General features: G+C 69.7%; 85 protein-coding genes and 2 tRNA genes (1 of these 87 only partly in view). 51 read left to right on the top strand and 36 right to left on the bottom strand.

The window, feature by feature from the left end; translation table 11 throughout:
* Together WYO_RS09270 and WYO_RS09275 are read right to left on the bottom strand one after the other, a co-directional pair.
* Positions 1–184: the start of a GDSL-type esterase/lipase family protein gene (locus WYO_RS09270; RefSeq protein ID WP_128754974.1), read on the bottom strand. The gene continues 551 nt to the left of window position 1, outside the view; only the first 184 of its 735 coding nucleotides appear in the window; its start codon is at positions 182–184; its stop codon lies off the left edge, out of view.
* A gap of 253 nt (positions 185–437) precedes the next feature.
* The gene (locus tag WYO_RS09275) at positions 438–887 is read right to left on the bottom strand and encodes a hypothetical protein (RefSeq protein ID WP_007561557.1); all 450 of its coding nucleotides are present in this window, start codon (positions 885–887) and stop codon (positions 438–440) included.
* Between the two features lie 339 nt (positions 888–1226).
* On the opposite strand from WYO_RS09275, the gene WYO_RS09280 reads away from it, so the two are divergent.
* From WYO_RS09280 to WYO_RS09290, 3 genes are all read left to right on the top strand, one after another.
* A complete protein-coding gene (locus WYO_RS09280) occupies positions 1227–2453 on the top strand; it encodes an MSMEG_0565 family glycosyltransferase (RefSeq protein WP_007561558.1) in 1227 nt (408 codons plus the stop codon).
* Positions 2446–2724: an MSMEG_0570 family nitrogen starvation response protein gene (locus tag WYO_RS09285; protein ID WP_007561559.1), complete on the top strand. Its 279-nt coding sequence runs from the start codon at positions 2446–2448 to the stop codon at positions 2722–2724. The genes WYO_RS09280 and WYO_RS09285 overlap by 8 nt, the downstream gene beginning before the upstream one ends.
* Positions 2725–2834: 110 nt before the next feature.
* The gene (locus tag WYO_RS09290) at positions 2835–3134 is read left to right on the top strand and encodes a hypothetical protein (RefSeq protein WP_007561560.1); all 300 of its coding nucleotides are present in this window, start codon (positions 2835–2837) and stop codon (positions 3132–3134) included.
* Positions 3135–3150: 16 nt separating this feature from the next.
* Here the strand turns inward: WYO_RS09290 and selB are convergent, their stop codons facing one another.
* A complete protein-coding gene (gene selB, locus WYO_RS09295; protein WP_244424121.1) occupies positions 3151–5064 on the bottom strand; it encodes a selenocysteine-specific translation elongation factor in 1914 nt (637 codons plus the stop codon).
* Between the two features lie 371 nt (positions 5065–5435).
* Between selB and WYO_RS09300 the strand changes: the two genes are divergently transcribed.
* The 14 genes from WYO_RS09300 to WYO_RS09365 all read left to right on the top strand — a co-directional run bounded on the left by WYO_RS09300 (position 5436) and on the right by WYO_RS09365 (position 17379).
* Positions 5436–6950, top strand: a complete 1515-nt coding sequence (locus WYO_RS09300) for a CYTH and CHAD domain-containing protein (protein ID WP_007561570.1) — start codon at positions 5436–5438, stop codon at positions 6948–6950.
* Between the two features lie 428 nt (positions 6951–7378).
* Positions 7379–7840: a tellurite resistance TerB family protein gene (locus tag WYO_RS09305; protein ID WP_007561571.1), complete on the top strand. Its 462-nt coding sequence runs from the start codon at positions 7379–7381 to the stop codon at positions 7838–7840.
* A gap of 100 nt (positions 7841–7940) precedes the next feature.
* The gene (locus WYO_RS09310) at positions 7941–9221 is read left to right on the top strand and encodes a Zn-dependent hydrolase (protein ID WP_007561576.1); all 1281 of its coding nucleotides are present in this window, start codon (positions 7941–7943) and stop codon (positions 9219–9221) included.
* Positions 9218–10453: an allantoate amidohydrolase gene (locus WYO_RS09315; protein ID WP_007561578.1), complete on the top strand. Its 1236-nt coding sequence runs from the start codon at positions 9218–9220 to the stop codon at positions 10451–10453. Before WYO_RS09310 ends, WYO_RS09315 begins: the two co-directional genes overlap by 4 nt.
* 85 nt (positions 10454–10538) lie before the next feature.
* Positions 10539–10832 carry a BrnT family toxin gene (locus tag WYO_RS09320; RefSeq protein ID WP_007561580.1) on the top strand — a complete coding sequence of 98 codons (294 nt, stop codon included), beginning with the start codon at positions 10539–10541 and terminating at the stop codon, positions 10830–10832.
* Positions 10833–10836: 4 nt separating this feature from the next.
* Positions 10837–11142, top strand: a complete 306-nt coding sequence (locus WYO_RS09325; RefSeq protein WP_244424123.1) for a BrnA antitoxin family protein — start codon at positions 10837–10839, stop codon at positions 11140–11142.
* Positions 11143–11236: 94 nt separating this feature from the next.
* Positions 11237–12520, top strand: a complete 1284-nt coding sequence (locus WYO_RS09330) for a beta-ketoacyl-ACP synthase (protein ID WP_007561583.1) — start codon at positions 11237–11239, stop codon at positions 12518–12520.
* The gene (locus WYO_RS09335) at positions 12517–13275 is read left to right on the top strand and encodes an SDR family oxidoreductase (RefSeq protein ID WP_007561585.1); all 759 of its coding nucleotides are present in this window, start codon (positions 12517–12519) and stop codon (positions 13273–13275) included. Before WYO_RS09330 ends, WYO_RS09335 begins: the two co-directional genes overlap by 4 nt.
* 113 nt (positions 13276–13388) lie before the next feature.
* Positions 13389–13676: a hypothetical protein gene (locus WYO_RS09340; RefSeq protein WP_007561587.1), complete on the top strand. Its 288-nt coding sequence runs from the start codon at positions 13389–13391 to the stop codon at positions 13674–13676.
* Between the two features lie 53 nt (positions 13677–13729).
* Complete coding sequence (locus WYO_RS09345; RefSeq protein WP_007561589.1) at positions 13730–14083, top strand: hypothetical protein; 354 nt, start codon at positions 13730–13732, stop codon at positions 14081–14083.
* Positions 14073–14426: a type II toxin-antitoxin system PemK/MazF family toxin gene (locus WYO_RS09350; RefSeq protein ID WP_007561592.1), complete on the top strand. Its 354-nt coding sequence runs from the start codon at positions 14073–14075 to the stop codon at positions 14424–14426. Before WYO_RS09345 ends, WYO_RS09350 begins: the two co-directional genes overlap by 11 nt.
* Before the next feature lie 45 nt (positions 14427–14471).
* Positions 14472–15494, top strand: coding sequence for a zinc-binding dehydrogenase (locus WYO_RS09355; RefSeq protein ID WP_039902629.1), 1023 nt, complete (start codon positions 14472–14474; stop codon positions 15492–15494).
* Between the two features lie 87 nt (positions 15495–15581).
* Entirely contained in the window at positions 15582–16598 is a 1017-nt protein-coding gene (locus WYO_RS09360) for a lipid A biosynthesis lauroyl acyltransferase (RefSeq protein ID WP_007561596.1), read from the top strand.
* Between the two features lie 7 nt (positions 16599–16605).
* Positions 16606–17379, top strand: coding sequence for a DUF1223 domain-containing protein (locus WYO_RS09365; RefSeq protein ID WP_007561599.1), 774 nt, complete (start codon positions 16606–16608; stop codon positions 17377–17379).
* Positions 17380–17390: 11 nt separating this feature from the next.
* On the opposite strand, the gene WYO_RS09370 is transcribed toward WYO_RS09365, so the two are convergent.
* The gene (locus WYO_RS09370) at positions 17391–17612 is read right to left on the bottom strand and encodes a hypothetical protein (RefSeq protein WP_007561602.1); all 222 of its coding nucleotides are present in this window, start codon (positions 17610–17612) and stop codon (positions 17391–17393) included.
* A 183-nt stretch (positions 17613–17795) separates the two neighbouring features.
* Between WYO_RS09370 and WYO_RS09375 the strand changes: the two genes are divergently transcribed.
* From WYO_RS09375 to WYO_RS09385, 3 genes are all read left to right on the top strand, one after another.
* Positions 17796–18512 carry a DUF1194 domain-containing protein gene (locus WYO_RS09375; protein ID WP_007561605.1) on the top strand — a complete coding sequence of 239 codons (717 nt, stop codon included), beginning with the start codon at positions 17796–17798 and terminating at the stop codon, positions 18510–18512.
* A 134-nt stretch (positions 18513–18646) separates the two neighbouring features.
* A complete protein-coding gene (locus tag WYO_RS09380; protein WP_039902633.1) occupies positions 18647–20170 on the top strand; it encodes an altronate dehydratase family protein in 1524 nt (507 codons plus the stop codon).
* A gap of 362 nt (positions 20171–20532) precedes the next feature.
* Positions 20533–22512, top strand: a complete 1980-nt coding sequence (locus tag WYO_RS09385; RefSeq protein ID WP_007561609.1) for a hypothetical protein — start codon at positions 20533–20535, stop codon at positions 22510–22512.
* Between the two features lie 15 nt (positions 22513–22527).
* Here the strand turns inward: WYO_RS09385 and WYO_RS09390 are convergent, their stop codons facing one another.
* Entirely contained in the window at positions 22528–23574 is a 1047-nt protein-coding gene (locus WYO_RS09390) for a saccharopine dehydrogenase NADP-binding domain-containing protein (RefSeq protein ID WP_007561611.1), read from the bottom strand.
* A 370-nt stretch (positions 23575–23944) separates the two neighbouring features.
* Here WYO_RS09390 and WYO_RS09395 point away from each other — a divergent pair, with 370 nt between their 5' ends.
* The gene (locus WYO_RS09395; protein ID WP_007561613.1) at positions 23945–24721 is read left to right on the top strand and encodes a hypothetical protein; all 777 of its coding nucleotides are present in this window, start codon (positions 23945–23947) and stop codon (positions 24719–24721) included.
* Positions 24722–24855: 134 nt separating this feature from the next.
* Complete coding sequence (putA, locus tag WYO_RS09400) at positions 24856–28542, top strand: trifunctional transcriptional regulator/proline dehydrogenase/L-glutamate gamma-semialdehyde dehydrogenase (protein WP_007561616.1); 3687 nt, start codon at positions 24856–24858, stop codon at positions 28540–28542.
* 54 nt (positions 28543–28596) lie between these two features.
* Here the strand turns inward: putA and WYO_RS09405 are convergent, their stop codons facing one another.
* From WYO_RS09405 to WYO_RS09425, 5 genes are all read right to left on the bottom strand, one after another.
* The gene (locus WYO_RS09405) at positions 28597–30189 is read right to left on the bottom strand and encodes an ABC transporter substrate-binding protein (protein WP_007561617.1); all 1593 of its coding nucleotides are present in this window, start codon (positions 30187–30189) and stop codon (positions 28597–28599) included.
* A gap of 181 nt (positions 30190–30370) precedes the next feature.
* A complete protein-coding gene (locus WYO_RS09410) occupies positions 30371–30664 on the bottom strand; it encodes a DUF2218 domain-containing protein (protein ID WP_039902563.1) in 294 nt (97 codons plus the stop codon).
* A 387-nt stretch (positions 30665–31051) separates the two neighbouring features.
* Positions 31052–31906 (bottom strand): Brp/Blh family beta-carotene 15,15'-dioxygenase, encoded by an 855-nt coding sequence (locus WYO_RS09415; protein ID WP_007561622.1) that lies wholly within the window; start codon positions 31904–31906, stop codon positions 31052–31054.
* Between the two features lie 104 nt (positions 31907–32010).
* Positions 32011–32760, bottom strand: coding sequence for a bacteriorhodopsin (locus tag WYO_RS09420; protein ID WP_007561624.1), 750 nt, complete (start codon positions 32758–32760; stop codon positions 32011–32013).
* 681 nt (positions 32761–33441) lie between these two features.
* Positions 33442–34866 carry an FAD-binding oxidoreductase gene (locus WYO_RS09425; protein WP_007561625.1) on the bottom strand — a complete coding sequence of 475 codons (1425 nt, stop codon included), beginning with the start codon at positions 34864–34866 and terminating at the stop codon, positions 33442–33444.
* A 137-nt stretch (positions 34867–35003) separates the two neighbouring features.
* Here WYO_RS09425 and WYO_RS09430 point away from each other — a divergent pair, with 137 nt between their 5' ends.
* The 6 genes from WYO_RS09430 (at position 35004) to WYO_RS09460 (ending at position 38860) form a co-directional block, all read left to right on the top strand.
* Positions 35004–35699, top strand: a complete 696-nt coding sequence (locus tag WYO_RS09430; RefSeq protein WP_007561626.1) for a fumarylacetoacetate hydrolase family protein — start codon at positions 35004–35006, stop codon at positions 35697–35699.
* A 10-nt stretch (positions 35700–35709) separates the two neighbouring features.
* Positions 35710–36174, top strand: coding sequence for an NUDIX domain-containing protein (locus tag WYO_RS09435; protein ID WP_007561627.1), 465 nt, complete (start codon positions 35710–35712; stop codon positions 36172–36174).
* Between the two features lie 108 nt (positions 36175–36282).
* Positions 36283–36357 (top strand) — tRNA-Gly (locus WYO_RS09440).
* 650 nt (positions 36358–37007) lie between these two features.
* Positions 37008–37250 (top strand): hypothetical protein, encoded by a 243-nt coding sequence (locus WYO_RS09450; RefSeq protein ID WP_007561629.1) that lies wholly within the window; start codon positions 37008–37010, stop codon positions 37248–37250.
* Between the two features lie 29 nt (positions 37251–37279).
* Positions 37280–37495, top strand: coding sequence for a hypothetical protein (locus tag WYO_RS09455; protein ID WP_007561630.1), 216 nt, complete (start codon positions 37280–37282; stop codon positions 37493–37495).
* Between the two features lie 84 nt (positions 37496–37579).
* Positions 37580–38860 carry an O-acetylhomoserine aminocarboxypropyltransferase gene (locus tag WYO_RS09460; protein ID WP_007561631.1) on the top strand — a complete coding sequence of 427 codons (1281 nt, stop codon included), beginning with the start codon at positions 37580–37582 and terminating at the stop codon, positions 38858–38860.
* A gap of 92 nt (positions 38861–38952) precedes the next feature.
* Here WYO_RS09460 and WYO_RS09465 read toward each other — a convergent pair whose 3' ends face one another.
* Complete coding sequence (locus WYO_RS09465) at positions 38953–40740, bottom strand: acyl-CoA dehydrogenase C-terminal domain-containing protein (protein ID WP_007561632.1); 1788 nt, start codon at positions 40738–40740, stop codon at positions 38953–38955.
* Between the two features lie 292 nt (positions 40741–41032).
* Between WYO_RS09465 and WYO_RS09470 the strand changes: the two genes are divergently transcribed.
* The gene (locus tag WYO_RS09470) at positions 41033–44230 is read left to right on the top strand and encodes a tetratricopeptide repeat protein (protein ID WP_007561634.1); all 3198 of its coding nucleotides are present in this window, start codon (positions 41033–41035) and stop codon (positions 44228–44230) included.
* A gap of 190 nt (positions 44231–44420) precedes the next feature.
* A complete protein-coding gene (locus tag WYO_RS09475; RefSeq protein WP_007561642.1) occupies positions 44421–44858 on the top strand; it encodes a DUF3429 domain-containing protein in 438 nt (145 codons plus the stop codon).
* Between the two features lie 72 nt (positions 44859–44930).
* On the opposite strand, the gene WYO_RS09480 is transcribed toward WYO_RS09475, so the two are convergent.
* On the bottom strand, positions 44931–45161 hold the full coding sequence (locus tag WYO_RS09480; RefSeq protein ID WP_007561650.1) for a hypothetical protein: 231 nt from the start codon (positions 45159–45161) through the stop codon (positions 44931–44933).
* Between the two features lie 203 nt (positions 45162–45364).
* Here WYO_RS09480 and WYO_RS09485 point away from each other — a divergent pair, with 203 nt between their 5' ends.
* The 3 genes from WYO_RS09485 to WYO_RS31505 all read left to right on the top strand — a co-directional run bounded on the left by WYO_RS09485 (position 45365) and on the right by WYO_RS31505 (position 47013).
* Complete coding sequence (locus WYO_RS09485; protein WP_230366886.1) at positions 45365–46054, top strand: autoinducer binding domain-containing protein; 690 nt, start codon at positions 45365–45367, stop codon at positions 46052–46054.
* A 153-nt stretch (positions 46055–46207) separates the two neighbouring features.
* Positions 46208–46831 carry an acyl-homoserine-lactone synthase gene (locus tag WYO_RS09490; protein WP_007561654.1) on the top strand — a complete coding sequence of 208 codons (624 nt, stop codon included), beginning with the start codon at positions 46208–46210 and terminating at the stop codon, positions 46829–46831.
* A gap of 14 nt (positions 46832–46845) precedes the next feature.
* Positions 46846–47013 (top strand): hypothetical protein, encoded by a 168-nt coding sequence (locus WYO_RS31505; protein WP_163006204.1) that lies wholly within the window; start codon positions 46846–46848, stop codon positions 47011–47013.
* A gap of 300 nt (positions 47014–47313) precedes the next feature.
* Here WYO_RS31505 and WYO_RS09495 read toward each other — a convergent pair whose 3' ends face one another.
* Positions 47314–48528 (bottom strand): NADP-dependent isocitrate dehydrogenase, encoded by a 1215-nt coding sequence (locus WYO_RS09495; protein ID WP_007561658.1) that lies wholly within the window; start codon positions 48526–48528, stop codon positions 47314–47316.
* A 197-nt stretch (positions 48529–48725) separates the two neighbouring features.
* Here WYO_RS09495 and WYO_RS09500 point away from each other — a divergent pair, with 197 nt between their 5' ends.
* Positions 48726–49499: an RNA methyltransferase gene (locus tag WYO_RS09500; RefSeq protein WP_007561666.1), complete on the top strand. Its 774-nt coding sequence runs from the start codon at positions 48726–48728 to the stop codon at positions 49497–49499.
* On the opposite strand, the gene WYO_RS09505 is transcribed toward WYO_RS09500, so the two are convergent.
* Complete coding sequence (locus tag WYO_RS09505; protein WP_007561667.1) at positions 49500–49682, bottom strand: hypothetical protein; 183 nt, start codon at positions 49680–49682, stop codon at positions 49500–49502.
* A gap of 108 nt (positions 49683–49790) precedes the next feature.
* Between WYO_RS09505 and ccmA the strand changes: the two genes are divergently transcribed.
* Positions 49791–50426, top strand: a complete 636-nt coding sequence (gene ccmA / locus WYO_RS09510; RefSeq protein WP_039902564.1) for a heme ABC exporter ATP-binding protein CcmA — start codon at positions 49791–49793, stop codon at positions 50424–50426.
* The gene (ccmB, locus tag WYO_RS09515; RefSeq protein ID WP_007561671.1) at positions 50423–51091 is read left to right on the top strand and encodes a heme exporter protein CcmB; all 669 of its coding nucleotides are present in this window, start codon (positions 50423–50425) and stop codon (positions 51089–51091) included. Before ccmA ends, ccmB begins: the two co-directional genes overlap by 4 nt.
* Positions 51092–51144: 53 nt before the next feature.
* On the opposite strand, the gene WYO_RS09520 is transcribed toward ccmB, so the two are convergent.
* Positions 51145–51849, bottom strand: a complete 705-nt coding sequence (locus WYO_RS09520; RefSeq protein WP_007561673.1) for a hypothetical protein — start codon at positions 51847–51849, stop codon at positions 51145–51147.
* A 224-nt stretch (positions 51850–52073) separates the two neighbouring features.
* Entirely contained in the window at positions 52074–53216 is a 1143-nt protein-coding gene (locus WYO_RS30825; protein ID WP_128754971.1) for a hypothetical protein, read from the bottom strand.
* On the opposite strand from WYO_RS30825, the gene rpsT reads away from it, so the two are divergent.
* The 5 genes from rpsT (at position 53215) to WYO_RS09550 (ending at position 58429) form a co-directional block, all read left to right on the top strand.
* Positions 53215–53481: a 30S ribosomal protein S20 gene (gene rpsT, locus WYO_RS09525; RefSeq protein ID WP_007561677.1), complete on the top strand. Its 267-nt coding sequence runs from the start codon at positions 53215–53217 to the stop codon at positions 53479–53481. The two genes, WYO_RS30825 and rpsT, sit on opposite strands and share 2 nt — an antisense overlap.
* 487 nt (positions 53482–53968) lie before the next feature.
* Positions 53969–55462, top strand: coding sequence for a chromosomal replication initiator protein DnaA (gene dnaA, locus WYO_RS09530; protein ID WP_007561679.1), 1494 nt, complete (start codon positions 53969–53971; stop codon positions 55460–55462).
* A 53-nt stretch (positions 55463–55515) separates the two neighbouring features.
* Positions 55516–56353 (top strand): IS5 family transposase gene (locus WYO_RS29830; protein ID WP_085985783.1). Its coding sequence is split into 2 segments (ribosomal slippage): positions 55516–55872 and positions 55874–56353, totalling 837 coding nucleotides; the frame shifts between segments, so codons are not numbered across the junction.
* A 236-nt stretch (positions 56354–56589) separates the two neighbouring features.
* Positions 56590–57798, top strand: coding sequence for an acetyl-CoA C-acetyltransferase (locus tag WYO_RS09545; protein ID WP_007561696.1), 1209 nt, complete (start codon positions 56590–56592; stop codon positions 57796–57798).
* Between the two features lie 121 nt (positions 57799–57919).
* The gene (locus tag WYO_RS09550) at positions 57920–58429 is read left to right on the top strand and encodes a hypothetical protein (RefSeq protein ID WP_007561698.1); all 510 of its coding nucleotides are present in this window, start codon (positions 57920–57922) and stop codon (positions 58427–58429) included.
* 33 nt (positions 58430–58462) lie between these two features.
* Here the strand turns inward: WYO_RS09550 and WYO_RS09555 are convergent, their stop codons facing one another.
* A complete protein-coding gene (locus WYO_RS09555) occupies positions 58463–59242 on the bottom strand; it encodes an EAL domain-containing protein (protein ID WP_007561700.1) in 780 nt (259 codons plus the stop codon).
* Positions 59243–59355: 113 nt separating this feature from the next.
* Here WYO_RS09555 and WYO_RS09560 point away from each other — a divergent pair, with 113 nt between their 5' ends.
* On the top strand, positions 59356–61554 hold the full coding sequence (locus WYO_RS09560; RefSeq protein WP_007561702.1) for a 3-hydroxyacyl-CoA dehydrogenase NAD-binding domain-containing protein: 2199 nt from the start codon (positions 59356–59358) through the stop codon (positions 61552–61554).
* Positions 61555–61713: 159 nt separating this feature from the next.
* Here the strand turns inward: WYO_RS09560 and WYO_RS09565 are convergent, their stop codons facing one another.
* The 4 genes from WYO_RS09565 to WYO_RS09580 form a co-directional block, all read right to left on the bottom strand.
* Positions 61714–62409: an aspartate/glutamate racemase family protein gene (locus WYO_RS09565; RefSeq protein WP_007561704.1), complete on the bottom strand. Its 696-nt coding sequence runs from the start codon at positions 62407–62409 to the stop codon at positions 61714–61716.
* Between the two features lie 90 nt (positions 62410–62499).
* Positions 62500–63360 (bottom strand): 3'-5' exonuclease, encoded by an 861-nt coding sequence (locus WYO_RS09570; RefSeq protein ID WP_007561705.1) that lies wholly within the window; start codon positions 63358–63360, stop codon positions 62500–62502.
* A gap of 70 nt (positions 63361–63430) precedes the next feature.
* Positions 63431–65860, bottom strand: a complete 2430-nt coding sequence (gene ligA / locus WYO_RS09575) for an NAD-dependent DNA ligase LigA (RefSeq protein ID WP_007561706.1) — start codon at positions 65858–65860, stop codon at positions 63431–63433.
* Between the two features lie 64 nt (positions 65861–65924).
* Positions 65925–67208, bottom strand: coding sequence for an MFS transporter (locus WYO_RS09580; RefSeq protein ID WP_128754972.1), 1284 nt, complete (start codon positions 67206–67208; stop codon positions 65925–65927).
* Positions 67209–67335: 127 nt separating this feature from the next.
* On the opposite strand from WYO_RS09580, the gene WYO_RS09585 reads away from it, so the two are divergent.
* The 3 genes from WYO_RS09585 to WYO_RS09595 all read left to right on the top strand — a co-directional run bounded on the left by WYO_RS09585 (position 67336) and on the right by WYO_RS09595 (position 69444).
* Positions 67336–68028: a 4'-phosphopantetheinyl transferase superfamily protein gene (locus tag WYO_RS09585; protein WP_007561710.1), complete on the top strand. Its 693-nt coding sequence runs from the start codon at positions 67336–67338 to the stop codon at positions 68026–68028.
* Between the two features lie 79 nt (positions 68029–68107).
* Positions 68108–68184, top strand: a tRNA-Pro gene (locus tag WYO_RS09590).
* A 204-nt stretch (positions 68185–68388) separates the two neighbouring features.
* Positions 68389–69444, top strand: a complete 1056-nt coding sequence (locus WYO_RS09595; RefSeq protein WP_007561712.1) for a hypothetical protein — start codon at positions 68389–68391, stop codon at positions 69442–69444.
* A 5-nt stretch (positions 69445–69449) separates the two neighbouring features.
* On the opposite strand, the gene tgt is transcribed toward WYO_RS09595, so the two are convergent.
* Positions 69450–70589, bottom strand: a complete 1140-nt coding sequence (gene tgt / locus WYO_RS09600; protein ID WP_007561714.1) for a tRNA guanosine(34) transglycosylase Tgt — start codon at positions 70587–70589, stop codon at positions 69450–69452.
* Entirely contained in the window at positions 70586–71650 is a 1065-nt protein-coding gene (queA, locus tag WYO_RS09605; RefSeq protein WP_007561715.1) for a tRNA preQ1(34) S-adenosylmethionine ribosyltransferase-isomerase QueA, read from the bottom strand. Before queA ends, tgt begins: the two co-directional genes overlap by 4 nt.
* A 98-nt stretch (positions 71651–71748) precedes the next feature.
* On the opposite strand from queA, the gene WYO_RS09610 reads away from it, so the two are divergent.
* From WYO_RS09610 to WYO_RS09620, 3 genes are all read left to right on the top strand, one after another.
* Positions 71749–71997, top strand: coding sequence for a hypothetical protein (locus WYO_RS09610; protein WP_007561717.1), 249 nt, complete (start codon positions 71749–71751; stop codon positions 71995–71997).
* Between the two features lie 5 nt (positions 71998–72002).
* A complete protein-coding gene (locus WYO_RS09615) occupies positions 72003–72224 on the top strand; it encodes a hypothetical protein (protein ID WP_007561719.1) in 222 nt (73 codons plus the stop codon).
* 97 nt (positions 72225–72321) lie between these two features.
* Positions 72322–73209: a cation diffusion facilitator family transporter gene (locus tag WYO_RS09620; RefSeq protein ID WP_007561721.1), complete on the top strand. Its 888-nt coding sequence runs from the start codon at positions 72322–72324 to the stop codon at positions 73207–73209.
* A 90-nt stretch (positions 73210–73299) separates the two neighbouring features.
* Here WYO_RS09620 and WYO_RS09625 read toward each other — a convergent pair whose 3' ends face one another.
* The 10 genes from WYO_RS09625 to coxB all read right to left on the bottom strand — a co-directional run bounded on the left by WYO_RS09625 (position 73300) and on the right by coxB (position 82677).
* Positions 73300–74556 carry an SfnB family sulfur acquisition oxidoreductase gene (locus tag WYO_RS09625; RefSeq protein ID WP_007561723.1) on the bottom strand — a complete coding sequence of 419 codons (1257 nt, stop codon included), beginning with the start codon at positions 74554–74556 and terminating at the stop codon, positions 73300–73302.
* A gap of 49 nt (positions 74557–74605) precedes the next feature.
* Positions 74606–75721, bottom strand: coding sequence for a dimethylsulfone monooxygenase SfnG (sfnG, locus tag WYO_RS09630; protein ID WP_007561724.1), 1116 nt, complete (start codon positions 75719–75721; stop codon positions 74606–74608).
* Between the two features lie 205 nt (positions 75722–75926).
* Positions 75927–76685: an SURF1 family protein gene (locus WYO_RS09635; protein WP_007561725.1), complete on the bottom strand. Its 759-nt coding sequence runs from the start codon at positions 76683–76685 to the stop codon at positions 75927–75929.
* 8 nt (positions 76686–76693) lie between these two features.
* Positions 76694–77068: a DUF983 domain-containing protein gene (locus WYO_RS09640; RefSeq protein WP_007561726.1), complete on the bottom strand. Its 375-nt coding sequence runs from the start codon at positions 77066–77068 to the stop codon at positions 76694–76696.
* 149 nt (positions 77069–77217) lie between these two features.
* Positions 77218–78078 carry a cytochrome c oxidase subunit 3 gene (locus WYO_RS09645; RefSeq protein ID WP_007561728.1) on the bottom strand — a complete coding sequence of 287 codons (861 nt, stop codon included), beginning with the start codon at positions 78076–78078 and terminating at the stop codon, positions 77218–77220.
* 140 nt (positions 78079–78218) lie between these two features.
* Complete coding sequence (locus tag WYO_RS09650) at positions 78219–78830, bottom strand: cytochrome c oxidase assembly protein (RefSeq protein ID WP_007561730.1); 612 nt, start codon at positions 78828–78830, stop codon at positions 78219–78221.
* An 8-nt stretch (positions 78831–78838) separates the two neighbouring features.
* Positions 78839–79003 carry a hypothetical protein gene (locus WYO_RS31510; protein ID WP_007561732.1) on the bottom strand — a complete coding sequence of 55 codons (165 nt, stop codon included), beginning with the start codon at positions 79001–79003 and terminating at the stop codon, positions 78839–78841.
* Between the two features lie 5 nt (positions 79004–79008).
* Positions 79009–79956: a heme o synthase gene (locus WYO_RS09660; protein WP_007561733.1), complete on the bottom strand. Its 948-nt coding sequence runs from the start codon at positions 79954–79956 to the stop codon at positions 79009–79011.
* Positions 79957–80158: 202 nt separating this feature from the next.
* Positions 80159–81787: a cytochrome c oxidase subunit I gene (ctaD, locus tag WYO_RS09665; protein WP_007561735.1), complete on the bottom strand. Its 1629-nt coding sequence runs from the start codon at positions 81785–81787 to the stop codon at positions 80159–80161.
* Positions 81788–81837: 50 nt separating this feature from the next.
* The gene (coxB, locus tag WYO_RS09670; RefSeq protein WP_007561737.1) at positions 81838–82677 is read right to left on the bottom strand and encodes a cytochrome c oxidase subunit II; all 840 of its coding nucleotides are present in this window, start codon (positions 82675–82677) and stop codon (positions 81838–81840) included.
* 359 nt (positions 82678–83036) lie between these two features.
* Between coxB and fdhD the strand changes: the two genes are divergently transcribed.
* The gene (gene fdhD / locus WYO_RS09675) at positions 83037–83819 is read left to right on the top strand and encodes a formate dehydrogenase accessory sulfurtransferase FdhD (RefSeq protein ID WP_244424127.1); all 783 of its coding nucleotides are present in this window, start codon (positions 83037–83039) and stop codon (positions 83817–83819) included.
* Between the two features lie 2 nt (positions 83820–83821).
* Here the strand turns inward: fdhD and WYO_RS09680 are convergent, their stop codons facing one another.
* Complete coding sequence (locus WYO_RS09680) at positions 83822–84703, bottom strand: hypothetical protein (protein ID WP_007561739.1); 882 nt, start codon at positions 84701–84703, stop codon at positions 83822–83824.
* A gap of 612 nt (positions 84704–85315) precedes the next feature.
* Here WYO_RS09680 and gltB point away from each other — a divergent pair.
* Both gltB and WYO_RS09690 read left to right on the top strand, forming a co-directional pair.
* Positions 85316–89959, top strand: a complete 4644-nt coding sequence (gene gltB / locus WYO_RS09685; protein ID WP_165486550.1) for a glutamate synthase large subunit — start codon at positions 85316–85318, stop codon at positions 89957–89959.
* 101 nt (positions 89960–90060) lie between these two features.
* The gene (locus WYO_RS09690; protein ID WP_007561741.1) at positions 90061–91494 is read left to right on the top strand and encodes a glutamate synthase subunit beta; all 1434 of its coding nucleotides are present in this window, start codon (positions 90061–90063) and stop codon (positions 91492–91494) included.
* Positions 91495–91548: 54 nt separating this feature from the next.
* On the opposite strand, the gene WYO_RS09695 is transcribed toward WYO_RS09690, so the two are convergent.
* Both WYO_RS09695 and WYO_RS09700 read right to left on the bottom strand, forming a co-directional pair.
* Positions 91549–92979 (bottom strand): SGNH family hydrolase, encoded by a 1431-nt coding sequence (locus WYO_RS09695; protein ID WP_039902641.1) that lies wholly within the window; start codon positions 92977–92979, stop codon positions 91549–91551.
* An 85-nt stretch (positions 92980–93064) separates the two neighbouring features.
* A complete protein-coding gene (locus tag WYO_RS09700; protein WP_007561744.1) occupies positions 93065–94270 on the bottom strand; it encodes a lytic murein transglycosylase in 1206 nt (401 codons plus the stop codon).
* Between the last annotated feature and the right edge of the window lie 50 nt (positions 94271–94320).

The raw sequence follows: 94320 nt of genomic DNA on the forward strand, positions 1-94320 counted from the left end.
CCGGGCTCGAGGCGCCGATGCCCTCCGTGGAGGACGAGCCGAAGGCCACGATCTTGAGCGGCGCGCCGATGGCGATCTGCCGGGCGACATGTGGCAGGTCGGGGCTCTCGCTCAGATCGATGCCGAGCAGGTCGAGTGAATCGGGCAGCAGATCCGCGTAGGCGAGCACCGCAGTGGGCACCATCAGCAGGCCGCACAGAATCAACACATCCCGAAGCCGCTTACGGCGCGGCTTGGCGGGACTGAAAGATGTCGGATTCTGGGACACGGGACCGATTGCTCCGCCGCTCGTTAACGACAGATACAATCTGACACAGGGACTTGAAAAGAGCGGTTCCGCCGGTCCCTTGAAGGCAAAGTGAATTCGTAACGCAAAATTAACAGCGGACGACCGCGCGGCCGGAACCGCGCGGCGTCATCGGTGGGCGGGTTCGGTTTTAGCCGGCCGGCGGGGACAGAACCATTTTGCCGACGAACGGCGCGTCCCGCTTGTTGTTCGCGGTGCAGCCGTAGCTGTGCTCGCCGGCATCGAGGGTGCGCAGCTTGAGCGTGCCGCGGCCATTGGCCTTCACGGTATAGCCCTTCTCGCTCATGACGTGGACGAGATCGCCGTCGGCGTGCAGCAGGTGGCCCTGCTCGAACTGGCCTTCCGCGGTGATCGTCACCGGCACGTTGGCCTGGCTGACGACCTGCAGCATCACGTTGGTGTTGGCCGGCAGGCGGATCTCGGCGGGCGCGCAGACCGGCTTGCCGTCCTGCAGGGTGATGGTCAGCTCGACCGGCGGCAGGGCGTCGCTCGACGGCTTGCCGAGTTGCGGGTTGTCGGCGGCGCCCGCCGAACCGGCGAGCAGCGTGGCCATGGCGGCGGCGATGAGGGTGTTGCGCAAGGCTGGGATTCTCCACCGTCTCCCGCGACTCGAGCATCGTCCCGAAAGGGGGTGTGCCCTCTTTCGGAGCAAGACGATGCCCTCGGTGCCCGGGTGTCTCCCCGGCAATGACGCCGCCGGACCACAGTTCCGGAGCGCGACGCCGTGGCTCAGACCGGGGGGGCGTCGTCGCGGGGACAGCGAAACCTGACGTTTTATTGCCGATGCCGCCGACCGGGACCGCGTTCGGCACGATCGATGCGTTGGGTCGGCACGGATCCCCGAGAGGGCGGCGGGGATCCTGGTCCGGGACGTCGAGCGCGATGTCCGAACCGGCTGCAGGCCTCGGTGAGCCGTCCCATGGTCGCCCGCTTGCGCATCGCAATCCTCACGCACTCGACCAATCCCCGCGGCGGCGTGGTCCATGCCCTGGCGCTCGGCGAGGCCCTGTGCGGCCTCGGCCACGAGGCGGTGGTCCACGCCCCCGATCCGACCGGCCGCGGTTTCTTCCGGGACGCACGCTGCCCGGTCGTGTCGGTGGCGGCCAAGCCGGTCGCCGAGCCGACCGTCGCGCTGGTCCGGTCCAGGATCGCCGACTACCTGTCGCATTTCTCGACCCCGGCAGCCTGCGATTTCGACGTCTTCCACGCCCATTGCGGGATCAGCGGCAACGCCCTCGCGACGCTGACCCGACGGCGGCTGATCCCCGGCTTCGTCCGCACGGTCCACCACATCGACACGCTTCCGGACCCGCAGCTCAGCCAGTGGCAGGACCGGGCCATCCTCGATGCCGGGCGGCTGCTCTGCGTCAGCCGGGCCTGGGCCGCCGCCATCGCGGCGGAATACGGCGCCCAGGCCGAGGTGGTCGGGAACGGCGTGGACGGAGCCGTCTATACGCCCGAGCCGGCCCCCGGCGATCCCGAGCTGCACGACCGTCTCGGCCTCGGGGCCGGACCGGTCTTCCTGAGCGTCGGCGGGTTCGAGGCCCGCAAGAACACGCTGGCGATCATCGAGGCCTTCGCGCGCCTGCGCGGCCGGATCCCCGACGCCCAGCTCGTCGTGGCCGGCGGCGTCTCGCTTCTCGACCATGCCGGCTACGAGGCCCGGTGCTGCGCCGCGCTGGAGCGCGAGGGTCTGGAAGTCGGCCCGGGCAAGCCGGTGATCCGGACCGGGCCGATCGCCCAGCGCGACATGCCCGGTCTCTACCGGATCGCCGACACCCTGGTCTTCCCCTCGCTGAGCGAGGGCAACGGGCTGTGCGTGCTGGAGGCGATGGCCTGCGGCACGCCGGTCATCGTGTCGGCGCGCCCGCCTTTCACCGAGTACCTCGCCCCCGAAGAGGTGCTCGCGGTCGAGCCCGACGAACCGGACGCCATCGCGGATGCGATGCAGGCGAGCCTGGACCCGTCCCGGCGCGTCCGCCTGCGGGTCGCCGGCTTCGAGGTCGCCCGCGCCCATGCCTGGGAGGCCTGCGCGGCCCGACATCTGCCGACCTACGCATCCCTGGTTCCGGGACCTGCGCCGGTGGCGGCGATCGCCACGGGATCCGGCGCCTGGAACACCACACGGATCCCCGGCGATGCCTGAGATGCGCTTCCACATCCGCTGGCCGGATGGCAGCCGCGAGGCCTGCTACTCGCCGTCCCTGGTGATCAAGGACCACCTCGCCGTCGGTCAGGATTACGCCCTCGACGAGTTTCTGGCGCTGACCCGCCTCGCCCTCGGCAGTGCCAGCGCGCGGGTGCAGGAGCGCTACGGCTTTCCCTGCGGACGGGCCGAGGCGCAGCTCGCCCGGATCGAGGAGAGCGCCCGACGCCAGGAGCCGGGCACCGTGCATGTCGAGGCGTTCGAGGAGTAAGGAGGCCGCCGCGCCCGGGCCTTGCCGGTCCGTGGCGAACCGACACAGCGCAAGTCCCGAATCCGGTGGCGTTGTCCTGACATGCACGCCGATCGAGCCAGGCAGACCCGATGATGATCCGGATCGCCGCGGCCGCCCTGATGGTCGCGGCTCCCGCCGCGGCGCAGACGCGCCCGTCGAGCACCACCATGACCTGTCGGCAGGCGGCCGGGCTGGTCCAGGCCCGTGGCGCGATCGTGCTCGGGACCGGCGGCCAGACCTATGACCGTTTCGTGCGGGACCGGTCGTTCTGCGAAATCACCGAGATCGCCCGCCGCGCCTTCCGGCCAACCCGGGACAGCCCAGCCTGCCTGATCGGATATACCTGCTACGAGCCCGGCATCGGCGACTGGCCGGGCGAGGGCTACTAGCCCCAGTATCGGCGCCTCAACGCCCGCCCGGCTCCAGATCGACGATCACCCGCCGGTCGCCGGTCCGGCGGCTGAAGCCGACGGCGTCGAGATGTTCGAGGAGCGGGATCGAGAATTTCCGTGAGATTCCCAGGGCGGCGCCGGCCTCCCGGGCCAGGAAGCCGGTCTCGGGGGTCGTGGCGTTCGGGAACGCCTCCGCGAGCCGCGTCCGGGCGACCGCCACCGCCTCCCGGTGGAACAGCACCGCCCGGCGCTGAACCCGGTCAATCGCGCGGATGACCGTTCCGGCCCCGACCAGATAGGTCAGCGCCTCGCGCCGGCGGACATCGCGGCCCACCGCCTCGCTCTCGTCGGGCGGGTTGAGGCCGGCCCGGCGGAACAGCTGCTCGAGCTTGCGCGCCGTGTCGCTCTCGTTGCGGGCCGGGTCGAAATCGGACCGGCGCCACAACGCGCCGGCCTGGACCGTGCCGCCGGTCGCGGCCAGGTCGCGCAGCACCAGTCCGGTCAGGGGCTCGGGAAGCGACAGGAGCTTGGCGAGGCGCTCGAGCGCGATGCCGTGCTCCATCGGGTTGTCCCGATGATGCCCGGACAGGGCCGCCAGCGCCGCGGTGCGCAGCGACGCGAAGGCCGGGGCCCCGATGAACCGGTCGCCGGCCTCCCGGGCGCCCGATGCGGCGAGCATCTGCCGAGCCCGCTCGAGGCCGGTGCCGGCCGCGCGGGCAAGGTCGGGCAGCGTCGCGCCGGCCGCACCGGCCTGGGCCAGGCGAACCGCCACGGCATCGGACGGCTTGCCCGTCGCCAGCGCGTTGAGGTCCGCGAGCACCCGGGCATCGTGCCGCCGCCGACGGCGGCTCGCCGGATAGAGCACCCGGCCGCCCGCCACCGTGGCGGGCGGCGAATCGAGACGCAGCACGAAGGGCTCGCGGGCCGGCACGGTGACCGGTTCGGCAAGGTGCAGCTGCGCCAGCGCGGTCGCGCCCGGTTCCAGCGCATCGCGGTCGAGGAGGCGCAGCCGGGCCTCGACCTCGGTGGTGCCGAACAGGAGCCGGCAGGCGCTCCCGCCCGCGAGCGGGGCATCCGCGCTCGACGCGGCGGTGAGCGCGACGTCGAGCCATTGCGACGGGGCGAGGAGGCCCGGCACCGTAAGCGCGTCGCCGCGCGCGATCTCGTCGAGGCCGACGCCGCGCAGTGCCACCGCGGTCCGCCGGCCGGGCTCGGCGCGCTCGACCGGGCGGCCGTGGATCTGGAGGCTGCGCACCACGGCGCTGCGGCCGCCGGGCACGATCTCCAGCGTGTCGCCGACCGCCAGCGTCCCCCGCCGCAGCGTGCCGGTCACCACCGTGCCGAAGCCCGGCCGGGTAAAGACCCGGTCGACCGGCAGGTAGGGGAACCCGTCATCGACCCGCGGCTCCGCCTCCGCCAGCAGGGCGGCGAGGGCCTGGGCGAGGTCCGGGATCCCGGCGCCGGTGAGGGTCGAGGTGGCGATCACCGGCGGCGCCTCGAGCCCGGCGCGGGCGGCGGCGGCGGCGATCTCGGCAGCGCGCGCCGTGATCGTGGCGGGGGTGGCGAGATCGGATTTCGTCAGCGCCAGCACGCCGCGGCGGACACCGATCAGCCGGGCGATCTCCAGATGCTCGACCGTCTGCGGCTTGATGCCTTCGTTGGCGTCGACCGCCAGCAGCACGGCGCTCATGCCGGTGGCGCCGGAGACCATGGCGCGGACGAATCGCTCGTGGCCGGGCAGGTCGACCAGGTCGATCTCGCCCTGCTCGGAGGCCAGCAGCGCGAAGCCGGGGACGATCGAGACGCCGCGGTCCCGCTCCTCCTTCAGCCGATCCGTCTCGACTCCCGTGAGCGCCCGGACCAGGGCCGTCTTGCCGTGATCCACATGCCCGATCACACCGACCAGAAGTGTCTTCAAGGGAGCCACCGACCCGACGATCTCCGCGGCGCAACCGTCCACGCGGGGCGCACCGCTCTCACAGTGAGGGATTCCGTCTACCTGGCACCGCGTCGCGCCGTTCGCCGCCGAACGGGCGGGGCCGAAGCACAGGAGGCAGATCAATTGTGGACAATCGGTTTTGCCACGGCCTCCCGATTTGGGAAAGCGCAAATTTGGAGCGCTTCAAGATCCGCACCCGGGCCCGGGCCGGGCGCCCCGGCGCGGCCTGAGGCCCGATTTCCGCCCGCCCGCGATTGCAACGCCGCGAGGGCCCGGCCTAGACCGATTATCGTGACGCTCGGATGCAACCCGGTGGGCGCCCCGCCGAGTTAAGAACCGGACGTTTCGAAGAGGAGAGCATGAGCGAGACCGATAGCCACGCCGTGGCAGACCCCCGCGAGATCGAGCTGAAGCTCGATTGCGTAGGTTCCAACCTGACCGCGCTGGCGGCCCATCCGCGGCTCCAGGGGGCCGAAGGCGCCGAGCCCGAGCTCCTCGTCAGCACCTATTACGACACGCCGAATCAGGACCTTCGCGCCGCCGGGCTCACCCTGCGGGTGCGCAATCAGGGCGGCCGGCACATCCAGACCGTGAAGGCCGGGCAGGGCGGCGTTGGCCTGTTCGACCGGTCTGAGTGGGAGACCGAGATCGCGGGCGAGACGCCCGATCCGGCGGCCTGGGCCGACACCGCGGCCGAGAAGGTGCTGCGCAAGGCGGATGCGCCGCTGGAGCGCCTGTTCTCCACGATGATCACCCGCCGGGTGATTCCGGTCCGGCAGGGTGAGTCGCGGATTCTCGTGACCCTGGACGAGGGGCGGGTCGAGAGCCCGTCCGGCGCTTCGCCCATCTGCGAGGTCGAGCTCGAGATCGCCGAGGGCGAGCCGGCCGACCTGTTCGCCCTGGCCCAGACGCTCGCCGAGACCGTGCCGCTGCGCCTGAGCGCCACCGCCAAGAGCAGCCGCGGCTTCGCCCTGATCGATGGCACCAGCCCGTCCGTGGTCAAGGCCGAGCCGGTCGAATTGCCCGACGATGCGAGCGCCGGCGAGGTGTTCCGCCGGGTGGCGCGCGCGTGCCTGCGCCATATGCGGCTCAACGAGACCGCCTTCCTGGCGAGCCATGCCCCGGAGGCCCTGCACCAGATGCGCGTGTCGCTGCGGCGGCTGCGTTCGGCGCTGTCGCTGTTTGCCCCGATCCTGGAGAGCGACCCGCGCGCGATCAGCTTCGGCGACGAGATCAAGCGCGTCACCGAGCCCTTCGGCCACGCCCGCAACCTCGATGTGTTCCTCAGCCAGACGCTGCCGCGCCTGGCCAAGGAACGCCCGGGCGACGCGGATCTGGACGCGTTGCGGGATCTGGCCGAGACCGAGCGCGCCAAAGCCTACGATTCCGTGCTGGCAACCCTGGAAAGCCCGCAATGGCGCGGGCTGATCATCGACTTCGCCGGCTGGATCGAGGCCGGCGCCTGGGCCAGGCAGGAGGCCGCCGCCGAGGACGGCCGAGCCTTCGCGGCCCAAGTCCTCGACCGCGCCCGCGAGCGCCTGAAGAAGCGTGGCCGCGGCCTGAAGAAGCTCGATCCGCATACCCGTCACCGGGCGCGGATCGCTGCGAAGAAACTCCGCTACGGGGCGGAATTCTTCGCCGAGCTGTTCCCGAAGAAGAAGGCTCGCCGCCGTCAGGACAAGTTCGGCGCCGCGCTGTCGGACCTGCAGGACCATCTCGGCGCGCTCAACGATATCGAGACCGCGCGGTCGATGACGGAAAGCCTCGGCGGGCGGCCGATGCCGGCTCTGGACGATGCGAGCACCCAGGACCTGCTCAATGCCGCCGCGGAGGCGCGCTCCGAACTGCTCGACGTCAAGCCGTTCTGGCGCTGACGCTTTCCCGCAGGCGCACCGCTGCGGCGTGAGACAGCCGATCCGTGCTGGGTTCTGAGCGGCTCGGCACGAAGCGCGCGGTGCCCTGCACAGCGGGGCGCGCGCTCGGCCATTGAAGCTGCGAGACCGCCGTCGGAACGGCAGGCGCGGTTGGGGCCACCCGCGCTCCGTCCCGACGGCGTTGAGATGGAACCGGGCCCGCCTGAGGGGGGGATAGCGGACCCGGGCTCCCGCCCACCGCGCTGGGGACGCGGTTGGATGCATGATTCACATACGCATGTTGCCGGAGGATTTCTGAAACGCGTCCGTGTCGAAATCCTGCCGGGAAGCCGGACCCGCGTCGCGTCGTCCGGGTGCTTCCAGGCGGCTTCCTTCCGCACCGCACTCTGCTATCCCTCTTGCTCCGGCGGACACCTCGAATATTCGGCATGAGCCTTCTGAGCGACATTTTCAGCCGTGTCGGCCGTACCATGACGGCCTATGCGGGCGACAAAGCCCTGATGCTCGCCGCCGTTTCGGCCGCGGCCAACGTCATCGTGGCCGATGGCGAGGTGGCCGGCGAGGAATTCGACGCCGCCTTGCACGGCCTGCGCGCCGATCCGGTTCTGGTGAAGGGCTACGACGCGTTGATGCTGGAGACGGAGCTGTACGAGGGCATCGCCCGGGCCCGCACCCGGCTCGGCCGCGCCGAGAATCTGCGCCACGTCTCGGCGATCGTCGAGCGGCCGGCGAGCCAGCGCGAGAACGTCTTCCTGATCGCCGCCGACGTGGCCGACCAGGATGGGATCAGCGGCATCGAGGCGAATGCCCTGGGCGAGATCGCCGTCGCCCTCCAGGTCGATGGCGAGGGTCTGCTGCGCGCCAATCCGGTGCGGCGTCCGCCGGTGTGACCGGGGCGCCTGGCATCACCGTTGCTCCCGGCCGGCGCGACACCCGATAAGGGCGTTCGATGATCTTGCCGCACAGCGTCGCGCCGTGAGAGGACCCGCCATGGCCGAAACCAATCCGAGCAAGACCCACAACCTGCGCGCGGACAGCGCACGGCTCTGGGCCACGATCCTGGAGACCGCCGCCTTCGGCGGCACCCCGGCCGGCGGCATCAACCGGCTGACCCTGTCAGCCGAGGACGGCCGGGTCCGCGACTGGTTCCGGGATGCCTGCGAGGCGGCCGGGCTCACGGTCACAGTCGACGCGCTCGGAACCCAATACGCCGTGCGGGCGGGCCGCGACATGAGCCGCCCGCCGATCGCCTTCGGCTCGCATCTCGACACCCAGCCCACCGGCGGCAAGTTCGACGGTGTGCTCGGCGTCCTGGCCGGGCTCGAAGTGATGCGCAGCCTGAACGATGCCGGCCTCGAGACCGAGGCGCCGCTGATGGTGGTCAACTGGACCAACGAGGAGGGCTCGCGCTTCGCCCCCGCCATGATGGCCTCGGCCGCCTATGCCGGCGACTTCACCACCGACGAGATCCTGGCCAAGCGTGACGCCGCCGGCATCACCGTGGCCGAGGCGCTCGACGCGATCGGCTATCGGGGTGCCGAAGACGTGGGCGCCCGCGCCATCGGCGCCTTCGTGGAACTGCATATCGAGCAGGGCCCGATCCTGGAGGCCGAGGGCAAGACCATCGGCGTCGTGGAAGGCGGCCAGGGGATCATGTGGTTCGACGGCCTGATCACCGGCTTCGAGAGCCATGCCGGCACGACCCCGATGCCGCGGCGCCGGGACGCCCTGCTGGCGCTCTCCGAATTCGCCCTGGCGGCGGAGCGGATCGCCCTGGCGCACGCGCCCTCCGCGGTGGCGACGATCGGCGAGGCCCAGATCCTGGCGCCGTCCCGCAACGTCGTGCCGGGCCGCGTCGCCTTCACGGTGGATGTGCGCGACCCGCGCTCGCCCGCCCTCGACGCCATAGAGGCGAGCCTGCGCGAGGCCGCCACCGAGATCGCCGAGCGCCGCCGGCTGGAGATCGCGCTCACCCGGATCTGGCGCAAGGAGCCCGTGCCCTTCGATCCGGCCATCGTGGCCGCGGTGGACGCGGCGGCCGAGAGCCTCGGCCATGCAAGGCGGCGGATCATCTCCGGGGCCGGGCACGATGCCTGCAACCTCGCCGCCAAGGTCCCGACCGCGATGATCTTCGTGCCGTGCAAGGACGGCGTGAGCCACAACGAATCGGAATCCGCCACCCCGGGCGATTGTGCGGCCGGCGCCGACGTCCTGCTGCAGACGGTGCTGCGGCTCGCCAACGCGCCGCGGATGGAACCGCCGGCGCGATGAACTTCGCCCCGCGCATTCAGGAGCGCCTCGACGCGCTGGCGGCGATCACGGCCGAGCCCGGCACGATCACCCGCCTCTACCTGACGCCCGAGCAGGCCAGGGCCGAGGCCCTGGTCGCGGGCTGGATGCGCGAGGCCGGGATGGCGGTGCGCCACGACGCTGTCGGCAACCTGATCGGCCGGATCGAGGGGCCCGAGCCCGGCGGTCCGGCCCTCGTCGTCGGATCGCATCTCGATACGGTCCGCAATGCCGGCCGCTACGACGGGCCGCTCGGCGTGATCACCGGGATCGCCTGCGTGGAGGCGCTGGCCCGCGACGGGATCCGCCTGCCGCACGCTTTGGAGGTGGTGGCCTTCGCCGACGAGGAGGGCGTGCGCTTCTCCGCGACCCTGATCGGCAGCCGCGCCTTCGCGGGCCGTCTCGACCCGGCTGTGCTCGATGTCGCCGACGCGGACGGGGTCACCCTCGCTGCGGCGATGCGGGATTACGGGCTCGATCCCGCGGCGATCGCGTCCGCGGCACGATCGCCCGATGCGGTTCTCGGCTATCTCGAGTTGCATATCGAGCAGGGGCCGATGCTCGAGAAGGCCGGCCTGCCGGTGGGCGTCGTGACCGCGATTTCCGGCGCCAGCCGCCTGGACTTCACCCTAACCGGCGAGGCCGGCCATGCCGGCACGGTCGCCATGAGCGAGCGGCGCGACGCTCTGGCCGGCGCCGCCGAATGCGTGCTCGCCGTCGAGGCACGCTGCCGGGGCGAGGCGCATCTGGTCGGGACCGTCGGCCGGATCCAGGCGCATCCCGGCGCGGTGAACACGATTCCCGGGGCGGTGCGCTTCTCCCTCGATCTGCGTGCCCCCGACGATGGCCAGCGTCTCGCCGCGCTCGCCGACATCACAGCGGCCGTCGCTGCAATCGCGGAACGTCGCCACCTCGATCTCGAGACGCGCCCGCTGCACGAGGCTGCGGCAATCCCGTGCGATCCCGGCCTGACGGATCTGGTCCGGGAGGCGATGGCCGCGGAGGACCTCCCCGTCCTCGCCCTGCCGAGCGGCGCCGGCCATGACGGCATGGCGGTGGCGGCGATCGCGCCGATCGCCATGATATTCGTGCGCTGCCGGGGCGGGATCAGCCACAACCCGGCGGAATTCGCGAGCCTGCCGGATATCGAGACCGGGGCGCGGGTGCTGTTCGGGGCGATCAAGGGGTTCGCCGCCGCGCGGCGCGGGGTCTGAACGCGATCATTGCGGCGCGATCTGTTCTTCGTCTTGAAGCCCTCTGCATGATGGTTGCTGCGCGAGGGGGCAGTAATGTTGCGCCATGGGCGAAGACGATCAAACAGCCTGGGACGACCGCAAGAACGAGCTCAATATTCGCCGGCATGGAATCGATTTTGCCGGCTTGCGGGAAATTTTCGACGGTCGGTTCGCGCTGACGCGGGAGGACACCCGGCGCGACTACGGCGAGAGACGTTTCAATACGCTTGTGGCCTTGAACGGCGTCGTTTTGAACGTCACGTTTACGCCGCGGAACGGCAAGCGACGGATCGTCTCCGCGCGAATCGCCAACCGCAGGGAGAGGCAGCTTTATCATGCCCACCGGGAAGAGAGCTGACGCCGTGTCGGATCGGACCGATTGGGATCGCCTCCGGTCGCTGCCGGAGGCGGAGATCGAACGGCTCGCATCCGAGGATCCGGACAATCCCGCGACTCGGGCGGACGCGGAATGGGCCCATGCGGTCGTCGGCCTGCCGCCGCTCGATGCGGATGCACCGGCGCGCCCGGCCAAGCGTGGGATCCACGCGCGTTTCGACAGCGATGTCGTGGCCTTCTTTCAAAGCGGAGGCCGCGGCTATCAGGACCGGATGAACGCGGTGTTGCGCCGTCACATGGAGGCGCAGCTCGGCAAGAAGGCTGGCCGCTGAGGCAGCATACGCCGCGCCAACGAGACTGCGCTGCGTACACGGGACGCCGGGTGCGACGGGTGTACGCCGCCCCAAAATCCCGTACAGACGCACCATGAGCGCGCGATCCTATCGCGACGCCAGGGGCCGGCCGCTGATCGCGGTGACGGGCATCGGCGTCGTCTCCTCCCTTGGGCAGGGCCAAGTCGACACCTGGGCGGCTATGAGTGCGGGCCGCTCCGGCATCCACGCCATCGGCCGGTTCTCCACGGAGGGCCTGCGGACGCGGATCGCCGGCACGGTGGATTTCCTCGATACCGAGCCGCTGGTCGCGCCGCTCCTGTCCGAGCGCTTCGCCGCGGAGGCCGCCGAGGAGGCGGTCGCGCAGGCCGGGATCGGCATGGCAGGCGATTTCCCGGGGGCGCTGTTCATCGCGGTGCCGCCGGTGGAGATGGAATGGCCGCAGCGCCAGGCGCTGGCCGAGGCGGCCGGCGGCGATGGCGACGTCGATTATGCCGGCCTGCTCCGGGGCGCCGCGACCCGGCGCTTCGACGCCTGGCACGACCTGTTCATTTTCGGCACCGTGGCCGACCGCATCGCCGACCGGTTCGGCACCAAGGGCTCGCCGATCTCGCTCTCCACCGCCTGCTCCTCGGGCGCCACTGCGATCCAGCTCGGCGTCGAGGCGATCCGCCGGGGCGAGACCGCGGCGGCACTCTGCATCGGCACCGACGGCTCGGTGAATCCGGAATCGCTGATCCGCTTCTCGCTGCTCTCGGCGCTCTCCACGCGCAACGATGCCCCCGAAGAGGCCTCCAAGCCGTTCTCGAAGGATCGGGACGGCTTCGTGATGGGCGAGGGCGCGGCCGCCCTGGTCTTGGAGGAGGCCGAGGCTGCCGTGGCGCGGGGCGCCAAGATCCTCGGCTACGTGCTCGGCTGCGGCGAGAAGGGCGACGGCTTCCACCGCACCCGCTCCAGTCCCGACGGGGCGCCGGTGATCGCGGCGATCCGGGCGAGCCTGGACGATGCCGGGCTCGGACCCGAAGGGATCGACACGGTCAACGCCCACGGCACCTCGACCCCCGAGAACGACAAGATGGAGGCGTTGGGGCTCGCCGCCGTATTCGGCGCGCGTGCACCATCCCTGCCGGTGACCTCCAACAAGTCCATGATCGGCCACACGCTGACGGCGGCCGGCGCCATCGAGGCGGCGGTGTCGCTGCTGACGATCCGGAACGGCCGCATCCCGCCGACCATCAACCACCGGGTGCCGGACCCGGCGATCGGCCTCGACGTGGTCGAGACCGCCCGGGACCTTCCGGTCCGCACCGTCCTGTCGAACTCCTTCGGGTTCGGCGGCCAGAACACCTGCCTGGTGTTCGGGGCGGAGCCGGCGTGAGCGCCGCCCGCCGCGTCCTCGTCACCGGCGGCGCCTCGGGCGTCGGCGCCGCGATCGTGCGCGCGCTGGCCGGTACGGGCCATGCGGTCGACTTCACCTACCGCGCCTCGGGGGAGGCCGCCGAGGCGCTGCTCGCCGAGCTGCGCGCCGCATATCCCGATCGCGCCTTCACCGGGCACGCTTTGGACCTCGCCGACAAGGTCGCCCTCGACGCGTTCTGCGCGGTGGCCGAGGATTCCGCCTATCACGGCCTCGTCCACAATGCCGGCCAGCCGAGCGACGCGCTCGCGGCGATGTTCGACCAGGACAGGGCCGAGACGGCCATGCAGGTCAACTTCTTCGCGTTGACCCGCCTGGCCAAGGCCCTGGTCCGCCCGATGACCCAGGCACGCACCGGCCGCATCATCGCGATCGGTTCCGTGGCGGCGCTCCGCGGCAATGCCGGCAACGCGGCCTACGCGGCGACCAAGGGCGCGCTGATCGCCTATTGCCGCACGCTCGCGGTCGAGACCGCCAAGCGCGGGGTCACGGTCAACGTCATCGCCCCGGGCTTCGTCGACACCGCCATGATGGCGCGCTACGCCGCCCACCGGGCCGGGATGGAGCGCCAGATTCCCGCAGGCCGGTTCGCCCAGCCCGAGGATGTCGCCGCCTTGGCCGCCTTCCTGATGGGCGACGCGGCCGCCTACATCACCGGCGCGGTCCTGCCCGTCGATGGCGGCCTCACCGCGATGATGGGCGTCCACCGCACCTGATTTTTTTGGGCGTATCGCGCCTCTTCGGAGCAGTCTCCAAACGTCCCGTACGGCAATGATAGATTCGGAACCTAGAATTCCCCTCGCACGCGCCATGCTCTAGCGACTTGCCGATGCGCGCCCGCCTCATCGTTCTTGCCGGATTCTGCTTCTCGGCTCCCCTCGTCCCGGGCGGCGCCCACGCCGAACCGGAAGCCTACCGGATCTCCGGCCTGCCCCCCGGCGAGCCCCTCTCGATCCGCGCCGAGCCGGACGCCGCGTCCGAGCAGGTCGGCGAGATCCGCACCCGCGCCCTGGTCTTCGGCTGCACCAACGACACGCCGAGCCGGACCACCTGGTGCCGGGTCAAGGCCGGCCGCGCCGTCGGCTGGGCGCGGCGGCGCTACCTGGCGCCGGATTAGTGCGTGTTGATCCCCCGGGCGGTGCTGGCTACCTCTCATCCGGAGGTGCTGCGATGGCGACCATGATCCTGCGCGACGAGGTGCTTCGGGCGCGCCATATCGAGGGCGATCCTGATCTGGCCCGGGCGATCCGCACCCTGTCGCCCGATCAGCCGATCGTCCTGCGGATCGAGGGGCAGCCCATGCGGTTCCGGAAAGTGCCGGACCGGGCAACCGGACAGCCGACCGACGCCATCGGCCCGGACGAAGCGGACGCCGCCGCCTGGCGGGAGTTGCAGACGCGCCGGGGCGCGACGATCACCGTCGAGCCCGAAGCGCCCCGAACCGATTTCTACCTGCTGTCTCTGAGTGCCACGCTGACCGAATGGAACAGTCCCGAAGACGCGGCCGCCTACGATGGACTTTGAGCGCTACGATGTCCTGACGGCGCTCTTCCCCTTCGTCGACGTGCCGGTTCGCAAGCCCCGACCGGTTGTGGTGCTGTCGACCAACCCTTTCAACGGCACGCACGGACACGTCGTCACCGCCATGATAACCACGGGCGCCGACAGTCACTGGCCGAGCGATGTCCCGATCGTCGATCTCGCCGCCGCAGGCCTCCGGCACGGCTCGGTCATTCGGTGTAAGCTGTTCACCCTGCCGAACGGCCAGATCAGTCGCCGGATCGGGCATCTCGGCGAACCGGATCGCACCCGCCTGGCGCTCCAAATGGACGCGATCCTGGGTGCGTCCTACCGCGCCGAACCCTAATCACTGGTGCGGCTTCCCGAGGCCGCCGAGGACGACACGATCACGATGCAAGCCCTGCAACTATTCGGCGACCGCGACCTGCGCCTCACCGAGGTCGAGGCCCCCGCCGCACCGGGGCCGGGCGAGGTGCGGATCCGCATCCGCGCGGTCGGCCTGAACTTCATCGACGTCTGGGGCTTTCGCGGCATGGCCTTCGCCAAGCGCAAGATGCCGCTCATCGTCGGCGCCGAGGCGGCGGGCGTGGTCGAGTCGGTCGGCCCCGACGTCACCGTGCTGGCCCCCGGCGACCGGGTCGTGCCCTACGGCGCCATGACCTGCGGGCAGTGCCGCGCCTGCCGCGAGGGCCGCGACAACCTCTGCGAGGACGTGTCCGGCGTGATGGGCTTCCACATCGACGGCTTCGCCCGCGAGCTGGTGACCATGCCGGCCCGCCTCGCCGTGAAGGTGCCGGACGGGGTCAGCGACACCGACGCGGCCTGCGCGGGCATCGCCTTCGGCACTGTCCAGCACATGCTGTTCGACAATGCCCGGCTGGAGCCCGGCGAGAGCGTGCTGGTCCATGCCGGCGGGTCCGGCATCGGCACCGCGGCGATCCGCATGGCCAAGGCGATCGGCTGCACGGTCTACACGACGGTCGGCGACGACGAGAAGGGCCGCAAGGCGGCGGAGCTCGGCGCCGACCACGTCATCAACTACCGGACCGAACGGTTCGAGGGCGAGGTCCGGCGGCTGACCAAGCGCAAGGGCGTCGACGTGGTGTTCGAGCATGTCGGCGCCGATACCTGGAACGGCTCGCTGCTCTGCCTGAAGCGCGGCGGCCGGCTGGTGACCTGCGGCTCCACCTCCGGCGTCTCGGCCACCATGAACCTGATGCAGCTGTTCCAGCAGCAATACCGCATCACCGGCTCGTTCGGCTGTTCGCTGGCGAATATTGCCCAGGCGCTCGACAAGATGGCCCTGGGTATCCGTCCGGTCGTTGACACGGTCTACCCGCTCGGCGACTTCGCGCAGGGGCTCGAACGCCTCGAATCCCGCAAGGTCTTCGGGAAGATCCTCGTCAGCCTCTGAAACGTATCGCACGGCGCGGAAGATGGGTTAAGCTTCGCTTTATACGCGAACTGCCGGGCCTGCCCGCATCGTGCCCGGGAATCCAACGTGCTGCGCCTCGCCCTCATCCTTCGACGGTCTTTCCCGCGGCTCGCGGGTTTCGCCATGATCCCGCTGATCCGCGGCCTGGTCTGGCTGGCGCGCGCGCTCGGGCCGGATCGCGCCACCGCGTTCGGCGCCGCGCTGCTGCGCACGGTCGGGCCGCTGCTGCCGGCGCATCGCACCGCGATGGCGAACCTGCGCGGCGCCTTCCCCGACATGCCGGAGGCGGAACGGAAGCGGATCGCCCTAGAGGCCTGGGACAATCTCGGGCGGACGGGGGCCGAATACGCCCATCTCGACGCGCTGTTCGATTTCGACCCCGACTCGACGGAGCCGATGCGCACCGAGGTCGCCGGGATCGAGCACTTCGCCACCCTGCGCGATGACGGCCAGCCGGGGCTGATCTTCTCGGCGCATCTCGCGAACTGGGAGCTTCCGGCGATCTGCGCGGCCAAGTTCGGCCTGGACGCGACCGCGGTGTTCCGGCCGCCGAACAATCCGGCCGCCGCCCGGCTCGTCCAGGAGGTCCGCCGTCGCTCCATGGGCGGCCTCGCCGCCTCCACGCCCGGGGCCGTCTTCGCCATGCGCGACGTGGTCGAGAATGGCGGCCATCTCGGCCAGCTGATCGACCAGCATTTCACCCGCGGCGTGGTGGTCGACTTCATGGGCCGGCCGTGCCTCGCCAACCCGCTGCTCGCCAAGCTCGCCCGGCACTACGATTGCCCGGTCCACGGCGTCCGCGTCGTCCGCCTGCCGAAGGGGCGCTTCCGGCTGGAGCTGACGCCGCCCCTGGATCTGCCGCGGAACGCCGACGGGGTGATCGATGTCGCCGGCGCCATGCAGGCGATGACCGCGGTGGTGGAAGGCTGGGTGCACGAGAATCCGGGCCAATGGCTCTGGATGCACCGCCGCTGGCGCCCGGACATGTTGCCTAAGACGAGAAAACAGCCCAATCAACCGCAACCGATAGTAGAACCTTCTCAAGCCAACGTGATTTCCCAGACAGCTTCCCAGACGCTCTGATGGCCTGATGACGCATCGGCACCGCGCCCGTATCTGGATCGGCGAAAGCCGCGCGCTGTGCGTGGCCGCGCTGCTCTGCGCCGTCTCGGCCGCAGCCGAGGCGCGGGCGGAGCCGGTCCGCGCCGTGGTGGAGCTGTTCACCAGCCAGGGCTGCGGTGCCTGCCGGGGTGCCGACCCGATCATCCGCGACCTCGCCCGCCAGCCGGGCGTGGTCGCCCTGACGCTGCCGGTGACCTACTGGGACTATCTCGGCTGGAAGGATACCCTGGCCTTGCGGCCGCTGACCGAGCGCCAGCGCGCCTATGCGCGGGCTCGCGGAGCCCGGCAGGTCTTTACCCCGCAGGTCGTGGTCGATGGCGGCGGCTTCGCTGTGGGGTCGGACCGTCCGGCTCTCGAGCGGCTGATGCGGGAGGCCACGCAGCGCGGCGGATTGCCGATCCCGGTCCGCGGCGAGATCAAGGGCGACCGGATCGCCGTTGAGGTCGGGGCCGCGCCGGAGGCCAGGCCCGACACGCGCGGCGATGTCTGGCTGGTGCCGGTGCTGCGCAGCCGGGCCATCGCGATCCAGGCCGGCGAGAATGGCGGCCGGACCGCGACCTACGTCAATGTCGTGCGCGGCATCCAGCGCCTCGGCAGCTGGACCGGCCAGCCGACGCGCTTCGACGTGCCCTGCACCCTCGCCGAGATCGCCGAGGCCGACAGCTGGGTGATCCTGGTCCAGGGCGCCGCGGAGGGCAGGCCCGGCCGCATCCTCGGCGCCGCCAAGGGGCCGGGCCTGTAGGGTCCCGTGCCCTAATCCAGCGTGATCGGGTTCAGGGGCCGACGGCCCTCCCGGCGGCGGCGTTCGTCCGACGCCCGCGCCAAGTCGCCGAGTTTCGCGTCGAGGCGCTCGGACGAGCGGCCGACCAGCCCGATCAGCGCGTCGAGCCCGCGGCTCAGCAGCGCGACGCTCCCGGTGACGCCCGCAACGAGCACGCGGTCCGCGACGCGACCGATCCAGTGAAAAATCCGCATGGTCCGTGTGTAGCCTTCGAGATATGTGCGATGCCGGATGCATCCTGTTCCGTCCGCAGATAGCGCGGACCGGTCGGTGCGCTCTGCGACCGAACGCGGCATCGAACCGCCCGGGCGGCCGGGTCGTTGCCTGCGTGAGGCCGTCCGCCGAACCGCGTGGGCGCCCATCACTGAGTGTCGGCCATGCGGCGACGCCATCTGCTCTCCGGGATGCTCGCCGCCCTGTCCCTGGCCGGACGGCGCGCCGCCGCCGCGGAGACCGGTGTCGACGTCCTTCTCGTGCTGGCGGTCGACGTCTCGCTCAGCATCAGCGCGGAGCGCTTCGCCCTAGAGCGGCGGGGCTATGCGGAAGCCTTCAGCGATCCGCGCGTCCTGCGGGCGATCGCCGAGGGCAAGCGCGGACGCATCGCGGTGGCGCTGTTCGACTGGGCGGGCCCCGGGGAGCAGCAGGTCGCGGTCGATTGGATGGTCATCGCCACGGCTGCGGATGCCGCGGCCTTCGCGGGTCGCCTCGCCGCGGTGCCGCGCCCCTTCTACGGCCGGACCGCCATCGGCTCGGCGATCGGCTTCGCCGCCATGCTGCTGGACCGCTCGCCCTACGCCGCCGAGCGAATGGTCATCGACATCTCCGGCGACGGCACCGGCAATGCGGGCCGCTCCATTGCGGAGGCCCGGGATTCGGCCGTGGCGTCGGGCATCACCATCAACGGCATCGTGATCGTCACCGACCCCGCCGGGATGCCGGGCTACCTGCGGGAGCATACCAATCCCCCGAACGGCCTCGCCGCCTATTACCGGGAGACCGTGATCGGCGGCGAGGGCGCCTTCGTCATGACGGCCGAGGGGTTCGAGGCCTTCGGCCGGGCCCTGATCGCCAAGCTGGTGCGCGAGATCTCCTGACACCCGACGACATCCGGGCTCCCGCGTCACCCGCGCTGCTCGCGCCGTCCCTGCCGGGGCGTTAGGTTTCCAGCGCACGCACCCGGCGAGGCGCGGCCCAGGGAGGAACCACGATGCCGATCACGGTCGACAGGCTGTCCGCCTATCCCGTCATCACCCTGCGGCCGGACGACGGCGTGGCGGTCGCCCGGACGGCGATCGAGCCGGGCACGCCGGTGGCTCCGGGCATCACAGCCGCCGAGCGGATCCTGCCGGGTCACAAGGTTGCGGTCCGGTCGCATCGCTCCGGCGAGGCGGTCACCAAGTACGGGCAGATCATCGGCTTCGCCAAGGACGACATCGCCGCCGGCCGGCATGTCCATGTCCACAATCTCGGCATGGGCGAGTTCGCCCGCGACTACGCCTTCGGGGTCGATGCCCGCCCGACCCGGCTGGTCACGCCGCCGGCGACCTTCCAGGGCATCCGCCGGCCCGACGGGCGCGTCGCGACGCGCAACTATGTCGGCATCCTGACCTCGGTGAATTGCAGCGCCCATGTCGCCGACCTGATCGCCGACGCGTTCCGGCGCCACCCGATCCTCGGCCTCGATCCGCTGGCCCCCTATCCGCATGTCGACGGCGTGGTGGCGCTGACCCACAAGACCGGCTGCGGCATGGCGATGGGCGAGCCGCTGAAGCTCCTGCGCCGGACGCTCGCGGGCTATGCCCGGCACGTCAATTTCTCGCACATCGTGATGATCGGGCTCGGCTGCGAGGTGAACCAGATCGGCGCCTTCCTGGAGGAGCAGGGCCTCGGCGACCGGATCCGCAGCATGAACATCCAGACGCTCGGCGGCACCCGCAAGACCGTGGAGGCCGGCATCGCATTCGTCACCGGCATCCTGGCCGAGGCCAACGTGGTCCGCCGGGAGCCCGTGCCGGCGAGCGAGCTGATCGTCGCGCTGCAATGCGGCGGCTCGGACGGCTATTCCGGCGTCTCGGCCAACCCGGCGCTGGGGATCGCCAGCGACCGCGTGGTCGAGAACGGCGGCACCGTGATCCTGTCGGAGACCACCGAGACCTACGGGGCCGAGCATCTGTTCACCCGGCGGGCCGTCAGCCCCCGTGTCGGTCAGAAGCTCGTCGACCTCATGCGCTGGTGGGAGGAGTATACCCGCCGCGAGGGCTCGGAGATCGACGCCAACCCGTCGCCGGGCAACAAGGCCGGCGGCCTGACCACGATCCTCGAGAAGTCGCTCGGTGCCATGGCCAAGGCCGGCAGCACCAACCTGGTCGACGTGGTGCGCTACGCCGATCCGGTGACCGCCAAGGGCTTCGTGTTCATGGACACCCCCGGCTACGACCCGGTCTCGGCCACGGGGCAGGTGGCCGGCGGGGCCAACCTCGTGTGCTTCACCACCGGGCGCGGCAGTGTCTTCGGCTGCAAGCCGTCGCCGTCGATCAAGATTGCCACCAACTCGGCGATGTACCGGCGGCTCGAAGAGGACATGGACGTCAATTGCGGCACGATCCTCGACGGCGAAGAAAGCGTCGAGGAGGCCGGCCAGCGGATCTTCGAGCTGATCCTGCGGGTGGCGAGCGGCGAGCGCACCAAAAGCGAGCAGTTCGATTTCGGCGCGTCGGAATTCGCGCCCTGGCAGCTCGGCGCGACGGTGTGAGGCGCATTTGGGTCCGAGCCGGGTGATCGCGCCGCGGGGTCGATAGGCCGAGCCGCCCGCTTCCTTGCGCCGAACCGGGTCGCGAATGCGGCGCCTCGGTGTCCTAGCTCACCGTGATCGGCTTGCCGCCGGTGCGCACATATCCGAACTATCGCGGTGGCGCGAAGACGTTCCTTCGTCGGCCCGGCGTCTTTGCGCGTCCGGTTGATATATCATCCGGTTGAGGCGTCGTTTGAATGTGGTGAAGACTGTCGGAAGTCTTGGACCTACAGTGCGCTTGTTTCAACCGATCGCTGCGATCTGAATGAGTCCGACATCGGACGACATTTTGCCGACGATCTGTTCCGATCCGGAGAGCCTTGATGCCGCGCTTGGAGATCACCGGCACCCAACGCCACTACTGCGCTGTCGCGGCCGTCGAACAGGATGGTGCCTGGCGGCTGTTCAAGCCCTTCCGCGAGGGGAGGATCAGGGCGGCGGCCTTCGTGGGCGCGGATCGGCTCGTCTGCCTGGGCAAGACCGGGGAACTCTGCCTGATCGACTGGCGCCTAGGCGTGGAACGCGCACGCGGGTCCATTCCGGAACGTTATGCCACGATCGCAGGAATATTCGTTGCGCGTAATGCCGAGTTGATCGTCGTCCACGGGGATAAACGGCCGTTTGATCCGGAAGAATACTGTCATTCCATTGCGGTGCTGCGGGCCGACACGCTCGAGACGATCCTGCAGGGCGAAGGCCTGCTCTGGTCGGGCAATGGTTCGGTCGCGCGGCTCGTCGAGGATCTTGTCATCCCACGCAAGCCAGGCGCGCCGGTCAACATCACCATCCATTCCGACCTGTTCGAGGTCCCGGGGGGTGGCGTGGCGTTCATTGGCGACCGGTGCGATCCCGATAAGACCGGCTATGGGCTGTGCCACCTGAACCCCGTCGACGGGTCGGTGCAGTACACGCCGCTGCCGCATGAGCCGCGATGGTGGTGGCTCAGCCCCAGCGGCCGCCTTGCCGTCACGCTGACGGCCGGCGCGCCGGCGCCGTCCGGCGAAAGCCCGGCACATCGGGTGGAGGCTGGTGGCGGACGAGCGATCGAGCTCTGGACCACGGTGCCCCCTCAACTCCGGAAGACGCTCCTCAGGTTGGCCGTGCCGGAGCGCGACCTGCGCATCACCGCGATGGTCTGGGAGCCGGACGAGACGGCCGTCTGGGTGCAGTCGATTCGCTACAGCGCCGAGAGAACGGCGCCCGGCACCCCGTGGCAGAAGCGCGATGAGCAGCACGAGTTCCAGCGCATCGGTCTGGACGGGGCGCATTCGCCGGTCTTCCATTTCGAACGCTTCGACGGGTCACGGTTCACCGGGCCGGCCTATCTCCATTTCAAGAGCCCCGACATCCTCGACGTGAGCCCGGATCAGCCGATCGCCATCAGGGCCGGTTGGGTCGGCGGCGCGGTCTTCATCCCGCGCGCGTGGTGTGCGGAGGATCAATCGGCGCGGCGCATCTCGGAGGACGAGGACGGGTTCCAGCCGACAGCCTGGGCCGGGCCGAAATCCTCGGCGATTCAGCGGTTCCTGGCGAAGGCCTGTCCGCGGCCGGTGGTGGTTGTGGCCGCGTTCGAACAGGCCGCCATCGCCGACGCATTGCAGCGACTCGCGCTGATGATCCGCACAGGCCTGGCCGACCTGCTGCAGGACGATGTCTTGGATCTGGCGTTCAAGGTCGGCGGGCGGACGATGACCGAGACGGCGTTCTTCGCCCGCCTCGCCCGGGAGCGCATCGCGGTCGTCCCGGAGCTGCGTACGCTGCTGACGACCTATCTGGACGTCCAGCCCGAGATCGTCGCCGCCAAGAAGCTCTATCGCCAGATCTGGGGGCCGAAGGAGAATCAGGGCGCGCTCGCCCCGGCGATGCAGGCACTGCTCCATCTCGATCCGGGGGCGCACGACGTGTTCCGCCGCTATCTCGACCGGCGCGACGGCGAGCACGAGACCCACAGCCGCGACGTGATCCTGGAGACCTACATCGCCGAGACCGGCTGGCGCGATGCCGCCATGATCCGCTTCGGCATCTACGCCGCGATGATCCAGTACCGGGACGGCGCGATCATCCTCGGCGGCCATCTCGACACGTCCGGCCTGGTGGGTGCCGCGGAAGCGCTGCTGTCCCCCGACGCCTTCGCCGAGGCGATCCTCGACGAGCTCGACCGGTTCATGGAACTGCCGGACTTCGATCCCCCGGTCCCGAAGGCTGAGCTGTATGAGGGGCTCACGGACGGCCTCCGGATGTCGCCCTACGGCCAACGTGTCCGCGCGGCCCTCGCGGCGCGGCGCCCGTTCGCGTCGCGCTAGATCACGGTCCGCCGCTCAGAGGTCGGTCCGAACGACGTTCGGGAAGCCCAGGATGAAATCCGGGCCGAAGGCGGTGACCGGCGTGTGGAACCCCGGGGGGACCGCGCCGGACGCCACGCGCCGCGCGGATTCCAGGGCGGTCAGGACCGTCAGCGTGTAGCCCTCCGGGGTTTCCATGCGGCTCGCCGCCCGATTGCCAGACCCGTCCCAGGCCTCGGCCAGGAAGGTGCTCCGCGCCCTGGCCCGCGCGCTTTCCGAAGGCCCCGGCGGCAGCCGGTCGATGCCGCGGTTGATCAGGCGCTGCGCCGTCCCGCTGGCGATGAGTCGGCGCAGCCCGGACGGCAGGCCCGCGGCCGCCGCCATGGCGGGGAAGGCCTCAAAATAGACCGCGATGTTGGGGACCCTGGTCGAGTACCACGCACTCGACACATCGCCCCAGCCGAGCCCCACGGTGCGCCGGGCGCCATGGCCGAAATCGGCGCTGCCGCGGGGCGGGCTCGGCAATTCGATGATGCGGCCGTCCCGGCGCACCCGCGTCCCCCAGGCGATGCCCTCGACCATGGTGCGGGCGGTCCCGCGGCTGAAGCCGCCGAAGCCGCCGATCGAGATGCGGAGATGCGTGGCGCTCGGTAGCCGCTTCGCCACATGGGCGGCGAGGCAGTCGCTCGGCACCACGTCGAAGCCGGCGGCCGGGAGCAGGACGATGCCCGCGGCCTTCGCCTCCGCATCCCGGGCGGCGAGCGATTCGAGCACGTCGATCTCGCCGGTGATGTCGAGGTAATGCGTCCCGGCGGCGAGGCACGCCTCGGCCATCGGCCGGGCCGTCTTGGAGAACGGCCCGGCCGCGTGGATCACCGCGCCGATCCCGGCGAGCGCCTCCCGCAGCCGGCCCGGATCGTCGAGGGGCGCGGCGCGCCAGCCGAGCCCCAGCCGGGCGGCGAACGGCCGGAGCTTGTCGGGGTCGCGCCCGGCCAGGACCGGACGCAGGCCCTGCGCGGCGGCGTGTTCGGCGAGCAGCGTGCCGGTATAGCCCGTGGCGCCGTAGATCAGGATCTCGGTCATGGGCGCCTCTGTACCATGGTGGGCGCTCGCGACGGCAAGGGCTGTCCGCGGCACGCGGTCGATGCGGCAAAGCTGGTCAGATGTTCGGCAGCCCGGTTTCCGATGCGGATAGTCGTTCGGAAGTCGAGTCCGGACAAAATGCGGTCCTGCCCGCCGCGCCGGCATGAACCGGGCAATGTTCGTCCCGGAACCGATCCGGCGCAACCGATCCGGTGTGCGCGCGAAGACATGGCGATCTCCACCGATCCGTTAGATCGGCATCAGGACGGCGGGTTGAGCACCGCGAGATCGTTCCGTATTCGGGGGCGGACCCGCGTTCGGTGGTCCGACTCGTTGTGAACCAGCGGCGCAGGGTGCTTGGGAGCGATCGATGAAGGTACGTCTTCGGCTTGCGGCATTCGCGGCTTTGCTCGTCGCCGCCAGTGTTCCCGCGGCCGCCGCCGACCGGATCGTGCAACTGAAGCCGGGCAACGCCGGCCCGGATATCGACGCCCTGCCGCAGATCGTCGACCCGGTCGACGAGGCCGAGCGCAAGATCAACGCCGCGGTGAAGCGCATTGACGCCCATGTCCGCAAGGCCGCGCAAACCTGCAAGCAAGAGGGCGGCAAGTACGCCTCCTGGGACCGGAGTGTCCAGACGCCGATGCGCGGTCCCCGGTTTCTGAGCTACGTCATCAACGACAGCTGGTCCTGCGGCGGTCCGCATCCGAACAACAGCACGACGGCGATCGTCTACGACCTTACCACGGGCGCGCCGGTGGATTGGACGACCCTGCTGCCGCCCGCCCTGACCGGCAAGGTCGCGCTCGAGGCCCAGGCCGACGGGACCAGGATGGTGGCCCTGTCGTCCAAGCGGCTGCACAATCTCTACCTGCAGGCCTACCGGCCCAAGACCGGCAAGAGCGCGGAGGATGCGGACGACAAGGAATGCCGGGAGGCGGTGACCGAGACCTTCTCGGGCGAACCGCCGGCCATGACGGTATGGCCCGACGCCGAGACGGGCGGCCTCGCCGTCGCGTTCGATCTGGTCCACGCGGTCCAGGCCTGCGCCGATACCGTGGTGATCCCGACGTCGACCCTGCGTCGCGAAGGCGTCCAGGCTCTGCTCACCGACGCGATCGACGCCGCGCACGCGAAGCGCCCGTAAGGCACGCTGCGGAAAATCGGCGGCCCGGCGCCGGATGCGACGTCGGATCCGGCCGACAAGGCCTGAACAAGAGCGGCGGACGATGTAGCCTGAGACGACGGTGTGAATCGTCGCGCAATTCCGAGAGACGCATCATGTCCGGATCCGGCCGTCCCGAGCGATCCGCCGACGCGGAGGGGCACCCGTTCACGGCCCTCGCGGCCGAGGTCGTGCCCCTGTCGCCCCTGCGGGCCGCGATGGTCGCGGCCTGCCGGCGGCCCGAGCCGGATTGCGTCGCACCGCTGCTCGATCACGCACGCCTGCCGCCCGAGGCCGCCGGGCGCGTCGCCGACACCGCGCGACATCTGGTCGAGGCCCTGCGCCGCCAGACCCGACACGGCGGTGTCGAGGGGCTGATCCACGAATACGCCCTGTCGAGCCAGGAGGGCGTCGCCCTGATGTGCCTGGCCGAGGCGCTGCTGCGCATCCCCGACGCCGCCACCCGCGACGCGCTGATCCGGGACAAGATCGCGGGCGGCGACTGGGCCGCCCATCTCGGCCACAGCCCGTCGCCCTTCGTGAACGCGGCGACCTGGGGCCTGCTGGTCACCGGCCGGCTCGCGGCGACGCGCAGCGAGACCGGCCTGTCGGCAGCGCTCACCCGGCTGATCGGGCGCGGGGGCGAGCCGCTGATCCGCAAGGCGGTCGACCTCGCCATGCGGCTGATGGGCGAGCAATTTGTCACCGGGCGCGACATCGCCGAGGCCCTGCGCAACGCCAAGCGCATGGAGGCGAAGGGCTTCACCTACTCCTACGACATGCTCGGCGAGGCCGCCCTCACGGCCGAGGACGCGGCGCGCTACCTGCGCTCCTACGAGGACGCGATCCGGGCGATCGGAGAGGCCTCGGCCGGGCGCGGAATCTTTTTGGGGCCGGGCATCTCGATCAAGCTCTCGGCGCTCCATCCCCGCTACACCCGCTCCCAGCGCGGGCGGGTGATGGCCGAGCTGGCACCCCGGGTCCGGGCCCTCGCGCGCCTCGCCCGGCGCTACGACATCGGCCTCAACATCGACGCCGAGGAGGCGGACCGGCTCGACCTGTCCCTCGACATCCTCGAAACCCTGGCCTTCGACCCGGATCTCGCCGGCTGGGACGGGCTCGGCTTCGTCGTCCAGGCCTACGGCAAGCGCTGCCCGTTCGCGATCGACGTGCTCATCGACCTCGCCCGCCGCAGCCGGCGCCGGCTGATGGTCCGCCTAGTGAAGGGGGCCTACTGGGACAGCGAGATCAAGCGCGCCCAGGTGGACGGGCTCGCGGATTTTCCGGTCTTCACCCGCAAGCTGCACACCGACGTGTCCTACCTCGCCTGCGCGCGCAAACTGCTCGCGGCGCCGGACGCGGTCTTCCCCCAATTCGCCACCCACAACGCCCAGACGCTGGCCAGCATCGTCGAGATGGCCGGGCCGGATTTTTCCATCGGGCGGTACGAGTTCCAGTGCCTGCACGGGATGGGCGAGCCGCTCTACGAGGCGGTCGTCGGGCCGGACAGGCTCGACCGGCCCTGCCGGATCTACGCGCCGGTCGGCACGCATGAGACCCTGCTGGCCTATCTGGTTCGCCGGCTGCTGGAGAACGGCGCCAACTCCTCCTTCGTGAACCGGGTCGGCGACGCTGCCGTGCCGGTCGAGGACTTGATCGCCGACCCGGTGGCGGCGGTCGCAGCGATGCCGATCCCGGGCGCGCCGCACGAGCGCATCACGCTGCCCCGCGACCTCTACGGCCCGAGCCGCGCCAATTCCGCGGGCCTCGACCTCGCCGACGAGGCGGTCCTGGCGCATCTCGCCGAAAACCTGGCTGGAAGCGGCCGGACGGAGTGGCGGGCGGTGCCCTCCGGGATCGACCCGGCGTCGGCGGATATGCCGGTGTGCAACCCGGCCGACCACCGGGACATCATCGGCGCAGTCCTGGCCGCGTCGCCCGCCGCGATCGAGGCCGCGCTTGCCCGAGCGGACGCATCCGCCGAAGCCTGGGCCGCGACGGCGCCGAAGATCCGCGCCGCCCGCCTGCGCGAAGCGGCCGACACCCTGGAAGCCCGGATGCCGGTGCTGATCGGCCTGATCCTGCGCGAGGCCGGAAAGTCCTTCGCCAACGCCGTGGCGGAGATCCGCGAGGCGGTGGATTTCCTGCGCTACTACGCGGCCGAGGCCGAGCGGACGCTCGACGGCACGCATAGGCCCCTCGGCCCGGTGGTCTGCATCGCGCCCTGGAATTTCCCCCTGGCGATCTTCGTCGGACAGGTCGCGGCCGCTTTGGCCGCCGGCAACCCGGTCCTGGCCAAGCCCGCCGCGGAGACGCCGCTGATCGCTGCCGAGGCGATCCGGGTCCTGCACGCGGCCGGCGTGCCGGAGGCTGCGCTGCAGTTTCTGCCCGGACCCGGCGAGGTCGGCGCGGCGCTCATCGGCGATGCGCGGGTGCAGGGAGTGATGTTCACCGGCTCGACCGCGGTGGCCAAGACGATCCAGCGTCGCCTCGCCGAGCGCCTGACCCGGGACGGCGAGCCGGTCCCGCTCGTCGCCGAGACCGGCGGCCAGAACGCCATGGTGGTCGATTCCTCCGCGCTCGCCGAGCAGGTGGTCGCCGACGTGATCGCCTCGGCCTTCGATTCCGCCGGCCAGCGCTGCTCGGCCCTGCGCGTCCTGTGCCTGCAGGAGGAGATCGCCGACCGCACCCTCACGATGCTGAAGAGTGCCATGCGCGAGCTGGTTCTGGGCGATCCGCGCCGGCTCGCGGTTGATGTCGGCCCGGTCATCACCCGGGCGGCGGCCGAGCGCATCGACGGGCATGTGGCGACGATGCGCGCGCGCGGCTTTCCGGTCCATCAGGTCCCGCTGCCGGCCGAGGCGGCGCATGGGACCTTCGTGCCGCCGACGCTCGTCGAGATCGTCCGCGTCGCCGATGTGGAGCGCGAGGTGTTCGGGCCGGTCCTGCACGTCCTGCGCTACGCCCGCGCCGACCTGGACCGGCTGCTCACCGAGATCGATGCCACCGGCTACGGCCTGACCTTCGGCCTCCATACCCGCATCGACGAGACCGTGGCCCGGGTGCTCGGGCGCATCGGGGCCGGCAACCGCTACGTGAACCGCAACGTTATCGGTGCCGTGGTCGGGGTACAGCCCTTCGGCGGGTCCGGCCTGTCCGGCACCGGGCCGAAGGCCGGCGGCCCGCTCTATCTCGGCCGCCTGCTGAAGCGCCCCCCGGCTGCCGCCCTCGCCAAGCTCACGGGCGACGAAGGCTTGAGCCGGCGCTACGGCGATTGGCTGTGCGCCCGGGGTCACGGCCCGCTGGCGGAACGGCTCGCCGCCGAAGGCTGTCCGCACGGCGCCGAGGTCGAGCTGGCCGGACCGGTGGGCGAGCGCAACCTCTACGCCCTGCATCCCCGCGGGCGGGTCGCCGCCGTCGCGGAAACCGAAACCGGGCTGCTGGCCCAGCTCGGCGCGATCCTGGCGACCGGCAACCGGGCGGTGGTGATCGGCTCCAGCCACGCCGACGATCTGCTGCGCGCCCTGCCGGAGGATTGCGCGGCCCGGATCGAGCGGGCACCCGACCTCGACCGGGCCGGCGCCGTGCAGGCGGTGCTGTACGAGGGCGATGCGCCGGGCCTGCGCGCGCTGAACCGCGCCCTCGCCGAACGACCGGGGCCGATCATCCAGGTCCAGGGCCGAACGCCGGAGGCGCTGGCGGCGGGCGACCTCTACGCGCTGCCCGGCCTCATCGAGGAGCGTTCGACCGCGATCAACACCGCGGCCGCGGGCGGCAATGCCAGCCTGATGGCGATCGGCTAGGGCATCGGCCCGCGAGGTGGTCGCCGGCTTTCGGACGACGATGCGTCGAGCCCGTCACGCCGATCGGCGCAGGTTCCAGAACAGCGGCAGGCCGGTGAGCACGCCCTCCAGGTCGCGCCGGTAGGCGGTGGGCTGGAAGTATTGGCAGCAGGGGATGTAGGCGCCGACCTCGAGCGCCCGGGACTGGATCTTGGCCGCCAGCGCCTTCTGCCCGTCGAGGTCCGGGGCCGCGAACCAGGCTCCGCGCAGCTCCTCCAGCGGCGCGTCGGTGAGCCAGCTCGGGACGCCGGCGCGGCCGTTGCCGCGGGCCGCGAGGTGATAGGCCGGCGAGATCATGTCGAGGCCGCCGGAGAAGATGCCGAACATCGACCAGCCGCCCTGGTCGAGCGGCTTCGCGTTGAGGATCCGCTGGTTCACCGTGCCCCAATCGGTGGCGACCACGTCGAGATTCATGCCGAGCTTGCGGCAGAGATCGGCCATCACCTCGCAGACCGCGTTGATCCGCGGCACGTCGGTGCCGGCGAGCAGCACGACCTTCTCGCCGTTGTAGCCGGCGGCCGCGAGGGCCTTCTTGGCGGCGGCGAGGTCGCGTTTGCCGGAGAGTACCTCCATCCCCGCGTCGGAGGCCATCGGGCCGCCGGCGGTGAAGATGCCGACCGGGCCGCGCCGGATCGCGGGATCGCTGCCGGCCACCGCATCCATCATCTCGGTCTGGTCCACGGCCGACAGCAGCGCGCGACAGATCTTCGGGTTGTCGAAGGGCGGCAGGGTGTGGTTGAGCCGGATCTGGCCGATCAGCCCGGTCGTTTCGACGAGCTCGACGCGCACGTCCCGCTGGCGCAGCAGGTCGGGCACGAGATCCACCAGGGGCTGCTCCCACCAGTCGATCTCGCCGGAGCGCAAGGCCCCCGCGGCGGTGGCGCCGTCGGGAATCGTGCGCCACTCGACCCGGTCGAAATGAGCGATCCGCGGCCCGGCGGTGAAGCTCGGCATGCCGTCCTGGCGCGGCCGGTAATCCTCGAACTTGCGGTAGACGTTGAGCGAGCCGGGCACGCGCTCGGCCGCGACGTAGCGATAGGGCCCGCTGCCGATCATTTCCGGCACGGCCTGGGTCGCGGGCGTCGCGCTCAGCCGCTCGGGCATGATCACCGGCAGATAGGAGGTCGGCTTCGCCAGGGCGTCCGGCAGCAGCGGGAACAGCCGCTTCAGGCGGAACTGCACCAGGGTGTCGGACGGCGCGGACAGCTCGTCGACCGTCGCGAACAGGGCGCCGCCGAAGGCATCGCGCTGGGACCAGCGCTTGAGGCTCGCGACCACGTCGCGAGCCAGCACCGGCGTGCCGTCATGGAAGCGCAAGCCGTCGCGCAGGGTGAGGCGCCAGGTCAGCCCGTCCGGCGACACGTCGTGGCCCGCCACCATCTGGGGCTGGGCGCGGTAGGACGCGTCGAGGCTGTAGAGGGTGTCGAACACCATCAGCGCATGCGTGCGCGTGACGTAGTTGGTGGTGATGATCGGATCGAGGAGCGCCAGGTCGGCGTAGGGCACGAAGCGCAGCGTGGTGGCCGAGGCGGCCCGGACCAGGGCGGGGCGTGCCACCGCGCCGGCGATCAGGGCGCCGGCGCCTTGCAGCAGGGTGCGTCGCTTCATGCTGTCATCCGCTCATATCCTGGGGTTGCCGACGCTGACGCGCCCGGCCCGCCCCGGTTGCAAAGCCTACGCCAGCAACCGGCCAAGACATATTCGAGGGACGAAAAAGGCCGCCCGGTCTGTTTCCGGACGCGCCCGAGCGTGACGGGTCGGCGCGCTTCAGCGCATCGCCACCGAAAAATCAGGCGGCGCGGGACCAGCGGATGTCGCCGAGGCTCTCGCGGAAGGCGAAGCGGGCAAGGTGGTCGGCGACCACGTTCTCGAGGCGGGTGAGGTTGACCGGGTCGGCGCTGTCGATGCGCATCACCAGGGCGTCGGGCTCCGCGTCGAAGGTGCAGACGCGGTCCTCGCCGAACGGCACAGTGCCGTGCTCGGGGGTCGCCTCGACCTTGAACTTGTGGCTCCAGTGCCGGCAGAGCTGCTGCAGGTAGCGGCTCGCCTCGGCGGTCTGCACACGGGCCTGGGAGGTAGGCATTCCGTCGGTCTCCAGAGAAATCAAATGCTGTCTGTCGGTGGACGTCTGGTCATTGATCTCGCACATGCGAAATGAATGAACCCTGAGCAAGGACCATGCCTGGGCGGGCGCGGGCGTCCCCGGCGTCTGAATTGAGGGTCGGCCCGAAGCGTTAGCAGGCGCTTAATGCCCGGTCCGGCGGCGGCACACCGTGCCGTCGCAGCAACTCCTGCACCCGCCGCCGTGCCGAATTATGGCGCGCCGCACAAATTCTCTCCCGGGCCGCGACGCCGATCCTCGACCTGCGAACTCTGAGGATAAGTCGGGTCTCAGACGGAATGGCGGTTCGCGCAGTCAGGTTGCGCAATACGTTGCAGCCTCGGCCGCCGCGACGGCTGAAGGGTGCTGTCATCGGCCCGGAGACGACGGCGCCCGCTGCCCGGCCGCGATGCGGTCGAGGATGACGTGGGGTACGGTCAGCGCGGAGAGCATCTGCAGGGTCAGGGTCAGCAGATTGGCCACATGATCGTGGGCACCCGGCGCGTAGAGCGGCCAAAGCCCCGCACCGATCAGAAGGGTCAGCGCGAAGACCGGCAGCGCGGCGAGACATGCGCGCCGCATCGTATCGATGCCGGGTGCGTTGGTCGGGTCGCGCACCAGCGCGCGCATGTGCCGTGGGCCGTGCAGGCCGACGAAATACAGGGTGAAGGCCGTCAGGGGCGGCAGCACCCAGAAGGCGACGGCCAGAAGGATCATCTCAGTCAGGACGGCGCCGCGCGGACGGTGCGTGAGGAGCCAGAACGCCGTGAGGGCGAGCCAGAGCCACGCCGACGCGGTCCACCAAGCCGGCAGCTGAGGCATCGACACACGGGCGACACAGGCGAAGATGTCGGCCGTCTCTCCGGGCCGAAGCAGGGCCGGCAGGGCGACCGGGAGTCCCCCGCGCACGATCGCCTCGAAGGGCCGGCCGGGGCCCGCATCCTCCTCACCGAAATGCAGGACCGAGAGGGCCAAGAAACCCGCCAGGGTCGCCAGAGGTGCACCCTGCCAGGCCAGGAGCACCAGCGCCGAGAGCCCGAGATACGGGACGGCGAAGATCCCGAACCACGCCCGACCGTAGCGCGGGCGCAGCAGGGGCGCCGCGATGGCGCCGTCGAGGGCCCCGTGGGGAACCCCGAGGAGGATGACGACCGTCAGCGCCACGAGCCAGGCGATGTCGCGGGGCAGGAGCGCCGAGGCCGTGAGCCCGAGGACGAGCAGCACGACGGGGACTCGTCGGAGCACAGCCCCCGGCGCTTGGACGCGTCGGCGGCTCGCCCGGACAGCTTCCCGTTCGGAAAGGATGGACGACGCGGCCGCCATCCGCGTCAGGCCGCCCGGCGCAGCGGCGCCGCGGGGCGTCCCTCCGCGAGATCGCGATCGACGGCGCGGGTCGTCTCCATCGTGGCGAGGATGCCGTAGACGACCTTGGCCGTGAGATCGAGGATCGCGATCACCGCCAGGGCGAGGGTCGGCGACAGGAAGCCCAGGCCGTCCTGGCCGACCAGCAGAACCACGGGGTAGGCGCACCAGACAGCGGTGAGGAACACCGCGTTGCGCCGGAAGGCGGTGCGCACGTCGGCGCGCTCGCCGGCATTCTCCTCACGCAGCTGCACGAAGATCCCGTAGAACACGGCTCCGAACGCGCCGCAGGAGATGGCGAACCAGGTCCACTTCACCGCGGCGACATCGGACAGGCCGAAGGCCAGGGCCGTCACGATCATGATCAGGTCGGAGCCGATCAGCCCCCAGACGACGGCCGGGCGGCGCATCCCGGAATGCATCGCCGTACGCGCGAGCCCGACGAGGAGCAGCGGCGTCGTGAATGTCCAGTCGATGTAACGGGCGAAGTAGAATTGGCGTGCCGCCTCGGCCGCGTCGGGGCCGGCGGGGAGCACGATGCTGCCCTGGCCGGTCGCCATCGCGAAATAGGAGCAAGCCGCGATGATCGGCACGATTCCGTGAATGATCCCGTCGGCTTCCTCGGCTGGCGTCCGCCGCTTTGCCAGGAACAGGATGACGGCGGCACCGGCCGCCATTCCCACAAAGCCCAACCAGAGCCAGAACTGAGGCGTCATCAAAATCTCGTTTGCACAGGGATGGACGTCACGCCGTGGGACGTGCGACCCCCTGCCCAATCGGCCTTGATGAGGATCGTTGCGTAGGGCCGCGGTCACAGTCGAGTGAGATGCCACGCCTAGCGGCGTGTCCGGCGCGGTTCGGAAACGCTCCCGCTCGGGTGCGGAACAGGCGACAGGCCGGCGATTGCACGATCGCCGTGCAGGGCTCCGCGCGAGGATACTTTTTAGTTCGATCAGCCATTTGACCCCGCGCGGCGCCGGCCTTGTGACACAGGCACGTCGTCTGCCGTGATGACGGACGAGCGGACGGTGTGGCAGGACGAAGGGTCGCGGAGGCATCCGTCGCTTTGGATGGCGGATGGTCGCGGGCCGATCGGCCGTTTGGGAATCTGCGGCGCCGCCGGCGAGCCCGACATCGAGCGTTGCCAAGTCCGAGCCTATATTGTGCGGCTTCGGGCGATGGAGCTGTGTCCTGAATGGTCTCCGCCGGGATCTTCCGTCGGCGGGCAGGCGGAACGATCCTGTGTCCACCCGTTCGGATCGAATGGTCAGACGCGCTTCGCCCCAGGACGGCCGAGGTCGCTTCCCGGATCTAGGGCGACGCGGCCGAACTCGGTCTGCGCCTCCGATCCCGGCAACAGAGTTCGGCCGTCAGGCTCGGTGAAGCAGCTGAGCAGCTCAGCTCGGGATAACCTTGCCGGGATTCATCAGATCCGCGGGGTCGAGGGCCGCCTTGACCCGACGCATCAGGTCGAGCCCGACCGGGTCGCCGTAATGCGCGAGCTCGTCGCGCTTGATCAGCCCGACGCCGTGCTCGGCCGCGATCGAGCCGCCGAGTTCGTGCACGATGTCGTGGACGATCCGGTTGAACCGTCCCCATTCCGACAGGAAGGCCGCCCGGTCCATCGCGGCGGGCTGGGTCAGGTTGAAGTGGATGTTGCCGTCGCCGAAATGGCCGAAGCCGCAGGGCCGCAGGCCCGGCATCGCCGCGGTGCAGGCCGCACTTGCCTGCTCCAGGAAGTCCGGCAGCTTCGAGAGCGGCACCGACACGTCGTGCTTGATCGAGGCGCCCTCGCGGGTCTGGGCTTCGGGCACGCCCTCGCGCAGGCTCCAGAGCGCGGCGTTCTGGGCGCCGCTCGCCGCGATGGTCGCGTCGGCGATCAGGCCGGCTTCCAGCGCGTCGCCGAGGGCGGCTTCCAGCTCAGCGCGGGTATCGGCATCGGGCCGCGCCGACGAGACCTCGATGAGCGCGTAGGCGCCATGCTCCCCGGTGAGCGGCCGGACCGTGCCGGGGACGTGGCGCAGCACGATATCCAGCGCGAAGGGCGGCAGGTACTCGAAAGCCGTGAGATCCCGGTCCATCCGGGTCCGCAGGGCCACGAACAGGTCGAGGGCGGCGCGCGCCGAATCCAGCCCCACGAAGGCGACGCTGGTGGAGCGCGGCCGCGGGAACAGCTTCAGCACCGCCGCGGTGACGATGCCCAGTGTCCCCTCGGAGCCGATGAACAGCTGCTTGAGGTCGTAGCCGGCATTGTCCTTCCGGAGCGCCCTCAGCCCGTTCCACACCCGGCCGTCGGCCAGCACGACTTCCAGCCCGAGGACGAGATCCCGGGCATTGCCGTAGGCCAGCACCGCGATGCCGCCGGCATTGGTGGCGATGCCGCCGCCGATCCGGGCCGAGCCCCGCGACGCGTAGGAGAGCGGGAACAGCAGGCCGGCCCGCTCGGCCGCATCCTGCACCTCCGAGAGGATCATCCCGGCCTCGACCGTGATCGTGGAATCCACCGGATCGACCGCGCGCAGCCGGTTCATCCGCTCCAGAGACAGGACCACGCCGCCCTGCGGGATGCCGCCTCCGGTCAGCCCGGTATTGCCGCCGAGCGGCACCACCGCGATGCCGGCCTGCGTGCAGGCCCTGACCGCGAACGCCACCTCCTCGGTGCTGCCCGGCCGCAGCACCGCCAGCGCCGAGCCGGTGAACAGCTTGCGGCTCTCGACGAGATAGGGGGCGAGATCCACGGATTCGGTCAGCACATGGCGCGCGCCAAGCCCGTCGCGCAACGCGCTGAGCAGCGTATCGTGGGTGGGGGCTGGCGGCGTCATCGGCGAAATTTTGTAGACCAGGCCGGGCGGGTTGCAAGCGTCGGGATGGCGCGGGCCCCTGCACGCCTTACAACGCTCCTGTGCCCCCGGGCGGCCACGCGCCCGGATCCCCGCACGCCCCAGAGCCCGAGGCCGCGATGCTGTCCGTCATCCAGAACCCGCCCCGCATCGCCCTGCCGATCGCCGGCAGCGGCGACCTGTTCCCGGTGCGCCGGGTCTACTGCGTCGGACGCAACTACGCCGCCCATGCCCGCGAGATGGGCGCCGATCCCGATCGCGAGCCGCCGTTCTTCTTCATGAAGCCGGCTGACGCCCTGCAGATCGTCGGGCCCGAGCCGGCGCCGCACATCTACCCGCCGCAGACGCGGAACTACCATTTCGAGGTCGAGCTGGTGGCGGCTCTGGCGGGCGGCGGCAGCGACATCCCGGTGGCGGACGCCCTCGACCACGTCTACGGCTACGCGATCGGCCTCGACATGACCCGGCGCGACTTGCAGGACGAGGCCAAGAAGCTGTCGCGGCCCTGGGACCTCGGCAAGGCCGCCGACCATTCAGGCCCGATCGGCGCGCTTTTCCCCGCCTCGGCGATCGGCCATCCGGCCAGGGGGGCGATCACCCTCGCGGTGAACGGCGAAATCCGCCAGACGGGCGACCTCGCGGACATGATCTGGTCGGTGGCCGAGCAGGTCGCCTACCTGTCGCGCTACTTCACCCTGCAACCCGGCGACCTGATCTTCACCGGCACGCCGTCGGGTGTCGGCCCGGTCCAGCGCGGCGAGCGCATGGTCGCGGCGATCGCCGGCCTGGGTGAGATCACCCTCGACGTCGTCTGACGCGCCGAGGATGCTCCTCGACCGCCCGTTCCTGCGGCGCCTGTTCCACCTCGGGTCGCTCGCGTCCCGGGGGATGACCCTGGGCGTGCGCGGTGTCGCCCTCGACGGCCAGGGCCGCGTCGCCCTGGTCCGCCACACCTACATCAGCGGCTGGCATCTGCCCGGCGGCGGCGTCGAGCGCGGCGAGACCGCAATCGGCGCGATGGAGCGCGAGTTCCGCGAGGAGGCCGAGATCGTCCCGGAGGCGCCCCTGCGCCTGCACGGGCTTTACCGCAACGCCGCCGCCGCACCCCGGGACCACGTCGCGGTGTTCGTGCTGCCGGCCTTCGCGGTGCTGCGACCCAAGACGCCCGATCGCGAGATCGCCGCCTGCGCCTTCTTTCCCGCCGACGCCCTGCCGGAGGGCACCACCCGGGCGACCCGCGCCCGCCTGCGCGAGATCCGGGAGGGCCTCCCGCCGAACCCGATCTGGTGAATCGTCACGAACCTGAAAAAGGGCGCTTGCGTCGCCCGGCGGAATGGTGTTTAGAGAGCGCCGCCGGGGGCCGCCGGCACGCAAGTCCAGGCGGCCAGGCACTAGTGAGCGGGTGTAGCTCAGGGGTAGAGCACAACCTTGCCAAGGTTGGGGTCGAGGGTTCGAATCCCTTCGCCCGCTCCAGTTTTCCTTCCCAACCAGGATCTCGCAAAACGCCCGTACGGGCGTTTTTGCTTATGAGACCGATTGCGTCGTCGTCGTGCGACTTGCGGAGATCTTCGCGAGGCAGTTTTTCGGCGGCCGCAGGATCCGCGCGTGAGATGAACGCAATCCGCCGAAGCGACGCCGGATCCAGCGTTGCTTCGGCGACGGGTCCCGGCTCAGCCGCGCACGCCGTCCGCGAAATGCTCGCGGATCCAGCACTCCCCCGAGATTCGGGCGCCGTTCTGCGTCACGAACGCGTATGGTGAATGCTCGACGACCGCGCCTCCGCCGGCCCGGATGATCCAGCGGAAGCACCGCGGATCGCTCGCGCAGGGAATGACTTCGACGCTGTGGGCGGGTATCAGATCACTCGACATGGTGGATTAACGTGTCACGCCGGAAATCCGCTCCAACCGACGTGGCGGCGCAGTTACTTAAGTGTGCAATCGCACGCTCGTAGGAGTTGCATCGGCGGGCCGGTTCTTGCGGAGATCCGTTTGCCGTGACCGCCCGATGTGAGGACGGCGCGGCAAGGGCCGCCCACAAAGTCCCGCGTCCCCGCACGGATCTCCGCGGCCGCGCACCGGCTTGATGACCATTCCCCACCCGCCCGCGACAGAGGACCCGGCATGCCGATCAACGCGCTCAACGACCGCAAGAAGCTGTCGAGCGATTTCAACGAGGCCAACGACGCGTTCATCGACGAGGTGCTGAAAGCCCTCCAGTCCGGGCAGATTCCGATGGATCTCGCCCGCGCCTACCTCGCGCATCCGGTCGCGATGATGCACACGGATGGCGCCCAGGCGGTCGCCAACTACTTCGACCGGATGCTGGCGCAGCGGCCGAACATCGACTGGACGCCGGGCGACTGAACGGCTCGGGCCTCAAAGAGGGATAGCGGATGACCGTCGACGAGGTCGAAGACCTGAAACGCGCACGCGGTGCCCTGGCGCGGCAGAGGAACGCCATCGCCAAGCGCCTGGGCGGGATCGACGTCGCGCCGATCTCCATGGCCGAGGACCTGACCCGGACCTTGCTGGCGATCGAGGCCGTGGACCGCGCCCTCGTCGATGCCGGGCAGCCGCACGTCGATATCGGCGCCTCGCACGACGCGTAGCCGAATCGGGCCGGGCGCCGGTCGGAACCTTGCGCGCCGCACCGGGCCGGGCATACAGGCGGGACGGTGCGAGGAGACCAGACGATGACCGACCGCCTGCCCGGCTTCAACACCCTTGCGATCCATGCCGGCGCCGCGCCCGACGCAGCCACCGGTGCGCGGGCGACGCCGATCTATCAGACCACGAGCTTCGTGTTCGACGATGTCGACCACGCCGCCTCGCTGTTCGGGCTCCAGGCCTTCGGCAACATCTACACCCGCATCACCAACCCGACCAACGCCGTGCTGGAGGAGCGCATCGCGGCGCTGGAGGGCGGCACCGCGGCGCTCGCCGTGGCCTCGGGCCATGCCGCCGAGTTCCTGACCATGCACGCGCTGATGCAGCCGGGGGACGAGTTCGTCGCCTCGAACAAGCTGTATGGCGGCTCGATCAACCAGTTCAACCACTCGTACAAGAACTTCGGCTGGTCGGTGGCCTGGGCCGACAACGACGATCCGGCCTCGTTCGAGGCGGCGATCACGCCGCGGACCAAGGCGATCTTCTGCGAGTCCATCGCCAATCCGGGCGGGGTCATCACCGATATCGCGGCGCTGTCCCAGGTCGCCAAGAAGCACAACATCCCGCTGGTCGTCGACAACACCATGGCGACGCCGTACCTGATCCGGCCGTTCGAGCATGGGGCCGACATCGTCGTGCACTCGGCCACCAAGTTCCTGGGAGGGCACGGCAATTCGATCGGCGGCCTGATCGTCGACGGCGGCTCGTTCCAGTGGGCCGGCGATGCCCGCTACCCGATGATGAGCCAGCCGCGGCCGGAATATTCCGGCATGGTGCTCGCGGAGACCTTCGGCAATTTTGGCTTCGCTATCGCGTGCCGCGTGCTCGGCCTGCGCGATCTCGGTCCGTCGCTGTCGCCGTTCAACGCCTTCCTGATCCTCAACGGGATCGAGACCCTGCCGCTGCGGATGCAGCGCCATTCCGACAACGCCCTGGTGGTGGCCAAGCATCTGGCGCAGCACGAGGCGGTCGCCTGGGTGAGCTATCCGGGGCTGGAGACCGACCGCTACCACGCACTCGCCAAGCGCTACACGCCGAACGGTGCCGGCGCGGTCTTCACCTTCGGGTTGAAGGGCGGCTACGAGGCCGGGGTCAAGCTGGTGTCGAACCTCCAGCTCTTCTCGCACCTGGCCAATATCGGCGATACCCGCTCGCTGGTGATTCACCCGGCCTCGACCACGCACCGCCAGCTCACCGACGCGCAGAAGAGTGCCGCTGGCGCGGGCCCTGAGGTGGTGCGGCTGTCGATCGGCCTCGAGGATCCGGCCGACCTGATCGAGGATCTGGACGGCGCGCTGAGCGCCTGAGGCGCCAATACGATCGGGTCGCCTCATCCTGAGGTTCGCCCGCGGAGCGGGCGTCTCAGGATGTTGGGTCGGGGAGGGACCGCAGGTCGGGGCTAGAACGCCTCGTCCGCCAGCGCCATCGTGCTCTCCGCCCCGGCCTTGATCCGCGCGAGGCGCAGGCCGGTCTCCGGCAGCATCCGCTCCATGAAGAACCGGCCGGTGGTGAGCTTGGACTCCCAGCGGGGCGAGGCCGACTCGGCGTTGCGGACCTGGGCCGCCTTGGCGATCCGCGCCCACATGTAGCCGAGGGCGACCAGGCCGAAGAGGTGCATGAAGTCCGTGGCGCCGGCGCCGGCATTGTCGGGCTTCGAGAAGGCGTTCTGCATCAGCCACATCACGGCGCCTTGGAGATCGTTCAACCCTGCTTGGAGCGGCTGGGTGAACGGCGCCATCGCGGGATCCTCGCCGTGGTCCTTCAGGAAGGTCTGGACCTCGCCCAGGAAGGTCATCATCGCGCGGCCGCCGTCCTTGGGCAGCTTGCGCCCGATCAGGTCCATGGCCTGGATGCCGTTGGCGCCCTCGTAGATCATGGCGATGCGGGCATCGCGCACGAACTGCGACATGCCCCATTCCTCGATATAGCCGTGGCCGCCGAACAGCTGCTGCGCATCCACCGCGTTGGCGAAGCCGCGATCGGTGAGCACGCCCTTCACCACCGGGGTGAGCAGGCCGAGATGGTCGTCGGCGGTCTGGCGCTCCTTGGCATCCTCGGACCGGTGCAGGATGTCGGCTTGCAGGGCGGTCCAGAGCATCAGGGCTCGGGCGGACTCGTTGAAGGCCCGGATCTGCATCAGCGTGCGGCGGACATCCGGGTGGACCAGGATCGGGTCGGCGGCCTTGTCGGGGGCCTTGGCGCCGGTCAGCGCCCGGCCCTGGAGCCGCTCCTTCGCGTAGGCGACGGCGTTCTGGTAGGCGACCTCGGACTGGCCCAGCCCCTGGACGCCGACCGCGAGCCGCGCCTCGTTCATCATCACGAACATGGCGTTGAGGCCGCGATTCTCCTGACCGACCAGCCAGCCTGTGGCGCCGTCGTAATTCATCACGCAGGTGGCGTTGCCGTGGATGCCCATCTTGTGCTCGAGGGAGCCGCAGGACACGCCGTTGCGGGCGCCGAGCGAGCCGTCCGGGTTCACCAGGAATTTCGGCACCACGAACAGGGAGATGCCCTTCGTGCCGGCCGGGGCGCCCTCGATCCGGGCGATGACCAGGTGGACGATGTTCTCGGCGAGGTCGTGCTCACCGGCCGAGATGAAGATCTTGGTCCCGGTGAGGCTGTAGGAGCCGTCGCCGTTCGGCACCGCCTTGGTCTTCAGGAGCCCGAGATCCGTGCCGCAATGCGGCTCGGTGAGGTTCATCGTGCCGGTCCAGGCGCCCTCGACCATCTTGGGCAGGTAGAGCGCCTTCTGCTCCTCGGTGCCGTGGACGAGGAGCGCGGCCATCGCGCCCTGGGTCAGGCCCGGATACATGCCGAGCGCGAGGTTCGCCCCCGACGCGAATTCCTGCATCGCCGTGTTGATGGTGTGCGGCAGGCCCTGGCCGCCGAACGCTTCCGGGACCGCGAGACCCATCCAGCCGCCCTGCGCGTAGGCGTCGTAGGCCGCCTTGAAGCCGGTGGGCGTCCGGACGCTGCCGTCGGGCTCGCGGCGGCAGCCTTCGAGATCGCCCGCCCGGTTCACCGGGGCGAGGACTTCCTCGGCGAGCTTCGCGCCCTCGCGCAGGACCGCCTCGACCACGTCCGGGGAGGCGTCGGCGAAGCCGGCGAGGTTGTCCCGGTTATGGAAGCCCAGGACATCGTTGAGCAGGAACAGCGTGTCGTCGACCGGGGCGCGGTAGTGCGGCATGACGGGATTCCCCCTCGCTCAGGCTGATGCCACGTTCGGCCCGCCCGTTTGCGAGCATCTAAGCGCGCCGTCGCGCCGGGAGCAACGGCTCTGCCGTCGCGGCCGCGGGATGTGTCACGCCTCCGCGCGCCGGCGCTGAAGATTACTGGGTCAACCGCACCTTAACCGTGTGTTTACCAAGAAAGTTAAAGGTCCCCTCGAACGATCCGGCACCCGCGTTCCGTGGATACCGTCTCTCGGTCCCGTCCCGCGAACAGGATCAACGCCGAACGCTGCCGACGACAGGCCATCGATGACCCGCAACGCCATGCCGCAGCTCGACAGTTTCGACCCGGAGGTGCTGGACGCCGCCCGGGACGTGGCGGCGCGAGCCGGCGTTCCGCTCGAGACCTGGATCGCCTCGGTGGTGCCGCAGCAGCAGGGCCTCCAGGGTAACCGCCGGCAGCGCCGCCGGCAGAGGGCCGAGCAGGCCGCCCGCCTGGATTCCCGGCACGAGATCGACCAGCACGAGGCTGCCGCGGATCAGGACGCCCGGTTCGAGCGGCATGCCGAGACCCACCCGGACCCGGCACCGGATTCTTACAGCCAGGGCTTCGCCGCCCTGATGAGCCGCATCGACGGCCTCAACCGGACGCTCGACGAGGAGCGGCGCCTAGCCCAGGAGGCGGAGGCCCGGCGTCTGGCCGAGATCGAGGCCCGGATCGAGCGCGCCCTGAAGGCGAACCCGGTCCAGCAGGTGACCGAGCGGCTCGGCGATATCGAGCGGCGGATGTCGCAGCTCGGCGAGCAATTCGCCTCCGCGCGTCCCTCCGCCCGCCGCGGACGCCCGGACGCGGTCGAGATCCGCAACGCCGTCCAGGATATCCGCCAGCGCCAGCGCGAGCTGTCGGAAGGCGTCGGTGCGCGCGCGCTCTCGGGCGGCCCGGCCGATGGCGGCGTGGTCGCGAGCATGCGCATGGACCTCGCCCGCCGCCTGGAGGCGCGGGTCGAGGAGATGTCCGCCCCGTCGGCCGCGGTCTCCGAGCTGCAGCGCGAGACCGTCCGCCTGCGCGAGGCGATCAACCAACTGGCGACCAGCCGGGATGTCGGCGCCCTGGAGCAGGCGGTCACCACGCTGGCCCACGGCATCGAGCGGGCTCAGGTGGGCACCGATCTCGCTGCCATCGCGGCTCCGGTCGAGCAGGTCCGGGCGCAGGTCGAGCGCCTGGCCGAGGAGGTCGCCGAGAACGTCCACACCCGGGTCGCCGACGACGTCCGCCGCCTGGCCGAGCGTCTCGACAGCGTCGCCGCGTCCGGCCCGGCCGGGTCGGACGGCCATACCCTGGCCGGCCTGTTCGCCGAGCTCGAGGAGATCCGCCGCCTCATCGGGGCCCTGGCGGGTCCGGAGCGCATCCAGGGCCTGGCGAACAGCCTGCAGGCCGTGAGCGCCCAGATCGCGCAGCTGCAGCGCACCGGGACCGATGCCAGCCTGCGCCCGCTTCTGGAGGAGATCCGCAGCGACGTGCGAACCGGCGCGCCGACCGCCATCGCCGAGCAGATCCAGACGCTCGCCGACAAGGTCGATGGTTTGTACACGCGCGACCAGAGGTTCGATCGCGCCGGGGAGCCGGATTCGGCCCAGTCGAATGACATGGCCTCGATCCACGCCATGCTGCGCAGCCTCGCCGACAAGGTCGACCAGGTCGGCAGCCGCTCGGAGCACGAGGGCCTCGATGCGCTGGAGAAGCAGGTCGTCTCCCTGGCGGGGCGGCTCGATGCGCCCCGCGGCGGCGATCCGGCCCTGGCCGGGCTCGAACGGACCATGGACGACCTCCTGCAGCAGGTCGCGGCCCTGCGCGAATCGGCGCCGAGCGAGGCTGTCGTGGAGCGCGCCGCGCGCAATGCCGTCGCCCAGACCCTGAAGGGATCCACCCTCCCCAGTGCCGATCTCGGGGAGATCGGGCTCCTGCGGGCGAGCCTCGCCGACATGCAGGCGCGCCAGATCGCGTCGGACCAGCGTCTCGGCGCCACCCTGGAGGGCGTGCAATCCGCCCTCGAGCGCCTGGTCAACCGGCTGGGCCCCGCCGAAGCCGCGAACCCGCGCATGCCGTCTCTCGACGAGCGGTTGATGGCCTCGACGAGCCCGGAGATCGCCCGGGGCGCCGCGCCCGAGGCGTCGCGCCTGACCGACGATCTGCTGGAGCCGGGCAGCGGACGTCCGGGCCGTGAGCCGCGCGTGTCGCGCGAGACCGCGGTGCGCCGTCCGAACCGCGAGGCGTCCCGCCCGCGCCCGCTTCCGGAGGCCGGCGAGACCGATATCAAGACCAGCTTCATCGCGGCGGCCCGCCGCGCCGCCCAGGCCGCCCAGGCGGAACTCGCCGCGGAAGCCCCGGCCGATCGCAGGGACCTGCGCGCCGGCAAGGACGAGGTGGAAGCGGCCACGACGGGCGAGAGCCGGTTCGATCGCCTGCGCGCCGAGATCAACCGCCGCCGCCGGCCGCTGCTGCTCGGGCTCGCGGCGATCGTGCTGGCGCTCGGCGCGCTCCAGGCGATCAGCCTGCGCGCACCCGAGGAAGCGCCCCGCCCGGTCCAGACCTCGCAAGTCGCCCCGGCGCGCATCGAGCCGGCCCGGGAGCCGCGCCAGGAGGCGGTCGCCGAGGTCTCGGCGCCGAAGCCGGCCATCGCCGATCCGGTGACCACGCAGGCCCTGCCGACTCCGCCTCCCGCCGAGGCGCGTCCGGCCAATGCCAAGGCAGCCGTGCCCCAGGTCTCGGGCATGAACACGATGCAGGCGGATCTCGGCGCCCTGCCGCCCGCCCTCGCCAAGGTGAAGCAATCCGCTCTGGACGGCGACGGGACGGCGATCTGGGATCTGGCGACCCGCGAGGCGGATGGCCGCGGCATGCCGCGCGACCTCGCTATGGCGGCAAAGCTCTTCGAGAAGCTGGCGGTCGCCGGCTACGCACCCGCCCAGTACAAGCTCGCCGGCCATTACGAGAAGGGCTCGGGGGTCGTCCGCGACCTCGACAAGGCCAAGCTCTGGTACGGGCGCGCGGCCGAGCAGGGCCATGCCCGCTCGATGCATAACCTGGCGGTGCTCTACGCCGAGAACCCCGCCGCCAACGGCAAGCCGGATTTCGCCTCCGCGGCCTCGTGGTTCCGGCAGGGCGCCGAGTTCGGCGTCCGCGACAGCCAGTACAATCTGGCGGTGCTCTACGCCCGCGGCCTCGGCCTGACGCAGGATCTGGTGCAATCCTACGCGTGGTTCTCCGCCGCCGCGGCGCAGGGCGACGACGACGCCGCCAAGAAGCGCGACGACGTGGCCAACAAGCTGAGCCCCGCCGACCTCGCCAGCGCGAAGAGCCTGGCGGCGACCTTCAAGCCGCGCAAGATCGACGCGGCGGTGAACGAGCCGCCCGCACCGAAGGACGGCGTCACGGCGCCGATGTCACTGCTGGGTGCGCCGACGCCGAACCCGACGGCCTTCACCGCGCCGTCGCGCAAGTCCTAGCGTCGCGCGTTCACGAAACCCGAAGCATCGTCCCGAAGATCCGTCCGCGGCCTCCCGGGACGATGCTCTCTTTTGCCGCCCTGGTCGCAGCTTGACCGCTCAGCCCCGATGCGGGAACGCTTGGCCCGGGCGGCACCCGCCTGCGTTGAAGAAGGCGTAGCCGTTGCTCGTGTGGCGGCTCGGAGAATGGATGGCGCACCGGAACTCGGTCCCGATCAGCGCGCTCGTGCTGGGCGTGGCCGGCCTGATCCCGTTCCTGGGCTTCGCGGCGCTGGCTGTCTCGGGCACCGATGGCGGCTTGAGCAGCATCGGCCTCTCGCCACGGACGATCCTGTCGGCGTACGGGGCGGTGATCGCGTCGTTTCTGGGCGGCATTCGCTGGGGCGCGGCGGCGGCCCGCAATTCCGGCAACGGCGATTACGTGATCGCTATCGTCCCGTCCCTGGTCGCCTGGGCCGCCATGGCCGCGCCCGCGCCGTGGGATCTGCGCGTCCTGGGCGCCCTGGTTCTGGCCTGGGGCCTGATCGACCAGGACCTGCCCCGCCGCGGCCTCGTGCCCCTCTGGCTCGGCCGGTTGCGGCTCGTTCTCTCGGGCGTGGCCGGCGCCGCCCTGCTGGTCTCGGCCTGAGCTTTCGCGCGACGTCCCGGCAACGCCGATCCTCGGCTCAGCCGTTAGCCGACTTCGGTCGGGCGCACCTACTCACGAATCGGCCGCCATCTCCCGCAGCAGCTTCAGCACCGCGCCGCGGCGGGTCGGCGACTTGATGGCCCGGAACAGGGACGCCGCCTCCTCGCATTGCGCCGCGCTCGGCCCGTTCGGATCGACCGTGACCGAGTCGACGCGGAAGAAGTAGGACGGCGGCACGTCCAGCGTCTCGGCGATGCGCTCGAGCAGGTAGCGCGTGGTTGGGGGCGTTTCATCGTCGATCATTGGTTCGGTGCTCGCACCCGACCGTGTCACATATCGCGGCCGAAAAGATTTCCGCCACGGGGGGAGATTTCGCCGACAACCTATCGCCGAAGCGCCGCAGATGCCATCCTCAGGTTGTGGTGATCTGCGATTTGTCGCGCAACGTGCAAAACCCCGGGTCGAGCATGCCGCATTCGAGACATTTAGACCGGACGTTCAATATCTTGCGTGATCTTGACCGCGCCGCGACGCCGGACGAGATCGCCGGCCTGCTGGTCGGCGCCTTCAAGGGCCACGGGATTTCCTACGTCATGGCCGGCATCGTGCCGGAACCGAACCTGCCGACGCGCCGCCATGCGGGCTACGTCCTCGCCAGCACGATGCCCGAGGAATGGGCCCGGCGCTACGTGACCCGCGGCTACGCCCTGCACGACCCGACCGTTCGCCGGCTCTGCACCACCGCCTCCCCGTTCGATTGGAGTGCCGTGCAGCCCGACACCCCGGTGGCCGGTCGCGTGATGAACGAGGCCGGCGAATTCGGAATCCGGGCCGGGCTCACGATTCCGTTCGTGACGCTCGATGGCGAGCCGGGCGGTATCAGCTTCTCCGGAGCGGCAATCGAGATCGAGGCGGCCGACCGCATCGCGGTCAATCTGGTTGCGACCTACGCGGTCGGGCAGCTGCTGCTGATGAACGCACGTCCGGTGCCGGGTGAGCCGGTACGCCTGTCGCCCCGGGAACGCGAGACCCTGCAATGGGCCGCGGAGGGCAAGACCGACGCCGAGATCGGCGTGGTGATGGGCATCACCGCGTCCGGCGTCGATTACCACCTGCGCTCGGCCCGCGCGAAGCTCGACACGGTGAACAAGGCGCACACCGTTGCGCAGGCCCTGCGGGCCGGACTCATAACGTAGAGTTCGCGCCGCTCCGCCGGCCCAACCGCGATCCGCGATGGAAATTCACGGTTGCATCGAGCCTGCGCGCTACACGCAACCCTACGGTTTCACGTAGTACACACGCGACCACGAAGGCGGGACACTCACGGCATAGAGACGTGAGGTTGTTTCATGATCCATGTGGTCACCCCAGCCAACGCGCATCGCTACGGCGACGCGATGGAGCAGGCTTGGCGCCTGCGGCACCAGATCTTCGTCGAGGAAAAGGGCTGGACCGATCTCGCCCGGCCGGACGGGCGGGAGATCGACCAGTTCGACACGCCGCACGCGGTGCATTTCCTTGCCATGGAGGGCGACACCGTCATCGGCTACAGCCGCCTCCTGCCGACGACGCGGCCGCATCTCCTGTCCGATGTCTATCCGCAGCTCTGCGAAGGCGAGCGCCCCGTGGGGCCGCATCTCTGGGAATGGACCCGCCAAGGCGTCGCCCGCTCGCATCGCGCCCGCGGTCGGGTGGTCAACCCGGTCTCGATCGCGCTGCTCACCGGCATCGTCGAGTGGGGCAGGGAGCACGGCCTCACGGCGCTGCTGTTGCAGATGCCGACCCTGTACATGATCCACGTCATCCAGCTGCATTTCCGCGCCCAGCCGCTCGGCCTGCCGATCCAGATCGGCGGCGAGGAGATCATGGCGGCCACCGCCGCCTTCGACGACCGCACCCTGGCGCGGCTGCGCACGGTCCACGGCGATAGCCGGTCCGTCCTCGTATCCGAGCCGGCTTACCTGGCCGCGTGATGAGAAACCCCGACATGAACGATGCCCCGCTGGACGCCCTTGCGGCGCAGTGCCTCTCGGTGCGCGACCTCATCGATTCGGTCGGCGATCCGCTGATGCGGGCGGCGATCGACCTGCTGCTGATCGAGGTCGGCAAGGCGCTTGCCGAGAATTGCGCGCCGGATCACCGCGCCGAAGCCTGATCGTGCGCCGCAATCATCGCGGCCCCGGTCGGCGGGGCCGCGATGAACAATTTTCATCCGATGCCGATCGCCCTGATCGGCGTCGGAGCCGCCAGCAGACATGTGCCGCTCACGCCGCTCCGGGGCGCCGTTATCGCCGTCTGGCTCGCTAACCTGGGGCGCGGTCCCGGCTGGCCTCATGGCCTTCAGTCAGGTCATCGCCGTCCTCGTAGGCCGCAGCGCCGCCGAGGAATGAATCGACATGAAAACGGCGGGCGCCCCGAGGCGCCCGCCGCACAAACACGACCGGGGTAGGGACGTTCAGACGCCCATCGCGGTCTTCAGGTTCTGATCGACCTTGTCGAGGAAGCCCGTGGTCGAGAGCCACTTCTGATCCGGACCGACCAGGAGCGCGAGGTCCTTGGTCATGTGCCCGGCCTCGACGGTGTCGACGCAGACCTTCTCGAGCGTCGCCGAGAACTTCGCCAGTTCCTCGTTGTTGTCGAGCTTGGCCCGGTGCGACAGGCCACGGGTCCAAGCGAAGATCGAGGCGATCGAGTTGGTCGAGGTCTCGCGGCCCTTCTGGTGCTCGCGGTAATGGCGCGTGACGGTGCCGTGGGCGGCCTCGGCCTCGACGGTCTGGCCGTCCGGGGTCATCAGCACCGAGGTCATCAGGCCGAGCGAGCCGAAGCCCTGCGCGGCGGTGTCCGACTGCACGTCGCCGTCGTAGTTCTTGCAGGCCCAGACGTAGCCGCCCGACCATTTCAGGCAGGAGGCGACCATGTCGTCGATCAGGCGGTGCTCGTAGGTGATCCCGAGCGGCTTGAACTTGGCCTCGAACTCCTCCTCGTAGACCTTCTGGAACAGGTCCTTGAACCGGCCGTCATAGGCCTTGAGGATGGTGTTCTTGGTCGACAGGTAGACCGGGTATTTGCGGGCCAGGCCGTAGTTCAGCGAGGCCCGGGCGAAATCGATGATCGACTGGTCGAGGTTGTACATCGACATCGCGACGCCGGCGTCCGGGAACTTGAACACCTCCTTCTCGATGACGGTGCCGTCGTCGCCCTCGAACTTGATGGTCAGGCGCCCCTTGCCGGGCACCTTGAAGTCGGTGGCGCGGTACTGATCGCCGTAGGCGTGGCGGCCGATCACGAATGGCTGGGTCCAGCCGGGCACGAGCCGCGGCACGTTCTTGCAGATGATCGGCTCGCGGAAGATCACGCCGCCCAGGATGTTGCGGATCGTGCCGTTCGGCGAGCGCCACATCTCCTTGAGGTTGAACTCCTTCACCCGCTGCTCATCGGGCGTGATGGTCGCGCACTTCACCCCGACGCCGTGGCGCTTGATCGCCTCGGCGGCATCGACCGTCACCTTGTCGTTGGTGGCGTCGCGGTGCTCCACGCCGAGGTCGTAATATTCGAGGTCGACGTCGAGATAGGGGTGGATGAGCTTGTTCTTGATCTCGGCCCAGATGATCCGGGTCATCTCGTCGCCGTCGAGTTCAACGACGGGGTTCGCTACCTTGATCTTCGCCATGGACCGATGCCTTCTCGCGTTGTCCCCGCGCACGGTTTGCAAGTGCCGTGCGGCCGCCTGCCCGAATATCCATCGGGTACGTATCGCTCGGGCGACATAGCGCGGCCCTTTCGGCAGCGGAAGCCGCGGGCTGTCATCCGGGCGGCTTCGTCACCCGACCCTCGACGGGCGGTCGCCCCCTGTGCCAGAGGGCCGGCATGACGACCCCAGACGCATCCGGCGAGACGCCGGCAAAGATCACCGAACTGCCGCCCGGACTCGCCCCGGTGGTGATCCTGGTCGAGCCGCAACTGGCCGAGAATATCGGCATGACCGCCCGGGCCATGGCGAATTTCGGTCTCTCGGAGCTGCGTCTCGTCAATCCCAAGAACGGCTGGCCCAAGAAGGGGGTGCGCGAGGCGGCCTCGGGCGCCACCCATGTGCTCGATCGGGCGACGATCCATGGCAGCGTCGCCGAGGCGATCGGCGACCTCCAATACGTTCTGGCGACCACGGCGCGCGAGCGCGGTCAGATGAAGCGGGTCTTCGCCCCCGAGGCCGCCATGGGCGAGCTGGTCGCCCGGGAGGGGCAGCGCACCGCGGTGATGTTCGGCCGCGAGCGGGTCGGGCTGACCAACGACGAAGTCTCGCTCGCCGACGCGATCATCACCTTCCCGGTCTCGCCGGATTTCCCGTCGTTGAACCTGGCGCAGGCCGTGTTGCTGGTGGGCTATGCGTGGCGCCAGGCCAGCGGGCGGGCGGTGCTGCCGTTCTCGGGGGAGCTGCTGTCGCCGCCGGCCACGCGCGAGGCTCTGGTGGCCCTGTTCGGCAGCCTGGAGACGGCCCTCGACGAGGCCCGGTTCTACCCGCCGGAGAAGCGCGACATCATCGCCCGCAACATGCGCGACATGCTCCACCGCATGAGCCTGACTGAGCAGGATGTCCGCACCTTCCGCGGCGCGCTGCGGGCCCTGACGCGGAAGGGGTCCTGATCAGTCGGCGGCCTGCATGTCGGGCGGAGCGCCGCCGCCGAAGCAGCGCCCAACCGCCTCCCAGAAGGCCGCCTGCTCCTCGGGCGTGCATTGCGCCACCCGTGCCTCGACCAGGGCCCTTCCCGCGACCGCATCCGCCGTCGCGGCGATGTCGGCCTCGCTCGGGTGTCTCGCCTCGTTCATCGGAGCCTCCGTATCGGGAGGAAAGATGGAGCGTGACGGCACGGTTCCGTTGCGCGTGGCAATCAGGCATGGAGGCGCCAAGCGTTGGCGAAAGGGCGGGGTATCGGGTTGCGGCTCAGCGTGGACAATCTCGCCTGCCGCCGCTCCGGGCGCCGCATCTTCTCCGGCTTGACCTTCGCCCTCGGGCCGGGGGATGCCCTGGCGGTGACCGGGCGGAACGGCGCCGGGAAATCGAGCCTGCTCGCGATCCTGTCGGGCCGGCTGCGGCCCGATGCCGGACGTATCGACCTGGCCGAGGTCGGTGAGGCGAGCTTGCCGGAATGCCTCCACGTCGTCGGCCATCGCGACGGGCTCAAAAGCGCGCTCACCGCCGGCGAGAACCTGCTGTTCGCGCAGAAGCTCCTCGGCGCGGCGCGCCTGCCGCCCCGGGGCGCGCTGGAGCGGCTCGGCCTCGGACACGCCCACGACCTCCCGGTCGGCTATCTGTCGGCCGGCCAGAGGCGGCGGGTGGCTCTGGCGCGGCTGCTGGTCTGCGAGCGACCGCTCTGGCTCCTCGACGAGCCGACCGCCGCCCTCGACACCGCCTCGCAGGCCCTGCTGGCCGACCTGATGGCCGCGCATCGGGCCGATGGTGGCCTCGTGATCGCCGCCACCCATCAGGCGCTCGGCCTCGACGGCGCGGCGGAGCTGCGCATCGAGGCCTCCGTCGCCCCGGAGCCCGAGCCCATGGAGGATTGGGCGTGACCCGTGCGATCTTCGCCCTCATCGCCCGCGACCTGCGCCTGGCCGGACGGGTCGGCGGCTCCGGCGCCCTGTCGCTGGTGTTCTTCCTGATGATCGTCGCCCTGGTGCCGTTCGCGCTGGGGCCCGACCTCAACCTGCTGTCGCGGATCGGCCCGGCGATCCTCTGGCTCGCCGCGGTGCTCTCGACCCTGATCGGCCTCGACCGCCTGTTCCAGGCCGACGAGGAGGACGGCTCCCTCGACCTGATGAGTGCCGCCCCGGTGCCGCTCGAGGGCGTCGTGCTGGCCAAGGTCACGGCGCATTGGCTGACCACCGGGTTGCCCCTGGCGCTCGCCTCACCGCTGTTCGGCCTGCTCGTCGCCCTCGACGGCACCGCCATGGGCGCCACGGCGCTGACCCTGCTCGCCGGAACCCCGGCGCTCAGCTTCATCGGCGCGGTCGGGGCGGCGCTGACCGCTTCGATTCGCCGGGGCGGGCTGATTCTCGCCGTCCTGGTCCTGCCGCTGATGATTCCGAGCCTGATCTTCGGCGTCTCGGCCGCCCAGGCGGCGACGGGCGGAACGGTGCCGTTCCTGGTGCCGCTGGCGGTGTTAGCGGCGCTGACCCTGATCGCCGCCGTGGTCGGCACGCTGGCGGCGGCGGCGGCTTTGCGCTGGCCGGAGTGATCGTTTGCTGTCGTGCACTGTATGCTGCGATCTTCAACCCGTCAGACGATACCTCACGCGCCGAGTTCAAGTGGGAATGGTGTCGAAAGCCAATAAGACTCAAGCTTCGTGCCGATGACGTTGGAAGCCTCCCAGCCGTGCAGCAACCGCGCCAATGCCGCACGATCGTCAGCCATTAGCGGTTCGGTTAATAAGCACCACTGATCGTACTGGCGTTGGCTCCGAGCGTCCTGGAGGACCGTCCCGGTCACGTATTGATGCATCACGGGCCGCCACGTCACCTGTGCGGCCGAAATCTCGCCGAGGGCGACATGCATGAGCGTCTTCCAGGGTGGATAATCTGCGAAGGGGTTCTGCGGGTGTGGTCGCAGGAACGCGATCGTCTTCTCCAAAGTGTCGAGGCTATCGAACAGAGGTATGATCTCGGCCTCAACCTGATCGACGAAATCGCCAGGCATGGTCGGGTCATCCCACTCGAAGAGACCGGTCTGCCCCTTGGGCCGGTAGCGCAGCGACCGGCCAAGCAGTCCGAACGTTCTGCCCAAGGCGATGTAGGCAGAGTCCGAAGGCTCGAACAGGGTGTCGACATGCCATTCGACGGTGAAGTAACCTCGCTTTGGTCGATTATTGATGTAAATATACCGAGTGCAGTGTGTAACTGGGCAGAAACATACGATGTTTCCGGCGACCATCACCAGATTGTTATGCCGGGCGAACAAAGGGCCGGCTAATCTTTTGATCTGCGGAGCCGAGCTCATAATTCCGGTCTCACTTGAATCATGATGATTCGTCGAAGGCCAGGATATGATTTTGCCGCGGCTGCAACGAGCTGCGCAGCGCGGGCCATCGAAATCTCCCCGTTGCCGGTTTTGTAGTCGTAGATGCACACGGTCTGCGAGGCTCTGACATTTTCCAGCAGGTCGAGCCTGACGTTTCCAGGGCGTCGTGCATTCGGCTTATGTCCAGAAGGGTCAAGTAGGAGTTAGGCTTTGAAATCCTGATCCGCTTGTAAATTCATCCGTCTCGCGATTTCGATATGGACTTTGTTGCCGAAATCCGTCGCGTTCCGATAGTTTCCCGACGCCCTGACCGTTTTCGCGACTTCATTGGTCATGGCTCGAACTTCGCCGTTGCGTGGGCAAGCACCGTCGAGAGCTTGCTGACCGATTGGTCCGACCCAGATCGCCATGTTCGCCTGAGAACTCGCGTCGAGCGCATATTCGTGCGCAGTTAGCCCCAGCACTGCTCCGAAGCCGTTCTTGCGCGCTGACAGAACCGTCAGCAGCGATAGGGCGAGTTCGAGCGTTCGCGCTGACTGAATCGCCGCAAGAGCGCCTTCGATCGCCAACGGCACAGCTGGCAGGAAAGCCGGCTGCACGAGGGGTTCCGAGACGAAGTCCGTCGCCGTGAAGGTACTCCGCGACAGCCCATCGCCGGTTTGACCGTCTAGGATTGTTTGCGTAGCGCCGGATGTCTCGAAGATCCGGCTCTCGCCGTCCGGCGCTGTAACGGTGTGTTGTTCATCGAAGGATTTTCGCCCAGCATGCACTCGGATCGAGAGGACGCGCGTCCCATCCTCGAGCGTCGTGCTGTCCGTAAGTGCGGGCGGATCCTGTGGGGACGGTCCGCCGGGTCTATCCTCGTGGAGCGAGGCCCACTGGCCACCGCCGGGACCCTGCACCCACTCGCCGCCGTTTGGCTGTCCTGCTGGGGCGCGTGGCTGCGTCTCCCAACCTTTGGCTTGGAACTGCCGCTGCAGGCGGATCAGCTTGGTCTCCAGTACGAGACCGGCGAGAACGTTGCGCAGGACGATAGACTCGCTGTGCGCTTGAGACTTTTCACGCATCGTGGCCAAGCCCTGCCAGACCGCCCATTCCGTGGCCGCCTGAACAAAACAAGAACGTAGGAAAAATGTCAAGATCGAAGAATTTGGGCTCGCGCCGACAGCTGCGGGCTGTTCCGCGTTGACGCGCCGCATCGCGCTAACTATAGAGGCCGCTTCGCCGAGGGGCCGCGCTTTCGCGCGCGCTGCGTCTCGGCCATCGCCTGACAACCTGATGCGACGACCGATTTCCGGCTGAGCCGGCCCGTCGGCATCGCCCGACGAAGAGAACGAGGACTCCATGGCCAACACCGCTTCGGCCAAGAAAATGACCCGCAAGATCGCCAAGCGTACGGCGATCAACCGCTCGCGCCGCTCGCGCATGCGCACCTTCGTCCGCAAGGTCGAGGAGGCGATCGCCACCGGCAACCAGCAGGACGCGCTGGCCGCCCTGCGCGCCGCCGAGCCCGAGATGATGCGCGCTGCCCAGCACGGCATCGTCCATAAGAACAACGCCTCGCGGAAGGTCTCGCGCCTGGCCGCCCGGGTGAAGGCGCTGGCCGCCTAAGCCGCTACCGCATCACTGGACGACATTAAGCCCGGCCTTCGCGCCGGGCTTTTTCGTGCGCGCTTTCCAGACGCCCGTTTCCGATCCGCACGCGCCGGCCTCGCGAAGCGTTAACCCTAGACCAGAATTTCGCGCGTTGCAGAGTCTAGGGGCGGCGTGTAGCTTAACAGAAACTAACTGGGTTCAAGCAAAAACTGCCGATATCGGGACGAGAGCGAATCAATCCGATTCGCCAAGACTCTAGCAAGCGGCTTGGTTGGGTCAGGAAACACTTGCGGTTGGGAATCTGGGCCGTCCCCACAAGTCCCACTGTTAAAGGAACTGTAGGTAATTGTTGATAGGCTCTTCCAATCGGCAAAAGTTCCTTGGTGGGGAGTTGACTCCGCCAACGGAGTCTGTCCCGCCCGGTCATGCGGGACGCTGAGGGCGTAAATCGTGCGTACGCGCTGCCTGCGGGTTTCCGCCGGCGGCGTCGGGAGAGCCAGTGATGCGTGTCGACGGAACGGTGGCGAGCGACGACGAGGGCGGCCGCGGCGGCGGCAACACGGATTTCGGATCCGCCTGGGCGCGGGTGAAGCGGCGGCTGCGCGCCGAGCTCGGTGAGGACGTGTTCGCCAGCTGGTTCGCCCGTCTGGAACTCGAGGGCGTGGCGGGCGGCACGGCACGGCTGACCGTGCCGACGCGCTTCCTCAAGAGCTGGATCGAATCCCACTACCTCGACCGGGTTCTGGGTACCTTCAAGGCCGAGGCGGAGGAGATCGCCCGGATCGAGGTCGGGGTGCGCGGCACGGCCGCCCCGGCTCGTCCGGCGGCGATCGGTGCCCCGAAGGCCGGCCCGGCCAGCGGTCCGCTCGCCCGGCTCCACGCGACCGGGACGCCGGCCCCCGTGGCGGCGGTCGCGACGCCGTCGGAACATCGCTCCGCCGATGCCGGGGGTGACCTCAGCGGCACGCCGCTCGATGCGCGTCTGACCTTCGCGAGCTTCGTCATCGGCCGCTCGAACGCGCTGGCCCACGCCGCCGCCGAGCGGGTCGCCCGGCACCAGGGCGAGGGCGCCCTCTACAACCCGCTTTATCTCCATGCCGGCGTCGGCCTGGGCAAGACCCACCTGCTGCACGGGATCGGCCACGCCGCCCGCGAGGCCGGCCGCCGGGTGATCTATCTGACCGCCGACCGGTTCATGTACGGCTTCGTCAACGCCCTGAAGACCCAGTCGGCGCTCGCCTACAAGGAGCGGCTGCGCGGCATCGACCTGCTGATCCTGGACGATGTCCAGTTCATCCAGGGCAAGTCGATCCAGGCCGAGTTCGGCCACACCATCAACGCGCTGATCGATGCCGGCCGCCAGGTCGTCGTCGCCTCGGACCGGCCGCCGACCGAGCTGGAGGCGCTGGACGAGCGCGTCCGCTCGCGCCTGGGCGGCGGCCTCGTCGTCGAGATCACCGCCCTCGACGAAGCCCTGCGGGTCTCGATCCTGTCGGCCCGTCTCGCCGCGGTGCGGGCGGCCCATCCGGGCTTCGACGTGTCGCCGCAGGTCGCGACCTACGTGGCCCGGGCGATCACCGCCAATGGCCGCGACCTCGAAGGGGCGGTCAACCGCCTTCTGGCCCATGCCACGCTCACCGGCACGGCCGTCACCATGGAGACCGCCGAGAGCGCGATCCGTGACCTCGTGAAAAACCGCGAGCCGAAGCGCATCAAGATCGAGGACATCCAGAAGCTGGTCGCCTCGCGCTACAACGTCTCGCGCTCGGACATCCTGTCGGAGCGGCGCACCGCTGCGGTGGTCAAGCCGCGCCAGATCGCGATGTACCTGTCGAAGGTGCTGACCCTGCGCTCGCTGCCCGAGATCGGCCGCCGGTTCGGCGGGCGCGACCACACCACCGTGCTGCACGCGGTGCGCAAGATCGAGAAGCAGATCGGCGAGGACGCGGTTCTCGGCGACGAGGTCGAGCTCCTGAAGCGCATGCTGCAGGACTAGGGCGTCTCTGCAAAGGGGTTCACAGGCTGGGAGGTCAGGCCCATGTGGGCTTGATGCGACGCTTTGAACTGACTGACGCGCAGTGGGAGCAGATCGTCCCGTTGCTGCCTCCGCAGAAGCCGCGCACGGGCCGGCCTGCGGAGGATCACCGGCAAGTCCTCAACGGCATGCTCTGGATCCTGCGCACGGGCGCACCCTGGGAGGATCTACCGGCGCGCTACGGTGCTGTGGGAACGGTGTCGAGCCGGTTCTACCGGTGGCGCAAGGCCGGCGTGTTCGACCGGGTGCTGCGGCGGCTGCAGGCGCAGGCGGATGCGCGCGGCGACCTCGACTGGGACCTGCACTTCGTGGACGCCACGGTGGTGCGCGCCCACCAGCACGCCGCCGGGGCACGCCGGTCCGGCGCCATCGGGGGGTGAGGCGACCGTCGAGGGCGTGGGCGAAGCGCTCGGGCGCAGCCAGGGTGGCTTCTCGACCAAGCTGCATCTGCGTGCCGAGGGCGGGGGTAAGCCGATCACGGCGGTGCTGACGGCGGGCGAGCGCCACGAGCAGTTTGCGTTGGATGCTCTCATGGACAAGGGCGCGGTGCCACGTCCAGGGCGAGGCCGCCCGCGCCTACGTCCCCGCCGGACGGCAGGCGACCGGGGCTACTCCAGTCCGCCGGCCCGTCGTCGCCTCCGACAACGCCGGGTCGAGCCGGTGATCCCCACCCGCAAGGATCAGCCCCGCCAGCTCGATTTCGACAAAGCCGCCTATCGCCAGCGCAACAAGGTCGAGCGGTTGATCGGTCGGCTCAAGCAGTATCGCCGCATCGCCACCCGCTACGAGAAGCGAGCCGCAAACTACCTCGCTATGGTCACGCTCGGCATGACCATGCTCTGGCTCACATGAGTTTGCAGAGACGCCCTAGGATCCCGAACGGGCTCCAGGCCACCCGTCAACCGTTCTCCCGAGCGCGCCCGATCGAACCCCGATCGGGCGCGCTTCTGTTTCACCGGGCTGCAGGCTGACCGTTTCGCGACGGCCCGGGATGGTCGGAGGCACCCCCGCCGTGGCAGACTGGCGCTCAGCGAATCGACCCGTTAAGGCCGCGTCGCCAAGAGGCAAGAACACGCTGGGGAACGCCGATGCCCGAAGCCTTCATCTACGATCACGTCCGCACGCCGCGCGGCCGTGGAAAGGCGGACGGCGCGCTGCATGAGGTGACGGCTTTGCGCCTGGCCGAAACGGCCCTGCGGGCGCTGAAGGACCGCAACGGCCTCGATACGGCGCTGGTCGACGACGTGATCCTCGGCTGCGTCGACCCGGTGGGCGAGGCCGGTGGCGACATCGCCCGCGCCGCCGCCCTGGTCGCCGATTACGGCGACCATGTCCCGGGCGTCCAGATCAATCGCTTCTGCGCCTCGGGCCTCGACGCGGTGAACTTCGCCGCCGCGCAGGTGATGAGCGGCCAGCACGAGATGGCGGTGGGCGGCGGTGTCGAATCCATGAGCCGCATCGGCATCGGCGCCTCGGGCGGCGCCTGGCCGGTCGATCCGGCGATCGCCATCAAGTCGTATTTCATGCCGCAGGGCGTCTCGGCCGACCTGATCGCCACCAAGTACGGCTTCTCGCGGGACGATTGCGACGCCTACGCGGTCCGCTCGCAGGCGCGCTCGGCCAAGTCCTGGGCGGACGGGCTGTTCGGCGGCTCGGTGGTCCCGGTGCGCGACGTGAACGGCATCACGCTGCTCGACCGCGACGAGCATATGCGGCCGGGCACCGACATGCAGTCGCTCGCCGCGCTGAAGGCCTCCTTCGTCCAGATGGGGCAGATGGGCGGGTTCGATGCCGTGGCGACGGATGCGCACCCGGATGTCGAGACGGTCAACCACGTCCACCATGCCGGCAACTCGTCGGGCATCGTCGACGGCGCCGCCGCGGTGCTGGTCGGCTCGAAGGCCGCCGGCGATGCGGCAGGGCTGCGGCCGCGGGCGCGGATCCGGGCCTTTGCCAATATCGGCTCGGACCCCGCCCTGATGCTGACCGGCCCGGTGGACGTGACCCGCAAGGTCCTGGCCCGGTCCGGGCTGAGCCTGTCGGACATCGACCTGTTCGAGGTGAACGAGGCCTTCGCGGCGGTGGTCCTGCGCTTCTGCCAAGCCTTCGATCTCGATCCGGAGGTCGTCAACGTCACCGGCGGCGCGATTGCCCTCGGCCATCCCCTCGGCGCCACCGGCGCGATGATCCTCGGGACGGTGCTCGACGAGCTGGAGCGCACCGGCAAGGAGCGGGCGCTGGTCACGCTCTGCATCGGTGCCGGGATGGGCACCGCCACGATCATCGAGCGCGTCTGAGCGGGGGTGCGGCGCGGGGGCGGAACACGGCCGCTCCCCAAAGCCCGGGAACGCTGCTAGAGGCGCGGGCGACGGTCGGCCCAAATCGGGTCCGGACGATAAAACATTGGGAGTCGAGCCCTTGAACCGCCTGATCGCGACGCTCTGCCTGGGCGTCTCCCTGAGCCTGCCGCTCGCCGCACGTGCCGACGAGGCGTCCGACCGCGTCGCCGAGGCGACCTCGCTCGTGAACAAGACCCTGATCAAGAACCTGCAGACCGGCTTCAACGTCGCCCTGGAGAAGACCGTGGCGCCGATGCCGGAATCGCGCGCGGAGGCCGTCCGCAAGGAGCTCTCCGACGAGTTCGAGAAGCAGCGCGGCCTCATGATCGAAGGCCTGTCGAAGGAATACGCCCAGAAGTTCACGCTGGCCGAGCTGAAGCATCTCGACGAGATCTATTCCGATCCGACCTACCTCAAGTTCCAGACGATGAACGCCGATCCCAACTCGGCGGTGACCGCGATCTCGCAAAACTCGGTCACGAAGCTGCTCAACATGCTGGCGGTGGCCGCAGCCACCGACAACGCGCCCAAGACCGGTGCGCCGCCGGTCCCGCCGCCGGCGGCTCCGCCCGCTCCGGCGCCGAAGTAGCCGGTGCCGTCCCCCGCGCGCGATGGGCTGGCTTCAGGCCGCGCGCGCGGCCGCCCGGGGTGTGAACCCCTCCACCTCGGGCAGCGCCTCGAGCTGAGGCTTGGCGAAGTGATAGCCCTGCATCAGCGTGATCCCGAGGCCGCGCAGGGCATCGCGCTCCGACGCGGTCTCGATGCCCTCGGCCAGAACGGTGACCCCGAGGGCGCGGGCGATCGCGATGATGCCCGCGACGATCGCGTGCCGTCCCGAATCGGTATCGATGCCGCGTACGAGCTCCATGTCGATCTTGATGAGATCGGGCCGGAAATTCGCCAGCAGGTTGAGCCCGGCGAAGCCGGCGCCGAAATCGTCGAGGGCCGTCAGGAAGCCCTGCTGGCGATAGGCGGCCACGATCCGCTTCACATGCTCGATGTCTTGGAACCGCTCCTGTTCGGTGAACTCGAACATGATGCGGCGGTAAGAGAAGTCCACGCGCCGTGCGGCCTCCAGCGAGGCGCGGATGCAGGCATTCGGCTCGTAGACCGCGTTCGGCATGAAATTGATCGACAGGCGCGTATCGCTGTCGCGCGGCAGGAGGCGCCCGGCCAGCTCGATCGCCTTCACGCGCGCCGCCTGGTCGAACTGGTAGCGCGTCGCGTCTGTGACCCGGTCGAGGATCGTGCCGGCCGGCTCGCCGTTGGGCCCGCGCACCAGCGCCTCGTAGGCCCAGACATGTCCGGATCCGACATCGACGATCGGCTGGAACGCCATCGTGAAGTCGAAATCGAGGGCGGCACCGTCGCGACACGCGCGACAGCCTTTGTCCTTCGTCATGGAGCGATTCCGTCGGTTCCCCCCGACCAGCGGATCATGCGCCCCAGCACTCAATGCAACCTTAACGTAAAACCCTCGGCATTTAGACGGCGAGACTTTGGGAGGACGGCACCATGACGTTGACGGATTTCCGCTTCGAGACCGACGCCGACGGTATTGCGGTGGCGACCTGGGATATGCCCGGCCGGTCGATGAACGTGATCACCGAAGGGGTGATGGACCAGCTCGAGCAGATCATTGAGCAGGTCGCCTCGGACGCCGCGATCAAGGGCTGCGTCATCGCCACCGGGAAGGACAATTTCTCCGGCGGCGCCGACCTCACCATGCTGCAAGGGCTCGGCCGGGCCTATGAGCAGCTGAAGGCCGAGCAGGGCGAGGAGGTGGCCATGCGCCACTTCTTCGAGGCGTCGCGGCGTCTCTCGCTGCTGTTCCGTCGGCTCGAGACCTGCGGCAAGCCGTTCGCCGCGGCGATCCAGGGCCTGTGCCTGGGCGGCGCCTTCGAGCTGGCCCTGTCCTGCCACCACCGGGTGGCCTCCGATGATGCGAAGACGCGGGTCGGGCTGCCGGAGATCAAGGTCGGCCTGTTCCCGGGCGGCGGCGGCACCCAGCGGGTCGCCCGGCTGATGCAGACCGGCGACGCGCTCCAGATGCTGTTCAAGGGCGAGCAGATCCGCGCGCCGATGGCCAAGGGCATGGGCCTGATCCACGCGGTGGCGCCGCAGGCCGAGATCGTCGAGCGCGCCAAGGCCTGGATCCGCGAGGGCGGCTCCGCGGTCGCCCCCTGGGATGTGCCGAAGTTCAAGGCGCCCTCCGGCAAGGTCTATTCGCCGGCCGGGATGATGATCTGGCCGCCGGCCAACGCGATCTACCGCCGCGAGACCCACGACAATTACCCGGCCGCGAAGGCGATCCTGGCCTCGGTCTACGAGGGCCTGCAGCTGCCCATGGACCTCGCTCTGCGGGTCGAGAGCCGGTACTTCGCCCATATCCTGCGCTCGAAGGAGGCGGCGGCGATGATCCGCACGCTGTTCATCTCCATGGGCGAGCTGAACAAGGGTGCCCGCCGGCCGAAGGATGTGCCCGCCACCAACCTGAAGCGAGTCGGGGTGATCGGCGCCGGTTTCATGGGCGCCGGCGTCGCCTACGTCACCGCCCAGGCGGGGCTCGACGTCGTGCTGGTGGACCAGTCGCTGGAGGCCGCAGAGAAGGGCAAGGCCTACGCCCACACGCTGATCACCGGCCAGATCAACAAGGGGCGCGCCAAGACCGCCGATCGGGACGCGCTGCTGGGACGGATCACCCCCACGGCGGATTATGCCGCTTTGGCGGGCTGCGACCTCGTGATCGAGGCGGTCTTCGAGGACCCCACGGTCAAGGCCGAGGTGATCCAGAAGGTCGAGGCGGTGATCGGCCCCGACACGATCTTCGCCTCCAACACCTCGACGCTGCCGATCACGGGCCTGGCGAAGCACTCGCAGCGGCCGGATCGGTTCGTCGGCATCCACTTCTTCTCGCCCGTCGAGAAGATGATGCTGGTCGAGATCATCAAGGGCGAGGCCACCGGCGACGCCGCGCTCGCGACCGCCCTCGATTACGTGCGGCTGATCAAGAAGACCCCGATCGTCGTGAACGACGCCCGCGGCTTCTTCGCCAACCGCTGCGTCGGCGCCTACATCCTCGAAGGCCACAAGATGCTGGCCGAGGGCGTGCCGCCCGCCATGATCGAGAGCGCCGGGCGCCAGGCCGGCATGCCGGTGGGCCCGCTCTCGCTCAACGACGAGGTCGCCCTCGATCTCGTGCTCAAGATCGCCAAGGCCACCGAGGCGCAGGTCGGGGCGGGGGCGGTCGATCCGGCCCAGAAAACGATCCTCACCGCCATGGTCGAGGGCCAGGGCCGGCTCGGGCGCAAGAACCGGAAGGGGTTCTACGATTACCCGGAGGGCGCGCCCAAGCGCCTCTGGCCGGGCCTGGCGGAGCTGCAGCCCAACCGCCTCGACCCGGAGGCGGTGGACTTCGCCGAGCTGAAGCAGCGGCTGCTGGTGGTCCAGGCGCTCGAGGCTGCACGGACCGTCGGCGAGGGCGTTGTCACCGATCCCCGAGAGGCCGATGTCGGCTCGATTCTCGGCTTCGGCTTCGCCCCGTTCACGGGCGGCACCCTGTCCTACATCGACTTCATGGGCGCGGATGCCTTCGTGGCACTCGCCCGCGGTCTGGAGGCCAAGCACGGATCCCGATTCCGGGTGCCCGACAGCTTGGTCGCCATGGCCGAGCGGGGCGGGACGTTTTATGGGGAGCAGAAGCGCGCGGCCTGATTTTGGCGAAAGCCTGTCTGACTAGGGCCAGAGAGCCGTTCCCGATCGCCGCGGGAACGGCTCAGCTCGCGGCGTCTATGGCTGGTCTAGCACCAGCATAGTGATGCGAACGATGTCGCGCGCGGTTGCTGCGTTCCGGACCTAACTGGACGCTTCTGTTCAGCCGGCCAAGGCGATCTCGATCGCCGCCTCGGCGTGGAGCGCGGTCGTGTCGAACAGCGGGACCGGACTGCCCGTCGCCTGAACCAGAAGCATGATCTCTGTGCAGCCCAGGATGATGGCCTCGGCGCCATCCTCGACCAATCGGGCCATGATCGCGCGATAGGCCGCTCGCGACTCAGGGATCACTTTCCCGGTCACCAACTCCTTGTAGATGATCCGATGAACCGTCGCCCGGTCGTCTCGGCCCGGCACGATAACGTCCAAGCCGTACCGCTCGGCCAGCCGGCCCTTGTAGAAGGCGTGCTCCATCGTGAAGGCGGTGCCGAGCAGCCCGACTTTCCGGAAGCCGGCCGCCTTGATCCGCTCCGCCGTGGGATCGGCGATGTGGAGGAGGGGCACGCGCACCGCTGCCTCAACGGCCGGCGCCATCCGGTGCATCGTGTTGGTGCAGATCAGAAGCAAGTCGGCGCCGCAGGCTTCGAGGCGCTGGGCGGCATCGACCATGCGTGTCGTCAGCCCGTCCCAATCGCCCCGGTGCTGAAGATCCTCGATTTCGGCGAAGTTGAACGACCACAACACGCAGCGGGCCGAGGCCGTCGGGCCCAGCCGATCGCGAACACCCTGGTTCAGGATGCGGTAATACTCTGCCGAGCTTTCCCAGCTCATGCCGCCGAGCAGGCCGATCGTTCGCATGACATCTCCGCCGGCAAGATTCACCCGGCTGATCTATCGCAAAGCTTAATTGGCTGCGAAGAATAAAATACGGGCCGCGAACCGATCCGCTCAGGCGACGCGGACCTTCGCGCCGAGCATGCGGGCGAGCAGTTCGACATCGTTGGCGTTGTCGGAGAGGAGGTCGGTGATGTCTCCGACTTCCAGTGCCTTCACGTGGCGGCAGCGCATCCCGTAGCGGCTGGCCGTGCAGGTGCAGCGCAGCTGCGGGCCGCCGGCCCGCTCTTCCAGCACGACGCTGTATTGGTTGCCGGTGGAGCCCCGGATCGTGAAGCTGAGCGCCGAAGGCGCTGCCGGAAAGGCGGCCAGCGCCCGATTGCTGATCGCCCCCGGAGCCCGGCGGGGGAGCGGCGGACCGCTCGCCACACGGGTGACCGGCACGCCGATGGCCGTAGCGAGGCCGTGGACGTCCGGCGTCTCGGTCTGGCGCATGGCCGCCAGCGCGATCGCCGCGCAGGCATAGGCATCCTCGCCGGCATCGTGATGCTCGAACCGGATGCCGAGGCGCCGGGCGACCTTGCCGAGGCCGCACCCCTCCGGCGCCGGAAACACCCGGCGGGCGATCTGGACGGTGCAGAGATAGGACAGGGCCGGCACCGGCAGCCCGGCGCGGGCGAGGCCGGCGCGCAGCACGCCGATGTCGAAGCTGGCATTGTGGGCGAGGATCAGCCCGCGCGTCAGGTCGCCAAGATAGGGCGCCATCACGCCGGCGAAATCCGGCTGGTCGGCAACATCGGCCGGCAGGATACCGTGGACCCGGATGTTGCCCGGCGAGAACCGCATCTCCGGCGGGCGGATCAGGTGACTTTCGCGGCGGACGATGCGCCCGTCCGCGATCCAGGCGAGACCCACCGCGCAGGCGCTGTCGCGCCGTTCGTTGGCCGTCTCGAAGTCGAGGGCCAGGACCGTCATCGCGGGTGGACCATGCCGGGGAACGTTCTCGGGGTGTTCCCGACCGGTCTAAGCCCGCGCGACTCGCGCATCAACCCTCGGCCACCATCCCCAACCAATCGTCTTCCGACACGACCCGGACGCCGTGCTTCTCCGCGTCCTTGAGCTTCGAGCCGGCCCCGGGGCCCGCCACCACGAGGTCGGTCTTGGCCGAGACCGAACCCGAAACCTTCGCGCCGAGCCGCTCGGCCACCGCCTTGGCCTCGTTGCGGGTCATCTTCTCCAGGGTGCCGGTAAAGACCACGGTCTTGCCGGCAAAGGCCGAAGCGGCGGCCGGCCGTTCCATGGGCTCGACCGTCACCTCCTCCAGCAGGGCCGCGACGGCGTCGGAATTGTGCGGCTCGGAGAAGAACAGGATCAGCGCATCGGTCGCGACCGGCCCGATCTCGCCGTCGTCGGCGAACAGCCGATAGGCATCGCCGGGCTTCTGCTCGGCGGCGCGGGCCAGCGCGGCCCGAACGGCGTCGGCGTCGCCGTAATGTTTCAGAAGATTCTCGCGCTGGGGCGCGCTGAGGCGCGCGCGCGGCCCGTCGGAGGGGGCGTCGTCGGGGAAGCCGAGATCGAGCAACCGGTCCCGGGTCGTGCCGCCGACCCGCGGCACGGCAGTCAGCTCGACCCAGTCCGGCCCCGGCTGGACGGCCGCCGCTTCCTTGATGGCGGCGATCAGCGTCGGCATGTCGGGGAAGCGCTTGGCCAGCGCCTTCGCGGTGGCCTCGCCGATCTGCGGGATGCCGAGCGCGAAGAGCAGGCGGTTCATGGGAACCCGGCGGCGGGCCTCGACCCCGGCCAGCAGGTTCTTGATCGCCTTGTCCTCCTCCTCGCCCTTCTTCTTGGCGGCCTTCTTCGGCGGCTCGGTGGCCCCGGACTCGGCGCGCCGCTCGGCCGAGAGCGCCTCGCGCCGCGCCACGACCGCCGCTTTCAGCGTCTCGAAATCCAGCCGGAACAGGTCGGCGGGCTGGCGCACCAGCCCGGCCTCGAACAGGACCTCGATATAGGTCTCGCCGAAACCCTCGATGTCGAAGCCGTTGCGCGACACGAAGTGCTTGAGCCGCTCGACACCCTGCGCCGGGCAGATCAGGCCGCCGGTGCAGCGCCGGATCGCGTCGGGGCGGCCGGTGCGCGGGTTGACCGCGCGCACGGCGCGGCTGCCGCAGGCCGGGCAGGTCTCGGGAAAGGCGTAGGGCTTCGAATCCGGCGGGCGCTTGGTGAGGTCGACATCCATCACCTTCGGGATCACGTCGCCGGCGCGGACCACCGTGACCGTATCGCCGACGCGGATATCGCGGCCGTCGCGGATCGGCTCGCCGTCGGCGCCCACACCCTTCACGTAGCCTTCGTTGTGCAGGGTCGCGTTGGACACGACGACGCCGCCCACCGTCACGGGCCGCAGCTTCGCCAGGGGATTGAGCGAGCCGGTGCGGCCGACATTGATGACGATGTCCTCCACGATCGTCGTGGCTTCCTGGGCGGCGAATTTGTGGGCCAGCGCCCAGCGGGGCGAGCGCGAGACGAAGCCGAGCCGCTTCTGCAGCGCGAGGTCGTCGACCTTGTAGACGACGCCGTCGATGTCGTAGCCGAGCCCGGCGCGGTCCGCCTCGATCTGCCGGTAATGGCCGAGCATCGCCTCGATATCGGTGAAGGTCCGGGTGAGGGGATTCACCGGCAGGCCCCAGGTGGCGAAGCGCTGGAGGACGCCGAATTGCGTGTCGGCGATCGGTTCCGACAGCTCGCCCCAGGCATAGGCGAAGAATTTCAGCGGGCGGGAGGCGGTGATGCTCGGATCGAGCTGGCGCAGGCTCCCGGCGGCGGCGTTGCGCGGATTGGCGAAGAGCGGTTTGCCGGCGGCTTCCTGGCGGGTGTTGATCGCGGCGAAATCCGCATGCGACAGGTAGACCTCGCCGCGCACCTCGCAGATCTCCGGCCAGCCGGAGCCTCTGAGAACCGCCGGGATGTCCTGAACCGTGCGGGCATTGGCCGTGACGTTCTCGCCGACCTCGCCGTCCCCGCGGGTTGCCGCGGTCTCCAGCTTGCCGTTCACGTAGCGCAGCGACAGCGACAGGCCGTCGATCTTCGGCTCGGCCGTGAAGGCGAGGGGCGTCTCGTCGGGCCAGCCCAGGAAGCGCCGGACGCGGGCCACGAACTCGGCGACTTCCTCCGCGTCGAAGGCGTTGCCCAGCGACAGCATCGGCACGGCATGCCGAACCTTGGCGAACTTTTCCGAGGGCTTGGCGCCCACCGACGTGCTCGCGGCACCGGTCCCGGCGAGATCGGGGAAACGGGTCTCGATCTCCTCCAGGCGGCGGCGCAGGCGGTCGTATTCCGCATCCGAGATCTCGGGCGCGTCTTCCTGGTAGTAGAGGCGGTCGGCCTCGAGGATCGCGTCCGAGATCCGCGTGTGCTCGCTCCGCGCCTCCTCGGCGGTGAGATCGAGCTCGGGCGTATCGGGCTTTGCGGTAGGCATAAGGGCGTTCTAGCGCATCGCGGGCCCTACGGGAGCCTGCGGCGGGACGGCATCCCCGCTTCTCTCAACCGCGCGGGGCGAGCAGATCGCCGCGCCCGACCAGCAGGAAGGCGCCGAGGAACATCGCGGCGACCACGCCGCTCAGGGTTGCCAGCGGCAGCACCGGGACGAGCCAGCCCGACAGCGCCGTGCCGGCGACCGAGCCGAGGTTCATCGCGGCCATGTAGACCTCGAACTGCGTCGCGGCGCCGGCCCTGCCGCGGCTAGCCTGGAGCAGGGCCGGCATCAGCGCGACGATCAGCAATCCCGGCAGCGCATGGGGGAGCGCCAGGATCAGGGGGGCGGCCGACCCCAGCAGGCCGGTCGCGATCAGGATGCCGGCCAGCACGAAGGTCACGACGCTCGCGAGCAGCAGGGCCCGCAGGGGCCGCACCGGCCCGGCACGATCCGACCACAGGCCGATCGCGAAGGCGCCCGCGGTGCCGCTCACCAGTGCCAGACCCGCCTGGAGGCGGGACAGGGTCGCCGGGTCCCAGCCCCGGCCCTGGAGCAGGTCGATCGAGAAGGGCAGCTCGAACAGCCCGAGGGCGGCGTCTAGGCCGAAGCAGAGGGCGAGCAGCTGCAGGGCCCGCTTCCGCCGCAGGGCGAGGCCGAGACGGCGCAGGAAACGCGAGAACGGCACGCGCCGCGGCGGCGGCCCGCGCCTGGCGACATGCAGCAGCGCATCGCCGGGTGCTTCGCGCACGAGAAGCATCGGCAGGCTCGCCAGGATGCCGGCGGCAAGCAGCGCGGACAGGCTCACGCTCAGCCCGTAGCCCGCCAGCATCCATCCGAGACCGGCGGCGCTGAGGCTGGTCCCGGCGACGAACCCGGCCCGCGTGCAGGCGCTGACCCGGCCGAGCTCGGCCGCGGGGACGTGGTCCATGATCAGCCGGTCGCAGGCGGTGTCGAGCAGGGACGCGAACAGGCTATGGACCAGGAAGGCGAGACCGAGCAGGCCGACCTGATCGACCCCGAGCAGCAGCATCAGGGCGATCGTCGCGTGACACCCGAGGATTGCCGCCACCGCAAAGGGCCGGCGCCGGCCCATGCGCCGATCCCCGGAGCGATCGACCAGCGGACCCCACAGGATCGGCTGCAGCGTCCAGGGCAGGCCGGCCAGGGCGAAGTGAAACCCGACTTCCGTGGCGGCGACGCCGTGCGCGGCCAAGTGATTGGCCAGAGCGGTCAGCGAGAATCCAGCGATCAGCCCCTGGTAGAGATAGGTCGCGAAGAACACACCGTAGCGGATGCGCCGCCCGGCCAGATTCGGAGCCTGCAGCCATCCCCGACCGGACCGGCTGCTCAAATCGTGATGCACTTGCCGGCCCGCTGCCGCACGACGATGCTCCTTCCCCCGCCGTCACCGGACCCGAACCCGTGCCGCTCCGTCACACGCACCTTACGGCCTGCAAAGCCCTGCCGGGACGCGTCGCGTGAGCGCGGCCGAAGTCTGGATCGTCGATCTCGCGCTCTCGGCCGCGCAGCTCGAACGCTGCGGCACCGTTCTCGACGCGAAGGAGCGCGACCGTGCCGGCCGATTCCTCCGTGCGGCCGACCGTGCCCGCTACCAGGCGAGCCATGCAGCGCTTCGGCTGATCCTGGGCGACGCGCTCGGCCTCCCGCCGGGCGACATCCGCCTGAAAACCGGCGCTGCCGGCAAGCCCGAGCTCGTCGACGGCTCCGTGAGCTTCAACCTGTCGCATTCCGGGGGACGCGCCCTCGTCGGACTGGCGCAGACTGTAGCCATCGGTGTCGATGTCGAGGAGATCAGGCCCATCCCGGACGTCCTGCGCATCGCACGCGGGCAGTTCGCGTCCGAAGAGGCCGCAGCCCTGGCGGCACAGCCCTCGCAGGCGATCAACGCGGCCTTCTTCGGCCTATGGACCCGAAAGGAGGCGGTGGTGAAAGCCTTGGGCACCGGCCTGTCACTGCCCCTCGACCGCTTCAGCGTCAGCGTGCCGCCCGCGCCCGCGCGCCTTCTTCGTATGACCAACGGCGGCGCAATGACCCTTGCCGACATCGATGCCGGACCGGATTACGCAGCCACGGCGGCGGTGCAATCCGGCGCGGCTACCGTCGCGGTCCGGCATCTGGCCCAGGACTGGCCGAGCCGTCTGCGCAGATAGCCCAACACCGGCCTTGCGGTCCGGGAAAGGCGCGGCTATAAGCCCGCTGCCGGCAGTTGCGGACACGCAATTCGGCCTTCGGAGTGTAGCGCAGTCTGGTAGCGCACCACGTTCGGGACGTGGGGGTCGCAGGTTCAAATCCTGCCACTCCGACCAAGCTCCTTCAGGGAGCGGAGGTCTTCCCGCCTTATCGCATTGTTGGTTCGATCGCGTTCCCTGGAACGTGCTCGCCGGCGCTTGGCGATCCTTTCGGACAAATCTGTCGACCTCACGGTCTTGAGCGGATCGGTGCACCCTGCTCGGCGGGAGCGGTTCGACCGAGGGCGACGGCCTCCGTCGAACCTTGTATGCGGCCTGTCTATGGCCTCTGAAGCACAAGCCGGTCTCCGCCACGTCGAGACGTCGCCTGCCGTCTGGGCCTTCTTTGCACGGCTGTTTCTGATCGCCGCGGCTGTCGTAGGGTTCGCCGCATTGCTCGGCATCGCGATCCTCGACCCCTATGGTCTGCGTGCGGTCCCCGGGCATCCGCCGGGCCCAATCATGGACACGAACCAGCGGCTCTCCTACCCGCAGATCGCCCGGGGCGGTACGTTCGACGCCGTCGTGTTCGGGACCTCGACGGCGCGTCTGCTCGATCCGGCAGCCCTCGATGCCGCCTTCGACGCGCGCTTCGCCAATCTAGCCATGAATGCCGCGACCCCGGACGAGCAGATCCGCCTGGCTGAACTCTTCCTCGCGCACCAGCCGGTGAAGGCGGTCCTGTTCGGCCTCGACACGACCTGGTGCGCCGCCGATCCGCCGGCCCGCACTGCCAACGCCTTTCCGGACTGGCTCTACGAGACCGGCACACCCTGGGGCGTCCTGCACCAGTTCAGCCTGCGCGCGCTCACGACCGCGACGCAGGCGGGGCTCACGCGCCTCGGCCTGACCCGCGCGCGAATCCGCCCCGACGGCTACGCCGTCTTCACGCCGCCCGAGGCTTTGTACGATGCCGCGCGTGCCCGCGCGCATATCCGGGCCGGCGCCCTCGATTCGGCGGCATCATCCGACCGGCCGGATGCCCCGATGCCGGCGCTCGCGCGGCTCGATGCGCTCCTCGGACGCGTCCCGCCGAACGCCATGAAGCTCATCGCCTTCATGCCGGTCCACGTGGCCGCGCAGGGCGCGCCCGGCACCCCGGCGGGCCGGCGGGAGCAGGCCTGCAAGGCCCGTGTCGCGGCAATCGGTGCCGGACACGGGGCCGTCGTGGTCGATTTCCGCTTCGCCTCGCCCGTGACCACGCAGGACGCGAATTACTGGGACGCGTTGCATTACCGCCTGCCGGTGGCGGCGCGGATCGTGGCGGGCCTGAAAGAGGCCGTCAGCGCAGGCGCCGGCGACCCGGCTGGGTTCTACCGGGTCCTGGCCCACCCGTAACGCGCCTATCCGGTGGCGGCGCGCTCGGCCCGCGCCCAGCCCGCCCGGGTGCTGGCGCAGTAATCTGCGAAACGCCCCTCGCGGATCGCCGCCCGGGCGCCCGCCATCAGGTCCTGGTAGTAGGCGAGGTTGTTCCAGGTCAGCAGCATCATGCCCAGGATCTCGTTCGACCGGACGAGATGGTGCAGATAGGCCCGGGAATAGTCCCGCGCGGCCGGGCAGGACGAGGTCTCGTCCAGCGGCGCCGTGTCTTCGGCATGGCGGGCATTGCGCAGGTTGACCCGGCCGTTCCGGGTATAGGCGAGGCCGTGGCGGCCGGCCCGGGTCGGCATCACGCAGTCGAACATGTCGATGCCGCGGGCGACCGCCCCCAGGATGTCGTCGGGCGTGCCCACGCCCATCAGGTAACGCGGCTTGGCCTGCGGCAGGTGCGGCTCCACGGTCTCGATCATGGCGAACATCACCGCCTGCGGCTCCCCGACCGCGAGGCCGCCCACCGCGTAGCCCTTCAGGTCGAGGTCGGTCAGGGCGCGGGCGCTCTCGATGCGAAGCGCCGGGACGTCGCCGCCCTGGACGATGCCGAATAGCGCCTTGCCCGACTGCTCGCCGAACGCCACCCGGCAGCGCTCCGCCCAGCGCAGGGACAGGTGCATGGCCTTCTCGATCGCCTTGTGCTCGGCCGGCAGGCGCACGCACTCGTCGAGCTGCATCTGGATGTCGGAGCCGAGCAGGCCCTGGATCTCGATGGAGCGCTCCGGGCTCATGTGATGGGCCGTGCCGTCGATATGCGAGCGGAAGGTCACCCCCTGCTCGTCGATCTTCCGCAGGGCCGAGAGCGACATCACCTGGAAGCCGCCGGAATCGGTCAGGATCGGCCGCTCCCAGTTCATGAAGGTGTGCAGGCCGCCGAGCCGCGCCATCCGCTCGGGGCCGGGGCGCAGCATCAGGTGGTAGGTGTTGCCCAGCACGACGTCGGCGCCGAGCTCCCGGACCTGACCGGGATACATCGCCTTGACGGTCGCGGCGGTGCCCACGGGCATGAAGGCCGGCGTGCGGATGTTCCCGCGCGGCGTCGCGATCTCGCCGGTCCGGGCGGTGCCGTCCTGACCGTGCAGGGTGAAGCCGAAGGGCACGGTCTCGGTCATGGCATGTCCGCGCGCGGGCCCGGAAACAGCAGGCTGGCGTCGCCGTAGGAGTAGAAGCGGTAGCCGCTCCGGATCGCGTGCGCGTAGGCCGCCCGCATCGTGTCGAGGCCCGAGAAGGCCGAGACCAGCATGAACAGCGTCGAGCGCGGCAGGTGGAAATTGGTCACGAGCGCATCGACCGCGCGGAACCGGTAGCCGGGCGTGATGAAGATGTCGGTCGGCCCCGAGAACGCCGAGAGCGTGCCCTCCGGGCTCGCGGCGCTCTCCAGCAGGCGCAGGGCCGTCGTGCCCACCGCGACGATCCGGCCGCCGGCGGCTCGGACCGCGTTGAGGGCGGCGGCAGTCTCGGCATCGAGGATGCCGATCTCCGCATGCATCCGGTGGCCCTCGGTATCGTCCGCCTTGACCGGCAGGAACGTCCCGGCGCCGACATGCAGGGTGACGTGGTGGCGCTGCAGGCCGGCTGCGTCGATCGCCGCCAGCAGGTCATCGGAGAAGTGCAGCCCCGCGGTCGGCGCGGCGACGGCACCGGGATGGCGGGCATAGACGGTCTGATAGTCGGTCGTGTCGCGGGCGTCGGTGGGGCGCTTGCCGGCGATGTAGGGTGGCAGGGGCAGGGCGCCTTCCAGCGCGATCTGGGCGTCGAGCTCTGCGCCGGCGCGGTCGAAATCGAGGACGATCTCGCCGGCCTCGCCCTTCTCGAAGACGGTGGCGCGGAGGTCCCCGAACTGAAGCGCGTCGCCGACCGTCAGGCGCTTGGCCGGCCGGGCGAAGGCGCGCCAGCGCGCCGGCGCTTCGCGCAGGTGCAGCATCACCTCGGTGCGCTGCCCCGGAGCGCCCGGGCGGGTGCGCACGCCGATGAGGCGCGCCGGGATCACCCGCGTATCGTTGAAGACCAAGGCGTCGCCGGCCCGGAGCGCACCGGGCAGGTCACGCACGCTGCAATCCGCCAGCGCTTCGCCCGGACGCACCACGAGGAGCCGCCCGGCATCCCGCGGCTCAGCCGGGCGCAAGGCGATGCAGCTCTCCGGCAGATCGAAATCGAACAGGTCCACGCGCATCGCCGGGTGCCTGCACCGAACCGGACGCGGTTTCAACCTCGGAACCGGTTCGCACCCCTGCCGGTTCTCGCCTCACCGAAGCGGGAGAGGCCCGACATATGCCCTGGTACGCCGTGCGACCCCGCGATGCCGCCGATCCCCGCTGGCCGCTGCCCGGCACCGAGCAGATCGTCCTCAAAGCCGAGGATCCGGACAACGCCCGTGCCAAGTTCGAGGAAGCCTATCCGAGTGAGCCCTTCGGCAGCCCCGCCGTGCCGGTGCCGAATACCGGGGCGGGAAGCTTCCGGGGCGACGCGGAAGCGCTGATCGTCTCGGAGACCGCCGAGCCGGCTTCACCGCGGGACTGAGCACGATGCTGAAGACGAGCCGAATCGGTCGCGTGACTCTGGATGGCCAGCTCGTCAGCTATTGGGACCGCGAAGCGGCGCGCCTGGAGGCGATCGCGGCGTCGGCGCGCTTCGGCTGGCAGCGGCGCCGGATTCTGCGGAAGGCGGCGGATGCGCGGGCCAAGGCCGAACGCAGCCGCCAGCGCGAAGCCGCCCGGAGCCCGGCCGCACAACCCACCGAGGCATAGCCGAAGCTAAGACTCTTTCGCCAGCGTCGAAGCTTTGCCGTGGCCTGAGGCAAGCTGCATCCCGTATGGGCACGTCGACCCGTGATCGGCGCATCCCATGGACCGGACCCAGAAAGCAGCCCTCCTCAGCGCCGGTATCGGCCTCGTCGTGACCGTGCTGAAGTTCTACGCGGCCTGGCTCACCAGCAGCCTGGCGCTCTACTCGGACGCGCTCGAGAGCATCATCAACGTGGTCGCGGCGGTCGGCGCCTTCGTGGCCCTGCGGGTGGCCGCGCGCCCGGCCGACGCCGAACATCCCTACGGGCACCACAAGGCGGAATTCTTCTCCGCGGTGATCGAAGGCGCGCTCATCATCGTGGCCGCGATCCTGATCCTGCGGGAGGCCTATTTCGGCCTGCTGGCGCCGAAGCCCCTCGACGCGCCGGCCCTGGGCCTCGCCATCAATCTCGGGGCCGGCGGGATCAACGCCGCCTGGGCCTGGGCGCTGATGCGCTGGGGCCGGGCCTGGCGCTCACCGGCGTTGATCGCGGATGCGCGCCACATCGTGGCCGACGTCGTGACCTCGTGCGGCGTCCTCGTCGGCGTCGCCGCGGTGTGGCTGACCGGCTATCCGATCCTCGACCCGGCGGTGGCCGGCCTGGTGGCGCTCAACATCCTCTGGTCCGGCTTCCGCATGGTCCGCGAATCGGTCGACGGGCTGATGGATCGGGCGGCGCCGGCCGACATGGTCTGCGAGATCCGCTCGCTGATCTCCCGCCACGGGGAGGGTGCCCTGGAAGCCCACGACGTCCGGACACGCTCCGCCGGACAGGCGACCTTCATCGATTTCCATCTCGTGGTCCCCGGGACCATGACCGTCGAGGCCTCGCACGCCATCTGCGACCGGCTCGAGAATGCCCTGGAAACCACGATTCCCGGGGCGGTCGTCACTATCCATGTCGAGCCCGGCGAGGAGGCCAAGGCCCGGGGCCTGCCGGTCCTCTGACTCGGACGGGTTCCGCATCCCAGTGCACCAAGCGTGTCGGCGTCCCGGAGCCTGCCGCCGGGACGCCGACACGGATTTTCAGTTCACGGCTCAGCTCCAGGCGTGGAACGGCGGCGCGACGCCGTTCAGCGCGTGGTTGCCGACGATGGCGACCTTCCAGCGGACCGGATCGTGCAGGGTATGGGTCCGGGCGTTGCGCCAGTGCCGGTCGAGATTCTCGGCGGCCAGCGTCGAGCGGGTGCCGGAGAGTTCGAACAGCTTGTTGGAGGCGGCCAGGGCGATGTCGGTGGTCAGCACCTTCGCCTCGGCGACCGCGAGTTGCGCGGCGGCAACGCTCTCCGCATCCGGCCGGGCCACCGCCGCATCGAGGGCGAGCCCGGCCTTGTCGAGCAGGGCTTCGGCCGCATGCTGGCGGATGGTGAGGTCGCCCACCGCCTGGATCGTGTAGGGGTCGTCGGAGGCGCGTTCTTGCCCGCTGTCGATCCAGGGCCGCGCCTTCTCGCGCACGAAGCGGATCGTGTCGTTTAGGGCCTCGCGGCCGATGCCGGCATCCACCGCCGCCTGGATGATCTGGAAGATCGCCCCGTCCGCGCTCGGCGCCTCGTAGCCCTTCCAGGCCGGGACCAGGTGGGTCTTCTCCACCCGGACATCCTCGATCAGCACCGTGCCGCTCGCCGTGCCGCGCTGGCCGAAGCTCGACCAATCGTCGATCACGCTGAGCCCGGGCGCGTCCCGCTCGGCGATGGCGTACCAGGCCCGGCCCTCGGCATCGAGGGCGACGATCGGCACGAGATGGGCCAGCAGCGCCCCGGTGGCGTAGAATTTCTGGCCGCGCACGATCACGTGGTCGCCGTGATCGGTGAACCGGGTCTCGAAATCGGCCGCCCGCTTGGTCCCGCGTTCGGAGAAGGCGTTGCCGAACCGGGTGCCGCGCAGGACCTCCCCGAACAGCAGCTGCTTCTGCGGCTCGTCCGAGACCGTCCGGATCGCCGCCACGATTCCCAGATGGTTCTGCGCGATCTGCCCGATCGCCGGATCGGCGGCCGAGATGATCGCGATGACCTGCGCCAGCGTCTTGTAGGAGACCTCCGGGCCGCCATAGGCCCTGGGCACGTTGATCGACCACAGGCCGCTCTGGGAGAAGGCGTCGAGTTCGGCCAGGGGCCGCGCGTGGTTCCGGTCGCGTTCGGACGCACCGAGGCGGAACTCGGCGGCCAGGCGATGGGCCACCGCCAAAGCCTCGGCATCGTCACGGATCACGTGGGCGGGGGAGGGCGGCCGCGCCGGGCCTGGGACGCCCTGGCGTGTCCGGGTTTCGAGCGTGCGCGCATCGACCGCGATGTTCATGGCTCACTCCGAATGGGACGGTTTCGTCTGATGAGATCAGGCGCGGCGATCAGGCCGCCTCGGCGCGGCTCTCGCGCGCGGCCTCGAGCGCCCGGACCCGCGGGATCACATGGGTGCCGAAATACGCGACCTCCTCCTGGAAATGCAGGAAGGCCAGCAGGGCGAGGTCGGCCCCGGCATCCTTGAGCGCCAGGATCCGCTCGGCGATCTGGTCCGGCGTGCCGATCAGGTTGGTCTTGAAGCCGTCGTTGTACTGGACGAGGTCGTTGAAGCTCGACTTCGCCCAGTTGCCCTCGCCCTCGGGGGAGGCCTTGCCGGCATTCTTCACCTCGTGGCCGAACGCCTTCACGGCATCCGGGTCGGCGTTCTCGATGATCTCCTGGAGAACGGCCTGCGCCTCCTCCTCGGTGTCGCGGGCGATCACGAAGGCGTTCACGCCGATGCGCGGGCGGTTGCCGGTTTCGGCGGCCTTGGCGCGGATGTCGTCGACCTGGGCGCGGATGTTCTCCGGCGTGTTGCCGTTGGTGAAATACCAGTCGGAGACGCGGGCCGCCATGTCGCGCGCCGCCCGGGACGAGCCGCCCTGAAAGATCTCCGGCAGCGGATCGGCCGGCTTCGGCTTCAGTGTGTAATCCGTGTAGCGGTAGAAATCGCCCCGGAAGGTGAAGTTGTCCTGCGTCCAGATCCCCCGCAGGCTGCGGATGAATTCCTCGGAGCGGCGGTAGCGCTCGTCATGATCGAGCCAGGGCTCGCCGATCGCCCGGAACTCGCCCGAGAACCAGCCCGACACGATGTTGACGGCGATCCGGCCGTTGGTGAGCTGGGAGATCGTGGCGATCTGCTTGGCCGCCAGCGTCGGATGCCAGGGGCCGGGCAGGAGCGCCGCGATCACCTTGAGCCGGGACGTCGCGGCCAGCAGCGCGTGGCTGAACGCCACCGATTCGTGCTGGTACTCGGCCCCGTAGCCCGCGGTGAAGCGGATCTGGGTCAGGGCGTAGTCGAAGCCCGATTCCTCGGCGATCTGCGCCAGGCGGCGGTTGTAATCGGCGTCCCAACTCGTCCGCTGCGGGATCTTGCTGATCACCAAGCCCCCGGAGACGTTGGGCACCCAATAGGCGAAGCGGATCGGATCAGGCGGCGTGTCTTGGACGAAACCGACGGTCATGGCGCGCTACCTCGTTCGCGCGGAGGCGTTGCTCCGCAGCGTCTGCGATGGGTCGCGGCAAACTGAATACAGGATGCAGATTGCGCGACCGCTCAGGAACACGCAAAGTATTCTGGCTTAGAGGCCACAGGTCAAAGGAAGGCGATGCCGTTTTCGTGGCGATCCGGATGGCATTCTTCTGCCAGAGCCTGCGCCCGATGCGCCTTTATTCTTTGACTGTGCCGGCAGCGTCCGAATCGTGCAGGCGGCGATAGGCGAACACCCCGAAGACGCCGATCAGGCAGGCGGCCAGCGCGAACCACGTGAACGCGTATTGCAGGTGGTTGTTGGGCAGATCGACCTTCAGCTGGCCGCCGCGGGGCCACGTCGTCTGGCCCGGCACCGCGTCCGCCTCGATGAGGTAAGGCGCCGCGTCCGTGATGCCGCGCGCGGCGGCGATGCCGGCGACGTCGCGGTTGAACCACTCGCCCCGGGCGGGATCCGCCTCCGGCACGAACATCGCACGCGGTTCGCTGGCCCGGAGGATCCCGGTCACCGTGGTCGGGCCCTCGATCAGGCCGTCCCTGCGATCGGCCTGGGCCTTCAGCTCGGTCGGGACGAAGCCGCGGTTGATCAGGACCGTGCCGCCATCCGCCCTCAGGAGCGGCGTGATCACGTAGTAGCCTTGCAGCGCCCGGCCGGGCGTCTCGCCGGCCGCCAGGCCGTGGACCAGGGCTTCGCGATCGTTGGCGAAGCGGCCGGACACGCGCACGTGGCGGAACTCGTCCCGCGCCGGATCCCAGGCGTCGGGCGCCGGCGGCGCCACCGGCTCGGCCCTGGTCTGGCGGACGATCCGCGCGATCAGCTCCTCCTTCCAGGTCTTCCGCTCGATCTGCCAGATCCCGAGGCCGAGCAGGATCGCCAGGGCGATCAGGGAGGCGATGCCGGGCGCGACGAGATCGCGCCAGGCGGATGCGCGCGGCATAGCTCGGTTCACTGCTCGAAGCGCCCCTGCTCGGCCTTGTTGCTGTATTGGAGCGCGATCAGCATGCCCTTGAGCGGACGGACCAGGATCAGGCTCAGGCCGATCGACAGGGTGCCGGCGACCAGCGCGTGGACCCAGATCGGCGGCTCGTAAGTGATCTCCATCCAGAGGGCCAGGCCGACCACGAGGAGGCCGACGATGGACATGACAAAGAAGGCCGGTCCGTCGGCCGAATCGAAGCCGGCATAGTCGAGGCCGCAGGCCTCGCAGGACGGGCGCAGGGTCAGGTAGCCCTGGAACAGATGGCCCTCGCCGCAGCGTGGACACCGACCGCGCAGACCCGTGGGGACGGGCGGCGGCTGCGGGTAGGTTCTTTGGTCCACGTCAACACTCCAGACCGGCCCGGGAAGCCGCGTTCGCGCCGCCGCCCGGCCGTCCCCACCGATATGGGGATCGCGCTGCGTTGAACACGAAAAAGGGCGGCCTGAGCCGCCCTTTCACAGGCCCGCCATGCGGTGGCGGGATGGATGCTTCAGTGCGCGGCGCCGTGGAAGACGCCCGAGCCCCAGACGTAGATCGCGGCGAACAGGAACAGCCACACGACATCGACGAAGTGCCAGTACCAGGCCGCGAATTCGAAGCCGAGGTGCTGGCGCGGCGTGAACTGGCCCGCATAGGCGCGGAACAAGCACACGGCCAGGAAGATCGTGCCGATGATGACGTGGGCGCCGTGGAAGCCCGTCGCCATGAAGAAGGTCGACGAGTAGATGCTGCCGGAGAAGCCGAACTCCGCGTGGCTGTACTCGTAGGCCTGGCAGGCGGTGAACAGCACGCCGAGGATGATCGTCAGCCACAGGCCGTATTTCAGGCCCTTGCGGTCCCCGTGCAGCAGGGCGTGGTGCGCCCAGGTGACGGTGGTGCCGGAGGTGAGCAGGATCAGCGTGTTGAGCAGCGGCAGGTGCCAGGGATCGAACGCCTCGATGCCCTTCGGCGGCCAGACGCCGCCGGTGAACTCGACCCGGGAGACCTGGATCGGGTCGGCGGTGTAAAGGGCCGCCTCGAAGTAAGCCCAGAACCACGCGACGAAGAACATCACCTCGGAGGCGATGAACATCATCATGCCGTAGCGGTGATGGAGCTGGACGACGCGCGTGTGATCGCCGGAATTGGCCTCGTGCGCCACGTCCTTCCACCACGCGAACATGGTGTAGAGCACGCCGATCGTGCCGAGGCCGAAAATATAGGGGCCCGGGGTCAGCGTGCCGATCTGGAGGCTCTTCATCCAGAACACGGCGCCGAACGCCATCAGGAAGCCCGAGAAGGCGCCCATCAACGGCCACGGACTCGGGTTCAGAATATGGAAATCGTGATTCTTGGCGTGCGCCTCGGCCATCGTCCCGTCGCTCCTCACCCTGACGCCCCGCGCCGTTCCCGGCATCCGGCCTATCGCTCTTGGCCGGGCGCCGCATACAAGGCGCCCGAGCTTGTCCGCACACTTAGTCGGTGCCGACCTCTGTTGTCACGCATGCGCGATCAGAAATCGCGCTTCGTGCCCGAAGCCCCTGTGGTCGCGACCGCCGCCGTCACCGGCTGGCCGTTCTTCGAGGCGAAATAGGTATATGACAGCGTCATCTCGGAGAGATGCGCGGTGTTCGAGTCCTCCCGGACGGCCGGATCGACGTAGAACACCACCGGCACGTCCAACGTCTCGCCCGGCTGGAGGGTCTGCTCGTTGAAGCAGAAGCAGGCGATCTTGACGAAATAGCTGCCCATCAGGCCAGGCTGGACGTTGAAGGTCGCCACGCCGGTCGAGGGCTTGCTGCTGGTGTTCTGGACCCGGAAGAAGACCGTCTTGGTCTCCCCCAGCTTCGCCTCGACGTTGTTCGCCTCGGGTATGAACTTCCACGGCAGACCGGGGGCGACGTTGGTGTCGAAATGGACGACCATGCTGTCGTCCGCGCGGGCCGCGGAACTCGCCAGGGCCGGACCCTGGCGCGGCGTGCCGTCATAGCCGGTCGCCTTGCAGAACGCGTCGTAGAGCGGCACCGACGCGAAGGCGAGACCGATCATGCCGAGGGCCAGGCCGGCGCAGGCAATCGCCGTGCGTCGGGCACCGCGGCTGGATGGGGGGCGGGATGCGGTCATCGTGCGCCTCAGAGCGGTCGGCTGAGGATCTGCGGGCCGAGCTTGACGATCGTCAGCACGAAGAACAGCAGGACCCAGGCGCCCAGCGCCAGAGCGATCGCCACCGAACGCTTGCGGCGCCGCGCCTCTTCCGCGGGGGTGAGCTGACGCTGCGGGACCTCGGGATCCGGCATCGCGGTCAGACCAGCGGCCGGAACAGGCCGAAGCTCTGCTCGGCCAGCAGCGCCGAGAACAGCGCGAACAGGTAGAGGATCGAGAACCCGAACATGCCCATGGCGGCCCGCTTCTCGGCCTCGCCCTCGCGGTTCTTCAGGACGCGGATGCTGAAGGCCAGCATGCCGAGGCCGCCGACGACGCCGATCACCGCGTAGAGCAGGCCGCCGAAGCCCAGGGCCACCGGCACGAGGCCGAGCGGGGCAAGGAACACGGTGTACCAGACGATCTGACGGCGGGTGGAGGCCGGGCCGGCGACGTTGGGCATCATCGGGATGCCGGCGCGGGCATATTCCTCGGCCTTGATCAGCGCGAGCGCCCAGAAGTGGGGCGGCGTCCAGATGAAGATGATCGCGAACAGGACCAGGGACTCGATCCCGACCGAGCCCGAGACCACGGCCTGACCGATCACCGGCGGGAGCGCGCCGGCGGCACCGCCGATCACGATGTTCTGCGCGGTCGCCCGCTTCAGCCACATCGAGTAGATCACGGCATAGAAGACGATCGTGAAAGCGAGCAGACCCGCAGCGAGCCAGTTCGCGGCGAGGCCCAGCACCAACACGGACGCTACCGACAGGAACAGGCCGAAGCCGAGCGCCTCCTCGGAGGAGATCCGGCCGGCTGGAATCGGGCGCTGCGCGGTCCGGGTCATCACGGCGTCGATATCGGCGTCCCACCACATGTTGAGGCAGCCGGAGGCCCCGGCGCCGACCGCGATGGCCAGCAGCGAGATCACGCCGATCGCCGGCTGCACATGGCCTTGCGAGACGACCATGCCGACCAGGGCGGTGAAGATGACGAGAACCATCACCCGCGGCTTGAGCAGGGCGAAATAGTCCGGCACGTCGCCGCCGACGGCCGTGAAGGCCGGGGCCGGTGCGTCCGGTCCGATCGTGTTGGTCAGGCTCGTCATCGCGTCTGCCGCTGCTGTATCGGCGCCCGGCCACGCGCGTCACGGCCGGGTCGCGTTTCGAAATCGACTAGTTCCAAGGGTCGGCGCGCGTGGAACACGCGGCCCGTGCGGATCGCCCGTCTCGGTCGCCCTTGCCGGGAGGTCGCCGTCGCGGCCTCCGGGGAAGGGCGAGGGCCGCGGATGCGGCCCTCGTGAGGATGGATCAGTGCGCGCCCGGCTCGTCGACGATGCGCGGCAGGGTCTCGAACTGGTGGAAGGGCGGCGGGGAGGGGAGCGTCCACTCGAGGGTGGTCGCGCCTTCGCCCCACGGATTGTCCGCAGCCCGCTCCTTCGACCGGAAGGCCAGCACGACGCCGATGATGAAGACGAACATGCTGAGGCCGAAGATGTGGCCGCCGTAGGTGGAGACCTTGTGCCAGGCCGCGAAGGCATCCGGATAGTCGGCGTAGCGACGCGGCATGCCGGCCAGCCCGAGGAAGTGCATCGGGAAGAACAGGACGTTCGCGCCGATGAAGGCCAGCCAGAAGTGCAGCTTGCCGGCCCATTCCGGGATGATGTGACCGGTCATCTTCGGGAACCAGTAGTAGACGCCGGCGAAGATGATGAACACCGCGCCCAGCGACAGCACGTAGTGGAAGTGCGCCACGACGTAGTAGGTGTCGTGCAGGTACTTATCCACCGCCGAGTTGGCCAGCACGACGCCGGTCACGCCGCCGACGGTGAACAGGAAGATGAAGCCCACGGCCCAGTGCATCGCCGCGGTGAAGCGGATCGAGCCGCCCCACATCGTGGCGATCCACGAGAAGATCTTCACGCCCGTGGGCACCGCGATCACCATGGTGGCGAACACGAAGTAGGACTGCGTCTGCAGCGACAGGCCGACCGTGTACATGTGGTGGGCCCAGACCACGAAGCCGACGACGCCGATCGCGACCATCGCGTAGGCCATCGCGAGGTAGCCGAAGACCGGCTTGCGCGAGAACGTGGCGATGATGTGCGAGACGATGCCGAAGGCCGGCAGGATCATGATGTAGACTTCGGGGTGACCGAAGAACCAGAACAGGTGCTGGTACAGGATCGGGTCACCGCCGCCGGCCGGGTCGAAGAAGGTCGTGCCGAAGTTGCGGTCGGTGAGCAGCATCGTGATGGCGCCCGCGAGCACTGGCAGCGACAGCAGCAGCAGGAAGGCGGTGACCAGCTCGGCCCAGGCGAAGAGCGGCATCTTGTGCAGCGTCATGCCCGGGGCGCGCATGTTCAGGATCGTGGTGATGAAGTTGATCGCCCCGAGGATGGAGCCCGCGCCGGACAGGTGCAGGGCGAAGATCGCGAAGTCGACGGCCGGGCCGGGATGGCCGGCGGTGGAGAGGGGCGGATAGACCGTCCAGCCGGTGCCGGCGCCGGATGCGCCCGGGGCGCCCTCGACGAACAGCGAGCACAGCAGGGAGCAGAAGCCCGCCACCGTGAGCCAGAACGAGATGTTGTTCATGCGCGGGAACGCCATGTCCGGCGCGCCGATCATGAGGGGCACGAACCAGTTGCCGAAGCCGCCGATCAGTGCCGGCATCACCATGAAGAACACCATGATGAGACCGTGGCCCGTGACGAACACGTTGTAGGTCGCGGGATTCGAGAAGTACTGCAGCCCCGGCTCCTCCATCTCCATCCGGATACCGAAGGAGAGGAACGCGCCGATCATGCCGGCGCAGAAGGCGAAGAGCAGATAGAGGGTGCCGATGTCCTTGTGGTTCGTCGACAGGAACCAGCGGGCGAAGAACGACGGCTTATGGTCGTGGACCTCGTGGGCCTCGGCATGGGCTGCGGCTGTAGCCATGGATTCGGGTGCCTTGTGGATCTGACGGGTTCTGTTCGGTCAACCGGAGCTTAGCGAGCCTCGGCGAAGCTCGTGCCGTTGCCGATGCGGGCGTACTTGGTCTTCGCCTCCTTCAGCCAGTCGGCATAGGCCTGCTCGCTGACCACGCGCACGACGATCGGCATGTAGGCGTGACGCTGGCCGCAGAGCTCGGAGCACTGGCCGTGGAACGTGCCTTCCTTGTCGGCCCGGAACCACATCTGGTTCAGGCGGCCCGGCACGGCGTCGATCTTGAAGCCGAAGGCCGGCATCGCCCAGGAATGCAGCACGTCCGCGGCGGTGACCTGGATCTTCACGATCTTGCCCAGCGGCACGACCATCTCGTTGTCGGTCTGGAGCAGGCGGGGCTGCTTGTCCTCGTCGATGTTGGCATCGAACGTGAAGCCGCCGCCGGCCTCGGTCTGCGGGTACTCGTAAGACCAGTACCAGGCGTGACCGATGACCTTCACGATCATGTCGGCCTTCGGATCGGCCAGCTGCGTGCGCAGCAGCCGGAAGGACGGGATCGCCACAGCGACCAGGATCAGCACCGGCACGATCGTCCAGGCGATCTCGATCGCGGTGTTGTGGGTGGTGCGCGACGGGGTCGGGTTGGTCTTCTCGTTGAAGCGGAAGACGCACCACAGAATCAGGGCCAGCACGAAGACCGAGATGGCCAGCGAGAGCCAGTGCAGGCCGATCTCGAAGCTGAGGATATCGCGCGCGTTCTCGGTGACCGGGATCTGCCGGCTCATCTCCCACGGCACCGGCTGTCCGAAGCCGGCCGCGAGCGCACCGGATGTCGGGGTGAGCAAAGCGCCGAGGGCGGCGAGGCTCCAGGGTGATCGGGTGATCGTCCGCACCGTCCGCATCTGCCTCTCGTTGCTCCCCGTACGATTTGGTTTCCCGGCGGCCTTTCCCGTCTTGATTGAGCGCGGGATGGTGCCGACGTGACGGACTGCCGGTTGTGTTACCCGGCGTGTATCCGATCGCGGCTTCAGATCACAAGGGCGGTCGGGGTGCAACCGCACAAGCGTCGCAGCGCGCCGATTCCAGCGCTTTCCCGAGCCGCCGGAGCGATGTTGGCCGGACCTTTCGCTGCCTTCGATTCTGTTCGGACGCCTCGGAAACGCGATGTCAGCAATGCTATGGGACCGCGTCGGAGCATTGGATGTTGATGAAACCTGAGGCGCGCGCGCTGGGGCTTCCGCCTTGCACGGTCCGGGCACCGATGCAGGTCGTCGCCTACACGGCCGGTAATCCCGAGGCGGGGGTGCGGTCTTTGGCCGTCGAAGCGCCGGTCAACCTCATCTACGGCAGCGTGCCGCATGCCGTGATGATGGCGACGCCGGCCGACCTGGAAGATTTCGCCTACGGCTTCAGCCTGACGGAGGGGATCGTCGAATCCGGAGATGAGATCCGCGAAACGCGGGTCGAAGCCGCGCCGGATGGGCTGCGCCTGCATGTCGAGCTCGCCCCCGGCCGCTTGCGGGAGCATCTGGCGCGCAAACGCGCGATCAGCGGCCGGACCGGCTGCGGTGTCTGCGGGATCGAGGATCTGGCCGAGCTGCCCAGGGCCGAGATGCGGGAGGCGCCGGATGTTCGCGTCGCGCTCCCGGCAATCGCCCGGGCACTCGGGGGGCTCGATGCCGCCCAAGTCCTGGGTGCCGAGACCCGCGCGGTTCACGCCGCGGCCTGGGCCCGGCTCGACGGTACGCTGGTCGCGGTGCGGGAGGATGTCGGCCGGCACAATGCCCTGGACAAGCTGATCGGCGCGCTGATGCGGGCCGGCACCGACACCGCGGACGGCTTCCTGGTGATCACCAGCCGGTGCTCGTTCGAGATGGTCGAGAAGGCCGCGCGGCTCGGCGCCGCTGTGATCGTCGCGATCTCGGCCCCGACCTCTCTCGCCCTGGAGCGCGCGACGATGCACGGGATCACGCTCTGCGCGATCGCCCGCTCCGACACGCTGACGGTCTTCAGTGGGGCCGAACGGCTGGTCCCGGGCGCGTAGCGCTACTGAGCCGCGGAGGGCTCTTTCTCGGACGGGCCGGGGACGATGGTGGCGCCGCCGATGATTCGCACCGGCTTCTTGTCCGGCGGCGGATCCTTCCAATCCTGCGCCGCAGGCTTGGGCGCCTCGGCCACGGCGCCCGAGGCCGGCTTGGCCGGCGCGGCATTCGCGGGGGCCGGATTCGCCTCCGGTGCCTTCTCGATCGCGGCGGATTTGGTATCCGGCTTCGCGGCATCCGCGGGATCGGCCTTGGCCGCCTCGGCGGGTGCGATCTTGGGTGCCGGCGCCTCGGGCGTCGTGCGCAGCGCGGGCTTCGCCTCCGGCTGGCGACCGGGCTGGGCCGCCCGGGCGACCTTGCGCGGCGCATCCGGGCGCGCACGGCCGTCGGGATTGAGCCCATCGGGATTGGCATCCGGGCGCAGGGCCTCGGGATTGGCGCGGCGCAGCGGCCGGGCGGCCGGGGGCGGGACGTCGTCGGGCGTCGCCGGCCGCAGGATACGGCGCGGCGCGGCGTCCTCCTCGGTCCAGCCGAAGCCGGGGGCGGGCCGCTCGAGCCGGGCGTAGCTCTCCGGTGCGCCGAGCCGCTGCCGCCCGACGATCGCGCCCGCGGCGGGATCGATGAACAGCCGCATCGGAACGCCCGTGGGGCTGACGGCGTCGACGACGTAGACGCGCCCGTCGAAGCGCGGGCGGCTCACACCGCTGAACCCGCGATCGGCCAGGCGCCACGCGATCACACGCGGCGGGAGGATCTCGTCTTCGAAAGCGAATTGCGCGCTGGCGCCGTGGCAGAGAGCCAGGAGCGCGCTGCCGGACACCAAGGCCGCACAGAGGGCACGCGTCGTTGCGCGCCGGGCGCGGCTGGCCAGTCTGTTCTCGCTCATCACTCTGGTGCGTTCCCGTCTTGGAGACCCGGCAGAGTAACCGGTTCCGGCATGGTCCGGGCCGGTTTGCCCAGACCTCGACCATGCCGGCGAGGTCGTTGCCCCGCATGCCGCTTGTGCTCGGCATGGATCGTAGACCGCGTGATTCGGGCGAGATTGCGGAAGACACTGGTGAACAGGCGTTTAAGCCAAGTCGCCGATGCCGCGCCTACGCGCTCGCGCAGTCCCTTGCTGAAACGGTTTCAATCTGCCAATTTTGCGACTTAGGACAGTACGACTGTCCCATTGGCCGCGCATGCGAGCCGTCTCCGTCTCGCGCGCCAGCGAGAAATCCGGCAGATGGTGTCGAGCGCGCCAGCGCGCCGCTCCTGGAGCGGTCCGGGTTCTCGATGAACGGAGGTCGACGGACACGTCCCTGTGGGGACCGACCGGATCGCCTGCGGCATCGGGTCGGGGCGCCGGCCGGTTGTAGCTCGCGGGCATGGAACATGCTCGCGGACGCGCCGACGGTGGGGGATCGAGGGAAGGACGAGACGAAGCATGGCCCAGCGCGGACCCGCCGAAGAGTTTGCCGCTTCCGAGTTCCAGGCTGTCGCCCCGCGCGGCGGCGCGATGCCGCTCACGGTGCGCGATCCCGCTCTGCCCAAAGCCGAGGGCGCCTACGATCCGGCCAATGAGCGCGATGCCTGCGGCGTCGGCTTCATCGCCGACATGCACGACCGCCGGACCCATGCCATCGTCCAGCAGGGCCTGAAGATCCTCGAGAATCTCGACCATCGCGGCGCGGTGGGCGCGGATCCGAAGATGGGCGACGGCTGCGGTATCCTCACCCAGATTCCGCACGGCTTCTTCGCCGACGAGTGCTCGCGGCTCGGTTTCGAGCTGCCGCCGGCGGGGCAATACGCCATCGGCCAGCTGTTCATGCCCAAGGCCGAGGAGCCCCGGGCGATCATCCAGGGCATCATCGAGGCGGCCCTGGCGGATGAGGGCCTGCCGCTGCTCGGCTGGCGCGACGTGCCGGTCGACCCGGAGGATCTCGGCGTCGCCGTGAAGGCCACCGAGCCGCATCACCGGCAGGTGTTCATCGGTCGTCCGGCCTCGGTCACCGACCAGGATACGTTCGAGCGGCGCGTCTTCGTCGCCCGCAAGGTGATCTCGAACAAGGTCTACGCCCTCGACGATCCGCGGGTGAAGGAATTCTACCCCGTGTCGGTCTCGACCCGGACCATCGTCTACAAGGGCATGGTGCTGGTCACGCAGATCGGTGACTACTTCCTCGACCTGAAGGACGAGCGGTTCGTCTCGGCGATCGCCCTGGTCCACCAGCGCTTCGCCACCAACACGTTCCCGACCTGGCGGCTGTCGCACCCCTACCGGATGGTCGCCCATAACGGCGAGATCAACACGCTGCGCGGCAACGTCAACTGGATGGCGGCGCGCCAGGCGAGCGTCGATTCGGACCTGTTCGGCAACGACATCTCGAAGCTCTGGCCGATCTCCTACGAGGGCCAGTCCGACACCGCCTGCTTCGACAACGCCCTCGAGTTCCTCGTGCAGGGCGGCTACCCGCTCGCCCACGCCATGATGATGCTGATCCCGGAGGCCTGGGCCGGCAATCCGCTCATGAGCGAGGAGCGGCGCGCCTTCTACGAGTACCACGCCGCCCTGATGGAGCCGTGGGACGGCCCGGCAGCCGTGGCCTTTACGGATGGCCGGCAGATCGGCGCCACCCTCGACCGGAACGGCCTGCGCCCGGCCCGCTACATCGTCACCGATGACGGGCTGGTCGTGCTCGCCTCCGAGATGGGCACGCTGCCGATCCCGGACGAGAAGATCGTCCAGTCCTGGCGCCTCCAGCCGGGCCGGATGCTGCTGATCGACCTGCAGAAGGGCCGGATCGTCTCCGACGAGGAGATCAAGGGCGAGCTCGCCGCCGCGCATCCCTATGCCGACTGGGTCAAGAACACCCAGATCGTGCTGGAGGATCTCAAGCCCGTCGTGGCGCGGGAGACCCGCTCCGACGTGAGCCTGCTCGATCGCCAGCAGGCCTTCGGCTACACCCAGGAAGACCTGAAGCTGCTGATGCAGCCCATGGCCGTCACCGGCCAGGAGGCGGTCGGCTCGATGGGCACGGATACGCCGCTCTCGGCGCTCTCCGAGAAGTCGAAGCTGCTCTACACCTACTTCAAGCAGAACTTCGCGCAGGTCACCAACCCGCCGATCGACCCGATCCGGGAAGAGGCGGTGATGAGCCTCGTCTCGTTCATCGGGCCGCGGCCGAACCTGCTCGACATGGAGGGCGCGTCCCGGCGCAAGCGCCTGGAGGTCCGCCAGCCGATCCTGACCAACGGCGACCTCGAGAAGATCCGCTCGATCGGCCATTTCGAGGACCGGTTCGACACCAAGACCCTGGACATGACCTACCCGGCCGAGATGGGCGCGCAGGCCATGGACGGCGCGCTCGACCGGCTCTGCGACCGGGCCGAGGCGGCGGTGCGCGGTGGCTACAACATCATCGTGCTCACCGACCGGGCGGTCGGGCCGGACCGGATACCGATCCCGGCGCTGCTCGCCACCGCGTCCGTGCACAACTACCTGATCCGCAAGGGGCTTCGCACCTCGGTCGGCCTCGTGGTCGAATCGGGCGAGCCGCGCGAGGTGCACCATTTCGCCTGCCTGGCCGGCTACGGTGCCGAGGCGGTGAACCCCTACCTCGCCTTCGAGACGCTCTTGGCGATGAAGAACGAGTTCCCGCCGGACCTCACGGACGACGAGATCATCTACCGCTACATCAAGGCGATCGATAAGGGCCTGCTCAAGGTCATGTCCAAGATGGGCATCTCGACCTACCAGTCCTATTGCGGCGCGCAGATCTTCGACGCGGTCGGCCTGAACTCGACCTTCGTCAGCCGGGACTTCTTCGGCACAGCCACGACCATCGAGGGCGTCGGTATGGCCGAAGTCGCGGAAGAGACGGTGCGCCGTCACCGCGACGCCTTCGGCGACGCGCCGATCTACCGGAACGCCCTCGATGTCGGCGGCGAGTACGCCTACCGGCTGCGCGGCGAGGCCCATACCTGGACGCCCGACACGATCGCGACGCTCCAGCACGCGGTGCGCCTCAACGTGCCCGAGCGCTACCGCGAATATGCCGCGCTGGTGAACCGGCAGGAGAACCAGCTCAAGACCCTACGCGGGCTGTTCCGGCTCAAGTCGGCGGCCGAGCTCGGCCGCGCGCCGGTGCCGCTGGATTCGGTCGAGCCGGCCGCCGAGATCGTCAAGCGCTTCGCCACGGGGGCGATGTCCTACGGGTCGATCTCGAAGGAAGCGCACGAGACGCTGGCGATCGCACTGAATTCCTTCGGCGGACGGTCGAATTCCGGCGAAGGCGGCGAGGAGGTCGAGCGGTTCAAGCCGCTGCCGGACGGGCGCTCGCGCCGGTCCGCGATCAAGCAGATCGCCTCGGGCCGCTTCGGCGTCACGACGGAATACCTCGTGAATTCCGACATGATGCAGATCAAGGTCGCGCAGGGCGCCAAGCCCGGCGAGGGCGGTCAGCTGCCCGGCCACAAGGTCGACGCCAAGATCGCCAAGGTCCGCTACGCCACGCCGGGCGTCGGCCTGATCTCGCCGCCGCCGCATCACGACATCTACTCGATCGAAGATCTGGCCCAGCTGATCTTCGACCTGAAGAACGTGAACCCGTCGGCCGACGTGTCGGTCAAGCTCGTCTCCGAGGTCGGCGTCGGCACCGTCGCGGCGGGCGTCGCCAAGGCGCGCGCCGACCACATCACGATCTCGGGCTATGACGGTGGCACCGGCGCCGCGCCGCTGACCTCGCTGAAGCATGCGGGCGGCCCCTGGGAGACCGGCCTCGCCGAGACCCAGCAGACGCTGGTCCTCAACGGCCTGCGCGGCCGCGTCGCCCTCCAGGCTGATGGCGGCATCCGCACCGGCCGCGACGTCGTCATCGCCGCCCTGCTCGGCGCCGACCAGATGGGCTTCTCGACCGCGCCGCTGATCGCGGCCGGCTGCATCATGATGCGTAAGTGCCACCTCAACACCTGCCCGGTGGGCGTGGCCACGCAGGACCCGGTCCTGCGCAAGCGCTTCAAGGGCACGCCCGAGCATGTGGTGAACTACTTCTTCTTCGTGGCGGAGGAGGTGCGCGAGATCCTGGCCTCGCTCGGCTTCACCAAGCTCGAGGAAGCGGTCGGCCGGTCGGACGTGCTCGACAAGGTCGAGGCCATCGCCCACTGGAAGGCGCGCGGGCTCGACTTCACCAAGCTGTTCCACCGTCCGAAGGTGGCCGAAGGCATCGCCATCCGGCACGTGGAGCGGCAGCACCACCCGATCGACACGGTCCTCGACCGGCGCCTGATCGAGAAGGCCAAGCACGCCATCGAGACCGGCGAGCCGGTGGTGGTCACCGACACGATCCGGAACTCGGACCGGGCCGCGGGCGCGATGCTGTCCGGCATGGTCGCCAAGGCCCACGGCCACGAGGGGCTGCCCGACGACACCATCGTGGTGAAGCTGTCGGGCACGGCCGGCCAGAGCTTCGGCGCCTGGGTCGCGGCCGGCGTCACCATCGAGCTCACCGGCCACGGCAACGACTATGTCGGCAAGGGTCTGTCGGGCGGCAAGCTGATCATCCGGCCGAGCGACGCGCTGAAATCGCCCGCGGACCGGACCATCATGGTCGGCAACACCGTGCTCTATGGGGCGATCGCCGGCGAGTGCTACATCCGCGGCGCCGCGGGCGAGCGCTTCGCGGTGCGCAATTCCGGCGCGATCACCGTGGTCGAGGGCATGGGCGACCATGGCTGCGAGTACATGACCGGCGGCGTCGTGGTGTCGATCGGCGAGACCGGGCGCAACTTCGCGGCCGGCATGTCGGGCGGCATCGCCTACGTGCTCGACGAGGACGGCTCGTTCTCGGCTCGCTGCAACCTCTCGATGGTCGATCTGGAGCCGGTCGAGGAGGAGGACGACCTGATGCGCCGCTTCCACCAGGACGGCGATCTGGAGACCAAGGGGCGCGTCGACATCTTGGCCGACATGTCCGGCCATGACGAGGAGCGCCTGAGCCAGCTGATCACCAACCATCTCAAATATACGGGCAGCCCGCGGGCCAAGCAGATCCTCGACGACTGGGCGAGCTTCCGCACCAAGTTCGTCAAGGTGATGCCGGTGGAATACCGCCGCGCGCTGCGCGAGATGGAGATGGCGCGGATGCCGGTGGCGGCGGAGTAGAGCTCTCAGTATCGGCGCCCGCGCGAAACGGGCGCCGATCGCGGAATGAAGGTCTCATAGGCTGCAGCATCGGTCGATCTGCGGGCCTCAAGGGTTGATCGATGGGCAAGATCACGGGTTTCCTCGAGTTCGACCGGCAGGAGCAGAAGTACCAGCTCGCGGCCGACCGCGTTCGGCACTTCCGCGAGTTCACGCTGCCGCTGGACGAGCACGACCTGACCAAACAGGCGGCGCGCTGCATGGATTGCGGCATCCCGTTCTGCCACGGCCCGACCGGCTGCCCGGTCCACAACCAGATCCCGGACTGGAACGACCTCGTGTTCCAGTCGGATTGGGAGGAAGCGTCGCGCAACCTCCACTCCACCAACAACTTCCCCGAATTTACCGGCCGCGTCTGCCCCGCGCCCTGCGAGGAGGCGTGCACGCTCAACCTCGAGAACCAGCCGGTCGCCATCAAGACGATCGAGCAGGCGATCGCCGACCGCGCCTGGAACATGGGCTGGATCAAGCCCGAGCGGGCCGCGGTGCGCACCGGCAAGCGTGTGGCGATCGTCGGTTCCGGCCCCGCCGGTCTCGCGGCAGCCCAGCAGCTCGCCCGGGTCGGCCACGACGTCCACGTGTTCGAGCGCGAGCCGAAGGCCGGCGGCCTGCTCCGCTACGGCATCCCCGACTTCAAGATGGAGAAGCGCCACATCGACCGCCGCGTGCGGCAGATGGAGGCCGAGGGCGTCGTCTTCCACTACAACCAGAATATCGGCGTGACCAAGCCGGTGGACGAGCTGAAGGCCGAGTTCGACGCGGTGATGTTCTGCGGCGGCGCGGAGGATCCGCGTAACCCGCAGCTCCCCGGTCAGGAGCTGGAGGGCGTCCACTACGCGATGCCGTATCTCGTCCAGTCGAACCGGCGCGTGGCGGCCGAGCCGATGCGCGGCAACGGCGAGGCGCCGATCCTGGCCTCAGGCAAGAACGTCGTGGTGATCGGCGGCGGCGACACGGCGTCGGACTGCGTCGGCACCGCCTTCCGCCAGGGCGCCCTGTCGGTGACCCAGCTCGACATCCGCCCCCGCCCGCCCGAGCGCGAGGACAAGCTGACGGTGTGGCCGTACTGGCCGACCAAGATGCGGACCTCGTCCAGTCAGGCCGAGGGCGCGGAGCGCGAGTTTCAGGCGGCGACCTTGCGGCTCGACGGCAACAAGAAGGGCCGGCTGACCGGCGTGGTCTGCGCGCGGGTCGATGCCAAGCGTCAGCCGATCCCCGGCACCGAGTTCATCCTGCCGGCCGACCTCGTGTTCATGGCCATCGGCTTCGCCGGCTCGGTGCAGAAGGGGCTCCTCGAGCAATCCGGCATCAGCGTCAGCAAGCGCGGCAATGTCGAGGCGAACGAGGAGGATTACCGCACCTCGGACGCGAAGATCTGGAGCGCCGGCGATATGCGCCGGGGCCAGTCGCTGGTGGTCTGGGCGATCCGCGAGGGTCGTCAGGCGGCCCGCGCCATCGACGAGACCCTGATGGGTGCGAGCGTCCTGCCGCGTTAGGCGGCGCCGCGGTTCGCCGGCGCGGGTCGCAAGACCCGCGCCGATGCTGTTTCGTCAGCCGGGCGGCCAACGGAAATCGTCGGCGCGACCGGGCTGAGGCGGGGGCGCAGCACCCCGCACGAGCGTCCGCTCGACGGTGCCGAGATTGTCGCCGTCGCGCGGCCGGCCGGTGAGCAATGCCCCGCCGGGGAAGACTTCGGTCCGGCCGAGCGGCACGACCGGGCCGGCCACGGGCTTGACCGGCAGGGCCGGGACCCCTGGCGGCTCCGGCAGGCTCGGCAGCATCGCGGTGATCTGGCGATCGATCGTCGCCGTGTCGGTGGGCTGACCGGAGCCGTCGAGGCTCGGACCCGAGGTCGAGCCCGGAATCCCGGGGGTGATGGTCGCGGTGGGCGGCGGCTCGGTCAGCGCCGGGGCGGCGGTGCCCATCAGCCGCTTCAGCTCGACATCGGCGAAATGGGCGAGCTTCCGGTCGCCCGCCTTGGTGAAATGCACGCCGTCGGCGGTCCGAAGCTTGGCGATCTGGCCCTCCGGATCGGGGCCGGACGCGGCGTAGCGGTCCCGGTCGTCGACGAAGCCCGGCCAGATGTCGACATAGGTCGCGCCGGCCTTCGTCACGCTGTCCCGGACAATGTCGTTGATGCTGGCGAGGTCCCGGCTCAGCGACTCCCTCTGCACCGGCGGGAGGCCGACCCAGACGAGCGGGATCTTGTGATCGGCGAACACCTTCACGAGGGCGTCCACCCGCGCGCGGTACAGGGCCTTCCAGCGATCGGTCAGCGGCTCGGCCGTCTCCTCACCCTCGCGGATCGGCTGCCGGTCGTTGGCGCCCAGCATCACGAGCCCGTAGCGGACCTTCGGGTTACCGCGGAGGTAATCCTCGGCACTCTTCGCCCAATCGACCACGTCCTTGCGCACGAGCCCGCTATCGCCCTTCGCGCGATCGACGATAGCGATGTCGGCATTGTCCTCGAAGACGTCGTCGAGGCCGCGGGCGAGATGGTCCGCCAGCGAATCGCCGAACACCGCGATCTGCACGTTCGGCGCGGTCTTGGCGACGGCCGGCTTCGGCGGCGTCGGGGCCCGGGCGGGCCGCTCCCGGCGCTTGATCACGGGCGGGGGGCGTTGGGCGTCGGCGGTGCCGTAATTGCTGCGCGGGCGCGGGGCCCGGTAGGTGCGCTCCGGCGCGGGGGCGACCTGTTGCGGCCGATCCTCCCAGGGCCAGTAGAACTGGCGCGGCGCCTCCTGGGGCGGAGCGTAGCGGGGCTGGCGCGCGTAGGATCCGTCGTCCCGGTAATACGCGTCGCGCGGGCGACGCCGCGGCGGCGCCTCGTAATAGGTCCCGTTTCCCGGCTGCTGGTAGCTGTCGCCCCACTGCGCCTGAGCAGGCGTGCCGCCCACCAGCGCAAGACCCGCTTCGCACAGCAGGAGGCCCAACCCGAGGAGGGCCGGACGGGTCGTGCGACGCCAGACAGCGACTTTCATGCGCATCCCGCATTCCAAACGCGACCGGATGCCGATCGGTCCACGGCACTATACGGGAGACCGTCGCGCACGTCTAAACCGGGCGCTATCGACCGGGGCCGTGTCGGTCCCGGACATGGTCGAGGAGGGCCGGCGTGGCGTAGCCATCCGCCTGAAGGCCCGCGCCGATCTGGTAACGGCGCACCGCCTCGCGCAGTTTCGGCCCGGCGCGGCCATCGATCGGGCCGTCGTAGGCGCCGGCCGCTGCCAAGCCGGACTGAAGCGCGCGCAGCCCCGCCCCGTCGAGCCGCGGGCCCGTCGGCCAGGGCGCCGCCAGGCCCGGACCGCCATCGAGGCGGTCGGCGAGGTGCCCGACCGCCAGCGCGTAGGAATCCGACGTGTTGTAGCCGCGGATCACCTCGAAATTGCCGGTGATCAGGAAGGCCGGCGCGCCGAGACCACCGGGCAGGAACAGGCTGGCCTTTCCCTGCTCCGGCAGGGGCTTGCCGTCCGCGCGCCGGACTCCGCGAGCCGTGAATTTGCCGAGGTCCCCGGTGTAGTCGGCGAGGTCGAACCCTTCGGGCAGGCGCACTTCGTAGCCCCAGGACACGGCCGGATCCCAACCGAGATCCTTGAGGTAGGCCGCGATGGATGCCAGTGAATCCGCGTCGCTCGTCCAGATATCCCGGCGGCCGTCGCCATCGAAATCGACAGCGTGCGCGAGATAGGTCGAGGGCAGGAACTGGACCTGCCCCATGGCGCCGGCCCAACTTCCGCGCATCCGGTCGGGCGTGATGTCACCCCGCTGGAGTATGGTGAGGGCGGCGAGGAGCTCGTCGCGAAACAGCGTGCCGCGATGCTTCGCCTCCGCCAGGGTCGCGAGCGCCCGGACGGTCGAGACGCTCCCGGCGCTCGCGCCGAAATCCGATTCGATGCCCCAGAAGGCCAGCATCACCGAGCCCGGAACCCCGTAGCGCCGCTCGATGGCCGTGATCGTCTGCGCGAGGGCAGCCGCGCGGGCGCGCCCGCGGGTGATCCGGCCGGCCGAGACGGCGCTCACCAGATAGTCCCAGACCGGGCGGACGAACTCGCCCTGCTGCTTCGTCCGGGCCAAAATTCCAGGATCGGGCGCCGAGATGACCCGGAACGCCGCCGCGAAGGTCTCGGGGGACACGCCGCGGGCTTCCGCATCGGGACGCAGGGACGCGATGAACGCCTGGAATGCGCCGTCGGACGCCGCCGGCTTCGCGGCTGAGGCGAGGCCCGGGGCGAGGCATAGGGCGGCTGCGAGCAGCGCGCGGCGGGAGGGCATCGGCTCAGATCCGATTGCGCGTACTGAGTTTGTCCTCCCAGGCGAGCGCC

This window comes from Methylobacterium sp. GXF4 (assembly GCF_000272495.1).
GTDB lineage: Bacteria > Pseudomonadota > Alphaproteobacteria > Rhizobiales > Beijerinckiaceae > Methylobacterium > Methylobacterium brachiatum.

What these genes read in the sequence shown, in the direction of transcription:
- WYO_RS09370 (WP_007561602.1), bottom strand. Translation starts at nt 17,612, where the DNA reads ATGCGGATTTTTCACTGGATCGGTCGCGTCGCGGACCGCGTGCTCGTT.
- WYO_RS09285 (WP_007561559.1), top strand. Translation starts at nt 2,446, where the DNA reads ATGCCTGAGATGCGCTTCCACATCCGCTGGCCGGATGGCAGCCGCGAG.
- WYO_RS09610 (WP_007561717.1), top strand. Translation starts at nt 71,749, where the DNA reads ATGCCCTGGTACGCCGTGCGACCCCGCGATGCCGCCGATCCCCGCTGG.
- WYO_RS31505 (WP_163006204.1), top strand. Translation starts at nt 46,846, where the DNA reads ATGAACGATGCCCCGCTGGACGCCCTTGCGGCGCAGTGCCTCTCGGTG.
- WYO_RS09660 (WP_007561733.1), bottom strand. Translation starts at nt 79,956, where the DNA reads ATGACGAGCCTGACCAACACGATCGGACCGGACGCACCGGCCCCGGCC.
- WYO_RS09395 (WP_007561613.1), top strand. Translation starts at nt 23,945, where the DNA reads ATGAAGGTACGTCTTCGGCTTGCGGCATTCGCGGCTTTGCTCGTCGCC.
- ctaD (WP_007561735.1), bottom strand. Translation starts at nt 81,787, where the DNA reads ATGGCTACAGCCGCAGCCCATGCCGAGGCCCACGAGGTCCACGACCAT.
- WYO_RS09390 (WP_007561611.1), bottom strand. Translation starts at nt 23,574, where the DNA reads ATGACCGAGATCCTGATCTACGGCGCCACGGGCTATACCGGCACGCTG.
- WYO_RS09695 (WP_039902641.1), bottom strand. Translation starts at nt 92,979, where the DNA reads ATGAAAGTCGCTGTCTGGCGTCGCACGACCCGTCCGGCCCTCCTCGGG.
- WYO_RS09365 (WP_007561599.1), top strand. Translation starts at nt 16,606, where the DNA reads ATGACGCATCGGCACCGCGCCCGTATCTGGATCGGCGAAAGCCGCGCG.
- WYO_RS09425 (WP_007561625.1), bottom strand. Translation starts at nt 34,866, where the DNA reads ATGACGCCGCCAGCCCCCACCCACGATACGCTGCTCAGCGCGTTGCGC.
- WYO_RS09435 (WP_007561627.1), top strand. Translation starts at nt 35,710, where the DNA reads ATGCTCCTCGACCGCCCGTTCCTGCGGCGCCTGTTCCACCTCGGGTCG.
- WYO_RS09430 (WP_007561626.1), top strand. Translation starts at nt 35,004, where the DNA reads ATGCTGTCCGTCATCCAGAACCCGCCCCGCATCGCCCTGCCGATCGCC.
- gltB (WP_165486550.1), top strand. Translation starts at nt 85,316, where the DNA reads ATGCCGCTCACGGTGCGCGATCCCGCTCTGCCCAAAGCCGAGGGCGCC.
- WYO_RS09570 (WP_007561705.1), bottom strand. Translation starts at nt 63,360, where the DNA reads ATGACGGTCCTGGCCCTCGACTTCGAGACGGCCAACGAACGGCGCGAC.
- WYO_RS09420 (WP_007561624.1), bottom strand. Translation starts at nt 32,760, where the DNA reads ATGACGCCTCAGTTCTGGCTCTGGTTGGGCTTTGTGGGAATGGCGGCC.
- queA (WP_007561715.1), bottom strand. Translation starts at nt 71,650, where the DNA reads ATGCGCGTGGACCTGTTCGATTTCGATCTGCCGGAGAGCTGCATCGCC.
- WYO_RS09410 (WP_039902563.1), bottom strand. Translation starts at nt 30,664, where the DNA reads ATGCCTACCTCCCAGGCCCGTGTGCAGACCGCCGAGGCGAGCCGCTAC.
- WYO_RS09620 (WP_007561721.1), top strand. Translation starts at nt 72,322, where the DNA reads ATGGACCGGACCCAGAAAGCAGCCCTCCTCAGCGCCGGTATCGGCCTC.
- WYO_RS09340 (WP_007561587.1), top strand. Translation starts at nt 13,389, where the DNA reads ATGCGCGCCCGCCTCATCGTTCTTGCCGGATTCTGCTTCTCGGCTCCC.
- WYO_RS09700 (WP_007561744.1), bottom strand. Translation starts at nt 94,270, where the DNA reads ATGCCCTCCCGCCGCGCGCTGCTCGCAGCCGCCCTATGCCTCGCCCCG.
- WYO_RS09505 (WP_007561667.1), bottom strand. Translation starts at nt 49,682, where the DNA reads ATGAACGAGGCGAGACACCCGAGCGAGGCCGACATCGCCGCGACGGCG.
- WYO_RS30825 (WP_128754971.1), bottom strand. Translation starts at nt 53,216, where the DNA reads ATGGAGTCCTCGTTCTCTTCGTCGGGCGATGCCGACGGGCCGGCTCAG.
- WYO_RS09300 (WP_007561570.1), top strand. Translation starts at nt 5,436, where the DNA reads ATGAGCGAGACCGATAGCCACGCCGTGGCAGACCCCCGCGAGATCGAG.
- WYO_RS09500 (WP_007561666.1), top strand. Translation starts at nt 48,726, where the DNA reads ATGACGACCCCAGACGCATCCGGCGAGACGCCGGCAAAGATCACCGAA.
- WYO_RS09520 (WP_007561673.1), bottom strand. Translation starts at nt 51,849, where the DNA reads ATGAGCTCGGCTCCGCAGATCAAAAGATTAGCCGGCCCTTTGTTCGCC.
- WYO_RS09330 (WP_007561583.1), top strand. Translation starts at nt 11,237, where the DNA reads ATGAGCGCGCGATCCTATCGCGACGCCAGGGGCCGGCCGCTGATCGCG.
- WYO_RS09475 (WP_007561642.1), top strand. Translation starts at nt 44,421, where the DNA reads ATGGCGCACCGGAACTCGGTCCCGATCAGCGCGCTCGTGCTGGGCGTG.
- sfnG (WP_007561724.1), bottom strand. Translation starts at nt 75,721, where the DNA reads ATGACCGTCGGTTTCGTCCAAGACACGCCGCCTGATCCGATCCGCTTC.
- WYO_RS09565 (WP_007561704.1), bottom strand. Translation starts at nt 62,409, where the DNA reads ATGCGAACGATCGGCCTGCTCGGCGGCATGAGCTGGGAAAGCTCGGCA.
- WYO_RS09465 (WP_007561632.1), bottom strand. Translation starts at nt 40,740, where the DNA reads ATGCCGCACTACCGCGCCCCGGTCGACGACACGCTGTTCCTGCTCAAC.
- WYO_RS09375 (WP_007561605.1), top strand. Translation starts at nt 17,796, where the DNA reads ATGCGGCGACGCCATCTGCTCTCCGGGATGCTCGCCGCCCTGTCCCTG.
- WYO_RS09345 (WP_007561589.1), top strand. Translation starts at nt 13,730, where the DNA reads ATGGCGACCATGATCCTGCGCGACGAGGTGCTTCGGGCGCGCCATATC.
- dnaA (WP_007561679.1), top strand. Translation starts at nt 53,969, where the DNA reads ATGCGTGTCGACGGAACGGTGGCGAGCGACGACGAGGGCGGCCGCGGC.
- fdhD (WP_244424127.1), top strand. Translation starts at nt 83,037, where the DNA reads ATGCAGGTCGTCGCCTACACGGCCGGTAATCCCGAGGCGGGGGTGCGG.
- rpsT (WP_007561677.1), top strand. Translation starts at nt 53,215, where the DNA reads ATGGCCAACACCGCTTCGGCCAAGAAAATGACCCGCAAGATCGCCAAG.
- tgt (WP_007561714.1), bottom strand. Translation starts at nt 70,589, where the DNA reads ATGACCGAGACCGTGCCCTTCGGCTTCACCCTGCACGGTCAGGACGGC.
- WYO_RS09455 (WP_007561630.1), top strand. Translation starts at nt 37,280, where the DNA reads ATGACCGTCGACGAGGTCGAAGACCTGAAACGCGCACGCGGTGCCCTG.
- WYO_RS09615 (WP_007561719.1), top strand. Translation starts at nt 72,003, where the DNA reads ATGCTGAAGACGAGCCGAATCGGTCGCGTGACTCTGGATGGCCAGCTC.
- WYO_RS09470 (WP_007561634.1), top strand. Translation starts at nt 41,033, where the DNA reads ATGACCCGCAACGCCATGCCGCAGCTCGACAGTTTCGACCCGGAGGTG.
- WYO_RS09385 (WP_007561609.1), top strand. Translation starts at nt 20,533, where the DNA reads ATGCCGCGCTTGGAGATCACCGGCACCCAACGCCACTACTGCGCTGTC.
- WYO_RS09280 (WP_007561558.1), top strand. Translation starts at nt 1,227, where the DNA reads ATGGTCGCCCGCTTGCGCATCGCAATCCTCACGCACTCGACCAATCCC.
- WYO_RS09595 (WP_007561712.1), top strand. Translation starts at nt 68,389, where the DNA reads ATGGCCTCTGAAGCACAAGCCGGTCTCCGCCACGTCGAGACGTCGCCT.
- WYO_RS09450 (WP_007561629.1), top strand. Translation starts at nt 37,008, where the DNA reads ATGCCGATCAACGCGCTCAACGACCGCAAGAAGCTGTCGAGCGATTTC.
- WYO_RS09555 (WP_007561700.1), bottom strand. Translation starts at nt 59,242, where the DNA reads ATGACGAAGGACAAAGGCTGTCGCGCGTGTCGCGACGGTGCCGCCCTC.
- WYO_RS31510 (WP_007561732.1), bottom strand. Translation starts at nt 79,003, where the DNA reads ATGCCGGATCCCGAGGTCCCGCAGCGTCAGCTCACCCCCGCGGAAGAG.
- WYO_RS09355 (WP_039902629.1), top strand. Translation starts at nt 14,472, where the DNA reads ATGCAAGCCCTGCAACTATTCGGCGACCGCGACCTGCGCCTCACCGAG.
- putA (WP_007561616.1), top strand. Translation starts at nt 24,856, where the DNA reads ATGTCCGGATCCGGCCGTCCCGAGCGATCCGCCGACGCGGAGGGGCAC.
- coxB (WP_007561737.1), bottom strand. Translation starts at nt 82,677, where the DNA reads ATGCGGACGGTGCGGACGATCACCCGATCACCCTGGAGCCTCGCCGCC.
- WYO_RS09650 (WP_007561730.1), bottom strand. Translation starts at nt 78,830, where the DNA reads ATGACCGCATCCCGCCCCCCATCCAGCCGCGGTGCCCGACGCACGGCG.
- WYO_RS09310 (WP_007561576.1), top strand. Translation starts at nt 7,941, where the DNA reads ATGGCCGAAACCAATCCGAGCAAGACCCACAACCTGCGCGCGGACAGC.
- WYO_RS09305 (WP_007561571.1), top strand. Translation starts at nt 7,379, where the DNA reads ATGAGCCTTCTGAGCGACATTTTCAGCCGTGTCGGCCGTACCATGACG.
- WYO_RS09350 (WP_007561592.1), top strand. Translation starts at nt 14,073, where the DNA reads ATGGACTTTGAGCGCTACGATGTCCTGACGGCGCTCTTCCCCTTCGTC.
- WYO_RS09680 (WP_007561739.1), bottom strand. Translation starts at nt 84,703, where the DNA reads ATGAGCGAGAACAGACTGGCCAGCCGCGCCCGGCGCGCAACGACGCGT.
- WYO_RS09315 (WP_007561578.1), top strand. Translation starts at nt 9,218, where the DNA reads ATGAACTTCGCCCCGCGCATTCAGGAGCGCCTCGACGCGCTGGCGGCG.
- ligA (WP_007561706.1), bottom strand. Translation starts at nt 65,860, where the DNA reads ATGCCTACCGCAAAGCCCGATACGCCCGAGCTCGATCTCACCGCCGAG.
- WYO_RS09405 (WP_007561617.1), bottom strand. Translation starts at nt 30,189, where the DNA reads ATGAAGCGACGCACCCTGCTGCAAGGCGCCGGCGCCCTGATCGCCGGC.
- WYO_RS09320 (WP_007561580.1), top strand. Translation starts at nt 10,539, where the DNA reads ATGGGCGAAGACGATCAAACAGCCTGGGACGACCGCAAGAACGAGCTC.
- WYO_RS09480 (WP_007561650.1), bottom strand. Translation starts at nt 45,161, where the DNA reads ATGATCGACGATGAAACGCCCCCAACCACGCGCTACCTGCTCGAGCGC.
- WYO_RS09490 (WP_007561654.1), top strand. Translation starts at nt 46,208, where the DNA reads ATGATCCATGTGGTCACCCCAGCCAACGCGCATCGCTACGGCGACGCG.
- WYO_RS09635 (WP_007561725.1), bottom strand. Translation starts at nt 76,685, where the DNA reads ATGCCGCGCGCATCCGCCTGGCGCGATCTCGTCGCGCCCGGCATCGCC.
- WYO_RS09645 (WP_007561728.1), bottom strand. Translation starts at nt 78,078, where the DNA reads ATGGCCGAGGCGCACGCCAAGAATCACGATTTCCATATTCTGAACCCG.
- WYO_RS09545 (WP_007561696.1), top strand. Translation starts at nt 56,590, where the DNA reads ATGCCCGAAGCCTTCATCTACGATCACGTCCGCACGCCGCGCGGCCGT.
- WYO_RS09560 (WP_007561702.1), top strand. Translation starts at nt 59,356, where the DNA reads ATGACGTTGACGGATTTCCGCTTCGAGACCGACGCCGACGGTATTGCG.
- WYO_RS09625 (WP_007561723.1), bottom strand. Translation starts at nt 74,556, where the DNA reads ATGAACATCGCGGTCGATGCGCGCACGCTCGAAACCCGGACACGCCAG.
- WYO_RS09290 (WP_007561560.1), top strand. Translation starts at nt 2,835, where the DNA reads ATGATGATCCGGATCGCCGCGGCCGCCCTGATGGTCGCGGCTCCCGCC.
- WYO_RS09495 (WP_007561658.1), bottom strand. Translation starts at nt 48,528, where the DNA reads ATGGCGAAGATCAAGGTAGCGAACCCCGTCGTTGAACTCGACGGCGAC.
- WYO_RS09690 (WP_007561741.1), top strand. Translation starts at nt 90,061, where the DNA reads ATGGGCAAGATCACGGGTTTCCTCGAGTTCGACCGGCAGGAGCAGAAG.
- WYO_RS09460 (WP_007561631.1), top strand. Translation starts at nt 37,580, where the DNA reads ATGACCGACCGCCTGCCCGGCTTCAACACCCTTGCGATCCATGCCGGC.